At 70.8% G+C, this 84130-nt stretch carries 54 protein-coding genes; 23 read left to right on the top strand and 31 right to left on the bottom strand.

Annotated features, from left to right (window positions below):
• Positions 1-120: 120 nt before the first annotated feature.
• From AAGI91_06335 to AAGI91_06310, 6 genes are all read right to left on the bottom strand, one after another.
• The gene (locus AAGI91_06335; protein ID MEM1042233.1) at positions 121-2046 is read right to left on the bottom strand and encodes a glycoside hydrolase family 2 TIM barrel-domain containing protein; all 1926 of its coding nucleotides are present in this window, start codon (positions 2044-2046) and stop codon (positions 121-123) included.
• Between the two features lie 8 nt (positions 2047-2054).
• Complete coding sequence (locus AAGI91_06330; GenBank protein ID MEM1042232.1) at positions 2055-3527, bottom strand: glycoside hydrolase family 28 protein; 1473 nt, start codon at positions 3525-3527, stop codon at positions 2055-2057.
• Between the two features lie 121 nt (positions 3528-3648).
• Positions 3649-5043 carry a T9SS type A sorting domain-containing protein gene (locus AAGI91_06325; GenBank protein MEM1042231.1) on the bottom strand — a complete coding sequence of 465 codons (1395 nt, stop codon included), beginning with the start codon at positions 5041-5043 and terminating at the stop codon, positions 3649-3651.
• A 131-nt stretch (positions 5044-5174) separates the two neighbouring features.
• Positions 5175-6989 carry a T9SS type A sorting domain-containing protein gene (locus tag AAGI91_06320; protein ID MEM1042230.1) on the bottom strand — a complete coding sequence of 605 codons (1815 nt, stop codon included), beginning with the start codon at positions 6987-6989 and terminating at the stop codon, positions 5175-5177.
• An 84-nt stretch (positions 6990-7073) separates the two neighbouring features.
• Positions 7074-10079 (bottom strand): TonB-dependent receptor, encoded by a 3006-nt coding sequence (locus tag AAGI91_06315; protein ID MEM1042229.1) that lies wholly within the window; start codon positions 10077-10079, stop codon positions 7074-7076.
• A gap of 62 nt (positions 10080-10141) precedes the next feature.
• Positions 10142-11173 carry a LacI family DNA-binding transcriptional regulator gene (locus AAGI91_06310; protein ID MEM1042228.1) on the bottom strand — a complete coding sequence of 344 codons (1032 nt, stop codon included), beginning with the start codon at positions 11171-11173 and terminating at the stop codon, positions 10142-10144.
• A gap of 170 nt (positions 11174-11343) precedes the next feature.
• On the opposite strand from AAGI91_06310, the gene AAGI91_06305 reads away from it, so the two are divergent.
• From AAGI91_06305 to AAGI91_06220, 18 genes are all read left to right on the top strand, one after another.
• Positions 11344-12366, top strand: a complete 1023-nt coding sequence (locus AAGI91_06305; GenBank protein ID MEM1042227.1) for a TRAP transporter substrate-binding protein — start codon at positions 11344-11346, stop codon at positions 12364-12366.
• A 116-nt stretch (positions 12367-12482) separates the two neighbouring features.
• On the top strand, positions 12483-13127 hold the full coding sequence (locus tag AAGI91_06300; GenBank protein MEM1042226.1) for a TRAP transporter small permease: 645 nt from the start codon (positions 12483-12485) through the stop codon (positions 13125-13127).
• Positions 13127-14419, top strand: a complete 1293-nt coding sequence (locus tag AAGI91_06295) for a TRAP transporter large permease (GenBank protein MEM1042225.1) — start codon at positions 13127-13129, stop codon at positions 14417-14419. Before AAGI91_06300 ends, AAGI91_06295 begins: the two co-directional genes overlap by 1 nt.
• Before the next feature lie 3 nt (positions 14420-14422).
• Positions 14423-15547, top strand: a complete 1125-nt coding sequence (locus AAGI91_06290) for a PQQ-binding-like beta-propeller repeat protein (GenBank protein MEM1042224.1) — start codon at positions 14423-14425, stop codon at positions 15545-15547.
• 122 nt (positions 15548-15669) lie between these two features.
• Positions 15670-16914, top strand: coding sequence for a mandelate racemase/muconate lactonizing enzyme family protein (locus AAGI91_06285; protein MEM1042223.1), 1245 nt, complete (start codon positions 15670-15672; stop codon positions 16912-16914).
• A gap of 104 nt (positions 16915-17018) precedes the next feature.
• A complete protein-coding gene (locus AAGI91_06280) occupies positions 17019-18524 on the top strand; it encodes a DASS family sodium-coupled anion symporter (GenBank protein MEM1042222.1) in 1506 nt (501 codons plus the stop codon).
• 64 nt (positions 18525-18588) lie between these two features.
• Positions 18589-19011: a four helix bundle protein gene (locus tag AAGI91_06275; GenBank protein ID MEM1042221.1), complete on the top strand. Its 423-nt coding sequence runs from the start codon at positions 18589-18591 to the stop codon at positions 19009-19011.
• A 42-nt stretch (positions 19012-19053) separates the two neighbouring features.
• Positions 19054-20580, top strand: a complete 1527-nt coding sequence (locus AAGI91_06270) for an altronate dehydratase family protein (GenBank protein MEM1042220.1) — start codon at positions 19054-19056, stop codon at positions 20578-20580.
• 123 nt (positions 20581-20703) lie between these two features.
• Positions 20704-22248, top strand: coding sequence for a tagaturonate reductase (locus AAGI91_06265; GenBank protein ID MEM1042219.1), 1545 nt, complete (start codon positions 20704-20706; stop codon positions 22246-22248).
• Positions 22249-22317: 69 nt separating this feature from the next.
• Complete coding sequence (locus AAGI91_06260; protein ID MEM1042218.1) at positions 22318-23445, top strand: mannonate dehydratase; 1128 nt, start codon at positions 22318-22320, stop codon at positions 23443-23445.
• Positions 23442-24128, top strand: coding sequence for a bifunctional 4-hydroxy-2-oxoglutarate aldolase/2-dehydro-3-deoxy-phosphogluconate aldolase (locus AAGI91_06255; GenBank protein MEM1042217.1), 687 nt, complete (start codon positions 23442-23444; stop codon positions 24126-24128). Before AAGI91_06260 ends, AAGI91_06255 begins: the two co-directional genes overlap by 4 nt.
• Before the next feature lie 110 nt (positions 24129-24238).
• Positions 24239-25492, top strand: a complete 1254-nt coding sequence (locus tag AAGI91_06250; protein ID MEM1042216.1) for a glycosyl hydrolase family 28 protein — start codon at positions 24239-24241, stop codon at positions 25490-25492.
• 45 nt (positions 25493-25537) lie between these two features.
• On the top strand, positions 25538-26590 hold the full coding sequence (locus AAGI91_06245) for a sugar kinase (protein MEM1042215.1): 1053 nt from the start codon (positions 25538-25540) through the stop codon (positions 26588-26590).
• A gap of 108 nt (positions 26591-26698) precedes the next feature.
• The gene (locus AAGI91_06240; GenBank protein ID MEM1042214.1) at positions 26699-28537 is read left to right on the top strand and encodes a glycoside hydrolase family 2 TIM barrel-domain containing protein; all 1839 of its coding nucleotides are present in this window, start codon (positions 26699-26701) and stop codon (positions 28535-28537) included.
• Positions 28538-28632: 95 nt separating this feature from the next.
• Complete coding sequence (locus AAGI91_06235) at positions 28633-31257, top strand: glycoside hydrolase family 2 TIM barrel-domain containing protein (GenBank protein MEM1042213.1); 2625 nt, start codon at positions 28633-28635, stop codon at positions 31255-31257.
• A 71-nt stretch (positions 31258-31328) separates the two neighbouring features.
• Entirely contained in the window at positions 31329-32795 is a 1467-nt protein-coding gene (gene uxaC / locus AAGI91_06230; protein MEM1042212.1) for a glucuronate isomerase, read from the top strand.
• A gap of 125 nt (positions 32796-32920) precedes the next feature.
• Entirely contained in the window at positions 32921-33451 is a 531-nt protein-coding gene (locus AAGI91_06225) for a rhodanese-like domain-containing protein (protein ID MEM1042211.1), read from the top strand.
• A gap of 184 nt (positions 33452-33635) precedes the next feature.
• Positions 33636-35981 (top strand): transglycosylase SLT domain-containing protein, encoded by a 2346-nt coding sequence (locus tag AAGI91_06220; GenBank protein ID MEM1042210.1) that lies wholly within the window; start codon positions 33636-33638, stop codon positions 35979-35981.
• Positions 35982-36175: 194 nt separating this feature from the next.
• On the opposite strand, the gene AAGI91_06215 is transcribed toward AAGI91_06220, so the two are convergent.
• From AAGI91_06215 to AAGI91_06120, 20 genes are all read right to left on the bottom strand, one after another.
• Positions 36176-39577: a choice-of-anchor D domain-containing protein gene (locus tag AAGI91_06215; GenBank protein MEM1042209.1), complete on the bottom strand. Its 3402-nt coding sequence runs from the start codon at positions 39575-39577 to the stop codon at positions 36176-36178.
• 361 nt (positions 39578-39938) lie between these two features.
• Entirely contained in the window at positions 39939-40916 is a 978-nt protein-coding gene (locus AAGI91_06210) for a hypothetical protein (GenBank protein MEM1042208.1), read from the bottom strand.
• 3 nt (positions 40917-40919) lie between these two features.
• Positions 40920-42170 carry a DUF5916 domain-containing protein gene (locus AAGI91_06205; GenBank protein MEM1042207.1) on the bottom strand — a complete coding sequence of 417 codons (1251 nt, stop codon included), beginning with the start codon at positions 42168-42170 and terminating at the stop codon, positions 40920-40922.
• Positions 42167-42631 carry a DUF3299 domain-containing protein gene (locus tag AAGI91_06200; GenBank protein ID MEM1042206.1) on the bottom strand — a complete coding sequence of 155 codons (465 nt, stop codon included), beginning with the start codon at positions 42629-42631 and terminating at the stop codon, positions 42167-42169. Before AAGI91_06200 ends, AAGI91_06205 begins: the two co-directional genes overlap by 4 nt.
• Positions 42632-42635: 4 nt before the next feature.
• Positions 42636-43355: a hypothetical protein gene (locus AAGI91_06195; protein ID MEM1042205.1), complete on the bottom strand. Its 720-nt coding sequence runs from the start codon at positions 43353-43355 to the stop codon at positions 42636-42638.
• A 13-nt stretch (positions 43356-43368) separates the two neighbouring features.
• Positions 43369-44778 (bottom strand): DUF3526 domain-containing protein, encoded by a 1410-nt coding sequence (locus AAGI91_06190; GenBank protein MEM1042204.1) that lies wholly within the window; start codon positions 44776-44778, stop codon positions 43369-43371.
• A 13-nt stretch (positions 44779-44791) separates the two neighbouring features.
• Positions 44792-46213: a DUF3526 domain-containing protein gene (locus tag AAGI91_06185; protein MEM1042203.1), complete on the bottom strand. Its 1422-nt coding sequence runs from the start codon at positions 46211-46213 to the stop codon at positions 44792-44794.
• A 20-nt stretch (positions 46214-46233) separates the two neighbouring features.
• Positions 46234-46428, bottom strand: a complete 195-nt coding sequence (locus tag AAGI91_06180; protein ID MEM1042202.1) for a hypothetical protein — start codon at positions 46426-46428, stop codon at positions 46234-46236.
• 24 nt (positions 46429-46452) lie between these two features.
• Positions 46453-47889 (bottom strand): DUF3526 domain-containing protein, encoded by a 1437-nt coding sequence (locus tag AAGI91_06175; protein ID MEM1042201.1) that lies wholly within the window; start codon positions 47887-47889, stop codon positions 46453-46455.
• Between the two features lie 3 nt (positions 47890-47892).
• Entirely contained in the window at positions 47893-49296 is a 1404-nt protein-coding gene (locus AAGI91_06170) for an ABC transporter permease subunit (protein ID MEM1042200.1), read from the bottom strand.
• Positions 49297-49307: 11 nt separating this feature from the next.
• Entirely contained in the window at positions 49308-50024 is a 717-nt protein-coding gene (locus AAGI91_06165) for an ABC transporter ATP-binding protein (protein MEM1042199.1), read from the bottom strand.
• A gap of 55 nt (positions 50025-50079) precedes the next feature.
• Positions 50080-50895, bottom strand: a complete 816-nt coding sequence (locus tag AAGI91_06160) for a superoxide dismutase (protein MEM1042198.1) — start codon at positions 50893-50895, stop codon at positions 50080-50082.
• On the bottom strand, positions 50888-51868 hold the full coding sequence (locus AAGI91_06155; protein MEM1042197.1) for a GTP-binding protein: 981 nt from the start codon (positions 51866-51868) through the stop codon (positions 50888-50890). The genes AAGI91_06160 and AAGI91_06155 overlap by 8 nt, the downstream gene beginning before the upstream one ends.
• A complete protein-coding gene (locus AAGI91_06150) occupies positions 51861-52235 on the bottom strand; it encodes a MerC domain-containing protein (protein ID MEM1042196.1) in 375 nt (124 codons plus the stop codon). Before AAGI91_06150 ends, AAGI91_06155 begins: the two co-directional genes overlap by 8 nt.
• A gap of 11 nt (positions 52236-52246) precedes the next feature.
• Entirely contained in the window at positions 52247-53188 is a 942-nt protein-coding gene (locus AAGI91_06145) for an NAD(P)/FAD-dependent oxidoreductase (protein ID MEM1042195.1), read from the bottom strand.
• A gap of 14 nt (positions 53189-53202) precedes the next feature.
• Entirely contained in the window at positions 53203-54378 is a 1176-nt protein-coding gene (locus tag AAGI91_06140) for an FAD/NAD(P)-binding protein (GenBank protein ID MEM1042194.1), read from the bottom strand.
• A 21-nt stretch (positions 54379-54399) separates the two neighbouring features.
• Positions 54400-54948: a DUF3299 domain-containing protein gene (locus AAGI91_06135; GenBank protein ID MEM1042193.1), complete on the bottom strand. Its 549-nt coding sequence runs from the start codon at positions 54946-54948 to the stop codon at positions 54400-54402.
• 28 nt (positions 54949-54976) lie between these two features.
• Positions 54977-56410 carry an FtsX-like permease family protein gene (locus tag AAGI91_06130; protein ID MEM1042192.1) on the bottom strand — a complete coding sequence of 478 codons (1434 nt, stop codon included), beginning with the start codon at positions 56408-56410 and terminating at the stop codon, positions 54977-54979.
• Complete coding sequence (locus AAGI91_06125) at positions 56407-57114, bottom strand: ABC transporter ATP-binding protein (protein ID MEM1042191.1); 708 nt, start codon at positions 57112-57114, stop codon at positions 56407-56409. The genes AAGI91_06130 and AAGI91_06125 overlap by 4 nt, the downstream gene beginning before the upstream one ends.
• A 268-nt stretch (positions 57115-57382) precedes the next feature.
• The gene (locus tag AAGI91_06120) at positions 57383-57730 is read right to left on the bottom strand and encodes a hypothetical protein (protein MEM1042190.1); all 348 of its coding nucleotides are present in this window, start codon (positions 57728-57730) and stop codon (positions 57383-57385) included.
• Positions 57731-58852: 1122 nt separating this feature from the next.
• On the opposite strand from AAGI91_06120, the gene AAGI91_06115 reads away from it, so the two are divergent.
• The 5 genes from AAGI91_06115 (at position 58853) to AAGI91_06095 (ending at position 76155) form a co-directional block, all read left to right on the top strand.
• Positions 58853-68152, top strand: coding sequence for a malectin domain-containing carbohydrate-binding protein (locus AAGI91_06115; GenBank protein MEM1042189.1), 9300 nt, complete (start codon positions 58853-58855; stop codon positions 68150-68152).
• A gap of 126 nt (positions 68153-68278) precedes the next feature.
• On the top strand, positions 68279-71326 hold the full coding sequence (locus AAGI91_06110; GenBank protein ID MEM1042188.1) for a T9SS type A sorting domain-containing protein: 3048 nt from the start codon (positions 68279-68281) through the stop codon (positions 71324-71326).
• 52 nt (positions 71327-71378) lie between these two features.
• Complete coding sequence (locus AAGI91_06105) at positions 71379-72638, top strand: T9SS type A sorting domain-containing protein (protein ID MEM1042187.1); 1260 nt, start codon at positions 71379-71381, stop codon at positions 72636-72638.
• Positions 72639-72911: 273 nt separating this feature from the next.
• Positions 72912-75200, top strand: coding sequence for a TonB-dependent receptor (locus AAGI91_06100; protein MEM1042186.1), 2289 nt, complete (start codon positions 72912-72914; stop codon positions 75198-75200).
• Positions 75201-75222: 22 nt separating this feature from the next.
• Positions 75223-76155: a DUF4249 family protein gene (locus AAGI91_06095; GenBank protein MEM1042185.1), complete on the top strand. Its 933-nt coding sequence runs from the start codon at positions 75223-75225 to the stop codon at positions 76153-76155.
• 98 nt (positions 76156-76253) lie between these two features.
• Here the strand turns inward: AAGI91_06095 and AAGI91_06090 are convergent, their stop codons facing one another.
• The 5 genes from AAGI91_06090 to AAGI91_06070 all read right to left on the bottom strand — a co-directional run bounded on the left by AAGI91_06090 (position 76254) and on the right by AAGI91_06070 (position 83758).
• On the bottom strand, positions 76254-76796 hold the full coding sequence (locus tag AAGI91_06090) for a fasciclin domain-containing protein (protein ID MEM1042184.1): 543 nt from the start codon (positions 76794-76796) through the stop codon (positions 76254-76256).
• A 123-nt stretch (positions 76797-76919) separates the two neighbouring features.
• Positions 76920-77462, bottom strand: a complete 543-nt coding sequence (locus tag AAGI91_06085; protein ID MEM1042183.1) for a hypothetical protein — start codon at positions 77460-77462, stop codon at positions 76920-76922.
• A gap of 118 nt (positions 77463-77580) precedes the next feature.
• Entirely contained in the window at positions 77581-79947 is a 2367-nt protein-coding gene (locus AAGI91_06080; protein ID MEM1042182.1) for a DNA polymerase domain-containing protein, read from the bottom strand.
• 62 nt (positions 79948-80009) lie between these two features.
• Positions 80010-82571: a T9SS type A sorting domain-containing protein gene (locus AAGI91_06075; GenBank protein MEM1042181.1), complete on the bottom strand. Its 2562-nt coding sequence runs from the start codon at positions 82569-82571 to the stop codon at positions 80010-80012.
• 266 nt (positions 82572-82837) lie between these two features.
• Positions 82838-83758: a DUF5715 family protein gene (locus tag AAGI91_06070; GenBank protein MEM1042180.1), complete on the bottom strand. Its 921-nt coding sequence runs from the start codon at positions 83756-83758 to the stop codon at positions 82838-82840.
• Positions 83759-84130: the final 372 nt, after the last annotated feature.

Genomic DNA, 84130 nt, shown 5'->3' with positions numbered 1-84130 from the left:
GAGTGGGCGAGTGGGCGAGTGGGCGAGTGGGCGAGTGGGCGAGTGGGCGAGTGGGCGAGTGGGCGAGTGGGCGAGTGGGCGAGTGGGCGAGTGTTGAAAGGCGACGCTGGAGAAGTTCCCTCATTCTCCCTTTCGCCCGTCCGCCCTTTCTCCCACTCTCCCCTTCTCCCATTCCTCAGAAAGCCGAGCGTACCAGTCGGCGAGGATGTCGGCGGCGAGCTTGGGCTGTCCGGTCTCGCTCAGGACGCCCTTGCGGTTCCAGAACTGCTGGTATCGGGCGTGCCAGCGGCGCGGCGAGCGGAAGTCTTTGAGCAGCCACGGTGAGAGGCCGCGCACGGCGGGCGTGCGGAGCGCTGCCCGGATCGTCTCGTCGAGCACGGCGGCCTGGTAGTCCTCGGTCCAGCGCTCCAGGCGGTCGCCGCGCAAGCCGCGCACGGCCCCGGCCCCAAATTCGGTGAAGACGAGCGGCTTGGCGTAGGGCGTGGTCCAGGTCACCTCGGCGATCTCGTCCGGCGTCCGGCTCCCGTACCACCCGACGTAGGTGTTGACCGCGAGCACGTCGAGGTACTGCCCGAGCGGGTCGTCCACGCGCTGCTCCAGGCTGTTGGCGCGGCTGCCGGTGTCGCCCGGATGGCCTGCCGTCTTCCCGCCCGCGCCGTCGGCGGCGGCGGCCTCGACGCTCGTGCTCTTGAGCGCGGCCGAGACGAGCCGCGTCGGGTCGAGCCGCCGGACGTCGCCGATGAGGGTGCGGAGGAAGTGCATCCGGTCCTCGGTGACCGGCGTCTCGTTGGCCACGCTCCAGATGATGACCGAGGCGTAGTTCGCGTCGCGCTCGATCATCGCTCTCAGCATGGCGCGAGCGAGGCCGAGCGTCTGCGGCGACTGGTAATGGATCTCCTCCCAGTAGACCGGGATCTCGGCCCAGACGAGGAGGCCGAGGCTGTCGGCGAGCGCGGCGGCGCGCTCCGAGTAGGGGTAGTGCGCGAGCCGGACGAAATTGGCGTTGAGGGCCTTGGCCGCTTCCATCAGCGCGAGCAGGTCGGCCTCGGACGAGGCGCGGCGGCCCTGCCGGTCGAAGGCCTCTTCGTGCATCGCAATCCCGCGCAGGAACACGGGCGCGCCGTTGAGCAGGATGTCCTCGCCCGCAACCTCGACCGTGCGCAGCCCGACGCGCTCCGCCACCCGGTCCCCGGCGGCCTCGACGACGACCTCGTAGCGCCTCGGCGACTCGGGCGACCACCGCTCGACATCCGATGCCGGGAGCACAATGCTGGCCCGGCCGTCCGGCCCGGCGGCGACCGTCTCGCGGAGGTCGAGTTCAGGGACCGACACCGTCACCTCGGCCCCTGCCGCCTCAGCGCCGTCGAGTTCGACGAGGACCGTGATAGCTTCACTATCGAACCGAACGGTGGTGTCGTGAATGTAGGTCTCGGGGACGAGGACGAGCCAGACGGGGCGCGTGAGGCCGCCGTAGTTCCACCAGTCGGTCCGCCGCCCCGGCACGCCGTCGGCCCGCCGCGCGTTGTCCACGGCGACGATGAGGCTGTGCCCGCCGCTGGCCTCGCGGAGCCGGTCTGTCACCTCGAAGGCGAACGGGGTGAAGCCGCCCTCGTGGACGCCGAGCTTCTCGCCGTCGAGGAAGACGTGCGTCTGGTAGGTGGCCGCCTCGAAGTAGAGGAACGCTCGCTGCGCCTCTCCATTCAGCCCGCCGAGGTCGGGAGCCGCGAAGCGCTTGCGGTGCCAGACCGGCCCTTCGTAGAGCCACAGCTCGGGGACCTGGTGGTTGAAGTCGCCGGGGACGGCGACGGTCGGCGCGCTGTCCCACTCGTACTCGACGAGCTCGCCCGGCGCGGCCTGCCGGTCGACGGGGAAGTCGCGGCGGACGTTGCGGCTGCGGAGCGCCTGCCCGAACGGCTCGACGAGGTAGTTCCAGTCGCCGTTCAGGCTGACGCGGTCGCGGTCGTAGAGCGCCGACGGCGGCTCGACGGGCTGCGCCGCGAGTGGGACCGCGAGCGGCGCGGCGAGGAGCAGGGCGAGGATAGGCACAAAGTGGATCACGGCGATTCCTCGACGATGCTGTCCGGTCGCCACGCCTCGCCGCCGACGGTGACGTCGCGGGCGAGCACGTCCTCGACGGACCGAAGCTCGGGCGCGGTGTCGGAGCCGCGGAGGTGGACGCCGTCGAGGAGGACGCGGCGCACGGGGACCGTCGGCTGCCCGAGGAGGCGGACCGAGCGCTCCGAGGCGTTCCAGATGCGCACGTCGCGGAGGAACACGTCGTGGACGGCCGGCGGGTGGGCGCCCTCGCGGAGGCCCTTGTAGTCGGTCGTGATCTCGAAGCCGGTGCGGGCGCCTGTCAGGTCGAGGTCGCGCACGTAGACGTGGCGGATGAACCCGCCGCGGTCGCGGTTGCTCTTGAGGTAGAGGCCGCGCCCGCGTCCGTTCTCGCCGACGTTGTCCGCGATGAAGACGCCCTCGACCCCGCCCGACATCTCGCTCCCGATCGACATCGCGCCGCCGACGGTCGAGCGGAGGCGGGTGTTTCGGATGACGACGAAGGCTGTGCCGGGGTAGGCCCGCCCGTCGGCGTCGCGCCCGGCTTTGATCGCAATCGGGTCGTCGTGCGTCCAGATGTCGCTATCCTCGATGAGCACGAACCGGCTCGACTCGGGGTTGAAGCCGTCGTCGTTGGTGGTGCCTGAGCGGATCGTGAGGCCGCGCGCGGTGACGTTCTCGCAGCCGACGAGGTGGGTCGTCCAGAACGGGCTGCCCCGCAGCGTCACGCCCTCGACGAGGACGTTGCGGCTCTCGAAAAACTGGACGAGGCTCGGGCGGAGGTAGTGCGGCTGTCCGTCGCCGTCGTTCTGCCCGTCGCCGTCGGTGTCGGCGACCCCGTCGCCGAAGACGCGCTCCTCGACCGGGACCCCCTCTGCCCCCATCCGCCGGAGCACCGCTTTGTCGGCCTCCTGGTTGCGGCCGTCGTTGTCGCGCTTCCAGAGGCTCCACGTTCCCTCGGCCTGCCCGTCGAGTGTGCCGCGCCCGGTGAGGGCGATGTTCTCCTTGCCGTTCGCGTAGACGAGCGGCGAGTAGTTGTAGAGGAACGTCCCCTCCCAGCGCGTCAGGACGAGCGGGGTGTAGAACGCCGGGTCGGTCCCAAACCGGAGCGTCGCCCCAGCTTCGAGGTGGAAGTCGATGTTTGACTCGTAGTGGACGGGCCCGTTCGAGAGCCAGTCGCCCGGTGGGATCACGACGCGCCCGCCGCCCTGCGCCGCGCAGTCGCGGAGCGCCCCCATGATGCCCGGTCGGTCGTCCGCGCTGTCGCCCGGCACGGCCCCGTAGTCCGTCACGCGGCAGGTGCGGTCGGGGAAGCTCGGCACCGTGATGCGGGCGAGGACATCCGGCACTGTGGCCCATGCGGCCTCCTCCTGTGCCCGCGCTGTCTCCGCCGTGAACGGCTCGGCTGGCTCGGGTAGCGTCTGCGCAAGGGCAGGTGCAGCGAGGAGGATGAAGAGGGCGAGGTGGAGCATAGTAGGCTTATGGGGGCGTGGAAGGAGGGGAGGGCAGGGAGGGTTCAGTTTCGTCGTTCATGCACTGCCTGAGCGCAGGTGCCCTCCCCACCCTCCGTTCCCTCCACGCCGAGCTATCCCGCTAGCGAAGCAGCGTCAGCTTGCGCGTCGCCGTCTGGCCGTCAGCGCTGAGGCGGGCGAGGTAGACCCCGGCCGGGAGCGCGCGGGCGTCGAACGTCGCGGTGTGCGTGCCGGCGGCGTGCGGCCCCTCGGCGAGCGTGGCGACGCGGCGGCCGAGGAGGTCGAACACGTCGAGTCGCACGTCCGCTGCCCGGTCAAGCGTGAAGGCGAGCGCGGTGCGGGCGGCGAACGGGTTCGGCGCAGCTCCAGCGAAGGCAAACCCGGTCGGGGCGGCCCCGTCCTCGGCGTCTACTTCGAGGCCGAACCAGATGAGCGCGCCGAGCGGCTGCCCGCCGGTCGAGGCGCTGAACGAGTCGAAGCTGCCGGCGTAGCTGAAGTCGAACGGCTCGCCGGCGAAGTCGAAGAACGCGGTCGGCCCGTCGGCGAAGGTGACGACCTCCTCCAGGAGCGTCTCCTCGAACCCGTCGTTGGCGTCGCGGGCGACGCTGTTGAGGAGCTGGATCTCGCCGTCGGGGTTCTCTATGATCGACGGGTCGACGTAGAAGTTGACGTTGCGGACGAGGTGGTTCTCGGTGCCCGTCCCGGTCGAGTCGAGCGAGATCATCGAGTTGATCTCGCCCGCGTCAGCCCCCTGGAAGCCGACGTTGACGAGCATCAGGTTCTGGACGAGCGCCTCCTCGACGTCGCCGGCCTCGACGGCGCGGCGGCGGACGTAGTTGAGCGTGTTGTGCTCGAAGCGGAGGCGCTGGAGGTCGCCGCCGTCGTCGCGGATGACGCGGTTGACGATGTTGTAGAACGTGCAGCCGGTGACCACGACCTCGCCCATGTCGCTGCCACGGTCGTCGATGAAGCGGCCCTCGTCGAGGTTGCCGTTGATGTCGCCGACGTCCTTGATGACCGAGTCGTAGGCGTAGATGTTGGGCGCGGAGTTATCGACGCGGACGATCATCGTCGCCTCGTCGTAGAGGTAGGTCCGGTCGAGGGTGAGCGAGACGCCGTCGGCCCGGAGGCGGAACATGCGCTCGTCGCGCGTGCCGCTGGGGCTGCGCATCGTGGCCGCGACGCCGCGCAGCGTGGCGCTCACGCCCGCCGTCTCGATCTGCATGATGCGCTCCGGCCCGCCGCCCGGGTCGATCGGCTGGATCAGCGGGCAGTCGGCCGGCACGACGGGGCAGTCGCCGCCGTCGGCTTCGATCACCACGTCGACCGTCGGCTCCATCCGGTCGGTGAGGAGGTAGGTCTGGCCCGACTGGAGCCGGAAGACCTGGCCGGGGGTCGTGTTGTTGTTGACGGCGTTGTTGAGCGCGCCCGGCGTAGGGGGCACGTCGACCTGGGCGGCAGCGGGCCACGCAGCGAGCAGCGCGAGGGCGAGGCAGGCGGTAGCAAGAGATCGCATGGGAGCAGAGAATTCGTGGGGAGGATAGGTATTCGAAAATGAGGAGTGTGAGGAATGGGGGGAGTGGGAAGAAGTCTCGGTTCGAGACCGTCCTCCCATTCCTCCCTTTCTCCCCACTCCTCCTATTCCGTCTATCGGACGAGCGTCATGCGCCCCGTCTCGACGCGCTGGCCGGCGGCGAGGCGGTAGACGTAGACGCCGCTCGGCAGCGCGGCCGCGTCGAAGGCAACGGCGTGCTGACCGGCAGCCATCGGCCCGTCGGCCAGCGTGGCGACGGCGCGGCCTCGGACGTCGTAGACCGTGAGCGACACGTCGGCCCGCTCGGCGAGCGTGAAGGCGATCTCGGCGCGCTCGGCGAACGGGTTTGGGTAGGCCGAGACACCGGCCTCCGGGGTCCAGGCAGCGGCCACGGCGTCTTCAGCAGCCGCCTCGCTGGAGGGCCACGGCGTCGCCTCGGCGATGCTCCACCCGGCCTCCGCCACCGGCCCGCTGGCGGGCACGACGGTCACGGTGAACGTCTCCGTGTCGATGGCCTGCGACGGGAAAGTGCCGATGCTGATGCGGTACTCGTAGTCGCCCGTCGGCGCGCTGCCGGGGACGTTCTGCGTGAAGCCGCCCGGGAACCAGGCGTCCGAGGCGAGCGAGCCGGAGAGAATCCGGCCGCGTGTCACCTGGTTGCCGTTGCGGAAGGCCTCGAAGAAGAGATCGCCCGAGACGGCGTTGTTGCTGTTGTTGGCGATGACGAAGCTGAAGCTGACCTGCCCGCCCTGTGGGACGACGAGGAAGCTCGTCGCGGCCGCCGCGAGGTCGAAGTTGGCGACCGTTAGCCCTTGCCAGATGAGAGCACCGAGCGGCTGCCCGGCCGAGGAGGCGTCGAAGGCGTCTTCGCTCGGCGCGTAGCCGTAGTCGAAGGGCTCGCCGGCGAAGTCGAACGGGGCCGGCTGCCCGTCGGTGAAGGCGGGGCGGAAGGCCTGCGAGGCTGTCGCGCCGGTGCCGTTGTCGGCGATCGCGTCGAGCGCGCCGCCGTCGTAGAGCGTGGGCGCGACGGGGTCTTCGAGGAGTGCGTTGTCGAAGACCCACGAGTTGTGCGAGACTGTCGCGTCGCCCTGCACGTCGCCGACGCGGACCTGGGACTCGGGGTCGTCGCCGGCCTCGCCGCCGCGGTAGCCGGTGTCGACGAGGAGGTTGTTCCGGATCAGCACGTCGCCGGTCACGTCGCCCGTGTCGAGGATGCGCTCGCGGACGAACTGGACCGTGTTGTGCTCGAAGCGGAAGGACGCGGCCACGGCGCCGTCGTCGCGCGCGACGCGCCCGCCGATGCTGTAGAACGTGTTGCCGAAAAAGACGACCTCGCCCAGATCGTTGCCGCGGTCGTCGAGCACGCGGTCGTCGATGTCCTTGAAGACCGAGTCGTGGATGAAGAGGTCGGGGGCCGCCGCGCCGTCACCGGCCTCGTCGTCGATGCGGAAGACCATCGTCGGCTCGTCGAAGACGAGGACGCGGTCGAGCGTGGCGCTGAGGTCGGCGGCCTGGAAGCGGATCGTCCGCTCGTCGGAGTCCCCGCTGGGCGAGGTGTTCGTGACCGCCACCTGCTGCAGCGTGAGGCTCACGCCGTCGTCCTCGAGGCCGAAGACGCGCTCCACCTCGTCGTCCGGGTCGAGCGGGTCGGGGCTCTCAGGCTGGATCAGCGGGCAGTCCGCCGGCACGACGGGGCAGTTGCCGCCGTCGGCCTGGATCGTGAGGCTGACCGTCGGCTCCATCCGGTCCGAGAGCGTGTAGGTCTGGCCGGCTTCGAGGACGAAGACCTGGCCGGAGACGGTGTTGTTGTTGACGGCATCGTCGAGGGTGCCAATGCCCGGGGGAACGTTGACCTGCGCCTGCGCCGAGACGGCGAGGACGCACAGCCCGACGAAGAGGCCGAGGATGCGGTTCGTAAAGCGTAGCATGGTTGGGAAGGGTTACGTGAAGGGAAGGAGGGCGCCCTCTCGGGAAGTCCGCCAGGGCGATGGGCGGAGTGGCGGGTGGGGAGGTCAGAACTTGTACTGGACGCCGAACTCGCCGGACCAGCCGTAGCCGCGCCCGAACGAATTGCGGGCACCGAGCCGCTGGCGCTCGAACTGGTCGGTGAGGTTGGAGGCGTTGGCGATCACGCGGAGGCCTTTCACGCCAGGAATGTCTTGGCTGAGCTGGAGGTCGATGAAGGTGTAGGGCCGCGTGCGAAGCCCCGTGCGGACCTCGGCCTGCGTGATCGGGCCGCCCTCGATCTCCTCGGTCTCGGGGTCGTCGAAGGCCCACTCGAGGAGGTCCGGCGTCTCGGGGTCGTCGGCCCCGAAGTTGACGAAGGCGCCGTCGAAGACGCTCTCGGTGACGCTGACGAGGAAGGCCCCCTGGTAGCTCAGCGAGAGCCGCCCGGAGAAGCCGCCGCGCTCGTAGCCGAGCGTGAGGTTGGCGACGTGCTCGGCCTGCCCCGGGAGGGCGTCGGTCCGGGTCTCGCTCGCGAAGACCGTCCGGAAGGTCTCGGCGTCGAAGCCGATGCCATACTGGATCGGGAACTCAGCCTCGCTCTGGGTCCAGGCGTAGTTGGCGTTGAGCAGGAACCCGCTCAGCACGCCGGGCAGGAACAGGAAGTTGGCCTGGGCCTCTAGTTCGACGCCCCACACCGTCGCCGCCTCGCCGTTGACGGTCTGGAAGATGCGGAAGGTGCGGCCCTCGTCCTCGATGAACTCGTCGAAAAACTGGTCGTACTGGAAGCCCGCGAGCCGCTTGTAGAAGCCGCCGACGGCGAAGAGGCCGTAGCGCGTGTAGGCCGAGACGCCCGCGTCGTAGTTCCACGCAAAGGTCGGCTGGAGGTCCGTGTTGCCGCGCTCGATCTCGTTGTTGATCTCGTCCACGTTCTCGTAGGCCACGAGGTCGACGTAGTCGGGGCGGGCGAGCGTGCGGGTGACGGCGGCGCGAACGTCGAGGAAGTCGGTGACGCGGTAGCGGGCGGTGACCTGGGGAAACCACGCGCCGTAGTCCTGCGCGCCGGTCGTGTCGCGGACGGAGAAGAACTCGGCGAACGTGGTGTCAGGGTTTGCCATCTGAGCGTCCTCGAAGCTGTTGAGGAGACGCTGGAGGTCGGAGGTGTAGGTGCCGGTCGTGCCCGAGAAGCCCGTCGAGGTGCGCTCGTAGCGGACGCCGCCGACGACGAGGAGCGGTCCGGCGTTGACCTCGGCGAGGGCGTACCCGGCGGCGATGTCCTCGTCGGCCTCGTAGTCGCGCTGGTCGAAGAACGGGTGGCTCTCGTAGAACGGGTCGAGGTCGGCGTCGAGCGTGGCAATCGCGTCGCGGTCGGGCGTCTCGAGCAGGCTGAGCCCGTCGGCGGCGTCGCCCTCGTCGTCGAGGAAGTATGGGAACGCCGCCGGGTCGGTCGTGCCGTCGAGGAGCGGGAGGTCGTTCTCCTCGGCGTAGCGTTCGATGTCGCTCGAGATGACCTCGTCGCGGCTGTAGTCCTGGGTGCGGCGCTTGCCGCGGAACTTGCCCCCGGCGCGGAGTTCGACCGCGAGGGCGTCGGCGAGACGGAAGGGGGCGGCGAGGTTGAGCGCGGCGGTGAGGTCGCGGTCGCGGGTGCGCTCGCGGACGCGGCGGATCGAGCGGAAGAACGTCTCGTCGAGCGCGGCCCCAGCGCTGTCGGCGATCTGCTCGCGCGAGGCGTCGGCGAAGTCGGTCGAGGCGAGGCCCTCGAAGGCGGTGGTCTGGCGGAACCGGGCGTCCCACCCCTCGGGCGTCCGGCCGAGGCTCTGCGAGGCCGAGAGGCTGTAGTCGACCCGGAGGCGGGGGAAGGCGTGCTCGCCGGAGAGGCCGCCGGAGACGAGGTCGTCGGTGCGGAGCTGAGTGCGGACGGCGCGCTCGGCGTCGGTCTCTTCGATGCGGTAGCGGATGCGGAGGCGGTCCTGGTCGCGCTCGGAGCGGCTGTAGAGGCCGCGCAGCTGGACGCCGCCGCCGGGGAGCCGGTAGTCCGTCGTGAGGCTTGCCCCGTAGCGGGTGCGGACCTCCTCGCGGCGGTCCACCTCCAGGCTGCGCGTCTCAATCTCCACGAGCGTCCTCGGGTTGAAGTCTGCTTGGAAGCCCTCGTAGCCGCGCGGGGTCTGCTGGAAGTTGGCCGTGGCGACGACCCCGAGCCGGTCGCCGAGGAAGCGGTTCGAGACGTTGCCGTCGAGCCGGAGGTTTTCGACCGAGCCTTCGAGGTCGCTGTAGCCGCCGAGGGCGCGGACCCGGCCGCGCAGTCCCGTCGGGGCCTCGCGCACGACGAGGTTGACCGTCCCGCCAATCGCGTCGGCGTCCTTGTCCGGCGTGAGCGCCTTGAAGAGTTCGACGCCCGCGAGGAGGTCGGACGAGATCAGGCTGAGGTCGACCGATCGCCCACCGCCGCGGCTGCCGGCGTCGTCGAAGCCGCCCTCGCCGGAGCCGGGGATGCGCTCGCCGTTGATGGTGACCGACGTGAAGCTCGGGTCGAGGCCGCGCACCTGGACCTTCGTGCCCTCGCCGCCGTCGCGCTGGAGCGAGACGCCCGGCAACCGCCCGACGCTCTCGGCGGCGTTCGCGTCGGGGTACTCGCGGATGCGGTCGCTGGAGACCACGTTGACGATCGTGTTCGAGGAGCGCTGCTCGTTGATCGCCGCGAGCTGCCCTTCGAGCTGGGCCGTCACCTCGACCGTCTCGCCGCGCACGACGGCCGGGCGGAGGGCGATGTCGAGCCCCGCGCGGCCCCCGGCGGGGATGGTCACGGCGAGCGTGTCAGCCTCGTAGCCGAGGTAGGTCGCCACGAGCCGCTGCTCGCCGGCGGGCACGCCCGAGATCTGGTAGCGCCCCTCGAAGTCCGTCGCGGCCCCCATGCTCGTCCCGGCGACGACCACGTTGGCTCCCGGCAGCGCGTTGCCGGTCTCGGCGTCGGTGACGCTCCCAGTGACGGCCCCGGACTGCGCGAGCGCCGGGGCTGCGCCGAGCAGGAGCAGCCCGAGCGTGGATGCGAGACGAAAGCGGGGGCGAGAGATCACGACTCAGGTTAATCGTTTTAGTAAAACGCGCAGGCGATGGAGCCGCAGTGCGCCGACGTGGACTACTGCTTGGGCGGCGAGGAGGCGCGGACGACGAGTTCGGCGGCGAACCGGCGGTGGACGGCGTCGGGCTGGCCGGGCTGGGCGAGGAGGCCGTCGAGGAGGTCGCCGGCGGCGCGCCCGAGGTCGGCCTTCGGCATCCGCATCGTCGTCAGCGCCGGGGCGACGAGCCGTGCGGCAGGCACGTCGTCGAACCCGACCACGGCGAGGGCGTCGGGCTGCGCGAGGCCGGCCTCGCGGGCGACGCCCATCGCGCCGAGCGCCATCATGTCGTTGGCGAAGAACACGGCGTCAGGCCGCTCGCCGAGCGTGAGGAGGCGGTTCATCGCCGCTGCGCCGCCGCCGGCCCGCCAGTCGCCCGCGACGACCCACTCGTCGCGCACGGGGAGGCCGGCGTCGGTGAGCGCCCGCGTGTAGCCGTTGATGCGCGGCGTGCGCCCGTGCGTCAGGCCGCCCTCCTCGGTGTCCGGCCCGGTGACGTGCGCGACGCGGGCGTAGCCCCGGTCGATGAGGTGGCGCGTAGCCTCGTAGCTCGCCTCCTCGGACTCGACGAGGATCGTGCTCACACCGCCCAGGCGGTAGTCCCGCCCAACGGTGACGACGGGGACGCGCCCGCGGCGCTGGCTGAGCGCGCGGAGCGCCGCCTCGGGGACGGAGTCGCCCATCAGGATGAGGCCGTCCACCTGCTTGTCGATCAGGAGGGCGAGCTGGTGGCCGCCGAGTTCGGTACGTTGGTCGGCGTCGGCGAGGAGGAGGGAGCGGCCCTGGTCGCGGAGGCGGTGCTGGAGGCCGCGCACGGCCTCGGTGAAAAACGGGTTCGTGAGGTCGCTCACGATCACGCCGACGGCGCGGCTCTCGCGCGTCTTGAGGCTTTGCGCGACCCGGTTGGGCCGGTAGCCGAGCCGGTCGATCGTGTCCTGCACGCGCGAGCGCGTCGGGGCCGAGACCCAGGCCGCGCCGTTGACCACAGCCGAGACCGTGGCGACCGACACGTCGGCGTCGCGGGCAACGTCTTTAATGGTGTGGCGCGGCATCGCGTTGAGAACGAACGGCGTGGAAGGGCTTCCAGTAACAGAATAGGTTAAACGTTTAAGTTTGTCAAGAGGGTAAAAGACAGATTCGATGTGCGCCTAAAGCAAATATGCGCCCGACACTTGACAATAAGAGAAAAAAGTGCGTACTTAAACGATTAAGCGAAGGTGTCATGACTCCCCGTCCTCTCGTCTTTCTCGCGCTGCTGCTCTCCGGATGCGCTTCCAGCGCTGAGGACGGGCGTGTGCTCCGCCTCGGCCACGGCCTGAGCACCGACCACCCCGTCCACGAAGCCATGCTCGTCATGGCCGAGCGCGTCGCCGAGCGCTCGGACGGGGCGCTCCGCGTCGAGGTCTACCCCTCGGGCCAGCTCGGCTCCGAGCGCGAGTGCCTCGAACTCCTCCAGATCGGGAGCCTCGCCATGACGAAGGTCTCGGCGAGCGTGCTCGAGAACTTCGCTCCGGCCTTCCAGGTCTTCTCGCTGCCCTACCTCTTCCGCTCCGAGGCCCACCGCTTCGCCGTGCTCGACGGGCCCGTAGGGCAGGGGCTGCTCGACGACGCGGCCGACTTCCGCCTGCGCGGCCTCGCCTACTACGACGCCGGGGCGCGCTCGTTCTACACCGTCGAGCGCCCGGTCCGCCGCCCCGCCGACCTCGCGGGCCTCAAGATCCGCGTGCAGGAGAGCCAGACGGCGATGCGGATGGTCCGCGCCCTCGGCGGCAGCCCGACTCCGATCTCGTGGGGCGAACTCTACACCGCGCTCCAGCAGGGCGTGGTCGACGGAGCCGAGAACAACCCGCCGAGCTTCCACCTGTCGCGGCACTACGAGGTCGCGCCGTACTACGTGCTCAACGAGCACACCGCCGTGCCGGACGTGCTCATCATCGGGACGCCGGTGTGGGACGGCCTCTCCGAGCAGGAGCGGGCGTGGCTCGCCGAGGCCGCCGCCGAGAGCGCCGAGGTGCAGAAGGACCTGTGGCGCGAATCGACCGAAGAAGCCCTCCGCGCCGTGCAGGCCGCCGGCGTCGAGGTGATCCGCCTCGGGACGGACGAGCGCGCCCCCTTCGCCGGCGAGGTCCGCGACCTCCTCGCCGCCTACGACGCCGACCCGGCGCTCGGCGGGTTGATCGCCTCCATTCGCGCGGTCGAGTCCGATGTGCCGACCGAAGCATCCCGATTAACCTCCGAGCCTTGAGAATGGGCGAATGGGAGAGAGGGCGAGTGGGAGATGAGCACAGCGCCCCTCCGCCCACTCGCCCCTCCGCCCACTCGCCCACTCCCTCCCGACCCTCCACTCCCTCCACGCCAAACATGACCCCTTCCGATCCTACCCCGTCCCGCCCGCTGCTCGTCGCCACGCGCGACGGGGGGACGAAGGGGCGCGTCGACACGGCACTCGGGTGGGCGGTAGCGGTGCTGATGGGGCTGAGCGTGCTCAACGTCCTCTGGCAGGTCTTCACCCGGTTCGCGCTCCCGCAGCCGAGCGGGTTCACCGACGAGCTCGCGCGCTTCCTGCTGATCTGGGTCGGCCTCCTCGGCGCGGCGTACGCGAGCGGGCAGGGGCTGCACCTCGCCATCGACCTGCTGCCGCGGGCGCTCAGCGGCAAGGCGCGCGCGGCACTCGGCCTCGTGATCCAGGGGGCGGTCGTGGCGTTCGCGCTTGGGGCGATGGCGTTCGGCGGGGGCTACCTCGTGTGGCTGACGTTCGTCCTAGAGCAGACCTCGGCGGCGCTCGGGCTGCCGCTCGGAGTCGTCTACAGCGTGCTCCCGCTGAGCGGGCTGCTGATCGCCTACTACGCCGCCCTCGCATGGGCGGACCACCTGCGCACGCTGCGCGGGCAGCCCACCCACCTGACCGCCCCCGACCGGCCCTCGGCCGAGGCGTTCGGAGAGCACGAGCGCGACGTAGCCCGCGCGGGCGTCTCGGCCGGCGACAGACAGACGGAGGTGCCCTAGTGGAAGCGCTCGCTGTCGTCGTCCTCGTCGTCACCTTCGTCGCGCTCCTCGGGCTCGGCGTGCCGGTCGCGTTTGCCATCGGTCTTTCGACGGTCGCGACGATCCTGCTGACGGTCGAGCCGGTGGCAGCGCTCACGACGGTCGCGCAGCGCATGGCGACGGGCCTCGACTCGTTCACGCTCCTCGCGATTCCGTTCTTCATCCTCGCCGGGCAGCTCATGAACCGGGGCGGGATCGCCCGGCGCCTGATCGACTTCGCGAAGGCGCTCCTCGGGACGCTCCCCGGCGGCCTCGCGTTTGTCAACGTCCTCGCCTCGATGCTCTTCGGCGCGATCTCCGGGAGCGCGGTCGCCGCCGCGAGTGCGATTGGGAGTACGGTCGGCCCGCGGATGGTCGACGAGGGCTACGACCGCGACTACGCGGCGGCGGTCAACATCACGAGCGCGACGGTCGGCCTCGTCATCCCGCCCTCGAACGTGCTCATCGTCTACTCGCTCGCCTCGGGCGGCGTCTCGATTGCGGCCCTCTTCCTCGCGGGCTACGGGCCGGGCATCTTGGTCGGCTTCCTGCTCATGGCGGTCGCGGGCGTGATCGCGTGGCGGCGCGGCTACCCGACCGACGAGCGCCTGCCGGTCGCCGTCGCCGCCCGCCGGTTCGTGGAAGCGCTCCCGAGCCTGTTCCTGCTCGTCGTCGTGATTGGCGGGATCGTGGCGGGCCTCTTCACGGCGACCGAGGCGGCGGCCGTCGCCGTGCTCTACGCCGGGGTGCTGGCCTTCGTCTACCGCGGCATCGGCGTGCGCGACCTCCCGCAGATCCTGCTCGACAGCGCCGCGACGACAGCGATTGTGATGCTCCTGATCGCGGTCTCGATTGCGCTCAGTTGGATCATGGCCTACGTCAACCTACCGCAGAGCGTGGCGGCGGCCGTCGCGGCGGTTGACAACCCGCTCGTCGTGTTCCTCCTCATCAACCTTGTGCTCCTGGCCGTCGGGACGTTCATGGACATGACGCCGGCGATCCTCATCTTCACGCCCATCTTCCTGCCCGTCGCGGTCGAGCTCGGGATGGACCCGGTGCACTTCGGGATCGTGATGGTGCTGAACCTCTGCATCGGGCTGTGCACGCCGCCGGTGGGGAGCGTGCTCTTCGTCGGCGTCGGCGTGGCCGAGACGACGATCGCCAAAGTGGTCCGCCCCCTCCTCCCGCTCTTCCTCGCGATGCTCGTCGGCCTCGCCCTCACGACGCTCCTGCCGGCGCTCTCGCTCTGGCTCCCGTCGCTCTTCGGGTACTGATCCATGCGCATACTCGCCCTCGCCTTGCTCACCGCTGCGCCGGTGCTCGCCCAGCCCCAGGCTGTCGCTCGGTACGACGACAAGCGGCTCGCGCTCAACCCCGTCTGGACGCGCCTCGCCGACGTCCACGGCGAGGCCGGGTCGGTCGAGTCGGTCGAGTTCTCGTACGACGGGACGCGACTCGTCTCGGGGACGAAGTTCGACTACACCGTGATCGTGTGGCGGACCTCCGACGGCGCGGAGCTGTGGCGGCGCACGCTGCCGGCCGAGATCGAGCGGGTCGCGTGGAACCCCGACGGGAGCACCGTCGCGTCTGTGAGCGAGGACCGCGTGCTCCGCGTCTTCGACGCCGAGACCGGCGAGACCATGAGGGAGGCGACGCTGACGGCCGGCATCGACGGCCTCGCGTGGAGCCACGACGGGCGCTTTCTCGCCGCGGGCGAAGAGTACAGCCGGACCGCCGACGGCGAGCGCCAGGGCCTCGTCCGCGTCTACGCCATGCCCGCGCTGGAGCAGGTCAAGCTCTTCGACCTCGGCCACACCGCCAACGAGGTGGACTTCTCGGAGGACGACCGCTACCTCGCCGCGACCGGCAACGACGGCCTTCTCAAAGTCTGGGAGGTCGAGACCGAGCAACTCGTGCTCGACATCGACGAGGACATCTCGCTCTCAGACGACAACCCGTACCACCACTCGATCACCGTCCAGTTCTCGCCTGACGGGCAGTACCTCGCCACCGGCGACACCGAGGGGCTGCTGCACCTCTACGCGTTTCCCTCCGGCGAGCTCGTCCGACGCTTCGACCGGAGCGGGCACAAGATCGAGTCGGTCCAGTGGACGCCCGACGGACAGTACCTCGTGACCGTCGGCAACGACCCGTACCTCCGGATGTTCAGGCTCGACGACATCCTCGGGCCGGACCGCGTCTACACCGCGCTCCAGGTCCACATCGGCGACCAGGCCGAGTACGTGGACGTCTCCCGCAACGGGGCGCTTGTGGCGACGGCGAACCAGGACGGCGCGATCCGCCTGTTCGTCCTGATGGGCGAGGACCCCGGCCTCAACGAGCGCCGCCACCGCGCGGTCCGCGCCGAGCAGGACGCCGCCGACCGCGCCCGCCGACGATGAGAATGGGCGAATGGGGGAGAGGGCGAATGGGAGAATCCGACCTGACCGCTTTCGTTTGCCCCCCGCCCACTCGCCCCTCCGCCCTTTCGCCACCCCGCCCACTCGCCGACAAACCCGACGCCATGCCTTCGCGCCGCCACTTCCTCCGGTCCTCCGCCGCGCTGCCGCTCGCGGCCGCCGCGCCGAGTGCCGCCTTCGCCGCCGAGCCTTCGGCGGGCCCGACGGTCTACGACGGGCCGCTGCGGGGCGTCGCGCCGGTCACCGTCACCGAGGTGGACGCCTTCTACGTCGGGGCGGCGCTCTTCACGCGCGTCCGCACGAGCGCGGGCGTCACAGGTTGGGGTGAAGCCGACCGCGCCGGCGCCGGGCCGGGCATCGTCGACGCCCTCATCGACCGCATCGACCGGCAGGTCGAGGGCCGTGACCTCTTCGACGCCGACCCCCTCTTCACCGACCTCTACTTCCGCTCGGACGACATGGGCCGCGGCGGCCTCATCACGAGCGCGATCTCCGGCATCGACCTCGCGCTGTGGGACGCGCGCGGCAAGGTGCTCGGGCGGCCCTGCTACCAGCTCATCGGCGGGGCGTACCGCAAAGAGATCCCCGTCTACGGCTCGTTCTCCCGCGACGGCGGCGACCGGACGCCCGCCGACATGGCCCGCATCGCCGCCGGGTTCGTGGAGATCGGGTTCAAGGCTGTCAAGGCGCGGATGGACATCCGGCAGACCAACGTCGACCCCGTGGACGACCCGACGTTCGAGGTCGTCGCCGCGATCCGCTCCGAGATCGGCGACGAGTTTCCGCTCTACGTCGACGCCAACAACGGGTACTCGGCCGCGCGCGCGATTGAGGTCGGGCGGCGGCTCTACGAGGAGTACAACGTCTCGGTCTTCGAGGAGCCGGTCGGCTACACCAACTACGCCGACCACGCCGAGGTCTCGGACGCGCTCGACGGCATCCAGGTCGCCGCCGGCGAGCACGAGTACACGCGCTGGCAGTTCCGCGACCTCATCGTGCAGGGCCGCCCCGACGTCGTCAACCCCGACCTGATCCGGGCGGGCGGGCTGACCGAGGGCCGCCACATCGCCGCGCTCTGCTCCGCCTTCGACCTCCCGATCGCGGTCCACTCGACGCGCCCGACGCTCGGCACGGCGGCGCACCTCCACTACGTCGCCTCGGTCCTCCGCGCCGACCGCCCGCAGGAGCACCCCGGCCCGGACAAGGCTCCCGAACTGTGGGACCTCTTCGAGACCCAGGTGCTGCCCGAGAACGGGATGATCGCCGTGCCCGAAGCGCCCGGCCTCGGCCTCGTCCCGAAGGAGGGCGCGATCGAAGCCGCCGCCAAAGCCTACGCCGACCGACAGTGATGAGAGAGGGCGAATGGGAGAAAGGGCGAAAGGGCGAATCTGACCTGACCACTTTCGCTCGCCACCCCGCCCTCTCGCCCCCTCACCCACGCAAAACCAAACCCATGACCCCGACCCCCACCGTTTCCCCTCCGCCCGAGACCGGGACGACGGCGGCGCAGCGCGTCGGCCTCGTCGCGGGGCTGGCGGCGTTCGGCGTGCTGCTCGCGCTGCCCGCGCCGGAGGGATTGGGCGAGGCCGGATGGGGCGCGGCGGCGGTCGCCGTGCTGATGGCGGTGTGGTGGATGACCGAGGCCCTGCCGATTGCGGCGACCTCGCTCGTCCCGCTCGCGGCGTTCCCGCTCCTGGGCGTGGCCGGCATCCGGGACGCGGCGGCCCCCTACGCGAGCCCGATCATCTTCCTCTTCCTCGGCGGGTTCCTCCTGGCGAAGGGGATGGAGCGGTGGGACCTCCACCGGCGGCTCGCGCTCTCGGTCGTGGCGCGCGTCGGGACGCGGCCGCGGCGGATCGTGCTCGGGTTGATGCTCGCCGCCGCCGCGCTCTCGATGGGCATCTCGAACACCGCGACGGCTGTGATGATGCTCCCGATTGCGCTCTCGGTGGCTGAACTCGCCCACCGCGACGAGGTCGGGACCGAGGCCGAGGACCGACGGTTCGCGCTCGTGCTGATGCTCGGGGTCGCCTACGCCTGCTCGGTCGGCGGCCTCGGGACGCTCATCGGGACGCCGACGAACGCGTTCTTCGCAGGCTTCGTCGAGGAGACCTACGGCGTCGAGGTGTCGTTCGCGGGGTGGCTCGTGGTCGGGCTGCCGCTGGTGGTGATTGGAATCGCGCTCGCGTACACGCTCCTCGTGCGTGTCGTCTTCCCGGTGCGGCTGCCGGAGATTCCGGGCGGGCAGGCGTTTATCCGCGAGCGGCTGGCGGCGCTCGGACCCGTCAGCCGGGGCGAGTGGACGGTCGGGGCCGTCTTCGGGATTGTGGCGCTGCTGTGGATCACGCGTCCCCTCCTCGAAGCCGTCGTGCCTGGCCTCTCCGATCCCGGCCTGGCGATGCTCGGCGCGCTCGCGCTCTTCGCGCTCCCGGTGCGGACCGCTGGCGGGCACGCGGTGCGGGCGCTCGACTGGGCGACGGCGAAGACGCTCCCGTGGGGCATCCTGCTCCTCTTCGGCGGCGGCCTCTCGCTCGCTTCGGCTATTTCCAGTACCGGCCTCGCCTCGTGGATCGGCGAAGCCCTCGCCGCCTTCGGCGCGCTCCCGACGTTTGTCCTCGTCGGGATCGTCGTCGTGGTGATCGTCTTCCTGACCGAACTGACGAGCAACACGGCGACCGCTGCCGCTTTCCTCCCGGTTCTCGCAGCCCTCGCCGTCTCGACCGGCACCGCGCCGCTCCTCCTCCTCGTCCCGGCGACCGTCGCCGCAAGCTGCGCGTTCATGCTCCCCGTCGCCACGCCGCCCAACGCGATCGTCTACGGGAGCGGCTACCTGACCGTCGGGCAGATGGCCCGCGCCGGTGTCTGGCTGAACCTCGCCTTCGCGCTTCTCGTCACGCTCCTCGCCGTCGTGTTCGTCCCGCTCCTCGCGGGCACGACGCTACCGAGGCTGGGAGGATGAACGGGCGAGAGGGCGAATGGGCGGAGGGGCGGAAAGAGAACCTGACAACCTGATGAGACAGACCATGCGAGTCAAAGAACTGCGCGTTTACGAACGATCCGTTGAGCTTCGGAAGGCGGTCTTCGCCGCGTCGAAGGCGTGGCCGAAGGAGGAGCAATATGCCCTCACCGATCAAGCGCGGCGCTCGTCACGCAGCGTCTCGGCGAACCTAGCCGAGGCATGGGCGAAACGTCGCTACCCCAAACATTTCGTCAGCAAGCTCACCGACGCCCTCGGCGAAGCGGAAGAGACGAGCGTATGGCTCGATGTAGCTCTCGAGTGTGGCTACCTCAACGCTGCGAGGCACGATGTGCTCGTCGATTTGTGCGACCACCTCGCCGCCGGTCTCGTCAAGATGATGCGCTACCCGGAACAGTGGTGCGGCCCCTCGTCTCTCGTCCGCGAAGACCCCACACCATACAACGCAAACGGAGAATCCAACCTCTAACGCCCACTCGCCCTTTCGCCCACTCGCCCTCACCCCATAGCCATGCCGGACGTGCTCACCGCGCCGCGCGCGCTCCGTATCCACGAGACCGACACCGTCGCCGTCGCCGTCGAGGCGCTGGAAGCAGGAGCCGAGGTGCTTGGCGTGACGCTGCGCGCGGACGTGCCGGCCGGGCACAAAATCGCGCTCGTCCCACACGCCGAGGGCGACGCCGTGGTCAAATACGGCTTCCCGATTGGCCGCGCGACTGAGGCCATCGCGCCGGGCGAGTGGGTTCACAGCCATAACCTCGCCACCAGGCTGAGCGGCGAGGACGAATACAGCTACGATCCTGTCGACACCGACCGGCCCGCCGCGCGCGACGTGCCGACGTGGGCGGGCTACCGCCGCCCGGACGGGCGCGTCGGGACGCGCAACGAGCTGTGGGTGCTCAACACCGTCGGCTGCGTCAACCGCGCCGCCGAGCGGATCGCCCGCGCCGTCGACGCCCGGTTCGGTCCCGAAGGCGAGGGCGTGATCGACGGCGCCCACGCCTTCGCCCACCCTTACGGCTGCTCCCAACTCGGCGACGACCTCGGGCACACGCGCCAGCTCCTCGCCCGCCTCGCGGCGCACCCGAACGCGGGTGGCGTCCTCGTGCTCGGCCTCGGCTGCGAGAACAACCAGCTCGACGCCTTCCTCCAGGAGGCCGACCGGACCGACGGACGCGTCCGGGGCTTCGCCGCGCAGCACGTCCTCGACGAGGTGGAGGAGGGGACGACGCTCGCCGAGGAGATCGTGGGCCTCATGCGGTCGGACCAACGGGAGACGGTCTCGGCGGCGGACCTCGTGCTCGGGTTCAAGTGCGGCGGCTCGGACGGATTCTCGGGCGTGACGGCCAACCCGCTCGTCGGGCGCGTCGCCGACCGCGTCGCGGCGTGGGGCGGGCGCGGGATTCTCACCGAGGTCCCCGAGATGTTCGGGGCCGAGCGCGTGCTGATGCAACGCGCCACTGACCGGGGCGTGTTCGAGCGGACGGTCGACCTCGTGAACGACTTCAAGCGCTACTTCCTCGACCACAACCAGCCGGTCTACGAGAACCCCTCGCCCGGCAACAAAGACGGCGGGCTGACGACGCTGGAGGAGAAGTCGCTCGGCGCGATCCAGAAGGGCGGGCGGGCCCCCGTGGCCGAGGTCGTCCGCTACACCGGGCGCGCGAGTGTGCCGGGGCACGACGGCTTCCGGCCCGGCCTCGCCCTCCTCGAAAGCCCCGGCAACGACGGCGTCTCCTCGACCGCGCTGACCGCGGCGGGCGCGGCGCTCGTCCTCTTCACGACGGGCCGCGGTACGCCCCTCGGCTTCCCTGCCCCGACCGTCAAGATCGCCACCAACGACGCCGTCGCCGCGCGTAAGCCGCACTGGATCGACTTCAGCGCCGGCCCCCTCCTCACCGGCGAGGCCGACCTCGACGGGCTCGCCGACCGCTTCGTGGCCGACCTCCTCGCCATTGCCTCGGGCCGCCGCCGGACGCGCAACGAGACCAACGACTACCGCGAGATCGCGATCTGGAAAGCGGGGGTGACGTTGTGAGGGGGCGAGAGAAAGGGCGAATGGGGGAGAGGGCGAAAGGGCGAATTTGACCTGACCGCTTTCGTTCGCCACCCCGCCCACTCGCCACCCCGCCCACTTTTCCCATTCCCAACCGACCACTCCATGCCCCTTCCTCGACTCGACCGCCACCACGCGCCTGACGCACCGCCCGAGCATCCCGTCCGCGTGGTGCAGTTCGGCACGGGCGCGCTGCTCCGCGGCTTGGTGGACGACGCCTTCGACCTCGCCAATCGTGCCGGGTCGTGGGACGGCCGCGCCGTTGTCGTGAGCCAGACCGGGAGCGGGCGTGGGGTCGCGTTCAACGAGCAGGACGGGCTGTACACGCTCGTCGTGCGAGGCATCGAAGACGGCGAGGCGGTCGAGCGAACCCGCGTCGTCGGCGCGGTGGCGCGGGCACTCTCAGCGCAGGACGACTGGGACGACGTGCTCGCGCTCGCCCGCGACGAAAACGTGGGCCTCGTCGTCTCGAACACGACCGAGGTGGGGCTGACGTGGGACGAAGAGGACGACCCCGAGGCGGCCCCGCCGCGCTCGTTCCCGGCCAAGCTCGCGGCGTGGCTGCGGGCGCGGCAGGAGGCACTCGGCGACGGTGCGGGCGTCGTCGTGCTCCCGACGGAGCTCGTCGAGGGCAACGGCGAGCGGCTTTGCAGCCTCGTCCTCCGCTGGGGTGAGCGTGCCGGGTGGGGCGAGACTTTCGCCGCCTTCGTCCGCAACGACTGCACGTTCACCAACACCCTCGTCGACCGGATCGTCCCCGGCGAGCCGGAGGACGCCGAGGCGTTGCAAGAAAGCCTCGGGTACCGCGACGACCTGCTCACCGCCGCCGAGGTCTACCGGCTGTGGGCCATCGAAGGGAACGACGACCTCGCCGAGCGCCTGCCGTTCGCGGATGGAGCCGAGCCAGGCGTGATCGTCGTGCCGAGCGTCGAGCCGTACCGGCTGCGCAAAGTGCGGCTGCTCAACGCGGCCCACACGCTCCTCGTCCCGGTCGCCCTCGGCTGCGGGTGCGCGACCGTCCGCGAGGCCGTCGAAGGCGAGCGCGTCGGTGCCTTCGTCCGCCGCCTGCTCTTCGGCGAGCTCGTCCCCGCGACCGAGCGCGAGCTGGAAGCGGCGGGGCACGACCCGTTGATCGCCGCGCCGTTCGCCCGCGCCGTGCTCGAGCGCTTCGCCAACCCGTTCATCCGGCACGACCTCGTCTCGATCACGCTCCAGCAGACGATGAAGCTCGACGTCCGCGCCGTGCCTGCCGTCCGCGCCCTTGCCGAGACCGGTACCGTGCCCGAGGCCGTTGCACTCGGCTTCGCCGCGTTCCTGCTCCTGCACCGCGCCGCGACGGGCATGGAGTCCGACTCGCCCCTCGTCTTCGCCGCGACCGACCTCCTCACCGACGACCGCGCCGATGCCGTCCGCGAGTCGTGGCGCCGCCGCCCCGATGCCGCTGCCGTCGTCGCCCACTCGGTCCTCGCCGACCGCACGCTCTGGAGCGACAACCTGACCGACCTCCCCGGCGTCGGCTCCGCCTTCGCCGACACCGTCGCCCGCTTCACCGAGCAGGGCCTCGACCGAGGCGTTCCGATGCTCCTCGATGCTCTGCCGAACAGACGGAAGGGCGAGAGGGCGAGAGGGCGAGAGGGCGAAGAGGAGTAGCCGTTCTCCCATCACCCATTCGCCACCCCGCCCATTCTCCCACTCGCCCGCTCTCCCATTCCCAACCCTATGACTCTCACCTTCCGCTGGTACGGACCGGACGACCCCGTCCGCCTCGACCACGTCCGGCAGATTCCGGGCGTCGAGGGGATCGTAAGCGCGCTGCACGCCGTGCCGCCGGGCGAGGCGTGGCCGCGCGACGCCGTGGCTGCGCACCGCGAGCAGATCGAGGTGGCGGGGCTGCGCTGGAGCGTGGTCGAGAGCATCCCCGTCGCCGAGTCGGTCAAGCTCGGGGCGGACGGCCGCGACACCGCTATCGACGCCTTCTGCCGTAGCCTCGACGCGGTCGGCGCGGAGGGTATCGGGACGGTGTGCTACAACTTCATGCCCGTCTTCGACTGGACGCGGACCGACCTCGCGCTCCGCCTCCCCGACGGCTCGACGACGCTCGCGTACCGCCACGCCGACCTGCCCGAGATCGAGGCCAAGCTCGCGTCGGGCGGGCTGCCGGGGTGGATGACGGCGTTCGACCCGGACGACCTCGCGGCGCTGCGGGCGGCCTACGCCGAGATCGACGCCGAGCGGCTGTGGGACCACCTCGCCTACTTTCTCGACGCCGTCGTGCCCGTCGCTGAAGCTGCGGGTGTCCGTCTTGCGATCCACCCGGACGACCCGCCGTGGCCGGTCTTCGGGCTGCCGCGCATCGTGACGAGCGGGGCGGCACTGCGGCGCGTCTGCGGCCTCGTGGACAGTCCCGCCAACGGCGTCTGCCTCTGCACCGGCTCGCTCGGGGCCGATCCCTCCGAGGCCACGCTGCTGCCTGCGACGGTTCACTCGCTCGCCGGGCGCACCCACTTCGTGCATCTCCGCAACGTCCGCCACAGCGCGGCCCACGCGGACGGCGCGCACGACTTCGCCGAGACCGCGCACCCCGACGGAGCCGTGGACTTCGCCGCCGTCCTCCGCGCCCTCGCCGAGACTGGCTTCCGCGGCCCCGCCCGCCCCGACCACGGGCGGATGGTCTGGTCCGAAGTCGGGCAGGAGGGCGTGCGCCCCGGCTACGGGCTGTACGACCGGGCGCTCGGCGCGGCCTACCTCCTCGGCCTCTGGACCGCCGTGAGTCAGCGAGCAGAAGGCAGCGGGCAGCGAGCAGAAAACAACCATCTAGTGTCTATCACTTCACCTGAAAATCGATGAATCCGCTGCTGATCGACCGACCCGCCACCGACACCCGCGAGGGCGTCGTCGACTGGATCGCGCGCGACGGGGCCGTGGCCGTCGTCCGCACCGACCGGCCCGACCGGCTCGTCGAGACCGCGAAGGCCCTCGCGGTGGGCGGCGTGGTCACCTTCGAGGTGACGATGACCGTGCCGAACGCGCTCGACGCCATCCGCGCCGTGTGCCGCGAGATGCGCGGCTCGGTCCTCGTCGGGGCCGGGAGCGTGCTCGACGCCGCGACGGCCGAGGCCGCCGTCGAGGCCGGGGCGCGCTACGTCGTCAGCCCCGTCTTCCGGCCTGCCGTCATCGAGGCCGCGCACGCCGCCGGGGCCGCTGCCATGCCCGGCTGCTTCACCCCGACCGAGATCCTCGCCGCCACCGACGCCGGGGCCGACGTGGTGAAGGTCTTCCCGGCGGGCGTCCTCGGCATCCCGTTCTTCAAGGGCGTCCTCGCCCCGATGCCGCACCTCCGCCTGATGCCCACCGGCGGCGTCTCGCTCGATAATGCGGGCGACTGGCTCCGCGCCGGGGCCGTCGCCGTCGGGGTCGGCAGCGCGCTCGTGGACGCGCACGCCGTGGCCAACGAGGACTGGCGCGCGCTGACGCGCAACGCCGCCCGGCTCCGCGCCTCCATCGACGCCGTGCGCGGGGGCGAGCAATGACAGGCGTGGAGGGAAAGGAGGGTGGGGAGGGAATGGGGAGAGTGCTGCTCTGCCTGTTCGGTATGCTGGTGGTGTGGGCGGTGCCGGCGGTGGGCCAGCCGATGTGCCTCGTGACCGACCACGGCGCGGTGGCGGGCGACGAGCGGCTCGACACCGGAGCCGTGCAGGCCGCCATCGACGCCTGCGCCGGGCGCGGGGGCGGGACGGTCTGGGTTCCGGCGGGGACCTTCGACACGGGCACGCTCCGCCTCCGCAGCCGCGTCCGGCTCCACCTCGACGCCGGGGCCGTCCTCCGCGGCTCGACGAACCTCGCCGACTATCCGCTCCTGCCCGAACTCGCGGGCGACAACCCCGGACGCCGTCGGGCACTCCTCGCCGCCTGCGACGCCGAGGACGTGGCCCTCATCGGGACCGGCATGCTCGACGGGCGTGGGCCGGACTTCGCCTACGACCTCGAGACCGGCGAGGAGACCGAGGGCCGGCCGATGTTCTGGACCCTCTTCCAGGATGTCGAGCGCCTCACGGTCCGCGACGTGACCCTCCGCGACGCCACGGGTTGGACGCTCAACCTCCAGCGCGTCGAGGACGCGACCATCGACGGCGTCCGCATCCTCAACGACCCGCGAAGCCGCAACACGGACGGCATCGGGCTGCGCGGGGCGCGCAACGTCCGCATCGCAAACGTCCACATCGACACTGGCGACGACGCCATCGTCTTCAAGGCGGGCAGCGGGCGCCCGGTCGAGCACGTCACCGTCACAAACTCGGTGCTCTCGTCCGACGACGCGGCGATCAAGTTCGGGACGCGGACCGAGGAGGCGATGCGGCACGTCCTCATCCAGAACGTCGCCATCCGCGACTCGCGCTACGGCGTGGCCGTCTTCATGAAGGACGGCGGGACGGTGGAAGATGTCCGCGTCGAGAACGTCAGCTTCTCCGGCGAGGCGACGCGCCACCGCACCGAGTACCCGCTCTACCTCGACCTCGACCGGCGCGACGAGGCCAGCCCACTCGGGGTCGTTCGCCGTTTCACCGTGCGCGGCCTCGACGCGGCGACGCGCGGCAACGTCCTCATCGCCGGCCGCGCCGACGCGCCGATTGAGGACCTCACGCTCGACGGCGTCACGCTCCGCATTGCCGATCCGGTCCCGCTCGGCGGCCTCCGCAAGCCCGGCGGCAAGCGAGGCCTCGACCCGACGCCCGGCTCGGTAGACCTCGCACCGGTTGAGGCGCACCTCACGCTCGGGCACATTGACGGGTTGACGCTCCGCGACGTGACCATCACCGGCCCCGGTCGCCGCCCGCTCCACCTCGAAGCCGTCACGAACGTCCGATTCGAAGGCATCACGCTCAGCGACGGATAACCCTCTTTTCCTTCCATTCCCTCCACGCCCTATTCCAACTGACCCATGTCCACCGTCGTCACCTTCGGCGAGATCATGCTCCGGCTCTCGGCGCCGGGCTTCTCCCGCTTCACGCAGACCGACCGCTTCGACGTGACCTACGGGGGCGGCGAGGCCAACGTCGCCATCTCGCTCGCCCACTTCGGGCACGACGCCCGGTTCGTCTCGAAGCTGCCCGCGCACGAGGTCGGGCAGGCGGCCGTGGGCCACCTCCGGCGCTACGGCGTCGACACCCGCTTCGTCGTGCGCGGCGGCGAGCGGGTCGGGATCTACTTCCTCGAAACCGGCGCGAGCCAGCGGCCCTCGAAGGTGATCTACGACCGGGCGCACTCGGCCGTGAGCGAGATGCAGCCCGATGAAGTCGATTGGGCCCGAGTCTTCGACGGGGCCGATTGGTTCCACTGGACGGGCATCACGCCCGCGCTCGGCCCGTCGGCGCACCGGGCGGTGGAGGCGGCGTGCCGCGCGGCGAAGACGGCGGGCGTGACCGTCTCGTGCGACCTCAACTACCGGGCGAAGCTGTGGACCGTCGACGAGGCCCGCGCCGCGATGCGATCCCTCATGGCGTACGTCGACGTGTGCATCGCCAACGAGGAGGACGCCGACCGCTCGCTCGGCGTGACGACCGAAGGCTCGGGCGCCGCCGCCGCCGAAGAGGCCGAGCTCGACGCGGCCGGGTACGCCCGCCTCGCCGAGAAGCTGAAGGCCGAGTACGGCTTCGACGCCGTCGCGATCACGCTCCGCGAGTCTCACTCGGCGAGCGACAACGGCTGGAGCGCCCTCCTCCTCGGCGGGGCCGGGACGGCCGCGCCGCTCGCCGCGCCGACCCGGAGTCGCCGCTACGACGTACGCCTCGTCGACCGCGTCGGCGGGGGCGACAGCTTCGCCGCCGGCCTCATCCATGGTCTGCTCACGAAAGACGACGCCGAGGATGCGCTGAACTTCGCCGTCGCCGCGAGTGCGCTCAAGCAAACCATCCCCGGCGACGCCAACCTCACCTCGGCCGCCGAGGTCGATAAGCTGGCCACCGGCTCCGGCTCCGGCCGCGTCGAACGGTGAGGCGGAAAGGGCGAATGGGAGAAAGGGCGAGGGAGAACCCGACCTGACCGCCTTCACTCGTCTCCGCCCACTCTCCACCCCGCCCACTCGCCCATTCCATCAACCCCTATGCTCCGACCGGCCACCAACGCCCACCGCCTCACGCTCGACCTAGGCGGCTTCTGGCACCTCGTGCCTGACCTCGACGACGCGCTCGGTGCCGAGGCTCCGTTCGGGGATGGGGCGCTCGCCTTCGCCGTGCCGGGAAGCTGGAACGAGCAGCTCGCCGAGGCGGGGCTGGCGGACTACGTCGGGGCGTGCTGGATTGGGCGCGACGTATTCGTGCCTAGCGCGATGGCTGGGCAGCGCGTCTTCCTCCGTGTCGGCTCGGCGGACTACCACTGCGAGGTGTTCGTCGATGGCACACCCGTGGGTGAGAGCACGGCGGCATTTCTGCCGTTCGACGTCGAGATCACGGGCCGCGTGACGCCGGGGCGAAGCGTCCCCGTTGCACTCCGCGTGGACAACCGCGCCGACGCCGAGACCATCCCGCAGGGCATCGCCTCGCACGAGTTCGCCGAGCCGAAGGAGCGCGGGGCCGGGGCCGAGCACTTCCCGCCCGCCCGCTACGACTTCTTCCCCTACGGCGGCGTCCACCGCCCGGTCACGCTCTACGGTTTGCCGAAGACCTTCATCGAGGACGTGCGCGTCAAGACCTCGCTCGGCGGCACGGTCCGCGTCGAGGTGGACATAGACGGCGATGGGGAGTACGTCGCGGCGTGGCTCGACGATGGCGAAGAAGAAGTCGCCGACGCGGTCGAGGACGTGGCCGACGGCAGCGTCACGCTCACGCTCCGGGTGCCCGCCCCACGCCTGTGGTCGCGGGACGATCCGTTTCTCTACACCCTCCGGCTCGACCTCGGCACGGGAGACGAGACCGTGGACCGCGTCGAGGTGCCTGCCGGCATCCGCGAGGTGCGGGTCGAGGGGACGAGCCTGCTCCTCAACGGCGAGCCGGTCTTTCTGCGCGGCTTCGGCAAGCACGAGGACTTTCCCGTCCTCGGCAAGGCGCACCACCCGGCGCTCGTCGTCAAAGACTTCGGGCTGCTGCGGTGGGTCGGGGCCAACTCGTTCCGCACGAGCCACTACCCCTACGCCGAGGACTGGCTCGACGAGGCCGACCGCCGCGGCGTGCTCGTCCTCTCCGAGGTCCCCGCCGTCAGCCTCAACCACAGCAAGACGACGGACGCCACGCAAGCGGCCCACGCCGAGGCCATCCGCCAGCTCGTCCGCCGCGACCGCAACCACCCGTCGGTCGTCGGCTGGGTGATCGGCAACGAGCCGGGGCTGAGTGGGGAAGAGGAAGCCACGAACGAAGTTGCCGCTGACTACTGGCGTCCGCTCTTCGACCTCACGCACGACCTCGACCCGTCGCGGCCTGTGACGGTCCCGGTGCACGCACGCGGCCCCGGCGTTCCGCTCTACCCACTCTGCGACATCGTCTCGGTCAACCGCTACTACGGCTGGTACACGCAGCCGGGACAACTGGGCGAAGCCGCCCGGCTGCTGAAGGAGGAGCTGGACGAGATCGCGGACGCCCACGGCAAGCCGATCCTAGTGAGCGAGTTCGGGGCCGACACGCTCGCCGGGGCGCACGCGACGGTCCCGCGCCAGTTTACCGAGGAGTACCAGGCCGCGTTCATCGAGGCGTACCTCGACGTGATCGAGAACCACCCGGCGTGCTGCGGTGCCCACGTCTGGAACTTCGCTGATTTCCGCACGCCGCAGAACGTCCGCCGCGTGGTCGACAACCTCAAGGGCGTCTTCACCCGCACCCGCGACCCGAAGCGCGCCGCCTTCGCCCTCCGCGCCCGGTGGACTGGACAGCGCGGACCGGGGATGAGCGGAGTGGGAGGAGTGGGAGGAGTGGGAGGAGTGGGAGGAGTCAAGAAAAACCATCAAAGTTAGCCCTGCCGTCGCGCTTCGCGCCCATGTTCATTCCCCCCGTTCTTCTCATTCCGCACCGAAGGTGCCATCCCATTCCGCGCCGCAGGCGCACCCCCATGCTCCGTGCCCTCTTCCTCCTCGTGCTCACCGCTGCGACGGCGCAGGCGCAGGCTGTCCGTCCCGGCGGCCTCTTCACACCCGGCGAGGTGCGCACCGCCGACGGCTCGGACGACGGCGTTGCGGTCGGGGCAAACGGCGGCGTTGCCGTCTCGTTCGACCCGACGGCCGAGGACCGGTGGGCCGCGTTCCGCGACGTGCCAGTCGGCGATGAAACCGTCAGCGGGTTCGTCTTTGATGGCTACCTCTACACGCCCGCCCGCGCCGACTCCGACCGCCGTCGCCGCCGGTTCGGGGACGACGTGACCGCCGAGGTTCGCTCGAACGCCCACCACCTCGCCTTCGCCCGCGAGAAAAACGTCGAGCGCGAGATCGCCCTTTTCGTGACGAGCCTGGAGGGCGGCACGGTCCGCATCGAGGTCCCGCCGTCCGTACTCGGGATCGACCGGGTGCTGGAGTTCGACCTCGCCCCGCGCGAGGGACGCTTCCTCCTCCTCAACGCTACCGGCCCCACGACGCGCGCGCCGTTCACACTGCCCGAGACGGTCCGGGCCTCCAGGCTCATTCCGGCGTGGCGCTTCCATGCGGGTGACGCGCCGGGTGCCGAAGCCGCCGACTTCGACGACAGCGGCTGGCAGACTGTCGGGCCGCGCCATACCTGGAACGCCGCCGACGCGCTCGACCAGCGCGGTCTCGCCGACGGCCTCGATGTTGGCCCGCAGTACCGGCGCGGGGTCGGGTGGTACCGGGCCGTGATCGACGCGCCGCCCGCTGGGCAGCGGGCCGTGCTCCGGCTCGAAGGCATCGGGCTGCGCGGCGAAGTATTCCTCAACGGCGAGTCGCTCGGCACCACCACGCGGACCTACACCCGGACCGAGTTCGACCTGACCGGTCGGCTCCGGCCGAGCCGCAACGTCGTCGCCGTACGCGCCGACAACCGGTTCCGCGCGGACGTCGTCCCGCACGCGGCGGACTACACCTTCTTCGGCGGGCTGTACCGCGGGGCCGAGGTCGTGACAACCGGCCCGACGTTCGCCGAGCGCGTGCAGGTGGATACACCTCAGGTGTCGCCGTCGGCGGCAGTGGTTCGGGTTCGCACGCGCGTTCGGGGTGAGGGCGGGCCAGTCCGGCTCGTGGTCCGCGTCGAGCACCCCGAGGGTGGCGTCGTGGCGAGCGCCGTGCGCGACCTCGCGCCCGAACCCGGCGCGGCGACCGAGGTCGAGCAGACGCTTCCGCTCCGGCTACCCCTCCTGTGGGGACCGGCGCACCCGCACCTCTACGCCGTCCACGCCACACTCTACGCGGCCGACGCCGCGCCCGGCGGGACTGTCGAGCGGCTGCCCGCCGAGGGCGAGGGCTACGCCGCGCTCGACCACGTCACCGAGCCGCTCGGCGTGCGCTTCTTCGAGTGGACACCGGAGGCCGGGTTCGCGCTCAACGGGCAGCGCCTCCAACTCCGGGGCGTCAACGCCCACCAGGACGGCGGACCGGACGACGCGTGGGCTGCCGGCCCGGACCAGGCCCGGCGCGACCTCGAACTCGCCAAGGCGATGGGAGCCAATTTCGTCCGGATCGCTCACTACCCGCACCACCCGGCGACGCTCGCCCACGCTGACAGCCTCGGGCTGCTCGTCTGGGCCGAGGTCCCGTTCATCACCTCCGACCCCACGGCACCCGGCTTTGCCGACGCCGCGAGCGCCATGTTCCGGCAGATGGTCGAGCGCGACTACAACCACCCGAGCGTCGTGCTGTGGGGGACCGGCAACGAGTCGCTCATCTCGTGGCAGACGCTCGAGGTGCAGGCCGCCGCGCTCGCCCTCGCCAAGCGGCTCGGCGACGAAGCCGTTCGGCTCGACCCGTCGCGGCTGAGCGTGCAGGCGCAGAACCACGTCGTGGATCCCGCGATCATGGCGACCGCCAACATCCAGGCCCGGAACCAGTACGCCGGGTGGTACGAGGATATGCCGGAGGACATCGGCCCGAGGCTGGATGCCTACCACGCCGAGCGCCCAGGGGACCGGCTCTTCCTCTCTGAGTACGGCGCGGGGGCGCAGCGCGGGCTGTGGGTGGACGAGGCTGCCGCCCAGCCCTTCGACTTCTCCGAGACCTGGGCCCTCCGGTTCCACGAGGCCTACCTCGACGCGCTCGACGAGCGCCCGTTCGTCGCCGGGGGCGCGGTGTGGCACCTGTTCGACTTCGCCAGCCACGTCAAGACGGGCACGCTCCCGCACGTCAACCAGAAGGGCCTGCTGACGCGCGACCGCCGGCCGAAGGCCGCCTACTACCTCTACCAGAGCCGCTGGACCGACGCGCCGATGGCCTGGCTCTTCGCCCACACCCGCACCCACCGCGAGGCCGGAGCGCAGCGCATCGAGGCCTTCACGAACGCGCCGCGGGCGACGCTCTTCGTGGACGGCGTCGCGCAGGGTGAGGCCGTCCGCGACGGGCGCTCGACGCGCGTCGGCTGGGACCTCCCCCTTGCTGAGGGTATGCGGCACCTCCGCCTCGTCGCCGCGTGGCCCGACGGCCGGACCGCGACCGACGAGGCTGCGGTGTTCGTCGTTCCACCCGGTACGCTCGATGCCGACACCGCCGCGCCCGTTCAACTCGACGGCGACAACTGACTTCCGCGCGAGAGGGCAGCCGCATCTCTCCATTCCCTCCCGACCCTCCACGCCTTTCCATCTCCCGACCCATGCCCGAGCCGCTCACGCTCCACCCCGACCGCCACTTCGACCCGGACCCGACCGTCCGGGCGGCGGCGCGCCAGATTTACGAGGCCACGCGGGACCTTCCGATCGTCAGCCCGCACGGGCACGTCGACCCGGCGCTCCTCGCCGAGGACCGGCCGTTCCCCGAGCCGACCGAGCTTCTCGTCGCGCCAGACCACTACGTCTTTCGGATGCTCTACAGCCAGGGCATTGGCCTCGACGACCTCGGCATCCCGCGAGCCGACGGGACGCGGGCCGACGTGGACCCTCGAGCCGTGTGGCGGCTCTTTTGCTCGCACTACTACCTCTTCGCCGGAACGCCGACGCGGGCGTGGCTGGACTACGAGTTGCACGAGGTCTTCGGCGTCGAGGTGGTCCCGAGCCCTGAGACCGCCGACCGCGTCTACGGCCAGATAACCGAGCGTCTCGCCTCGCCCGAGTACCGCCCGCGCGCACTCTTCGACCGGTTCGGGATCGAGGTCCTCGCCACGACCGATGCTGCGTCCGACGACCTTCGGCACCACGCTGCAATCCGCGAAGCCAACGCCACCGGCGCGTGGTCCGGCCGCGTGATCCCGACGTTCCGGCCCGACGCCGTGATGCGCATCGCCCGAGCCGGATGGCGCGACGAGATCGGTGCGCTCGAACGAGCCGTCGGGTTCGAAGTCGGGGACTACGCTGCGTTCGTGCGGGCGCTTGAAGACCGGCGGGCGTTTTTCCGCGAGATGGGGGCAACCGCGACGGACCACGCCGCCGAGACGCCGCGCACCGAGCGGCTGCCCGAGGCCGAAGCCGAGCGGCTGTTCGACCGAGCGCTGCGGGGCGAGGCGACACCCGCCGACGAGGCCGACTTCGCGGCGCACCTCCTGATGGAGCTAGCCCGGATGAGCGCTGCCGACGGCCTCGTGATGCAGCTCCACGCCGGCTCGCTCCGCGACCACAACGACGCCCTCGCCGACAGGTACGGCCCCGACATGGGCGCGGACATCCCGCTCCGCACCGAGTGGACCCGCAACCTCCGGCCGCTCCTCGCCGCCTACGGCAACAGCGAGCGGTTCCGGCTCATCGTCTTCACGCTCGACGAGAGCACCTACGCCCGCGAACTCGCCCCGCTCGCCGGGCACTACCCCGCGCTGCTCCTCGGTCCGCCGTGGTGGTTCCACGACTCGGTCGAGGGCATGCGCCGCTTCCGCGAGCGGACCACCGAGACCGCCGGGTTCTTCAACACCGCCGGGTTCAACGATGACACCCGCGCCTTCTGCTCGATTCCGGCCCGCCACGACCTCGCCCGGCGCGTAGACGCCAACTACCTCGGCGGCCTCGTCGCCCGGCACCAACTCTCCGCTGCTGAGGCGCGCGACATCGCCACCGCGCTTACCGTCGAGCTGCCCCGGCGGGCGTACCGGCTCGGTACGATGGAGCAGGAGGGCGTCGCGGTGCATCGGTCGTGATCGATCAGACCAGCTGCACTCAGTTTCCCGCGCTTCAGCCCCGCGCAGCAGCAAGATGCTGTTGTCGCTCTCGCGTACCTTGAAGTGCCACGACGCTCCGACGCAAACGCCGACCTCCTGAGCTGATGAACCGATGCGCGTTCGCCTTGCTCCTCGCCGCGCTCGGCGGTGCGGCGGGCTGCGCGCCGTCCGAGGAGGGTTCGCTCTCGTGGCGCGGCGTGGACCGCCTCATCGAGCGGGACTTCCCCGACGTCGAGTCCATCTCAGCCGACAGCCTCGCGGCGTGGCTCGGCGACGCGGGGCGCGTCCCGCCGGTGCTCGTGGACGTGCGCGAGGCGGAGGAATACGCCGTGAGCCACCTCCCCGGTGCCGTCCGCATCGACCCTGACGCTCCCGCCAGCGCGCTGCGCGACACGCTCGGGCGCTTCGGCCCCGGCCGGGCTGTGGTGCTGTACTGCTCGGTCGGCTACCGGTCGGCGCGCCTCGCCGCGCGCTTCGGCACGGCGGACCGGCCGGTACAGAACCTCGACGGCTCCATCTTCCGGTGGGCCAACGAAGGCCGACCGGTCGTCCGCGACGGAGAATCGGTGCGCGAGGTGCATCCCTACGATGCCGTGTGGGGCCGCCTGCTGTCCCGCGACCTCCGCGCGAGGTAGCCGCCTCGGCCAGTCCACTTCTTGAAGGCCGACTTGGACTCGCGGAGCGGCGTCCCTGCCGCAGCCTCGCCATCGCTGGGCTAGCGGGCGATTTCTAAGTCGCCGGCCCGCGCGAGTCCTTCGGAGACTCAGGCAGGGGGGCGGCGTAGAACCGCTCTGCTTTGCCTATCCTGCCACGCCGCCTGTGCCCTACGCCCTGCCCGGCCTCGCCTGCTCGTTCCTCTTCGTCGCTGCTCTCGCCGCGCTCGGGTGCAGCAGCGAGCCGGGTGCTGAACCGCGCCTCGCCCCGATACCCGCGTCGGCTCCGGCCGACTCAGCCACGTTTGCGCAGGCCGAAGCACTGCTGGACGAGGGGCGTCCGTGGCGTGCCGCGCGGCTGCTCGAACCGGTCACCGCCGACGCCCTCACGCCGTCGCAGCGGCTCATCGTCGCGCGTGCCGAGGGCGGACGGGGGCGCTGGGGCGCGGTGAGCGACGTGCTCAGCGACGCTGCAGGGCTCGGTTCGCTGGACGGTGGCCTGGGGCTATACCTGCTCGCACGCGCCCGCGACGCGGAGGAACAGGCCGCCGAGGCCGCCGATCTGTACGAGCGATTTCTCACAGCCGATTCCACGGCTCGCTTCGCCAACGAGCGCGCGGCGGCTGCGCTCCGGCTCGGTCTTGTCCTCTTGCGCGCGGGCCAAGAGGCACAGGGGCGGGCCGTGCTGAGCGAGGTGGAGGCGGCCATGGGACCGGCAGGGAGGTGGGTGGACGTGCTGGCGGCCGAAGCGCTCGCCGCCGCCGGACAGGGTGCCGCTGCCGACGCGCTCGCGCGTCAGTACGCGAGCGGGCTACTCGGTCTCCGTGCGCGGCGAGCCCACGTCGAGGCTGCCCGAGCCGCCGGAGACCTCGGCCGGGCGCGGTCGCTCGCCCGGTCGGGCCGTGCCGGGGCGCAGTCAAACGGTACGCGCGCCGAGTTCGAGGTGCTGGACGGCCGGCTCGCGCTTGAGGCTGGAGACGCCGCCGCCGGACGGTCTGCGCTCCGCCGAGCGGTTGCGCTCGACGCGGCGGGCGAGCACGGACAGGCCGCTGCCGCGCTGCTCCGCGAAGGGGCGATGACGCCTGCCGACCGCTTGGCCTCGGCACGCGTCTATGCCGGGCTCGGCCTCCACGCAGAAGCCGCCGCTGACTTTCGCGCGTGGCTCAGCAGCGGCACCGGACCGGAGGCGCAGCGCCGGGACGTGCGCCTCGAGCTTGCCGACGTGCTCGTGAAGGGGCAGCAGTACGAGGAGGCGCTCACCGTGCTCGAACCGCTCGGCGACCTCCGGGCCGCGCGCGACCTCCGCGCGAGCGCACTCAGCCGCGCGGGAAACACGGAGGAGGCCGCCGCGGTCTACCGCCGCCTCGCCGGTGAGCAGCGCGGGACGGACGACGGGGCCGCCGCACTCTATTTTGCCGCCGACGCCCATCAGCAGGGGGGCGATGCCGACGCCGCGCGCCCGCTTTACCGCGAGGTCGTCGCCGACTACCCCGGCACCCGCTGGGCTGGACTGGCGACGATGCGGCTCGCGGGCGTGGCCTTTCTCGACGGCGATTACGACGAGGCCGGCGCGCTCTGGGACCGCTACCGCGCGCAGTCGCCGACGGGCGAGTTCGCGCTGCAATCGGTCTACTGGGCGGGCCGCGCGCGGGCTGAGAGGGGCGACGAGGCCGCCGCCGACCGCCTCTTCCGCGAGGTCCGCCGCCGCGCCCGCGACTCGTACTACGCGCTCCTTGCGAGCGAGCGCCTCGGCGAACCGTTCTGGCCGCTCCCGATGTCCGCCGCGCCCCCGCGCGACGAAGCCGCCGGGCGCACCGTCGCCGGCTGGATGGCTCCCGTCGACCGCCTCCGGGAGGCTGGCTTCTACGACGCGGCCTCCGCCGAAGCCGACCGCCTCGCGGAGCGCGGAGGCCGCCGCGCCGTCCGCTACGCCCTCGCCGAGGCACTCATTGAGCGCGGCTATGCGCAGCGCGCGATCCGCATCGGGCTCGGGCTGGGCGGCGGGACGAACGAGCGCCGCCTCCGCATCCTCTATCCCTACCCCTACCGCGACATCCTCCGCGCCGAGGCCGCCGCTCGCGGGTTCGAGAGCGACATCGCTGCCGCGCTCGTGCGGCAGGAGAGCATGTTCGAGGCACGCATCACCTCGCACGTCGGCGCGCGCGGGCTGATGCAGATCATGCCCGCCACCGGGGCCGCCCTCGCCCGGTCCGCAGGCATCGAGGACTGGAACGCCGACGACCTCTACCAGCCCGAAGTCGCCGCCTTCCTCGGCACGGACTACCTCGCCGAAGGGCTGCGCGACTACGACGGGTCGCTCCCCGCCGTCTTTGCCGCCTACAACGCCGGGCCGCACCAGGTCGATCAGTGGAAGACGTTCCCCGAGTTCGAGGCCGACGCCGAACTGTTCACCGAGCGCATTCCATTTTCCGAGACGCGCGACTACGTGAAAAAGCTGACGCGCAACCGCGCGGTCTACCGAGGGCTGTACCCTGGCAGCCGCGCCGACTGACGCGCACCGCATCGTGGCGAGGTGCAGAGGCTGAGAAACTGCTTGGGGAAGGAGCGCGAAGCCGAGGCCGAGCGAGGCCGACCGCCGCAGCGCTTGGCCAGAGCCGGTCACAGGCCTCGACGGCGGCCTCTCGGCACGACGCCCCGGACGCAGATCGAAGCGTCCGGGGCGTCGTTTTTTCGTACGTCCTCTTGCTACCGCACCAGTACCATCGTGCGCGTGGCGAGAAAGTCGCCCGCGCGCAGCGTGACCACGTAGAGGCCGCTGGCCGCACCGCGCGCCTCCCACGTCGCCTCGTGGGCACCGGCAGGCATCGGGCCGCGCACGAGCGTGGCGACGCGCCGGCCGGTGGCGTCGTAGACGTCCAGGGAGACATCGGCAGCGGCGGCGAGGTCGAACGCCACGGAGGTCCGCCCGGCGAAGGGGTTGGGGTAGGTGCTCCGCAGCGCGAACGTGGCGGGCAGGCCCGCCTCCGACTCGTTCGACACGGCCTGGCCCGACACGTCGAGGACGGCACCCGCTTCGGTCCACACGACGCGGGCCAACTCGCCCGCCTCGGTGCGCAGCGCGACCGTGTCGCCGGGGCGCGCCCCTTCGTCGGCTTCGGTCGCCGGGTCGTCGCCGTAGAGCGCCATGAGCCCGATCGCGCCGTCGGTCTGGACCGTGAACGCCCCGCTGACGACGCCGTCGGGGTCGACGGCGGTGACGAGGGTGCCGGCGGCGAGCCCGGCGAGGCCCTGTCCCCAGACGCTCATCCACGCGGGCGACGGCGTCACGCCCGCCTCGCGCTCAGCCGCCACGAGGGCACCCATCGGAACGCCCTCGAAGGGGTGCGTGGCTGCCACCAGCGGGTAGTCGAGCCGGACGGGGGCGGAGGTGTGGGCGAGATAGCCCATGCCGGGCCGCACGGTGCCGAGCGTCTGGAACGCAGCGGGCACGCCGGGGGCGTAGGCCACGCCGGTGCTGTGGAAGCTCTGGACGCTCTCCGATGCGCCTGCGATGCTCGAAAACGCGTGGTCGGCGAGGTCGACGAAGCCGGGGAGGTAGGCGACCGCGCTCAGACCGGCGTCGAGGTCGAGCCCGTTCACTGGCACCGGCTCGCCCTCCATCGGAAGCAGGTGGCCGGTGCGCATCTTCACCCAGATCGCCTCGCCGGGCCGGAGGCTGAGGCCCGCCCCCGAGAGGTCCGCCGCGTCGTAGCTCGTCCAGCCCTCGCTCCCGAGCATGCGCACGGCCTCTACGTCTTCCCAGACCGCAGCCAACACGGCTTCGAGCGCGGGGTCCGGCAGGTCGACGTTCCACGAGACGAGGTTCCACCCTTCGGCAAGCGCCATCATGCCCGAGCCTTCGACCACGATCGCGAGGGGGACCTCGAAGCGCGGCCGCTGCTGGTCGTTCGTGACGACCACGAGCGTGCGCGTGAAGAGGCCCGGTTCGGCGGTGCTCGCGTCTACCGTGACGGCAATCTCGGTCTCGGTGCCGGGCTCGACCTGACCGTTGGGCGCGTCCACGCTGACGACGATCCCGGAGGTGTCCAGGCTGAGGGCGCGGATCAGGGGTACGGAGGGGGTGCCCACGCCGGTGTAGTCGGGGAACGGACCCCAGTCACCCGTCTCGCCGGTGATGCTCAAGAACGCACGCCCTTCGAAATCGCCGGTCCCGAAGGAGTCGATGCCCGCCGGGAAGCTGACGCCCGCGTAGCCCACGACGATGAAGACATCGGACCCCGCTGCGAGTTCGACGGCAGCTCCGAGCGGCACGGCGACAAAGTCGTCCGAGATCTCGTCGATGACCGTGGTGGCGGTAGCGAGCCGTACGCCCGCTGTGGGCTCGTTCGGGTCTGCGACTTCGTAGATGTCGACCGAGAGCGTGAGCGGGTCGAAGGTCGAGTCCGGCGGGGGATCTTCTCCGTGATGGTCGAACGGGATCGTCGAGGCGAAGACGCGGACGGCGTTGAGCGCGAACGCGCGGTCGGTGGAGAAGCGCTGCGCGAGAAAGAAGGGTGCGCCGACCTCGCCCGTGCCCAAGAGGTTGTCCGGGAGCGCGCTGCCGTCGTCGTAGAAAAGGGAGTCCAGCACGCTGTCGTCCCCTCCCGGGAACCCGTCGCTGTTCTCTATGAGGACGCCGTACGACAGCACGCCGTCGCCCGCGTTGGCAATCGTGACCGGGAGCGATGCAGCGTCCCCCGGCAGCAGCGTCGCCGCGAGCGAGTCCGGCCGCACACTGGCCACGGGCGCGGCCACGGCCGTAGCCGTCACGGCCACGCTGGCCTCACCGACATCGGCGAGGACCGTCAGCGTGCCCGTGAACGGGCCGGGCGCGCTCGGAGCGAAGCGGACGGCGAACGGGACTTCCGAGCCGGGCGTGAGGACCGTGCCCACCGGCAGCCCAAACGCTTCAAGCTCCGGGTCGGTGCTGCGCGAGCCGGTGATGGTGAGCGGGGCCGTTCCCCCGTTGATGACCGTGATCGTCACGCCGCCCGCGCTGCCCACGAATACCTCGCCGATGTCCACGGTCTCCTGGCTCAGGGCGACGATGCCCTCACCGGTGACCGTGAGGGTGACCGGCACGGTGAAGAACGTGCCCGTGGCGACGTCCACGATCTCGACGTTGCGCTGGTACGTGCCGGCGAAGAGCCGCGCGGCGTCGAGGTCGAGCGCGAGGGCGGTGTCGGCAGCCGGGGCGAGCGTGCCCGAGGCGGGGGTCACTGTCAGGAAGCCGCCGCTCGTGCCCGTGCCGCTGAGCGCGCGGATCAGGAACGGAGCGGCTCCGTGGCCCGTGAGGTCGCCGATACCGACCCAAGAGTCGGGGTCGCCGGTGACGCTGGCGAAGGCGCGTCCCGCAGCGTCGTCGCTGCCCTCCGCGTCGAAGCCGGCGGGAAAGGGCGGTCCGACGACTTCGAGAACGACGAAGAAGTCCTCGCCTGCGCCGAAGGTCAGGCTGCCGTCGAGCGGGATCTCAGCGAACCCTTCGAAGCCGGCCTGGAAGCCGGTCTCCGTAGACCCAAGCAGCATGCCCGCGCGCGGCTCGTCCGGGTCGGGCGCGTCGTAGATCTCGACCGACACCGAGAGGTCCGTCGCGCCCGAATCGACGTAGTCGAACGTGCTGGTGGTGAGGTACGCGCGGAGGCCGTCGAGGGTGAACGCGCCCGTCGGGCTGAAGCGCTGAGCGACGAAGAGAACCGTATTCTGCTCGCCGGTGCCGAGAAAGTTGTCGGGAACGCTGTCGCCGTTGTCGTAGAAGATCGAGTCCGTCGCGACCCCACGGAGGGCGTCCGGCGCGGTGCCGCCCGGGAGCGCCCCACGAGCCGCGCCCAGGCGGATCGGCGAACGGACGGCCTCACGCGTCGCGGGTGGGGCGAGGCGCAGGGCCGTCCCCGTTCGGGGCTGGACGAAACCCGCAGGCCTCGGCGGCGGTGGCTCGGTGATGCGGACGAAGAAGCTGGCCTCGTCGGAGCCGGTGTTGGTTAGCGTGAGCGAGGCGGTCGCCGTCTCGCCCGCCTCGACGGTGCGTTCGACCGAGGCGGGACTGGCGACAAGCTGGGCCGCAGCGCTGGGGAGAAGGGCCAGGAAGGAGAAAAGCGCACAGAGGTGCACGAAGGAAGTGCGTAGACGTGGACTCATGACAGGATGGGAACAGGTGAGAAGAGAGCGGTAAGCGCTGCGTCCAGACCGGATACACGCTTCTACCATGCAGTGACTAATACCAGTTCTTCAGGATAGTGTCTCACCTACACGAGGTCGTCCCCGCGCAGGCGGGGACCCATGCACCCCCCTACGTGAAGCGCCGCCGCCTGATGGATGCCCGCCTGCGCGGGCATGACATGAGAGTGAGGCAACAATCCTCAGAGGTGGTATAACTGCGTAGACGAACAGCCCGCGGCGGCACCTACGCGGCGCGCACAGCGCCGCCAGGCCACCCCCAGGCTCGCCGTCCCAGGCTCGCGTCGGGTTGCCGCTATAGCTGGCGGAGGTAGCTCACCTTGAACACGCCCTGCTGCTCCGACCGGTACGCGTCCGGCTGCGCCATGCGCTCGGCCGTCGGGACGTAGAACCGCGCGTCGTTCACGACGAGGTAGACGAACGACAGTGGGGCGAACTCCCACGACACCCTCGCGTTGAGCGAGGCGAGGTCCGCGAGCGAGTTGTACTGCCAGAACGCCGTCGCCTGAAGCCGCGGCGAGAGCGCCACGCGAACGTCGGCCCCGACGAGGTGGCTCTGGACGTCGAGGCCGTCCACGCCCAAGCCGCGCCCGTCGTTGAGTTCGTAGCGCAGGGCGAGGGTGAGGCGCGGCGACGGAGCCGCGCTCGCCGCAGCCTCCACGGTCGTGAGGCGGCCGTCGAAGTAGCCGCCGGTCGAGGCCGAAACCGACCCGGTGAGGCGGCGCGAAGGGTCCGACGAGAGGGCCCCGCTGAACTGGACGTACCGGTAGGACCCGGCTGCCAGTTCGGCCCCGAGGGGTCGGAAGAAAGCGGCCTCCCCGGCGTCGAGCTCCTGCCAGGAGGGGCGCACCGAAGCGGTCGCCCGTGCCCCGCTCTGGAAGGCGACGGAGATCGGCGTCACGCGGAGGTCGGCCTGGAGGAAGGCACCGTCGCTCGGACGGTGGTAGACGAACGAAGAGACCGACGGGGCGAGCGCGCGGACCGAGGCCGGGAGCCAGCCGGGCCTGAGGTCGAGCGTGACGGCGGGGCTGTTGAGCAGGATGTCGCGGCGGAAGATGAACCCCGTCGCCGCCTCGTAGTCGGCCGTTGCGAGGTCCTGGATGAACCCGACGTAGCCCCAGCTCGCCTCGTTGCGCGCCCAGAGGTAGTGGGCAAACCCTTCGCCCCCGTCCCCGCTCGTCGCCGAGGCCGAGACAAACCCGGTCACCGCGGCCGTCCGGCCGATCCGGGCGTAGCCGTCGAGCGCGGCGACGGTGTTGGTCCGGCCCGGCACGCCCTAGAACGCCGGCCCCTCGCCGAGCGCCTCGTCATGCCGCGTCACGAGCATCCCGCCGACCCGGTTCTCGGCCCCGACGTTCAGGCTCGCGCGCCCGACGCCGAACCACGCCGCCGGAATCCCTTCGGCGGAGCGCTGGCGGACCCCGAGCGCGCCGGCCTGCCCCCACGACCCGCTCGACACGAGCCGCGCGCCGCCGTCAATCCCGACCGGACGCCCGGCGTCGAGCCCGATCCGGCGGGAGTAGAACGGGGTGAAGAGGCTGTACCCGACGTCGAACACGTCCGCGCTTTCGAGAAAGAACGCCCGGCGCTCGGGAAAGAAGACGGAGAACCGCGAGAGGTTCACGACCTGCTGGTCGGCGTCGGCCTGGGCGAAGTCGGTGTTGACGGTGAGGTCGAGGACGGTCTGCGGCGTCACGGCCCACTTGAGGTCGCCGCCGAGCTGTGCGCCCGCGTCGTCCAAGAGCGGGTCGTCGCCGGCTCGGTCCGTCTCGCCGAGCACGTAGGGCTGGACGCGGAGGTTGCGGCCGGGCGGCGGCGGCTCGACGCCGGTGAGGGTCCCCGCGTAGGCGAGGTGGTACGGGGTGAACTGGCGGGGCCACGGGCTCCACGCGTGGAGTTCGCGGCTCCGGCGGAGGTTGCGCGAGAGCTGAAGCCCCCACGCCTGCGCGCCGGCCGCGCCGGGGTAGCGCAGGGTCGCCCACGGAATCTCGATCTCCGCCACCCAGCCCGCGCCGGTGCGGGTGGTGCGGGCATTCCAGACGCCGTCCCAGTCGAGGTTCTGGTCCACGCCGTCACGGGCCTGGAGGTCGCGGAGCGCGCCGTAGGGGGAGACCTCAAAGACGACCGCGTTGCGGCGGTCGCCGAACGGGTCGAGCACGACCGAGAAGTGGTCGTTGTCGAAGTAGTCGAAGTCGCGGCGGAGGTCGCGGACGCGGAGGTCTCGCGTGCCCACCGTGTCGCGCAGGACGGCTCCGAGGTAGAGCGCTCGGCCGTCGAAGGCAACGCGGACCTCGGTGGCGAGGCCGGCCGCCGCGCCGGCGTCGGGTTCCACCTGGCGGAACCGGCCTGCGACCGGAACGCTCGCCCAGGCCGGCTCGTCGAGCCGGCCGTCGAGACGGATGGACCCGTCGGCCACCCGAACCGCACGGGCGGTAGGGCGCTCGTCCTCAGCGGGGCGCGCGGTCTGCGCAGCGCCCGGAATGGAGAGCGCGAGCGCGAGCAGCGCCGCGGGGCCGAGCCGGGTCATGGCGGGTCCTCCAGGCGGGCACCGAGGAGCTGGTAGCGCACGCCGCCCGAGGCCCCGGCAGCCAGCGCGAAGGTGCCCCGGACGGCGACGGGGTCGTACGTGAACCGGACGGGCTCATCGGCGAACACCTCGACCGTCGAGGCCGGGCTGCCCGGCGCGCCGCTCGGGACGTGAAAGGCGCAGCCGGCGGGGTGGGGGGAGAGCAGGAACCGGCGGTGGTCCCGGCGCTGCTCCAGCGGGTACATGAATCCCGTGAGCCGGATCGGCTGAGCGTCGAGCCGGCGCAGCGTGTCAGGCAGTACCGGCGACGGGCCGTCCAGGCCCTCAGCCTGCATCAGCAGGTGCCACGGCGTGTCCGGCGGCAGCGCGTGCTCGCGCACAGGGCTCCACGTCAGCAGCGCGAGCGCCGCGCCGGCGGCGAGGAGCCAGCGCCAGGGGATCTGGTCCGGGCGGAGGCTCATGGGCTCACCGCTTGAACTCGACCACGAGAAACTCGGCGACCGTGTCCCCTGCGTTCTCGACGGTGTGGTCGCCGGGACCGTGGGTGTGGGCCTCGCCAGCCTCGAACCGCTGCTCGCGCGTCCCGTCCGGGCCCGTGAACTCGACGGTGTAGCCGCTGAGCGCGTAGACGGCGCGGGCGAAGCCCTGGTGCGGCGGGAGCGAGGCCCCCGGCTGGAGGGTGACGCGGTGGACTTCGGCGAAGTCGTCGTCGAAGAGGATTTCGTCCGTGACGCCCTCGCCCACGTCGGGTAGCTCGGTGTCGCCCTCAGCCTCGGCTTCGGGAAGTGCGCCGCGCCGCTCGAAGACGACGAACGCGCCCGGGGCCTCGCTCTCGTTCGCGACCGAGTGAACGCCCGCGTCGTGGCGGTGGACCTCGCCGGCGGTGAACGACCGGGCCTCGCGCTCGCCGCCGGTGGCGAAGACGAGAGCCGGGAGGTCGCCGAGGGCGTAGACCACGCGCTCGCCGCCCTCGTGCGGCGGGAGCGAATCGCCCGGGGCGAGGGTCACGCGGTGAACGTGGATCGGGTCGTCGGCGAGCAGGCTCTCGACCGACGCGCTGCCGAGGGCGGAGAGATCGTCCGGCACAGTGGCCGCTATGTCAGTTCCAGAGTCGGGCGCGGGCGTGTCCGGCGCGTCCGCGCAGCCGATGAAGAGGGCGAGCGAGAGAAGGGGGGCGTAGCGCATGGGTGTTGCGAGGTTAGTGAGTGGTGATGCGGCGAAGGCCGGGGGCTGCACAGGCAGCGAGAGTCAGTGCCAGTACTGCGATGCCACCCAGCGGCCAGAGCGCGCGTGTGGCAACCGCGCCCGGTTCGACAAAGGCGAAGCGGGGCATGGCCTCGTAGTCGGAGGCCGTAAGCGCGACGCGCTGGTAGGCCCGGGGTGCGAAGAAGTCGCGGTGGGCGGCGTGGAAGTCCTCGACCTGCCGGAGGTAGGCGGCGTGACGGGCGTGGTCGGTTCCGGCGACCGCAGCGAGGGTGTTCTGCAAGAGCGCGGCCGGGGAGAGAAGAGCGAGGCCGTTCGCCAGCCGCTCCTGCGCGGCGAGCGCGTCGTCGTACCGGCGGAGGAGTGGGGCGAGGGTGTCTTGCATGGCTCCCTGGCGGGCGGTGTAGTACAGCGGGAAGTCGTACTGCATCGGATCGAGGTCGGCGGGCTGCGCGCCGGGGTTGGCGTCGTAGTAGGCCGTCAGCAGCTCGCCCCCGCGCGCGGCGAACCGCGTGTCAGCCTCCCGGTGCGCCTCGATGAGATGGGTCCGCGAGGGCACCGGCTCCAGCGCGCCCGAGGCCGCCCCGATCAGGCCGGGAACCACGACGACCACCGCGACCCAGACCGCTGCGAGCACGAGCGCGTTCGTCGCCGAAGGCCATCCCCGCGTAGCTACCCACACCGCGAGCGCCGTCCAGACCGCCGCGTAGGCCGCGACAGCGAGCAGGGCCAGGGCAAGTCCGCCCGGCGCGGCTCCGAGGTCAGCGCCGAAGAGTGCCAGCCCGAGCGCCGACGCCGCCCACGCCACGCCGGCGACGAGGGCCCACCGCAGCCCCGCTTTCGCCCAGACGAGCGTGCCCGGACGGACCGGCTGCGACAGCACCAACCCGAGCGTCTCCCGCTCGCGCTCGCCCGAGGCAATGTCGAACAGCAGCACCAGGAGCACGAGCGGGAGCACGACCACGAGCGCGAAGGCCGTGTCGAACCGGCCGGTGACGTACGCCTGCGGGTTGCCTAGCTCCTCCGCCGATTTCGTGTGTGTCGAGGCGAGGGTCTTGCCGGAGACGTAGAGCGCATACGGGGCCACGTCGCTCTGCCCGACGGCGAGCGGGGCCAGCGGGCCGGGCGGGAGCGTCGCGTACCGGCCGTAGAACATCCCGATGTTGGCCGCGCTCGACGGGTCCGGCCACTCGCCGTCCGGCGCAGCGGCGCGGCGGGCCAGGTCGCCGTAGGTCTCGGCTTCGTACGCCTCGGCCTCAGCTAGCGTCTGGTGCTGGAAGTCGGCCCACCGGCCGCCGTTGGATGCACCGAAGACGATGGAGACGGCGAGGAGCGCGAGGGCGATCCACGTCGCAGGAGCACGGCGCAGGAGCCGCCACTCGTGAGCGAGAACGGTCCGGATCATGGCGGAGTGAGGTCTACAGGAAGCGAGGGCGACGGGCTGCGGCGACGGCCGCGACTAGGCCGCCGAGCGCCCACAGCGCGAGGAGGCCGAGCGGGAGTGCCTGCCGCTGAGCAGCCCAGCCTGCTGAGGGCGGGACATAGGCGAACCGGTCCAGCGAGGCCCAGAAGTCGCGCCCGCGCGTGTTGCGGTTGAACACCGGGTCGGTCAGCGTCGCCAGGTCGGCGTTGAGCACCTCGACGAAGTCCCGGCGGTAGGTCTCGGCGGCCTCGGCGAAGTGGCGGTGCGCAGCGAAATCGGTCCCGGCCAGCCCCATCGAGGTGGCGCGGACCGCCATCAGCGGCGTGACGAGGCCGGCGAGGGCCTGCACCCGGTTCTGGCGCTCGACCTGCGCCCAGAGCGCGCCGTAGTGCTTTTCGTAGACCTGGTTGCCGTATGCCTCGCTCGCCTGGAGCGCGATGCCGGAGAAGTTGACCGGCAGGTCTTCGATAGCCGAGACGCCGTAGTCTTCCATCGTCTCCTGGAGCAGCCGCTCGGCGCGCTCGTCGGACGGATCGTGCCCGTCGATGCCGTCGGCGAGATCGTCACCCACGGCCGTCCAAAAGGCGGTCGTGGACGGCGTCGGATAGGCGGTCCGGGCGGCGTCGGTCGCTACGCGGGGGAGGACGAGGACGGCGAGCGCCCAGAAAGCGAGCAGCCCGACGAGCGCCCCGCGCCCCGTCCGCGACCGAGCACTCGCGGCCAGGGCGACGCCGACGAACGCGGCGAGGTAGAGGCCGTAGGCGAGCGCGAGGAGCGCAAACCGCGCCAGCCCGTCGCCGAGTGCCGCGCTCCCCGAGGCGAGCAGGAGCGCCCCTGCGCCGACTACGACGGCAGGGACGAGCACGACGGCCAGCGCCTGCGCCACGCCGAGCGCCTTGCCGAGCGCGAGGTCGCGGGGGCGGACGCCCTGGGCGAGCGCCTGCCGGAGCGTCCCCCGCTCGCGCTCCGACGCAAACGCGCCGAAGGCCAGCAGCACGATCACGAGCGGGAGAAGCACCTGGAGTACCGTCGCCGCCGTCACCTGCCCGAGCCGGCCCACGCCCGCCGCGTCGCGGGCCGGGCGGAAGGCGAACTCGTTCTGGTAGTGGGCCTCCAGCCAGACAGCCAGCCCGGTGTAGGGCGTCACGCCCGGCTCGGCGAAGGCGAGCGCCGAGGCTGGCCGGTAGGTGTAGAGCGCGAAGTGCGCGGCCGAGTGCGGGTTCTTGCTTCCCTGCTCGACCCACTGCGTCCACGAGGCTTCTTCGGCTCGCTCCGCCTCGGCGCGGACGCTACGGGACTCCAGCACGCCGAGCGCGAGGGCAACGAGGAGCAGGCCCCCGACCAGGCCCGCGGCCAGCCGGTACCGGCCGTCGCGGGTCATCTCGGTGCGCTCTTTGCCAGCGATGCGTCGAATCATGGGTCCAGAAGGTTGAGACGTCAGAGCGTCACGCCGCAACGGAAGGCGCACGGCGGCGGGTGGAGCGCCAGGAAGCTGCTCCCGCCCGACTCGTAGAAGAACTCGCCGGTGAGGTTGGTCGCGCTGAGTGGGGCGCGGACGGTGCCTTCGGGCGTGCCCGTCTGGGCGAGAGCGGTCGCGGTCGCAACGAGCGTGGCGAGGAGAAGCAAGCGCATGGCGGCCTGAGGGTTGGGGTGAAGTCAGAGCGCGGAGTCAGGGTGGGCGTAGCTCCGTCCGGCGGCGAAGGCGAGTAGAAGGCTCGCGAGGGCCAGCACAGCCAGCGGACCTGCGAGGCGGCCAAGGAGGTCGGCGGTCGATTCCTCGGGCGCGTCGAGCGTCGGGAGCGCGTCAAGGTCGGCCGGGCGTAGCGGGCGGCGCTCAAAGTACTGAGGTGCGAAGCGGTCCGCCCACGCCCTGTGGAACGCCTCCGTCTGGGCCTCGAAGGCGGCGTAGCGGGCGTGCCCGGTCCCGGCGACGTCGAGGAAGGCCTGCTGCGCGAGGACGGCCGGCGAGAGGGTGCCGAGCGCCCGGACGAACCGCTGCTGCCCGGCCTTCTGCTCGGCGAACCGCGCCTCGACCGGAGCCAGCGCTTCGACGATCCGCTCGTCCTGCGCGACGCGGAGCATAGCGTAGTCGGCCTCGTCCTCCTCGACCGCCGCCAGCTCCGGGTGGTCGTTGAAGTAGCGCGCGAGCGAGGCCGCCCCCTCGCGCTCGGCCAGGCCCGCCGCCGTCCGCCGCGCCGCCACGTAGTCCATCCGCGACGGAACCGGGTAGAGCGTGGTTGCGACGACATTGAGGACGGCCGGGACGACGACAACGAGCGCGAGCCAGCACGCCGCGAGGGCGAGGCCGCCGGTGACGGGCCGGCGAACCCGGCTGTCGACGAACGCGGCGAGCGCTAGCCAGAACCCGCCGTAGAGCACGACCACGAGGAGCCAGAGCGCCCAGCGCCCGGCCCCGCCCTCGGTCCCGCTCGCAAGCCAGACGGCCCCGGTCCCGAGGGCAGCGCACCCGAACAGCAGCGCCGCGCGGACGGTGAGCTTCCCCGCCGCCAGCGTCGTCAGGCGGACCGGGTGCGAGAGCACCATCCGCAAGAGGCCCGACTCTCGCTCGGTCGAGGTCAGCCCGAACGCGAGCGCGAGGACGAGGAGCGGGAAGAAAAACACAAACACGAACGCGAGGTCCAGGTGCCCGGCGAGCAGTTTCAGCGGGTGGTCGAGGGCCGCCGCGCCGCCCATCGCCTCGCGCCCGCCGATCGTTACGCGGAGGGCGGCGGGCTGGAGGTCGCTCTGCCCGACGGCGAACGCCGCCAGCGGCCCCGGCTCCAACGTCAGCACGCGGCCCTGCGCCGAGCCGATCACGTACGGGTGCCGCATCCCGAAGGCGACCGGCCCGCCGAGCGATTCTCCGTTGGCGACCGCCGTGGACTCGGCCGCGACGAGCCGCGCACGCACGCGCTCCAGGCTCTCGGCGTGGTCGGTGGCGTACGCCCCGACCAGGTCGCGCTGCTCCGACGTGTGCTGGATGCCGACGTATCCGGCGTACGCGATGAGCCCGAGCAGTAGCAGCGCCGTAAGGCCCGCCGCGCCTCCCGCGAGGAGGCGTTGGGTCTCGAAACGGAGAACGGTGGGCAGCATGGCTCAGGTGGCGCGCAGCCGACCGGCCGCGATGGGAAGAGCGACGAGCAGCGCGAGTGTCCAGACGCCAAGCACGCCCAGGCTCAGGCCGTACCGCCCAACCGCCCAGCGTGCGGAGGGCGTCGCGTACTCGAAGGGCGGGATTTCCTCCCACATCTCGCGCCCGACCGTGAAGCTCCAGCCGGCGTCCTCGTCGATCATGTCTTGGTTCAAGGCCTGGACGTAGTCGTAGCGGTAGGCCTCGGCGGCGTCGGCGAAGTGGCGGTGGTGGGCGTGGTCGCTCCCGGCCAGCCCCATCGAGACGAGCTGGACCGCGAGGAGCGGCGCGAAGACCGAGGCGGCCTGCGCGGTCCGTGTCTGCGTCTCGTAGCGCTCGCCGAGCGCCGCCAGCCGGGCGCGGAGGAGGTCGGTCTCGTCGCGCTCAGCCTCGAAGAGCGCCGTTCCCGAGACGCTCGCGGGGATCGCGTCCGGCGTATCGACGCCGTGCCGCTCCATCAGCCGCGCCTCGATGGCCGCGACGCGGTCGGGCCACGAGGGGAGCGTCGCGCGGTCGACGCGCGCCGAGTCCTGGAACGCCGTGAGCGTCGGCGTCGGGTAGAGGCCGTCGGCGGCGCTCACGGCTACGCGCGGGACGATGAAGCTCGTCACGAGCCAGAACCCGAGCAGCGCCACGAGCGCCGTCCGCGACGAGGATGCCCGCGCGCTCACGAGCAGCGCCAGCGCCAGGACGAGCACGAAGTAGGCGACGTAGACCCCCACGAGCATGGCCGCGCGGCCCAGGTTCGAGAGCGGCGCGCCCGGCCCCTCCAGGAGCGCCAGCGCCGCGACGCCGGCGACGGCCGCGGGCACGACCAGCAAGAGCAGCGGCGACGCCACGCCGAGCGCCTTGCCGAGCGCGAGCGTCCGCCGCGGGACGCCGAGGCTGAGAAGCTGGCGGAGCGTCCCGGCGTCACGCTCGCCCGCGAACGCGGAGAAGGCGAGCAGTATGATGAGGAGCGGGACGAGGAGTTGGAGCGTCGAGGCGGCGGTCAGGCTCCCGAGCCGCTGGACGGTCGTCGCGTCCTCGGCCGGGCGGAAGTCGGCGTCGGCCACGCGGTGCCCCTCCATGAACACCGACGTGCCCGTGTACGGCAGCACGCCGGGGTCGGCGGCCGTGAGCGGGGTCGTCGGCTTGAAGGCGTAGGCACCGAAGTGAGCCGCCGAGTGCTGGTTCTTCTCGCCCTGCCCGAGCCACACCTCGCGGTCGGCTGCCTGCGCCGCCGCGCGCTCGGCCTCGGCCGCGGCGTAGTGCGTCCACCCGGCGACGAGCGCGCCCACGAGGAGAGCCAGGACAATGCCGACGGCCCAGCGGAACCGGCCGTCGCGGAGCATCTCGGTGGCCTCTTTGCGTGCAATCGGGAGCGTCATGGGATCGGAGCTCAGGCGGGGGCCAGGGCCTCGCGGACGTGTCCGAGGTAAAGCGCTTCGAGGTCGGCCGTTCGTAGGGCTTCGCCCGCAACCTCCTCGCGGAGCCGACCGTCGACGAGCACCCCGACGCGGCGCGCGGTGTCCTTCACGCGGAAGAGGTCGTGCGTCGCCATCAGCACGGCGGCTCCGTCCTCGGCCAGCCGCCGGACGAGGCCCGAGAACTCGGCCGAGGCCGAGGGGTCGAGCCCGCTCGTCGGCTCGTCGAGCAGGAGCGCCTTCGCGCCCTTCGCCAGCGCGAGCGCGACGCCGACTTTCTGGCGCATTCCCTTCGAGTAGGTCCCAGCGCGGCGGGCGTGCGCCTCGCGCTGCAAGCCCGCCTGGTCGAGGAAGCCCGCCCGTTGGGCGTCGCTCAGTTCATGCCCAGCGAGCGCGGCGAAGTAGCCGAGGTTCTCGGCCCCCGAGAGCGAGGGATAGAGCGCGACCTGCTCGGGGAGGTAGGCCAGCCGCCGCTTCGTCTCCAGCGGCTCGGCTTGCACGTCGAGGCCGTCCACGAGCGCGGCCCCGGCGTCGGGGGCGAGGAAACCGAGGAACAGGTTGATCGTCGTCGTCTTCCCGGCCCCGTTCGGGCCGAGGAGGGCGTAGACCTCTCCTGCGTTTACCGCGAGGTCGAGCGCGGCGACCGCCGTCGCCGCGCCGAAGCGCTTGGTCAGGCCGCGGGCTTCGAGGATGGGATCGGACATGGGCGTAATCAGGCAAGGGTGAGGTCGGGCGCAGGCCGCTGGCTCATGCGGAGAAGTTGCGGGCCGCCTGCTCCCAGTCGACGACGGACCACCAACGCTCCACGTAGTCGGCGCGGCGGTTCTGGTAGCGCAGGTAGTAGGCGTGCTCCCACACGTCGACGCCCAGCACGGGCACGAAGCCGAGGGCGTGCGGCGGGACCTGCTCGGTCGTCTGGAGCACGCGCAGCCGCCCCGCGCCGTCGCGCACGAGCCAGGCCCACCCGCTTCCGAACACGCCGAGCGCGGCCTCGGTGAACTGGGCCTTGAAGGCCTGGAGCGACCCGAACTCCCGGCCGATGGCGTCGCGCAGGGGACCTGTCGGCATGCCGCCGCCGGGCCGCATCATCGGCCAGAAGAGGGCGTGGTTGAGGTAGCCGCCGCCGTTGTTCAAGACCGGAGCCTGCACCGCCTCGGGCAGCGCGCTCACGTCGCGGAGCAGGTCCACGAGCGGCCGCCGCCGGAGCGCGGGGTAGGGCTCCAGCGCAGCGTTCAGGTTGTTGGTGTAGCCCTGGTGGTGACGGCCGTGGTGCACCCGCATCGTCTCTGGGTCGATGGCCGCGTCGAGGGCGTCGGCGGCGTAGGGCAGGGGTGGGAGCGCGTACGGGTAGACAGCCGAGGCCTGCGGCGCAGCCGTCGCCAGGTCGAACGTCGTGCCGGGGCCGCCGGGGGCCGAGCGCCGGCCGCCCCCGGCGACGGAGCGCGCGCCGGTGCAGCCCGCGACCAACGCCGCCGCGGCCCCGACCGCGCCGCCGAGCATGAGCCGGAGCGCGCCGCGCCGAGGAAGCCGGGGGCGGTCCGCCGAGGGGAAAACGTCAGACATGAGCGTTGGGGAGGAGGGCATGGAAGGCATCGTGGAGAGCGTCGGGATCGAGCGTGCCGGCGGCACCGAGGACAGCGATCCGGCCCGTACCGGGCGTCCAGCCGTCGGGCCAGGCGTCGGCGAAGCGGTTGGCAAGCATCCGCCCGACGAGGTGGACCCGGAGGGGGCGGGCACTGTCGGCGACGGCCACGAGGCCTTTGGCGCGGACGACCTCCGCGGGCAGGTCGGCCAGCGTGCGCCGGAGCGAGGCGAGCGACGCGAAAGGCGTGTCGGCCTCGAACGTCCAGGTGTCGAAGGCGTCGAGATGCCGGGCCTCGGGACGGTCGCGGGCCGCGGGGTCGAGGAGGCCCGCGAGAATGTCGTCGTCCAGGTCGAGGAGCAGCGACGGGTCCAGGTCGTCGGCGTCGAGGAGCCGGGCCTTCGGGGCGAGTCCCCGGATCCAGTCCTCGGCCGCCCAGCGGGCCGGCTGTCCGTGGGTGCCGACCTTGCTCAGCACGACCACGCTGGCACCGCCGACCTGCGCCTCGGCGAGCGCTTCGGCCTCGGGCGACGGCCACGCGCCGACCTGCCCGACGTCGACCACGACCACGACGGCCGCGAGCCGGACGAGCGGCTGCATCCCGCCCGCTACGAGGGGGAGGACGATCCCGAGTGGGTCGGAGACGCCCGAGGCCTCGACGAGGATGTGCTCGGGGCGCACCTCGCGCGCGGTCAGCGCCACGACCGCGCTCACCAGGCCCGCCGAGAGCGAGCAGCACACGCACCCGCCTTCGAGCGCGAGGACCGTCGAACCGTCTGTGTCGAGCTCCGAGGCGTCGAGGTTGACCTGCCCGAAGTCGTTGACGATCAGGCCGAGGCGGCGGCCGCGCGCGGCGGCGCTCGCCGTGACCGCGTTGACGAGCGTCGTCTTGCCGGCCCCGAGGAAGCCGGTCACGACGGTGACGGGCACGGGATGCGTGGCGAGATCAGGCATGGGCGTGAGGGAGGCGGAGGTTGAGGACGTGTCCGGCCACGAGGGCGACCGAGCCGAGTACGGTGAGCGCGGTCTCGCCCGCTTCGCCGAGCCCCTCCCCCAATGTGACAGCCCCGACGAGCAGCGCGAGACCGCCGGCGAGCAGCAGCAGTACGATGGGCTGGCGGTGCCGCCGGTAGCCCGGCAGCGCAACCGCCAGCACGACGACCGCCAGCACGACGGTCAGTCCGACGTGGACGCGCTCGGAGGCCGCCCACGCGAGCGCGCCCGTGGCAACGAGGGGGAGGAGGAGGCAGTGGATGAGGCACAGCACCGAGAGCACAATGCCAGCCAGATCGAGACGAGGGCGCACGGAGGTCGAGAGCATGGGCTAGAGGGTCAGGGAAGGGAGGCGGGCGGAGGAAACGTGGCGTGCTCGGCGTGGCGGGCACCGTCCGCTATGAGGTTCTGGTTGAGGAAGGCTGCCGCCCCGAACCCTGCCGAGGCGGCCATCTGGACCGCTTGCATCGGGGTCGTCATGTCGCCGCAGGCCCACACGCCGGTCGCGCTCGTGCGCATGAATTCGTCGACCTGGACGTGGCCTAGCTCGGTACGCTCCAGTCCGAGCGCGTCGGGGAGCGGACCGCGCGGGCGCTGGTCCGGCTGGACGTAGACGGCGGTGGCCTCCAGCCGGCCGCCGTCTTCGAACACAACTGCCTGCACGCTCCGTCCTTCCACACCGAGCGCGGCGACGGGCCGCTCGTCCACGCGGATGCCGATCTCGGCGAGGTGTTGGCGCTCGTCGTCAGATACGCCGCCGGGTCCGCAGCAGAGCGTCACGCGGTCGGTCCAGCCGAGGAGGAGGCCTGCGAGGTGGGCACCCTTTTCGCCGGAGCCGAGCACGGCCGTCAGCCGCCCGCGCAACTCGTAGCCGTGGCAGTACGGGCAGTGGGCGACGGTCTCGCCCCACGCCTCGGCCACGCCGGGGATCTCGGGCAGGAGATCCTCGACGCCCGTCGCGAGGAGGAGACGCCGGGCCTCGAGCTCGGCCCCGTCCGCCAGCCGGACGCGAACGCTTTCTTCGCCGGCTTCGGCATGCACAGCCTCAGCCTGGACGAACCGAGCGCCGTAGCCTTCGGCCTGCTCCCGCCCGATCCGACGCAGCGTGTCGGGTGGGGCACTGTCGCGGGTGAACACGTTGTAGCTGTGCGCGGCGGGCGCATTCCGGCCCGGCCCGCCGTCCAGGACGACGACCGAGCGCCCGGCGCGGGCCAGGACGAGGGCAGCTTCGAGTCCAGCCGGACCCGCGCCAGCGATGAGAACGTCTGGGGTTGAATGCATGTCGCAGGTCGGAGTCAGGCGGCGTGGGCGAGGCGTTCGGCGGCGAGGCGCGCGCCGACGATGTTGCGGGCGACGGGGCCGAGCGCGAGTTCGGCGAGCGGGCCGGTGACGTAGAGGCCGTCGGCCCAGCGGAGTGCGGCGTCGGTGACGGGGTAGCCGCAGACGCTGCACCGAAGCCCGAGCGCTTCCACAGCGGCGTCCAGCCACGGCCCGCCCGGACGCTGCGCCTCGAAGCCCGTCGCGAGCACAACGAGATCGGCGGCGAGCGCACCCGGCGGCGCACCGAGGCGGAGCCGCACGAGGCCCGCCGGCCCGGTCTCGGCGTCGGCCACCTCGGCGATGCGGTGCGCCAGCCGACCCTCGGCGACGGCGTAGCCGAGGCGGCGCTGCACAGCCGGCGGCACCGAGCCGCGGTGCCGGGCGCGGTCGATGGTGGAGCGGCGCTGCACCGAGCACGGCTGCCGAGAAAAGGTCGCGAGGCGCTTCGGCCCCATCCACCCTGGGTCGCTGTCGAGGTGGTGGACGCGGGCCTCGTGCCGGGCCAGGAGCGTGACCGAGCCGGGCTGCCGATCTGCCAACGCGAGAGCCACCTGAACGGCCGAAATGCCGCCTCCCACTACAACGGCATGTCGCCATCCAGGCAGCGCCTCGCGCTGGAAGGTCTCATCGAAAAGGTGATGCACGGGGCCGCCCGCGGCGCGCAGCGCCCGCGCCCAGTCCGGCCAGCACGGCTGCTCGCTCAGCCCGAGCGCGAGCAGCACCCGCCGCGCCTCCAGCGTGCCGGCCTTCGTCTCCACCAGCCAGCCGCCCCCCGCACGCTGGAGCCCGCGTGCGCGCCCCCGCACGCGGAGCCCGCCGAGCCTGTGCTGCCGGACCACGCACCGCGCGTGGTGCTGGAAGAGCGCGTACGCCGGACGGTTGTAGGGCCGGGCGAACCGGGCCGCCGGCTGTCCGTCCGGCGTCTTCGCGAACCGCTTGAGCGCGTACGGGTCGAGGTCGAGGTGGTGGACGAGCGACGACCGCATGAAGTCCATGCCCACGTTCGCCGTCATCCCGTTCCACCGCGCCAGGGGCGTGGCGTGGGGGTCGAGCACGCGCACCCGGTCGCGCGGCCAGCCGAGGCGGCCGGTGAGTACGTGCGAGAGGTGCGTGCCGTGGACGCCCCCGCCGACGATGAGCCAGTCAAGCATAGGTCGTTTGGGTGAAAGGCGTCACTTCACCTGCCTCGCCTCGGTCATGCGGTAGAACAGGCCGTAGGGGTCATCGCGGAGCAGCTCCAGGCGGCCCTCGACGGGGATCGTGTCGTAGGTGAACCCCACCCCGCGCTCGGCCTTGACCTCGATGACCGAGTTCGGCCCGCCGGGGAGGTGGAAGAAGCACCCGTCGCCGGGGAAGGCGCTGATGAGGAAGTCGGTCTGCTCCTCCTCCAGCCCAAGCGGGATCATGTAGCCGCTGAGGCGGACGACGGTCCCGTCGAGTTCCTCGACCTCCGGGGGAAACGTCGGCAGCCAACGCACCCCCTCGGGCGTCTCGGTCTGCTGGAAGTCCGCCTGCATCAGCAGTTGCCAGGTCGGGTCGTCCGGCTGGAGAAGCGGGGCGTCCCATCCCCCGTTGACGACGCGGCCCGTCGCCGTCGCGGACCCCTGTGCGGTTTCGCTGGCCCAGCCCGGCCCGACGCCGGTGAACCACGCGGCAAAGAAGAGAGCGGCCAGCGCCAGCGCGTAGCCGACCGGCTGTAGGATCGAGGAGAAGAGAGGCATACGGAAGCTCCAGTGGTTGAGGAGAGAGTCAGCCCCGCGCCAGGGTGCGGGCGATGTCGGTGCGGTAGGCCTGGTAGGCCGGCACGAGCGCCGCCACGACGCCGGCCGCGAGCGCGAGCGCGACGACGAGGAACTCGCCGGGAACGAAGGCGAAGCCGCCCAGGTCGAGGCCCTGCGCGCGCTCGACGGCTCCGCCCAGGCCCGCCGCCGCGAGGTGGCCGAGCACGAGGCCCAGCAGCGTCCCGAGGCCGGCCAGCAGTAGGCCTTCGAGCAGGACGTGCGCCATCAGCTTACGCCGCGACGCCCCCAGCGTTCGCATCATCGCCAGGTCGTAGCGCCGGTCTTTGAGCGCGTTCAGGAGCGCCACGAAGACGCTCAGCACGGCCACGAAGATGAGTACGAGCCCGAAGGCCCGGACCGCGCCGAAGCCGACGCCGAGGAGGTCGAACAGGCGCGCGGTCTCGAACGCCGGGGCGGCGGCCTGGAGGTCGGTCTGCGTGTTGACGTAGCGCGGGAACGAGAGGGCCGCCAGCGGCGAGGCGTAGCGGATCAGGACGGCGGTGTACTCCTGGGCCGGGGCCTCCGGGGTCTGCCCAGCGAAGCCGGTCGGGCCCGGCGGTCCGGGCACGGTGCCGGCCGGAGGTGAGGCGGCCCGGACTTCGGCGGGTTCGTCTTCGTGCGCATGTTCATCATCGTGCGCATGATCCTCGTCGTGGGCGTGCTCCTCGTCGTGCCCATGCTCCTCGTCGTGGGCGTGCTCCGCCTCGTCGTCATGGGCGTGTTCGCCGTCGTGACCTTCGTCGTGACCTTCGTCGTGAGCGTGCTCCCCGTCGTGGTCGTGACCGTGGGCACCGTGCACGTCCCACACCGTCTCGATGCTCGTCAGGATGAGCCGGTCCAGGATGGTGCCGGTCTCGGCGAACACGCCGACGACCTCGATGGGGTGCTCGTCGTGCGTCTCGCCGCCGGCCCCGAGGCCGTGGGCGCTCTGGAACGTGTCGCCCACGTCGAGCCCGGTCTCGCCCGCCACGGCCGCGCCGAGCGTAGCGCCCATCGTGCCCGACCACAGCGCCCCGCGCTCGACCTCGCCCCCGTAGTGATCGGCGTAGGCCGGCGTCGCGCCGACGACGCGGAACCCCCGGTAGGAGTCGCCGAGGGCGAGCGGCATCGCCTCGGCGACGGCCCGGTCCGCCATGATGGCTTCGGCTTCGGCGAGCGGGATGTTGCCCGTCGGGGCGTCGATGTGGTAGACCGACGAGAGGATGAGCTGGAGCGGGCTTCCCTTCGCACCGACCACGAGGTCGATCCCCTGGGCGTTGCGCACCAGGTTTTGCTCGACGCGGTCGCTCACGATCAGGAGCACGATGATGGTCGCGATGCCGAGCGCGAGGATGAGCACGTTCAGCACGCTGCTGAGCGGGCGCTGGCGGAGGTAGGAGGCGCTGAGCTTGACGAGGTTCATGGTCGCTGCCGCTGGTCTGCAGAGGGGCCGAGCGCGTCCTCGGCTTCGGTCGTGCCGTTCGGGGCCGCTGGCGCGGCGTCGAGGTCGAGCCGGTGCTCGAAGGCCCCCACGATGCGCGCGTCGTGCGTGGCGACGACGAGCGTGGCCTCGTGCTCCGCGGCCTGCTCGCGCAGCAGCCCGAGCACCTGCTCGGCCCGTCGGTCGTCGAGGCTGGAGGTCGGCTCGTCGGCCAGGAGGAGGCGGGGCCGGTTCATCACCGCCCGCGCAATCGCGACGCGCTGCCGCTGCCCGAGCGAGAGTTCGTGCGGGTAGGCCCCCGCCTTCTCGCCCACGTCGAGGCTGCCGAGCACGGCGCGCGCGCGGCCCTCGTCCTGCGGTAGCCCGGCCAGGTAGGGCGCAAGCAGCAGGTTCTGCTCCACCGTCAGTGTCGGCAGAAGGTGCATCTGCTGAAAGATGATTCCGATGTGCCGGCCCCGGAAGCGGTCGAGCGCGTCGCTGCCGAGCGCGCCGAGATCCTCGCCCGCCACCACGGCGCGGCCCTCGCTCGGACGGAGCAGGCCGGCCAGGACGTGGAGCAGCGTCGTCTTGCCGCTGCCCGAGCGGCCGAGCACGAGGTGGTACTCGCCCTGGGCAATGCTGAGATGAGGAAGGTCGAGGACGGCGGTCCGGCCGTACCGGTGCCGTACGCGTTCGAGAAGGACCATGACGCCTGCACGCCGTCGCCGCGCGCGAGCGCGGCCGGTGGAAGGTCAGTGAAGCGAGCGAGGGGCGGCCGGGGCAACCGGCCTCGGCCAGAGCGCGGACGCGGGAGGAGGTTAGGCAGAAGTGAGGGAGGCTCGCCGGATGGCGAGCGGCGCGCACGGGGAGCAACAGGGCCCGACGGTGCGCTTCACTGCTGCCTCTGCCTGGAGCCGGACGGAGCCCGGCTCGGTGGTCACGCGCGGCGCGCTGACGCTGGAGGCTCGCCGAGGGTTACGCCCCAGCCGGGGGGCCACGTTCCTTCGGCGTGGCGACGTTGTGCTGGAATGCCGGTGCTTCCTGCGCCGGGACCGCCTGCTCGAACCAGGCGGCCCCCGTGAAAGACGGAAGCGCGGCCGGCTCGGCACCGAGCACCCGCTGGAGATGCGCACAGCCGAGGCAGGTGCCGGCGTGGTCGTCCTCGCCGCCGGAGGCTGCGCTGCCGACGTCGCCGGGGACCGCAGCCGGAGCCTCGTGCTCTTCCAGCCCGTGGCTCGCCCAGTGCGCAGCAGGGCCGAGCGTACCACCCACGAGGGTGATCGCCAGGAGGACCGACGCAAAGAAAGGACGACGTGCACCCATGGTAGTCAGTATACGATACGAGCAGCCTGTCTAGTATGGCTGCTCCTGCCGTCTGCGCGTGACGCGACGAGACAGGAACGTGACGGCAAGCTACCGGGGAGGAGAGCAACGACAATCCGGCGCGACCGACCTACTCGTGCCCTGCGCAGGCACGGTCTCGCTCGCAATCAACTCGCGATCCTCGACGCAGCTCCGCACGTCGCCGGGGCAAGGGGCTTCACCGGCACCAAAGCCGCGCCCGGCACGACGAACCACACCGTGGAGGGCGGCCGGTATCCTTGACTGCTTAGCCCGCCCGCACAGGCGGCGCAGCACGTTCCCAGAACCAGTTCTCGACAGGACCCGCGCGCAGAGAGACGCTCGCCTAACTCGTCTGTCCCGCTTTGAAACTCAGCACCGGCTGCGGTCCCAGCAGTGAAAGGTACTGGTCTTTCCCGGTTGCTTGCTGCCGAGCGTGCCGGGCGACGTTCGAAGGTGTTTCCCCCCAGGAGAGTATCCTGACCCGAGGCGAGTGCGCTTTCGGTTACACGGACATCATCCAGAAGCGCAGTGGTCCAGAGCCTAATGCTACAGATAAACAAACCAAAAGAAGATTCATCCAGGTAAACTAAATAATCCAAAAGATTACTCTACATCGATTATAGTGTTAATAAGGTTAAAGCAAAACTTGAGGTGCATGGATTCAAGAGCTAAGCCTAGCAAGGGTATCAGAAAAATTAGTCAGTGCTACGGTGTCTAAGGAGTTGACTCAGAGTGAATAGGGGCATACCATGACAGTGTTCACAGGGGAAGGATGTAACGGGGACTCTACAACTTGCATCCTCCTATGGAGCATTCCCTGGCGTAGGAACAGCATTGTCCGCGGCGGCAACTGTCGCTGACTCTGCAGGCTCACCGCTCCTTGAAAGCCAGCGAAAAGTCCAACATTTGCGCGTGACAAAAGATCACGCCACAGTCACCGCTACGCCGTGTTCGCACAGTCGGCGTGGCACTGCGGCCAAGGCCATCAATCTCATGCTTTCTGCCTCCTTGCTCCGGTTCGCGCCGGAAACCCATCAGCCTCACGCTAACCCCTTCGGCGCTCGGTGTTGCGGCTCCGCGAGGCTGATCCGCACCGTGTGCATGCTCCTAGCACTCTTCCCTGCTGTGCAGGCGCAGACGGTCAACTTCGGGTCAAGCGGCCTCAGCGGGGAGAGTTCCAACAATCCGACCTCGCTGCAGTTCGGGCCGGACGAGCGGCTCTACGTCTCGCAGCAGGACGCGACGATCTACGCCTACACCATCGCGCGCAACAGCACCAACGACTACGACGTCACGGCGACGGAGACGATCAACCTGATCAAGAACAACGTCCCCAACCACAACGACGACGGCGCGGCCAACGCGACGAACAAGCGGCAGGTCACGGGCATCCTCGTGGCCGGGACAGCGTCTAACCCTGTGTTGTATGTCACCTCGTCCGACTGGCGGATCGCCGTCGGCAACGACAGCGGGCTCGACACCAACTCGGGCGTCCTGACCCGCCTCACCTGCTCCGGCGGGATGAGCGGCGGCGCGTGCCAGGGGTGGGACGAGGTGGACCTCGTCCGCGGCCTCCCGCGCTCCGAGGAGAACCACTCCACCAACGGCCTCGACCTCGACGAGAGCACGAACACGCTCTACGTCATGTCCGGCGGCCACGCCAACAAGGGAGCACCGAGCAACAACTTCTCCGGCACCCCGGAATACTACCTCTCCGCCGCCCTCCTCAGCGTCGACCTCGACGCCCTCGACGCGATGCCGGTCTACACGGACCCGCGCAGCGGCCGCTCCTTCGTCTACGACCTCCGCACGCTCGACGACCCGCAGCGGGCGAACATCGACAACACCTCGCCGGACTTCCCGTACCCGGTCGGCCACCCGCTCTACGCCAGCGAGGTCGACCCGGGCGACCCCTTCGGCGGCAACAACGGGCTGAACCAGGCTATTCCTGAGCCGGGCGGCCCGGTCCAGATCTATGCCCCCGGCTTCCGCAACGCCTACGACGTGGTGTTCACCCAGGCCGGCGAGCTCTACACCTCGGACAACGGTCCGAACGGAGGCTGGGGCGGCACGGCGCTCGTCTACGACAACGGCGGCACCCTCAAAGGCTCCGCACCGGGCATCTTCAACCAGGCCGCCGGCGACTACTGCACCAACGAGTTCAACGAGGCCAACAGCAACACCCACGGCGACCCACTCTTCCACATCAGCGGCCCCGGCTTCTACGGCGGGCACCAGGCCCCCATCCGCGCCTTCCCCGACAAGGCGGGCGTGATTCTCTACGAAGAGATCAGCGGGAGCTGGGTCGAGACGGCCTCCTACAACTTCGCCGACCTCCTCCCGGCGGACCTCTCGATCAGCGACTTCCCCGGCAACCCCATCGAGTGCGAGTACAGCGCCAACGATCCCAACAAGTACCTCGACATCGTCAACGCCTCGACGAACGGGATCACGGAGTACACCGCCTCGAACTTCAACGGGGCACTCGAGGGTAACCTCCTCACGGCCTCCTTCAACGGCAACATCTACCGCTACGAACTCAACGCGGCCGGCGACGACGTCGTCACCGAGGAGTCGCTCTTCTCCGGCTTCGGCTCGCAGCCGCTCGACGTGATCGCGCAGGGCGACGGCGACATCTTCGCCGGTACCGTCTGGGCCGTCACCTACGGGGCCAACAACATCACGGTCTTCGAGCCGCAGGACTTCGGTGCCTGCGACACGAGCGACCCGAGCGCCGACGCCGACGCCGACGGCTATACCAACGGCGACGAAGCCGACAACGGCACCAACGCGTGCAGCGGCGGCAGCAAGCCCAACGACTTCGACGGCGACCTGGTCTCCGACCTCAACGACGACGACGACGACGGCGACGGTATCCTCGACGTGGTCGACGTCTTCGCCCTCGACGCGGACAACGGCACGGCGACCGGCCTCCCGGCCAACTTCCCGCTCTGGAACAACGACCCCGGCACCGGCCTCTTCGGCCTCGGCTTCACCGGGCTTATGCTGCCCGAGGACGGGACGACGACGTGGCTCGACCTCTTCGACGAGAACAACCTCGCCGCGGGCGGTGCCACCGGCAAGCTGACCGTCGAGGCCGTCCCGCACGGCGACACGTACCAGAACGAGAACGCCGGCGAGTACGGCTTCCTCTTCGGCGTCGACCTCGACACGACCTCGCCTGCGTTCGTCGTCCGGACCCAGCTCGAACCGCCCTTCTTCGCCGTCAACGGCTCGCCCTCGACGCCCACGGACTGGCAGTCGTTCGGCATGTTCGTCGGGACCGGCGACCAGGACAACTTCGTCAAGGTCGTCTTCAACGCCAACGGCGGGAACGGCGGCGTGGAAGTCGCGAAAGAGGTCGGTGGCTCGGCCAGTGGGAGCCAGTACGACAACGGCGACTGGGGCGGGGCCGACATTCTCGCCTCCAGCGAGGTCGACCTCTACCTCCTCATCGACCCGCAGGCGCTGACGGCGCAGCCGCAGGCCTCGGTCGATGGCGGCGCGACGGTCTACGACCTCGGCAGCCCCGTCTCCATTCCCGCCGCGTGGCTCGACCCGAACGACGGCCAGGGCCTCGCCGTCGGCACGATTGCCACGGCCAACAGCCCCGGCGACAACGCGCCCGAGTTCGGCGCGACCTGGGACCTCTTCGAGGTCTACGAGGCCCCGTCCGAGACGGCCGCCCTCGTGCAGGTCACCCCGACCGGCACCATCAACAAGAGCACCTTCAGCTCGAACTCCCTCTTCGTCGAGAACCTCTCGGCCGCCGCGAACATCACGAGCGTCACGTTCGACGTGAGCACGGCGGCGCTCCAGGACGTCGTCTTCGACCCGAACGGGACGGCCGGCGACGCGACCTCGAAGGACCTCTCGATTGACTCGCAGACCGGCGGCGACAGCAGCGTCGGCTTCGACAACCACACCTTCAGCAGTCCCAACGACGGCGGCTTCGCTGGCCTCACGATCACCTTCACCGACTTCGAGCCGGGCGAGACGGTCGGGTTCTCGATCGACATGGACCCGACGACGATCAACGGGACCTCGGCCCCTGGGCCGGGTGAGTCCGGCAGCGTCTCCGGCCTCGAGCTCACCGGCTCGACGGTGACGGTTGCCTTCTCCGACGGCTCCACGCAGACGGCGACGCTCTTCCGCGGGGCCGAGGGCGACGGCACCGGGGCCAGTACGACTGTCAGCGGTGCCGAGAACCTCGTCCGCACGCCCGAGCCTGCCGGTGCCACGGTCGACGTGGACGGCGTCGCGCTCTCGACGCCGGGCGGCGTGCCGAGCCACTTCAAGACAGCGACCGTCGGCCAGGCGCAGCAGACGATCCGCGTCGACGCGCCCGTCGGCTCCACCGTTCGCCTCCTCGCCTTCGAGTCGGCGCTCTTCGAGCAGGCCGGCGGCGGCAACGACGTGGACCCGTTCGAGACGAACTCCTTCACGGCCGTGGACGAGCAGACGGCGACGGTGACCAGCCCCGGCGGCGTGGACTTCACCGTCACCCTCGCGCCCGTCGACGAGAACGCGAGCGCCACGACGACGCACAACATCTTCGTCGCCGCCGTCGAGGACCCGGCCGACGGGATGACCGGGCCGGTCTCCGACGTGGTCGTGCTCGCCTACGACCCGACGATCCAGCCGGCCGTCCTCTTCCGCGTCAACGCGGGTGGTGCACTCGTCGCCGCGACGGACGGCGAGATCGACTGGATTGCCGACCAGGGATCAGGCGGCTCCGAGTACCTCGTGCAGGGCGGAGGCATGACGAACGGCTTCCCCACGGCGAGCCTTGATGCCTCGGTGCCGGCCGGTACGCCGTCGGCCCTCTACGCCACCGAGCGGTGGGACCCGTCGGGCGCGCCGGAGATGCTCTACAGCTTCCCGACTGGCAACGGAGACTTCGCCGTCCGCCTCTACCTCAAGAACGGCTTTGGCGGGACGAGTGGTCCGGGCGACCGCGTCTTCGACATCAACCTCGAAGGAGGCAGTCCGCCTGAGATCGCCGGCCTCGACCTCTCGGCCACCTACGGCCACCAGGTCGGCGCGATGATCGAGGTGCCGATCACCGTCGCCGACGGCACGCTCGACATCGAGTTCATCCACGACGTGGAGAACACGCTCATCAACGCCATTGAGATTCTCGGTGGGGGCAGCCCGGTGGCGAACAACGCGCCTGTGCTCGATCCCATCGGCGACCAGGCCAGCCAGGAGGGCGACGTGTCGGCCCTCACCGTCACGGCGACGGACCCCGACGCGGGGCAGAACCTGACCTACGCCGCTGCGGGTCTCCCGGCCGGCCTCGACATCGAGCCGACCAACGGCCAGGTCTTCGGCACGATTGCGGTCGGTGCAGCGGCGGGCAGCCCCTACACCGTCACCGTCACCGTGACCGATGACGGCAGCCCCGCGCTCAGCGACAGCGAGACGTTCATGTGGACCGTCACGGCCGCTGGCACGAGCACCGTGCTCTACCGCGTCAACAACGGTGGGCCGCAGCTCGCCGCGACCGACGGCGGTCCTGCGTGGGGCGAAGACCAGGCTGCGACGGGTAGCGGTGCGAACGGGTCCGCTTCGGTGGGCACGCCCTCGCCCTACCTCGACCTGACGCCGCCGGCCGTGGACAAAACCTTCGGCCCGACCGGCTTCTCGATCACCAACAGCACCGGGGCCCCCGACGACCTATTCGCGCACGAACGCTTCAGCGACGCCGCGAACCCCGACAACATGGGTTGGGACTTCCCCGTCGCCGACGGCAGCTACGAGGTCAACCTCTACTTCGCCGAGAACTGGAGTGGGGCATCCAACCCCGGCGTGCGCGTCTTCGACGTGCAGATCGAGGGTGTCACCGAGCTCGACGACTACGACCCCTACGTCGCCGCCGGCAACCAGATCAACGTGGCGACGAAGGAGACCTTCGTCGTGGCCGTCTCCGACGGTACCCTCGACATCGACTTCGTCAAGGGCGCGCAGAACCCGGCCCTCAAGGGCATCGAGATCGTCTCGATTACCGGCACGGCCAACAACGCGCCGGTGCTCGACCCGATCGACGACGTGTCGCTGACGGCCGGTGACGAGGTCACGAACATCGCCGTCTCAGCGACCGACGCCGATGCGGGCGACACGATCGCGCTCTCGGTCGAGGTCGTGGACGACGGCGACAGCTCGGTCGTCCCGGACACCGACTACACGTTCACCGACAACGGCGACGGCACGGGCTTCTTCACGTGGCCCACGCAGTCGGGCGACGCGGGCAGCTACACCGCCACTGTCACCGCGACCGACGGAATCGACCCGGCGACCGAGTCGTTCGCCATCACCGTCGTCCCGCACATCCCGACGATCACGCTCGTCTCGCCCGCCGACGGCGCGACGATCACGGCGGACTCGATCACGGTGACGTGGACGACGACGCAGCTCCTCGAAAGTGACCACGTCCACGCGCAGCTCGACACCGAGCCGCACATCGGGAGCCTCCCGCAGAACGGGTCCTACACGTTCACCGGCGTCGCGCCCGGCCAGCACACGATCACCGTGCGCGTGGCCGAGGTCAACCACGGCGAGTACCAGAACCCCGAGGCGATCCAGACGATCACCGTCACCGTCGCCGAGCCGGCACCGGCGGTGGTGCTCCACCGGGTCAACGTCGGTGGCGCGCTCGTGGCCGCGGCCGACGGGTCCTCGCCGGACTGGACGAAGGACCAGGGCAACTTCGGCAACGCGGGCAACTCGCCCTTCCTCGTCGCGATGAGCACCGGGGGCAGCACGTACAACGGGAACGCGGGCAGCGCCCACCCCGGCCCGATCGTGATGACGCACCCGTCACTCCCGGCGGGCGTCCCAGCCTCGCTCTTCAACTTCGAGCGCTACGACGCAGCCTCGGCGCCGGAGATGCAGTGGGCCTTCCCGAACATCGACCCGGGTACAACGATTGAGGTGCGCCTCTTCTTCGCCGAGCTGTTCAGCGGCGTGGACGCACCGGGTGAGCGCGTCTTCGACGTGGAGGTCGAGGGCGTCGTCCCGGCCGCCTTCGACGGCATCGACGCCATCGCCGAGGCCGGGCCGAAGGGCGCGTTCATGCGCACCCACACGCTCGTCGTGAGCGACGGCACGCTCGACCTCACGTTCATCCACGATGTCGAGAACCCAGCCCTCAAGGGTATCGAGGTTCTTGCCGTCAACGTGGGGCCGAACAACGCCCCGCTCGTCACCAACCCCGGCGACCAGAACAACGCCGAGGGCGACACCGTCAGCCTCCAGATCGACGCGAGCGACGACGACGGGCCGCAGGCGCTCGCCTACAGCGCGACCGACCTCCCGCTCGGCCTCTCCATCGACCCGGCGACCGGCCTCATCAGCGGCACGATTGCCTCGGGTACGATGGGCAGCGGCGCGTTCCAGGAGCAGGGCGGCCTCGTCGTGATCGAGCTAGAGTCGGCCGACAACCGGCCCTCGAACTGGGTCCTCGGCCCGGACGAGAACCCGACCTCGCCGAACATCAACAACCCCGGCAACGCCACGGGCGGGCAGTTCCTCGTGTGGGAAGGCTCGCAGTTCTTCGGCAGCCCCGGCAACGGACTGATGACGTTCCCCGTCGAGATCTCGACGCCTGGGACCTACCAGTTCCAGTGGCGCAACCAGGTCGGCAACGGCACCAACGCCACGGAGCACAACGACACATGGCTGAAGATCGAAGCCGACGCTTTCTACGGCGAGAAGGGCAGCGGCAGCATCGTCTGCCCGAAGGGCTACGACCCGGCTGAGAACGACTGCACCGGCGGCGTTCCCGAAGGGTCTGGTTCCGGCGGCTGGTTCAAGGTCTACTCCAGCGGTGCCAACAACTGGAGCTGGAGCACAAACACGAGCGACAACGACGCGCACCAGATCTACGCGCGCTTCGACGCGGCGGGGGTCTACAACATCCTCGTCTCGGCCCGCTCGTCGTCCCACGTCATCGACCGGATGGTGATGGCCGAGGCCGGCTACAGCGGCAACCCGACCGACACGAGCCTGCCGGAGTCGCCGCGCGCGACCGGGGCCGACGGGGCCGCGGCAGGCAGTCCCTACGACGTGACGGTCGCCGTCACTGACGGGGCCGCCACGACCGAGGTCGAGTTCGTCTGGACCGTAGGGGAGCCGGTGCCGGTGACCAACCCGAGCGCGTTCGTCGAGGTCACGCCCGGGGCCGGTCTCGGGGCGAGCACGTTCAACAACAACTCGTTCTTCATCACCAACACGGGCGACGTGGACATCACGAACGTCACCGTGGACGCGAGCACGGCGTTCATGCCCGACGTGGTCTTCGACCCGGTCGGCAAGGCCGGAGACAACGGCGCGAAGTGCCTCACCGCAGGCTCGGCCGGCGACACCGCGGCCGAGGTCGGCATCACGGTCCCGGCCAACGGCGGATCGGGGAGCGACCCCGACTGCGTGGACGTGTTCGCGCAGCCGCACAACGGCGTGGACGACGAGGAGGGCTACGACGTCCTCACGCTCGACTTCACGGACTTCAACCCGGCCGAGGTCTTCGCCTTCGGCGTCGACATGGACCCGACCTCGATCAAGGGCGACCTCAGCACGGGCGACGCCGGCTCGATCTCGGGCTTCGAGAACGTCGGAGCGACGGTCACAGTGACGTTCGCCGACGGGTCGGTCCTCGCGTCGAGCCTCTTCGACGAGGGCAGTCTCGGCGGTGCCCAGGCCGTTATCGCACCCGACTCCTCGATGGCACCGGTGCTCGGCACGGCCGCTGCGCTCACTCCGCTCGACGGGGACCGCGCCGCCGCGAGCGTGACCGACGCCGCCCAGACGATCACCGTCGCGGGTGAAGCCGGGGCCGCGTTCACGCTGCTCCAGGTCGACGCCCGCCTCTACATCGATCCGGGCAACCCGACCGTCGGCTACGACGTGGACCCGTTCGAGGCCAACGAGGCTGTCGCGAAGGTGCTCTACACCGGTACCCTCGACGGCACCGGCGCGGCGAGCGTGCCCGTCACGCTCCTCGAAACGCCGGGCTCGGGCAGCGCGCCCGACGGCGGCCTGAACCACTTCATCGCCGTCGTGGACGGCCAGGGCGAACAGACGAGCCAGACCTCGAACGTGCTCATCCTCGAACTCGGCGACACGGCCGCGTTCCCGGTGGCGTACGCCGAGGGCTGGAACCTCGTCTCGCTCCCGGCCGAGGTCCCCGACCCGGGCTACCTCGCCGTCTTCGAAGGCGGTGCCGGTGGCGATCCGCAGAGCCCGGTCTTCGTCGTGGAGAACACGTTCTTCGAGTTCGACGGGGCCTACACGACGCCGGACCCGGCAGAGCTGACGATTGGGCGCGGCGCGTGGCTGAAGTTCCAGCAGGCCGCTAGCTTCAACCTCGAAGGCACGCCGGTGCTGTCCGACACCCTCGCCTTCGGCGGGGCCGGATGGGCCCTCGTCGGCCCGCCGTCGTGCGCCGTGCCTGCGAGCACGCTCAACGACCACCCGAGCATTGTCTCCGGCACGGTCTACGGGTTCGACGGCGCGTACTTCGTCGCCTCCACGCTCACGCCCGGCGACGGCTACTGGGTCAAGGTGGCCGACGGCGCGAGCGCCTTCGACCTCCCGGTCTCGTGCGCCGTGGCCCGTCCGTCGGCGACGCAGCCTGTGCTGGCGGATAACGCCCGCCCGGTGCAGACGGCGTCGCTGAAGGGCGAGACGGCGCAGCGCAAGGGCGCGGCCTCGCAGGCGGCCGGCACGACAGCCGCGAGCCGGACGGAGGAGGCCCTCAGCGGGTTCTCCGCCCTCCGCATCGCCGACGCTGCCGGGTACGAGCGTACGCTCCACTTCGGCCGCTCGCTGGACGAGGAGACGGAGGCCGCGCAGTTCGCGCTCCCGCCGCTCCCGCCGGCCGGCGCGTTCGACGCCCGCTTCGCAGGCGACGCCCGCCTCGCCGAGGCGACGGAAGCCACCGTCCTCGTTCAGACCGCGGCGTACCCACTCACCGTCGAGGTGGACGGCGCCGAGGCCGAGTACGAACTCGACGTGCTCGTCGAGGGCACCGTGGCGGCGACCTACACGGTCGCGTCCGGCACCGCCGTCGAGATCGCCGAGGCCGGGACGACGCTCCAGGTCCGGCCGAAGTCGGAGGCCCTGCCCGAGACGTTCGCGCTCAACGGGGCCTACCCGAACCCGTTCCGCCGCCAGGCGACGGTGTCGTTCGACCTACCGGAGCAGGCCGAGGTGCGGCTCACGCTCTACGACGTGCTCGGCCGCCGGGTGATGGAGACCGAAGGGACTCTCGAAGCGGGTGCTGCGCACCAGCTTGAGATCCGGGCAGCCAGCCTCGCCTCGGGCGTCTACGTCTTCCAGCTCGAAGCCGCGATGCCGTCCGAAACGGTCGTCGAGACCGGACGCCTGACACTCGTGAAGTAGGACGCGCAGGGTCGGCGGGCGCATTGCCTGCCGGCCCTGACGCTCGCTGCGCTCTCCTTAATCCAGACCTAAAGACGGACTACCCTGATGCTTCCTTACTTCCGATACGTCGCTGCTTTTGCTTGCTTGCTCTTCCTGCTGCCGCACGCGGCCCAGGCCCAGCTAAATGCGTTCGACCTCGCGCTCACGATCGCTGACGCCGACGGCAACGACGAGACGATTACGATGGGCATGGACCCGGCGGCCACCGACGGCTTCGACGCCGCCTTCGACGAGGAGCTGCCGCCGCCGCCGCCCGGCGGGGCCTTCGACGCCCGTATCCCCGGCTTCGGCAACGGGCTGAAGACGGACGTTCGGGCGACGAACACGCAGCTCCAGTTCACGATCTTCTACCGGGGCAAGGTCACCGGCGGCACCGAGGCCGGCGTGACCCTCACCTGGGACGATGCCGGGCTGCCCGACGGCGCGCTTCGCCTCACCGACGACCCCTCGGGCGCGAACGAGACGTTCGGCGTGGACCTCGACGGGGCCGGGAGCAGCGCGGCCCCGGACACCCCGCGCGACTTCTTCGGCTACCGCACGCTCGTCCTCGTCCTCGACCTTGCGCCGCCGGCCGCGCCGACGGGCCTCGGCGCGACGGCCGTCTCGCCGACGGCTATCGACATTGCCTGGACCGACAACGCGGGCGACGAGAGTGCCTACGAGGTCGAGCGCGGCGCGAGCGCCGGCGGTCCGTTCGCGCTCGTCTCCACGGAGGCAGCGGACGTGACGGCCTACGGCGACACCGGGCTGAGCGCGGAGACCGAGTACTGCTACCGGGTCCGGGCCACAAACGCCAGCGGAGCCTCGGCCTATTCCAACGTTGCCTGTGCGACGACGCCGGCCGAGGCGACGCCGCCGGTGGCCCCGACTGGTCTCGGCGCGACGGCCGTCTCGCCGACGGCTATCGACCTGGCCTGGACCGACAACGCGAGCGACGAGAGTGCCTACGAGGTCGAGCGCGGCGCGAGCGTGGGCGGCCCGTTCTTGCTCCTCTCGACCGAGGCGGCCGACGCCACGACCTACGGCGACACGGGCCTTAGCCCCGAGACCGAGTCCTGCTACCGCGTCCGGGCGACGAACCCGGCGGGCGCGTCAGCCTACTCGAACGTGGCCTGCGCGACGACCCCGGCGGCCGGCCTCGCGTTTGCGCCGGCCAGCCTCTCGCTAAGTCTCGACGAAGGCACCGGCAGCGCCTCGGACGACGCCACGCTCAGCGTCACGAGCGGTCCCGCCCCAAGCGGCCCCGTTGCCCTCACCGCTGTGGACGACGCCACCGGCCTCGCCCCGACCTGGCTCACTGTGCCTGCGGCGGCGACCGTAGACACGCCGGCCTCGTTCACGGCTAGCGCTGACGGCCTTGCGGCCGGCACTTACACGGCGACGGTCACCGCCGCCGAGGCGGGCTACGCCGACGCCACGCTCGCCGTGACCCTGGAGGTCACCCCTGTTGCGAGCGGAGTGGACTTCAGCGTGCCGTTCACGGCCTCGGCCGGTGGGGCGACGATCGCGCTCGCGTTCGGGACTGCGCCCGACGCGACCGACGCCTTCGACGCGGACTACGACCGCTTCGCGCCGCCGCGTCCGCCCGACCCGACCTTCGACGCGCGCTTCCTGCCGCCGGTGCTCGGGACCGAACTCTTCGACGACTTCCGCCTCTCGCTCTCCGAGGACAACGACACGGTCACATGGACCGCGACCGTCCGGGCGCTCCAGGCTGAGTACCCCGTCGTGCTCGACTGGTCCGGCGCGACGCTGCCGGCCGAGGGGAGCCTGCTCCTCCTCGCGCCAGGCGCGACGAGTCCCGTGGACTTCCGCGCCGTCTCGTCCTACGACCTCACCGCCGGATGCGCCACCGAGGACCCCTGCACCACCATCTTCCAGATCGTCCACGCCCGGACGACGGCCGTCGACCTTGCGGTCGGGACGGGTTGGGAGCTACTCGGACTGCCGAACGAGCCGTCCGACGCCAGCTACCAGGCCGTCTTCAGTGCGCCGCCGCTCCCGCAGCCGCCGTTCGCATGGGACGGCGCGAGCTACACCGTCGCGGACACGCTCGCCGTGGGCGCGGGCTTCTGGGCCTTCTTCGACCAAGCGGCGACCTACACCGTGACAGGCATCGCGCAGCCGCAGGTCGGCCTCAGCTTCGGTGCGGCCGGGTGGCAGCTCATCGCCGGCCCGTCGTGCGACCTCCCGGTGTCGGCCATCCAGGACCCCGGCGGCATCATCCTGCCCGGCACGTTCTTCCGGTTCGACGAGGTCTACGTCGAGGCCGACACGCTGCGGCAGGGCGAGGGCACCTGGGTCCGCGTCGAGGATGCGGGTGCGCTCACGCTCGACTGCGCCGGCACCGGGTCCCGCACGCCGGCCCGGACGACGGAGCCGGCCGCGGCCTTCACCGTCACCGCCGGCGACGGCACCCGCAGCCGCGCTCTCGTCCTCGGCCACGACCCGGCCGCGACGGACGACTTCGACGTCGAGTTCGACCGCCTCGCCCCGCCGCCCGCCCCGACCGGTGCCTTCGACGCCCGGCTGCGCGGCACCGACGACGGCACCCCGACAGACTACTACGACGACGTGCGCCGCTTCGAGGTAGGCATGGACAAGGTCTTCGCGCTCGTCTACGCGCCGGCCGCCGGCAGCGACGCCATCGTGCTCTCGTGGGACCCGGCGGCGCTCGACGGTCTCGGCCGGTTCACGCTTGCGAGTGACGCCGGGTCCAGCCCGGACTTCGCGCTCGACATGCGCACGGCCGCAAGTGTCAGCACGGCGGACCATCCCGAGCTCGCCGCCGGTGCGTTCGTCGTCTGGTCCGAGCCGGCCGCGGTCGACGCCGAGGGCGGGTCGGTGCTTCCCGAGGCCTTCGCGCTGCGCGGCACCTACCCCAACCCGACGGCCGGCGCGACGAGCCTCGTGCTCGACCTGCCCGAGACGGCTGAGGTCGCGGTCGAGGTGTTCGACGTGCTCGGCCGCCGGGCGCTCGAACTCAGCAGCCTGGAGCTTCCTTCCGGCCTCGACCACGCGGTCGATCTCGACACGGCGCGCCTCCCGGCCGGGGCCTACCTCTACCGGGTCACGGCCACGATGCCGTCCGGTACGGCCGTCGGAACCGGGCGTCTCACCATCGTCAATTAGTGCGAAAGGGTAGGCAATAATTGATTCCGATAAAACACGTTAGGAACCTGTAATGCGCCTCTCCAACCTGTACCTGATCGTCTTGCTGATCGCTGCGCCGGCAGCCTACGGGCAGAGCACCAGCTTTACCCTGGACCTGCTCGCCACCGACGGCAACGCCGCCCGGTCTCTGACCGCGGGGGCCGACGAGGCCGCGTCGGACGACTTCGACCCCAGCCTCGACGTCCTCGCCCCGCCACCGCCGCCGGCGGGGGCCTTCGACGTGCGCATCCAGGGCCAGAACGGCGGCGTCCCGACGGGGTACTACACCGACCTCCGGGCACCGGTCGGCGAGGGCCAGCAGTACGCCTTCCGGCTGCTCTACGCGCCCAGCGTTGGGGGCAGCCCCGTCGTCCTCTCGTGGGACCCGGCGGACCTCGTCGCCGAGTGGAGCTACAGCTTCGTGGACCAGCTCGAGGATCCCGATGTGGTCGTCGACCTCCGCTCCGGCTCTTCGCTCGACACCGGGCTCTACGACGCGACCGACGACCCGGACTGCGCCCCGTTTCCCGACGGCGATCCCAGCGCGTGCGTCCGTAGCGGGGTCTACCTGCTCGTCGAGGTTCCGGGGATCCCGCCAGTGGACCTAACGGCGTCGGTGAGCCAGACGACCGTGGCACCCGGCGGCTCGATCGTCTTCAGCTACACCGTCGACAACAACACCGGCAACGCCCAGACCGGCGACCTCTACTTCGTCGCGCGCCGAGGCGGTGCGGTCGTGGCCCAGGGCGTCGTCATCTCCGGCACGATCCAGGCCACGAGTTCGATCTCGAACGGGTACACGCAGAACGTCCCTGGCAACGCGCGGCCGGGCGAGTACCTCTACACGATCAGCGTCGGCCGGTTCAGTAGCATGACAGCCGTAGACGCGCAGACGTTCACGATCACGGTGACGGCCGCCGGCCGTGCGGTTTCGGCGGCCGGTTGGGAGGCCGACTGGACCGTGAGTGACGTAGGCACCTGGCCGGACACCGAGGCCGGAGCAGCCTCCAGTTCGTCCCTGCCAGCGAAGAACTTGCTGCATGCAGGGTACCCGAACCCGTTCTCGTCGCAGACTGTCCTGGGCTTCGACGTGGCGGAGGCGCAGCACGTAGAACTTGTGGTCTACGACGTGCTCGGGCGCGAAGTCGCACGCCTCCTCGACGGACGGGTGGAAGCCGGCCGGCACCAGGCTGTGCTCGACGGGCACAGGCTGCCGAGCGGGGCCTACGTCGCGCGCTTGGTGACGGAGAACGGGACCGCGCTCGCACGCCGGCTCACGCTCGTGCGGTAGCGCTTGATCTCTCTGGGCCTGCGGGACGCTCCGCTGGCCATCCGCCCCTGCAGCGACGCAGACAGCCGCTGCGGCCGGTCGGGCACCCTGCCGTTTCCAGATCAGTACGAGACAGAGGGCTGAACGCACGCCAGGCGTACAGCACAGACAGGCCAGCACAGACAATAGGCCGGCCCAGGTGAAACGAGGGAAGACGTGCGCCCGGACTGGAAGGGGCAGGAATGGTTTGTGTCCATCCGTCTGTGCACGCCCACTCCTCTCGCTCTCGCTCTCGTGCCGCGCTCTGTTCTCGCCACCGTACTGCTGCTCGCCTCGCACGCTTCGGCGGCACAGGGGCTGCCGGAGCCGAGTGCGTCGGTCAGCGGTACGGTGCGCGACGCTACGACAGGCGAAACACTGATTCAGGCGACCGTCTTCGCCGCCGACGCCGGGATCGGGACGACGACCAACAGCCAGGGGTTCTACGTGCTGGCGGGCGTGCCGGCCGGCGAGGTGACGCTCATCGTCTCGTACCTCGGCTACGCGCCGGAGCGGCGGACGCTCACGCTCGGGCCGGACGAGCACCGCCGGCTGGACCTGGCGCTGCGCCCGGAGACGCTCGAAGGCGGCGAGGTCGTCGTCGAGAGCGAAGGCCCGCTGGAGGAGACGAAGGCCGTCGGCTTGCAGCGCGTCCCGATGCAGCTCGTCCAGCAGATCCCGTCGGCTGTCGAGAACGACCTCTTCCGGGCGCTCCAGTTCCTGCCCGGCGTCAAGGCCGCGAGCGACTTCTCCTCCAAGCTCTACATCCGCGGCGGCTCGCCGGACCAGACCCTCATCCTGCTCGACGGCACGACGGTCTACAACCCCACCCACTTCTTCGGCTTCTTCTCGACGTTCAACACGGACGCCATCAAAGACGTGCAGGTCTACAAGGGCGGCTACCCGGCCGAGTACGGCGGGCGGCTCGGCTCGGTCGTCGACGTCAGCAACCGCGACGGCAACCGCAACCGGCTCGCCGGCAAGGCGAGCGTCGGCCTGCTCGCCGCGCGCGTGAACGCGGAGGGGCCGGTCCGCCTCGGCGGCATGCGCGGCTCGTGGTTCCTCGCGGCCCGGCGCTCGACGCTGGAGCCGCTCCTAGCCGCGCTCCGCGAGCGCGAGCCGTTCATCCCCGAGGGGTTCTACTTCTACGACCTCAACGGCAAACTGAGCCTCGACGCCTCGCCCAACGACCGCTTCTCGCTCGCGTTCTACGCCGGGACTGACGACGTCGACTTTCCCTACGCCGAGGACGCCCGCTTCGACCTCCGCTACGGCAACCAGACCGGCAGCGCCCGCTACACCCGCATCCTCTCGGACCGCATCTTCGCCACGCTCCGGCTGACGGGCTCGCGCTACGTCAACTTCCCCAAAGCTGAGGTCGCGGGCGTCACCTTCGAGCGCCGCAACACCATCGACGACTACTCGGCGAAGGCCGACGTGGAATGGCTCGCGAGCCGGGGCCTGGAACTCAAGGGCGGGTTCTGGGGCGGCCACCTCCGCCTCCGCCTGAGCGACGTCTTCGACGGGCGCGAAACGCTCGACTCGCGCCTCGAAAGCACCTACGCCTCGGGTTACCTCCAGACTACGCTCCGCCCGACGGCCTCGCTGACGCTCACCGGCGGCCTCCGGGCGAACTACTTCTCGTCAGGCGACTACCTCCGCTTCGAGCCGCGCCTCCAGGCCGACCAGCGGCTGGGCGAGCGCGTGCTAGCGCAGGCGGCCTACGGGCGCTACTACCAGTTTCTCACCCTCGTCTCGAACGAGGCCTTCTCCGGCTTCGACGTCTGGACCACGACCGCCGAGGGCGTGCCGCCCTCCTACGGCGACCAGTTCATCCTCGGTCTCAAGACGCGTCCGCTTCCCAACCTCGGGGTCGATGTGGAGGGCTACGTCCGCACGCTCCGCGACCTCTTCGAGATCGACCCGACGCTGCCCGACGTGTCGGGGTTCGACTACCCGGACATCTTCCGCTTCGGCGAGGGCTACGCGACGGGCGTGGAACTGTTCGTCGAGCGCCCACGCGGGCGCGTCCACGGCTTCGTGGCCTACACGCTCGCGCTCACGCAGCGCAAGTTCGTCGGGGCCGACGGCCAGGCGGTCAACCCCCATCCGGTGACGGCGGAGCCGCAGTTCTTCTCGCCGAAGCACGACCGGCGGCACGACCTCGCGGTCGTCGCGGGCCTCGAACTCGGGCGCGGGTGGACGCTCACCGGGTCCTTCGTCTACGCCACCGGCCAGGCGTACAGCGAGCCCGTCGGCAGCTACAGCATCGACCCGCCGATCGGTAGTGTGGACGGGGACGCCGTCGTCACCTCCGGCCTCAACCGCGCCCGGCTGCCGGCCTATCACCGCGCCGACATCGGGTTCACCAAGACCGGCCGCCTCTTCGGCCTGGGCGACTACGAGTTTCGGATGCAGGGCGTCAACGTCTATTCGCGCCGCAACGTCTGGTTCAACCAGATCGACCTGGACGACAACCCCGTCGCGGCACCAGTGCGGATGCTGCCCTTCCTGCCCAACGTCTCCCTGACCGTCGACTTTTAGCGCACTGGACCCCATGCCTGCGATGCGATCTGCTCTGCTCCTGCTCGCGCTCGGCTTCACCGCCGGGTGCGACCTCGCCGAAGAAGACTTCCGCCCCGACGTCGTGGTGGAGGGCGTGCTCATCGCCGAGGAACCGATGACGTCGGTCCGCCTGTCCGAGAGCGCGCCCATCGGCGAGGTCTACGCGTTTGAGCGCCAAGCGCTCAGCGGAGCCACGGTGCGGGTCGTGCTGCTCTCGGCGAGCGGAGAAAGCGAGCAGACCGTCCGGTTCGTGGAGGACGTGGGCGGGACCGGTACCAACGGCGGGCCGGGGGTCTACGTGCCGGAGTTGCGGCCGAAGCCGGTGGTGCAGGCGGGCCGCCGCTACCGGCTCGAAGTGGAGGTGCCGGGCGAGCGCGGCCTCGTGCCGCCGGGCACGCTCGTCCGGGCGGAGACGACCGTGCCGGACACGTTCCGCATCGAGGCGCAGCCGCCGCCTGCCATCTCCTACGACATCGACGCCCCGTCGCCGGCCCTCGACGTGACGAGCAGCGACGCGCCGGGGCGGCAGGCCATTTTCGTCTTCAACATCCGGGCGCTGGAGCCGGAGCGCTACCCGCTCACGCCGCTCGCCGCCGCCTTCGTCGAGGACGGCGACCTCGACGCCGAGAATCTCACCTCGACCTCCTCGCCGATTCTCAACGAGGCCAACTACGCCCGCAACGCCGACGGGACGCTGCGCCTCCGGGTGCCGTGGTTCGCGATCAACTACTTCGGCCCCAACGTCTTCACCGTCAACGCCCTCGACGACGCGCTCTACGACTTCCTCCGCTCCCGCAACGCGCAGTTCAACCCGACCACGCTCTCGCCCGGCGAGATCCAGCGCGTCCTCTCCAACGTCGAGCACGGCCTCGGCCTCTTCGGCAGCCTGGCGCGGGCGCGGGCCGACGCCGTGGACGTGCTCCCGCCGCGCTAGGAGGTGTACGCCGTCAGGACCTAGCACCGGACGCCCACAACGAAGAAGGGCGGCACCGCGAAGGTACCGCCCCTCTGGACTCGGAGTCCTGCGAGCGTCTAGTACGACGCGCTGCCCTGTTCTTCGGCGGGCGGCAGGAGCACGCCGTCGATGACGTGGGCGACGCCGTTCGCAGCAGCCACGTCGGCAGCAACGACCGTCGCGCCGCCGACCATCACCGCGCCGTCCTTGACCGAGACGGTGAGCGACTTGCCGGCGAGCGTTTCTAGCACCTGCCCGTCGCTGAGGTCCGCCGCGTTCAGCTTGCCGGCGACGACGTGGTAGGTGAGGATGCCCTTGAGCGTCTCCTTGCTTTCCTCTTCGAGGAGGCCAGCGACCGTGCCTTCGGGGAGGGCACCGAACGCGTCATCGGTCGGGGCGAAGACGGTGAACGGGCCTTCGCCGCTGAGAGCTTCGACGAGGCCGGCCTCCTTGACGGCGGTCTCGAGCGTGCTCAAGGCGTCGGTGCTGACGACCACTTCGACGAGCGAAGGCTTCGCCTGGTCGGCGGACATTGCGTCGTGCTGGGCGGTCGCAGCGGGGGCGCTGAAGAGCAGCGCGACGAGCGCGACGAACGGGGTAAAACGGTGAAAAGCAGACATGGGACGGAAAGGTTGAGTGGAGAGAGGTGATGCAACTACAGCCGCTCCAACGGCGGGAAGGAAGGGGATGTTATTCTCTTCGACTGATATTTACAGAAAAAACTGAAAGTTGAGCGCAGGGTCTTAGCGCTGGAAGTCTGCGTCGGAGTCAGGCGTGCAAGCGGTGACCTCCTCGCGCGTCTCCTCCAGCCCCCGGGCCTGCACGCGCCAGCAGTCGTCGTAGACCGAACAGTAGCATACCTCGAACACCAGCCGCTCGCCCTGGAGGTAGGCCTCTTGGAAAGGACCAGTAGGTTCTGCGACCTGGGCCCCGAAGCTGGCGATCGACGACTGGCCGGGGAGCACGCGCCCGTTCGTCCGGTCGGCCGTGAAGTCGGTCGATGTAAAGCCGAGCGCGGCGAGCATCTCCTGCCACGTCCGCACGGGCTCCCCACCCACGCGGACTTCCATCGCGCGGATGCGCGCCGGGCCGACCCCCTGGTTCGCCGTGCGGACCACGAACCCGCCGTTGCCGAAACCCAGGCCGATCTCGACGTAGGGCCACACGGCCGCCCGCTGCTGCTCGCGCGTGATCCGTGCCTCGTAGAGCAGCACGACGAGGGTGCAGAGGCTGATGAAGATCGCAGCCCCGGAGACGATGAGGTCGGTGCGGGAGGAGATGGGCATGGGGCGAGAGGGCAGAGTCAAGAAAAGCTGGACAAGTTACCGGGGCCGCCACGCTTCGCTCCACCCCTTCTTTCCCTCCTGGCCCTCCACGCCGAACATCTCCTTACATCTCCTACGTTTAGAACGGCACATCGTCCTCCACTTCCTCCGGGGCACGCTCGGTGCGCTGGAGCGCGATGCCGGTGGGGTCGAAGCCAAACAGGTCCTCGGGAGAGAAGACGAGGCGGAAGTCGTGGTCGCTCCCGAAGAACGGGGTGAACTTGGCGGCGAACTCGTCGAGACGCTTGAGATAGTAGGCTGTGTTCTCGTCGGGGGCGGCGGGGTCCCAGGCTTCGGCGAGGCGGGCGTGCTCGAAGGCTCTCACGTTCGCCTCGGCACCGGTGAGGTAGTAGCTGATCCGGTCGCCCTTCGTGACGGGCTGGCCAGTCGCCTCGGCGCGGCGGATCGCCAGCTCGTATGCCGCCGCCCGCGTGCGCTTGCCCTCGGCCACGTCGGCCAGGTACTGCTCGACCGTTTCCTTCAGCGACTCCGTCCGCTGGAAGCTCTCGACCCCTTCCCAGCGATGGCTGACGACCTGGTCGCGGACGCGGAGGTAGAGGTCGTGGAGGCCCTGGATGTCCTCGTCGAGCAGGAGCGGGATCGCCTCGCGGAGAAAGCGCCGCCCGAAGCGCTCCGACGAGCGCGACACCAGCGACGAGCCTTTGAACTTGAGCGTGCCGTCGTAGCGGAGGAGAGCGTAGTTCTTCTTTTTGTACGACAGCATCTTCTGGAAGCGCCCGTCGAACCCGATGCGTATGCCCTCCGGCATCTCGGCATTCAGCGCCTCGACGAACGCCCGCTCTTCGGCGTCGCCGCGCACTGCCGGGGGCGGGACGAAGAGCACGCCGTCGGTGTCGACCTCGATCACGAGGCCGCCGCGCTCGCGTATGAGCCGGATGATCCGGCGCAGCAGGTCCTGCCCAACGCTCGCCACGCGGTCAGCCTCGGCGAAGTCATTAAATATAGCCATACCAAAGCCCATATTACCATAAAAACTATTAATTATATTTTTGTATGCTGTCTGTCGAGCATCAAGTTCGCCGCGCTCGTCCTCACTCTCCGCCTCGCGCATGAGGGTCTTCGTCTCGAAGCGGAGGCCGGTAAGGCGGCGCAGGAGGTCCGGGAAGAGGCCGAGCGTGTCGCCTGAGGGCTGCACGTCCCACCCGAGCATGATCGACGGGTACAGGCTCTCGACGTCGGCATAGACGACGGGCCCGACGACGCCGGTGACGAACACGTCGGTGTAGCCGCCGACGGTCTGGCTGCCCCACTCGGCCTTCGGGAGCGCCTGCCGCTCGCGCAGATACTCGCGGACGAAGAGCGCCTCGATCTTGGCCGCCGGGCCGGTGCGCGCGCACTGGTCGTAGGGCATCGGGACCATCTGCGTGAGGTAGAACGTGCTCCCCGAGAGGTGCCGGCTCAGGCGCTCGGTCTCGATCACGTCGTCAAGCGCATAGGCGAGCAGCCGCTCCGGGTCCTCGTCCCAGACCTTCGGGATGTCCGCGCCCGCGACGTAGGTCCGGTCCTCGGGCGCGAAGCCGAAATACTTGGCCGCTGCCTTCAGCCCGTAGGCCGGGAGGTCGCGCTTGAACACGTCGTAGCTCATCACCTGGAAGTAGGTGTCGATCACATGCCGCCCGGCGATGTCGAGCGCCGGGAAGTCGATGCTCCGCTCGGCAAACCGCATCGACGAGGGGAACGTGCGCGGCACCGAGCGGTCACGGCCAATCGCAAAGGGCACGCCCCACCGGTCGCACCGCGTCATCAGGTAGGGGAAATCGAAGGCGTAGGCGTTGTGGCCTTCGATCACGTCAGGGTCTTTCTCCTGGACGAGGCGGACGACCTCCTGCAGGAGCGTCTTCTCGGGGAGCGCGCGGGCGTCGAGGAGGCGGGTCCAGCCCCGGTTGTCGGAGAGCGAGACGATGATGACGGCGTCGCCCTCGCGCTCGGCGTCGGGGAAGCCGCCGGCGCTGGCGTAGGTCTCGATGTCGAGCTGGAGCCGGTGGAGGTCTTCGAAGGGCATCCCCTTGAAGAGCGTCCGCCCGGTCTGCATGAGGTACTGCTGCTCGGGCGGGCCGGGGAAGTAGATCTCGTCGGGCCGCCGGGCCTGCGTCTCGGTCACCTGCTCGACGTGGCGCACGGCGTCCCAGTACGCGCCCCGGCTCGGGAAGACGACGAGCCAGCGGAAGTAGCCCTCGCCGCCTAGCTCCTGGAACCGGAAGCGCTCGCGCGGGAAGCCGCGCAGGAGCTCGGCGTCGGCGAGGAAGAAGAACGGGTAGAACGCCTCATCGCTGTGCTCGACCGTCGTCGGGCCGGTCCGGCGGTAGATCCGCATCTGCTCCGTCCCGTCACTCCCCGCGACAGGGTGCAGCCCGACGATCCGCTCGGTCCCGTCGCGCCCGTAGAGGGCGTCGTCGTGGGCGTCAGGCGGAGCTAGGTCGGACATGGACGGGAGAGCGAGGGGAGGGCGCTTGCTGACACCCTCGCCTCGTCCCGTCCGTTCCGTCCTCAACGCGCGAGCGTGACCGACTGGGTCTGCTGCTGCCCGTCCGCGCTCAGCCGGACGAGGTAGGTCCCCGTCGCCGCGCCCGCGGCGTCCCACGTCACCCGGTGCTCGCCTGCGGCCTGCTCGGCGTCTGCGAGCGTCGCCACGCGGCGGCCCCGCACGTCGAAGACCTCGACCGTCACCTGTGCCGCCGCGTCGAGCCGGTAGCTGAGCGTCGTCGACTCGGCGAACGGGTTGGGGTAGGCCGCGCCGAGCGCGAAGCCGAGCGGCCCGGCTTCCTCTTCGGTGGCGACGGTGACGTTCGACAGGTCGAGCCGCCACATCGAGCGGCCGTGGGTGCCGGCGGCGAGGAAGCGCTCGGTCGGGTGGACCTTGAGGTCGTAGACCGAGACGGCCGGGAGCCCGGTCCCGAGCGCGCCCCAGGTCGCGCCCCGGTCGAGCGAGACGAACGCACCCACGTCCGAGCCGACGTAGAGCACGTCGGTGTCCACCGGGTCGACAGCGAGGGCGTTGACGGGCGCGTCGGGGAGGGTGCCGGAGATGTCGGTCCAGGTCTGCCCGGCGTCGTCGGTGCGGAAGACGTGGGGGACGGGCTCGTACCACTTCAGCCCGGAGAACGTCGCGTAGGCCGTCTCGGGCAAGAGCGGATCGGGGATGACGCGCGTCACCCAGCGCTCGGGGAGGTTCGGCTGCGTGACCTCCACCCAGGTGTCGTCGCCGTCCGTCGTGACCCAGAGCTTGCCGTCGGCGGTGCCGGCCCAGACGACGTCCGAGTCGGCGGGGGAGACGCCGATCGTCGAGATGGTGTTGATGCGCGGCTGGTTTCCGGCTAGCTGCGGCGAGATTTTGGTCCAGGAGTCCGCGCCGTTCACAGTGCGGTAGACGTAGTTCGTGCCGTAGTAGAGCGTCAGGTTGTCATTCGGGTCCATGATGACCGGCGTCGACCAGTTGCGCGGCTCGTTGAAGTCGATCCCGCTCGTGGCATCGTTGAAGCTGAACCCGCCGTCGGTGGACTTGCCGAGCCCGCCGAACTGCGACTCTGCGTAGATCACGTCGGCGTCGGTCGGGTCGACAATCGTGTAGAAGCCGTCGCCGAAGTAGATCACGTCCCAGTCGTCGAGGGCGCCGGTGAGGGTGCGGTTGGTGCTGTTGTCCTGCGTCCCGCCGTAGAGCCGCTCGGGGTTCTGCGCGTCGAGGCCGATCTCGTAGAAGTGCGTGATCGCTAGCCCGTTGACCGGCGTCCACGAGGCACCGCCGTCAGTCGAGCGGTCGATCCCGCCGTCGTTGCCGCTCAGGACCACGTCGGGATCGTCGGGCTTGAAGGCCATCGCGTGGTGGTCGACGTGGAGCACCTCGAAGCCGAACTCGGCATTCCAGAACGAGCCCGACCGCCGGATGAGCGGGGTCGAGAGCACGAATACGTCGTCGGGGTCGTCGGGGGCGACGCGGACCTGCCCCATCCACCACTCGAACCCGCTCGTGTTGAAGCCGATCTCGCCGGACGGGTCCTCGTCGGTCCAGGTGTCGCCGCCGTCGTCGGAGCGGAAGAGGCCAAGGTATTGGCTGCCGTCGGTGTAGTAGGCGTAGATGGTGTCCGGGACGTCGCGGCAGATGTCGAGGCCGATCCGTCCGACATCCGTCACGTCGGGATTGGGGAGGCCGTTGGCTGCGCCGAGTTCGTCCCAGGTGTCGCCGCCGTCGGTAGAGCGCCACAGGCCGCTCGTGGGGCCGCTGAGGTTGCTGCCGGTGGGCCGCCGGATGCGGCTCCACGTCGAGGCGAAGAGCACGTCCGGGTCGTCGGGCCGCATGGCGAGGTCGATGACGGCCGTCGAGTCGGAAAGGAAAAGGACGCGCTCCCAGTTCGCGCCGCCGTCCTCGGAGCGGAAGACGCCGCGCTGCTCGTTCTTGCCGAAGTAGGCCCCGAGCGCGGCGACGAACACGCGGTCGGGGTCCGTCGGGTCGATGCGGATGCGGCCAACCGAGTAGCTCTCGCCGAGGCCGAGGAAGTCCCACGTCGCCCCGGCATCACTCGTCTTGTAGATGCCCCCGCCGGCGAAGTTGTTGTGGCTCCCGTTGGCCTCGCCGGTCCCAACCCACACGGTGTTGGGGTCGCTCGGGTGGACGGCGAGGTCGCCGACGGTGAGGACGGCCTGGTCGTCGAAGATGGGGGCCCAGGTGAAGCCCGCGTCTTCGGAGCGGAAGACGCCGCCCGTGGCGGGCGAGGCGTAGACCACGTCCGGTGCACTCGGCGCGAACTCGATGTCCGAAACCCGCCCGCCGACGTTCGTCGGCCCGGCCTGCTCCCACGCGCCGAACGGGCCGCCACGGGCTTCGGCGCGGAGCGCCTGCGCCGCGTCGAGCGCTTCGCGCATGGCGGCCGGGTCGGCCTGCCAGACGGGGAAGAGGCGCTGGTCGGCGGCCCACTCGGCCGGCCGCATGTCCGGCCCTGGCTCGTCGGACTCGATGGGGGCAGGCGGGGCAGCGGGACCGGAAGGCCAGAGCCAGAAGGCAGCGGCGAGGCCAAGAGACGCCAGGACGGCAAATACGAGGAAGCGGCGAGGCATGGCAAGACAGGCTGGGAGATAAAGGGCGCTAGATACGTCCTTTACCCGCACCGGTCAAGGCATGCCCAGGTGGGCTCGGCGTGGAGGGCGTGGAGGGCGTCTAAAGCAAAGCCGAGAAAGGTAGCGAGGCCGTCGCACGCTGCGCCAACGTGCTCATCCCTCCTTGCTCTCCTTCCCCTACACGCCGAACCAACTCTCCTTTCCCTCCCAACCCTCCCCGCCGAACCAACCCTCCTTCCCCTCCACGCCGAAACAGTCTTCTTTCTCTACTCCCCCACGAGCCGCCGGGCGACAGTCGTGTGGAAGACGGGCTGCCGCCGCTCCATGACCGTGAGGAGCAGCCCCTCATTTTCCAACTCGATCATCGCTTCGCCAAGCACCGACAGCATCCGGGACGGATAGCGCTCCGTGGTCTGCCGGTAGAACGCCCCGAGGTCGGCCGCGAACTCGTCTCGGAGGAACGGGAACGCGGGCTCCCACAGCTCCGACGCGGGGTCGCCCGCGTAGCGGTAGCGGCGGAACCCGATGTCGAACGTCGTCCCGAACTCGTGGCTGGAGGTCGAGCGCGCGGCGTTGGCGTTGACGCGCCGGAGCGCGGCCTGGTCCTCCTGCGTCCGCAGCACTGACGAGACGTAGAACTTGTAGGGCGGCAACCCATAGCCGGCCAGCTTCGCCTGGAATCGCACGCCGATGGAGTCCAGCACGGCCGCCGCCGAAGGCGTGACGTAGGGAACGGAGTAGGTCAGGGTGCCGACCCAGTAGTACGGGCTGTCGCCGATCCGGACGAGGCCCGCAGCCCCAGCGCGCTCCAGCCCGTCGGCCCGCGCCTCGACCGACGGCACCCCGAGCCGCCGCGCTGTTGCGACGTGGCGGGCGTTGCGCGAGCGCCGGAGCAGGCCGCGCTGCCGGTCCGAGAGCAGCGGGACCTTGAGGTAGCGCCCCTCGCGCTCGTCCACGAACGCCTCGAACCGTGCCCGCTCGGCGGCCACGATGCGCCGTTTCTCTTCCAGCTTCTCGGCCGCATACCACGCCGCCACGAGTCCGCCAACTCCGACCACCGCGGCCCCCAGCAGCACGAGCCACCGCCTCCTGAGACGCGGGCGGTGCTCCAGGGGCGAGGTTTGGCGTACCGCCGAGGGAGTCCGCCGCGGCGACGGCGTGTAGGGATGGCCGATCAGGTCGGGCACAGCTCAGAGGACGGTGGACAGAGGACCGTGAAGACGGCAGACGGTGAGCTAGTGGACAGAAAGCGGTGGGCGCGTTGTGCGATGGTCTCGGCAGCTTTGACAGTTTTGCCCGCGATGCACAACTCGCTGCCGCGCTCCACGCTGGCCCCGTAGGTCCACGCTGGCCCCGTAGGGACGTAGCGCTGCTACGCCCCGGGCGGGCCCAGGCACTCTACCCCAGACTCGGTGCCGGCTAGAGCGTGTTATGGACTCGGTCAGGTCTCAGCTTTTCTGCCCAAGACGCCCGTCATTCCCGCGCAGGCGGGAATCCACGCCACGATGGCACCGCGTGCCGACGCTGCATGGATTCCCGATCTGGGTCGGGAATGACTC

This window comes from Bacteroidota bacterium, assembly GCA_038746285.1.
Lineage (GTDB): Bacteria > Bacteroidota > Rhodothermia > Rhodothermales > JANQRZ01 > JANQRZ01.
This window is presented reverse-complemented; position numbering and strand designations above follow the sequence as displayed.

Bases quoted from the DNA above. Each gene is read 5' to 3' on its own strand.
- AAGI91_06305 (MEM1042227.1), top strand. From the start codon at position 11,344: ATGACTCCCCGTCCTCTCGTCTTTCTCGCGCTGCTGCTCTCCGGATGC.
- AAGI91_06075 (MEM1042181.1), bottom strand. From the start codon at position 82,571: ATGCCTCGCCGCTTCCTCGTATTTGCCGTCCTGGCGTCTCTTGGCCTC.
- AAGI91_06150 (MEM1042196.1), bottom strand. From the start codon at position 52,235: ATGCTCTCGACCTCCGTGCGCCCTCGTCTCGATCTGGCTGGCATTGTG.
- AAGI91_06325 (MEM1042231.1), bottom strand. From the start codon at position 5,043: ATGCGATCTCTTGCTACCGCCTGCCTCGCCCTCGCGCTGCTCGCTGCG.
- AAGI91_06135 (MEM1042193.1), bottom strand. From the start codon at position 54,948: ATGCCTCTCTTCTCCTCGATCCTACAGCCGGTCGGCTACGCGCTGGCG.
- AAGI91_06115 (MEM1042189.1), top strand. From the start codon at position 58,853: ATGCTCCTAGCACTCTTCCCTGCTGTGCAGGCGCAGACGGTCAACTTC.
- AAGI91_06245 (MEM1042215.1), top strand. From the start codon at position 25,538: ATGTCCACCGTCGTCACCTTCGGCGAGATCATGCTCCGGCTCTCGGCG.
- AAGI91_06255 (MEM1042217.1), top strand. From the start codon at position 23,442: ATGAATCCGCTGCTGATCGACCGACCCGCCACCGACACCCGCGAGGGC.
- AAGI91_06330 (MEM1042232.1), bottom strand. From the start codon at position 3,527: ATGCTCCACCTCGCCCTCTTCATCCTCCTCGCTGCACCTGCCCTTGCG.
- AAGI91_06145 (MEM1042195.1), bottom strand. From the start codon at position 53,188: ATGCATTCAACCCCAGACGTTCTCATCGCTGGCGCGGGTCCGGCTGGA.
- uxaC (MEM1042212.1), top strand. From the start codon at position 31,329: ATGCCCGAGCCGCTCACGCTCCACCCCGACCGCCACTTCGACCCGGAC.
- AAGI91_06275 (MEM1042221.1), top strand. From the start codon at position 18,589: ATGCGAGTCAAAGAACTGCGCGTTTACGAACGATCCGTTGAGCTTCGG.
- AAGI91_06125 (MEM1042191.1), bottom strand. From the start codon at position 57,114: ATGGTCCTTCTCGAACGCGTACGGCACCGGTACGGCCGGACCGCCGTC.
- AAGI91_06235 (MEM1042213.1), top strand. From the start codon at position 28,633: ATGCTCCGTGCCCTCTTCCTCCTCGTGCTCACCGCTGCGACGGCGCAG.
- AAGI91_06225 (MEM1042211.1), top strand. From the start codon at position 32,921: ATGAACCGATGCGCGTTCGCCTTGCTCCTCGCCGCGCTCGGCGGTGCG.
- AAGI91_06280 (MEM1042222.1), top strand. From the start codon at position 17,019: ATGACCCCGACCCCCACCGTTTCCCCTCCGCCCGAGACCGGGACGACG.
- AAGI91_06130 (MEM1042192.1), bottom strand. From the start codon at position 56,410: ATGAACCTCGTCAAGCTCAGCGCCTCCTACCTCCGCCAGCGCCCGCTC.
- AAGI91_06320 (MEM1042230.1), bottom strand. From the start codon at position 6,989: ATGCTACGCTTTACGAACCGCATCCTCGGCCTCTTCGTCGGGCTGTGC.
- AAGI91_06310 (MEM1042228.1), bottom strand. From the start codon at position 11,173: ATGCCGCGCCACACCATTAAAGACGTTGCCCGCGACGCCGACGTGTCG.
- AAGI91_06240 (MEM1042214.1), top strand. From the start codon at position 26,699: ATGCTCCGACCGGCCACCAACGCCCACCGCCTCACGCTCGACCTAGGC.
- AAGI91_06140 (MEM1042194.1), bottom strand. From the start codon at position 54,378: ATGCTTGACTGGCTCATCGTCGGCGGGGGCGTCCACGGCACGCACCTC.
- AAGI91_06195 (MEM1042205.1), bottom strand. From the start codon at position 43,355: ATGCGCTACGCCCCCCTTCTCTCGCTCGCCCTCTTCATCGGCTGCGCG.
- AAGI91_06205 (MEM1042207.1), bottom strand. From the start codon at position 42,170: ATGACCCGGCTCGGCCCCGCGGCGCTGCTCGCGCTCGCGCTCTCCATT.
- AAGI91_06185 (MEM1042203.1), bottom strand. From the start codon at position 46,213: ATGATTCGACGCATCGCTGGCAAAGAGCGCACCGAGATGACCCGCGAC.
- AAGI91_06170 (MEM1042200.1), bottom strand. From the start codon at position 49,296: ATGACGCTCCCGATTGCACGCAAAGAGGCCACCGAGATGCTCCGCGAC.
- AAGI91_06090 (MEM1042184.1), bottom strand. From the start codon at position 76,796: ATGTCTGCTTTTCACCGTTTTACCCCGTTCGTCGCGCTCGTCGCGCTG.
- AAGI91_06200 (MEM1042206.1), bottom strand. From the start codon at position 42,631: ATGAGCCTCCGCCCGGACCAGATCCCCTGGCGCTGGCTCCTCGCCGCC.
- AAGI91_06180 (MEM1042202.1), bottom strand. From the start codon at position 46,428: ATGCGCTTGCTTCTCCTCGCCACGCTCGTTGCGACCGCGACCGCTCTC.
- AAGI91_06175 (MEM1042201.1), bottom strand. From the start codon at position 47,889: ATGCTGCCCACCGTTCTCCGTTTCGAGACCCAACGCCTCCTCGCGGGA.
- AAGI91_06155 (MEM1042197.1), bottom strand. From the start codon at position 51,868: ATGCCTGATCTCGCCACGCATCCCGTGCCCGTCACCGTCGTGACCGGC.
- AAGI91_06085 (MEM1042183.1), bottom strand. From the start codon at position 77,462: ATGCCCATCTCCTCCCGCACCGACCTCATCGTCTCCGGGGCTGCGATC.
- AAGI91_06285 (MEM1042223.1), top strand. From the start codon at position 15,670: ATGCCTTCGCGCCGCCACTTCCTCCGGTCCTCCGCCGCGCTGCCGCTC.
- AAGI91_06190 (MEM1042204.1), bottom strand. From the start codon at position 44,778: ATGATCCGGACCGTTCTCGCTCACGAGTGGCGGCTCCTGCGCCGTGCT.
- AAGI91_06265 (MEM1042219.1), top strand. From the start codon at position 20,704: ATGCCCCTTCCTCGACTCGACCGCCACCACGCGCCTGACGCACCGCCC.
- AAGI91_06270 (MEM1042220.1), top strand. From the start codon at position 19,054: ATGCCGGACGTGCTCACCGCGCCGCGCGCGCTCCGTATCCACGAGACC.
- AAGI91_06300 (MEM1042226.1), top strand. From the start codon at position 12,483: ATGACCCCTTCCGATCCTACCCCGTCCCGCCCGCTGCTCGTCGCCACG.
- AAGI91_06290 (MEM1042224.1), top strand. From the start codon at position 14,423: ATGCGCATACTCGCCCTCGCCTTGCTCACCGCTGCGCCGGTGCTCGCC.
- AAGI91_06120 (MEM1042190.1), bottom strand. From the start codon at position 57,730: ATGGGTGCACGTCGTCCTTTCTTTGCGTCGGTCCTCCTGGCGATCACC.
- AAGI91_06095 (MEM1042185.1), top strand. From the start codon at position 75,223: ATGCGATCTGCTCTGCTCCTGCTCGCGCTCGGCTTCACCGCCGGGTGC.
- AAGI91_06105 (MEM1042187.1), top strand. From the start codon at position 71,379: ATGCGCCTCTCCAACCTGTACCTGATCGTCTTGCTGATCGCTGCGCCG.
- AAGI91_06160 (MEM1042198.1), bottom strand. From the start codon at position 50,895: ATGTCTGACGTTTTCCCCTCGGCGGACCGCCCCCGGCTTCCTCGGCGC.
- AAGI91_06260 (MEM1042218.1), top strand. From the start codon at position 22,318: ATGACTCTCACCTTCCGCTGGTACGGACCGGACGACCCCGTCCGCCTC.
- AAGI91_06080 (MEM1042182.1), bottom strand. From the start codon at position 79,947: ATGTCCGACCTAGCTCCGCCTGACGCCCACGACGACGCCCTCTACGGG.